At 60.1% G+C, this 110,293-nt stretch carries 80 protein-coding genes; 53 read left to right on the plus strand and 27 right to left on the minus strand.

What is annotated here, in order from left to right:
• Positions 1-249 precede the first annotated feature (249 nt).
• Genes AC6FTP_RS01050 through AC6FTP_RS01080 form a run of 7 tightly spaced genes read left to right on the plus strand, consistent with a single transcriptional unit; the run spans position 250 to position 11,698 of the window.
• Positions 250-1,749, plus strand: a complete 1,500-nt coding sequence (locus tag AC6FTP_RS01050) for a N,N-dimethylformamidase beta subunit family domain-containing protein (RefSeq protein ID WP_497205044.1) — start codon at positions 250-252, stop codon at positions 1,747-1,749.
• Positions 1,746-2,675, plus strand: coding sequence for an aminotransferase class IV (locus tag AC6FTP_RS01055; RefSeq protein ID WP_497205045.1), 930 nt, complete (start codon positions 1,746-1,748; stop codon positions 2,673-2,675). The genes AC6FTP_RS01050 and AC6FTP_RS01055 overlap by 4 nt, the downstream gene beginning before the upstream one ends.
• Positions 2,672-4,492 carry a CocE/NonD family hydrolase gene (locus AC6FTP_RS01060; RefSeq protein WP_497205046.1) on the plus strand — a complete coding sequence of 607 codons (1,821 nt, stop codon included), beginning with the start codon at positions 2,672-2,674 and terminating at the stop codon, positions 4,490-4,492. Before AC6FTP_RS01055 ends, AC6FTP_RS01060 begins: the two co-directional genes overlap by 4 nt.
• Positions 4,489-5,436 (plus strand): hypothetical protein, encoded by a 948-nt coding sequence (locus tag AC6FTP_RS01065; protein ID WP_497205047.1) that lies wholly within the window; start codon positions 4,489-4,491, stop codon positions 5,434-5,436. The genes AC6FTP_RS01060 and AC6FTP_RS01065 overlap by 4 nt, the downstream gene beginning before the upstream one ends.
• A complete protein-coding gene (locus tag AC6FTP_RS01070; protein ID WP_497205048.1) occupies positions 5,433-9,059 on the plus strand; it encodes an alpha/beta fold hydrolase in 3,627 nt (1,208 codons plus the stop codon). The genes AC6FTP_RS01065 and AC6FTP_RS01070 overlap by 4 nt, the downstream gene beginning before the upstream one ends.
• 12 nt (positions 9,060-9,071) lie before the next feature.
• Entirely contained in the window at positions 9,072-10,571 is a 1,500-nt protein-coding gene (locus tag AC6FTP_RS01075; protein ID WP_497205049.1) for a M81 family metallopeptidase, read from the plus strand.
• Entirely contained in the window at positions 10,568-11,698 is a 1,131-nt protein-coding gene (locus AC6FTP_RS01080; RefSeq protein ID WP_497205050.1) for a mandelate racemase/muconate lactonizing enzyme family protein, read from the plus strand. Before AC6FTP_RS01075 ends, AC6FTP_RS01080 begins: the two co-directional genes overlap by 4 nt.
• 64 nt (positions 11,699-11,762) lie before the next feature.
• On the opposite strand, the gene AC6FTP_RS01085 is transcribed toward AC6FTP_RS01080, so the two are convergent.
• Positions 11,763-12,902 carry a sterol desaturase family protein gene (locus AC6FTP_RS01085; RefSeq protein ID WP_497205051.1) on the minus strand — a complete coding sequence of 380 codons (1,140 nt, stop codon included), beginning with the start codon at positions 12,900-12,902 and terminating at the stop codon, positions 11,763-11,765.
• Between the two features lie 150 nt (positions 12,903-13,052).
• On the opposite strand from AC6FTP_RS01085, the gene AC6FTP_RS01090 reads away from it, so the two are divergent.
• A complete protein-coding gene (locus AC6FTP_RS01090; protein ID WP_497205052.1) occupies positions 13,053-13,541 on the plus strand; it encodes a cyclic nucleotide-binding domain-containing protein in 489 nt (162 codons plus the stop codon).
• Here AC6FTP_RS01090 and AC6FTP_RS01095 read toward each other — a convergent pair.
• Together AC6FTP_RS01095 and AC6FTP_RS01100 are read right to left on the minus strand one after the other, a co-directional pair.
• The gene (locus AC6FTP_RS01095; protein WP_497205053.1) at positions 13,509-14,246 is read right to left on the minus strand and encodes a metallophosphoesterase family protein; all 738 of its coding nucleotides are present in this window, start codon (positions 14,244-14,246) and stop codon (positions 13,509-13,511) included. The two genes, AC6FTP_RS01090 and AC6FTP_RS01095, sit on opposite strands and share 33 nt — an antisense overlap.
• 421 nt (positions 14,247-14,667) lie before the next feature.
• Positions 14,668-16,767, minus strand: a complete 2,100-nt coding sequence (locus tag AC6FTP_RS01100) for a coiled-coil domain-containing protein (RefSeq protein ID WP_497205054.1) — start codon at positions 16,765-16,767, stop codon at positions 14,668-14,670.
• Positions 16,768-17,003: 236 nt separating this feature from the next.
• Here AC6FTP_RS01100 and aroE point away from each other — a divergent pair, with 236 nt between their 5' ends.
• The 4 genes from aroE to AC6FTP_RS01120 are packed head-to-tail and all read left to right on the plus strand — an operon-like array spanning position 17,004 to position 20,128.
• Positions 17,004-17,918 carry a shikimate dehydrogenase gene (aroE, locus tag AC6FTP_RS01105; RefSeq protein ID WP_497205055.1) on the plus strand — a complete coding sequence of 305 codons (915 nt, stop codon included), beginning with the start codon at positions 17,004-17,006 and terminating at the stop codon, positions 17,916-17,918.
• Between the two features lie 30 nt (positions 17,919-17,948).
• Positions 17,949-18,527 (plus strand): hypothetical protein, encoded by a 579-nt coding sequence (locus AC6FTP_RS01110; protein ID WP_497205056.1) that lies wholly within the window; start codon positions 17,949-17,951, stop codon positions 18,525-18,527.
• A 6-nt stretch (positions 18,528-18,533) separates the two neighbouring features.
• Positions 18,534-19,319 carry an amidohydrolase family protein gene (locus AC6FTP_RS01115; RefSeq protein WP_497205057.1) on the plus strand — a complete coding sequence of 262 codons (786 nt, stop codon included), beginning with the start codon at positions 18,534-18,536 and terminating at the stop codon, positions 19,317-19,319.
• Entirely contained in the window at positions 19,316-20,128 is an 813-nt protein-coding gene (locus AC6FTP_RS01120; protein ID WP_497205058.1) for an amidohydrolase family protein, read from the plus strand. The genes AC6FTP_RS01115 and AC6FTP_RS01120 overlap by 4 nt, the downstream gene beginning before the upstream one ends.
• Positions 20,129-20,349: 221 nt before the next feature.
• Here AC6FTP_RS01120 and AC6FTP_RS01125 read toward each other — a convergent pair whose 3' ends face one another.
• From AC6FTP_RS01125 to neuB, 3 genes are read right to left on the minus strand one after another with little or no spacing between them, the layout of a single operon-like run.
• Positions 20,350-20,973, minus strand: a complete 624-nt coding sequence (locus AC6FTP_RS01125; protein WP_497205059.1) for an acetyltransferase — start codon at positions 20,971-20,973, stop codon at positions 20,350-20,352.
• Positions 20,970-22,133, minus strand: coding sequence for a UDP-N-acetylglucosamine 2-epimerase (neuC, locus tag AC6FTP_RS01130; protein ID WP_497205060.1), 1,164 nt, complete (start codon positions 22,131-22,133; stop codon positions 20,970-20,972). Before neuC ends, AC6FTP_RS01125 begins: the two co-directional genes overlap by 4 nt.
• The gene (gene neuB / locus AC6FTP_RS01135; protein ID WP_497205061.1) at positions 22,130-23,173 is read right to left on the minus strand and encodes an N-acetylneuraminate synthase; all 1,044 of its coding nucleotides are present in this window, start codon (positions 23,171-23,173) and stop codon (positions 22,130-22,132) included. The genes neuC and neuB overlap by 4 nt, the downstream gene beginning before the upstream one ends.
• 196 nt (positions 23,174-23,369) lie before the next feature.
• Between neuB and pseB the strand changes: the two genes are divergently transcribed.
• The 19 genes from pseB to AC6FTP_RS01230 all read left to right on the plus strand — a co-directional run bounded on the left by pseB (position 23,370) and on the right by AC6FTP_RS01230 (position 44,832).
• A complete protein-coding gene (gene pseB / locus AC6FTP_RS01140) occupies positions 23,370-24,386 on the plus strand; it encodes a UDP-N-acetylglucosamine 4,6-dehydratase (inverting) (protein ID WP_497205062.1) in 1,017 nt (338 codons plus the stop codon).
• Entirely contained in the window at positions 24,383-25,555 is a 1,173-nt protein-coding gene (gene pseC / locus AC6FTP_RS01145; protein ID WP_497205063.1) for a UDP-4-amino-4,6-dideoxy-N-acetyl-beta-L-altrosamine transaminase, read from the plus strand. Before pseB ends, pseC begins: the two co-directional genes overlap by 4 nt.
• Before the next feature lie 10 nt (positions 25,556-25,565).
• A complete protein-coding gene (gene pseG, locus AC6FTP_RS01150; RefSeq protein WP_497205064.1) occupies positions 25,566-27,077 on the plus strand; it encodes a UDP-2,4-diacetamido-2,4,6-trideoxy-beta-L-altropyranose hydrolase in 1,512 nt (503 codons plus the stop codon).
• Positions 27,064-27,786 carry a formyl transferase gene (locus AC6FTP_RS01155; protein ID WP_497205065.1) on the plus strand — a complete coding sequence of 241 codons (723 nt, stop codon included), beginning with the start codon at positions 27,064-27,066 and terminating at the stop codon, positions 27,784-27,786. The genes pseG and AC6FTP_RS01155 overlap by 14 nt, the downstream gene beginning before the upstream one ends.
• The gene (locus AC6FTP_RS01160; RefSeq protein ID WP_497205066.1) at positions 27,783-28,466 is read left to right on the plus strand and encodes a PIG-L deacetylase family protein; all 684 of its coding nucleotides are present in this window, start codon (positions 27,783-27,785) and stop codon (positions 28,464-28,466) included. The genes AC6FTP_RS01155 and AC6FTP_RS01160 overlap by 4 nt, the downstream gene beginning before the upstream one ends.
• Positions 28,466-29,521, plus strand: coding sequence for a pseudaminic acid synthase (gene pseI / locus AC6FTP_RS01165; RefSeq protein ID WP_497205067.1), 1,056 nt, complete (start codon positions 28,466-28,468; stop codon positions 29,519-29,521). Before AC6FTP_RS01160 ends, pseI begins: the two co-directional genes overlap by 1 nt.
• Positions 29,522-30,280 (plus strand): cytidylyltransferase domain-containing protein, encoded by a 759-nt coding sequence (locus tag AC6FTP_RS01170; protein WP_497205068.1) that lies wholly within the window; start codon positions 29,522-29,524, stop codon positions 30,278-30,280.
• 100 nt (positions 30,281-30,380) lie between these two features.
• A complete protein-coding gene (locus tag AC6FTP_RS01175; RefSeq protein ID WP_497205069.1) occupies positions 30,381-31,553 on the plus strand; it encodes a Glu/Leu/Phe/Val family dehydrogenase in 1,173 nt (390 codons plus the stop codon).
• A 5-nt stretch (positions 31,554-31,558) separates the two neighbouring features.
• Complete coding sequence (locus AC6FTP_RS01180; RefSeq protein ID WP_497205070.1) at positions 31,559-33,817, plus strand: hypothetical protein; 2,259 nt, start codon at positions 31,559-31,561, stop codon at positions 33,815-33,817.
• Between the two features lie 13 nt (positions 33,818-33,830).
• Entirely contained in the window at positions 33,831-35,408 is a 1,578-nt protein-coding gene (locus tag AC6FTP_RS01185) for a class I adenylate-forming enzyme family protein (protein ID WP_497205071.1), read from the plus strand.
• Positions 35,405-36,166 carry a VOC family protein gene (locus tag AC6FTP_RS01190; protein WP_497205072.1) on the plus strand — a complete coding sequence of 254 codons (762 nt, stop codon included), beginning with the start codon at positions 35,405-35,407 and terminating at the stop codon, positions 36,164-36,166. Before AC6FTP_RS01185 ends, AC6FTP_RS01190 begins: the two co-directional genes overlap by 4 nt.
• Before the next feature lie 9 nt (positions 36,167-36,175).
• On the plus strand, positions 36,176-37,150 hold the full coding sequence (locus AC6FTP_RS01195; protein ID WP_497205073.1) for an acyltransferase: 975 nt from the start codon (positions 36,176-36,178) through the stop codon (positions 37,148-37,150).
• A 6-nt stretch (positions 37,151-37,156) separates the two neighbouring features.
• Complete coding sequence (locus AC6FTP_RS01200; RefSeq protein ID WP_497201251.1) at positions 37,157-37,819, plus strand: cyclase family protein; 663 nt, start codon at positions 37,157-37,159, stop codon at positions 37,817-37,819.
• A 16-nt stretch (positions 37,820-37,835) separates the two neighbouring features.
• Entirely contained in the window at positions 37,836-38,090 is a 255-nt protein-coding gene (locus tag AC6FTP_RS01205) for an acyl carrier protein (RefSeq protein WP_497201252.1), read from the plus strand.
• Positions 38,087-39,250: a class I SAM-dependent methyltransferase gene (locus AC6FTP_RS01210; protein ID WP_497205074.1), complete on the plus strand. Its 1,164-nt coding sequence runs from the start codon at positions 38,087-38,089 to the stop codon at positions 39,248-39,250. Before AC6FTP_RS01205 ends, AC6FTP_RS01210 begins: the two co-directional genes overlap by 4 nt.
• Positions 39,247-41,373, plus strand: a complete 2,127-nt coding sequence (locus tag AC6FTP_RS01215; protein ID WP_497205075.1) for a DUF4910 domain-containing protein — start codon at positions 39,247-39,249, stop codon at positions 41,371-41,373. Before AC6FTP_RS01210 ends, AC6FTP_RS01215 begins: the two co-directional genes overlap by 4 nt.
• A 14-nt stretch (positions 41,374-41,387) precedes the next feature.
• Positions 41,388-42,053: an LbetaH domain-containing protein gene (locus AC6FTP_RS01220; protein ID WP_497205076.1), complete on the plus strand. Its 666-nt coding sequence runs from the start codon at positions 41,388-41,390 to the stop codon at positions 42,051-42,053.
• Positions 42,054-42,058: 5 nt separating this feature from the next.
• Complete coding sequence (locus AC6FTP_RS01225; RefSeq protein WP_497205077.1) at positions 42,059-43,861, plus strand: hypothetical protein; 1,803 nt, start codon at positions 42,059-42,061, stop codon at positions 43,859-43,861.
• Positions 43,858-44,832 (plus strand): glycosyltransferase family 9 protein, encoded by a 975-nt coding sequence (locus AC6FTP_RS01230; RefSeq protein ID WP_497205078.1) that lies wholly within the window; start codon positions 43,858-43,860, stop codon positions 44,830-44,832. Before AC6FTP_RS01225 ends, AC6FTP_RS01230 begins: the two co-directional genes overlap by 4 nt.
• 6 nt (positions 44,833-44,838) lie before the next feature.
• Here the strand turns inward: AC6FTP_RS01230 and AC6FTP_RS01235 are convergent, their stop codons facing one another.
• The 7 genes from AC6FTP_RS01235 to AC6FTP_RS01265 all read right to left on the minus strand — a co-directional run bounded on the left by AC6FTP_RS01235 (position 44,839) and on the right by AC6FTP_RS01265 (position 52,095).
• Positions 44,839-45,639 carry an SDR family oxidoreductase gene (locus tag AC6FTP_RS01235; protein ID WP_497205079.1) on the minus strand — a complete coding sequence of 267 codons (801 nt, stop codon included), beginning with the start codon at positions 45,637-45,639 and terminating at the stop codon, positions 44,839-44,841.
• Positions 45,636-46,346, minus strand: coding sequence for an acylneuraminate cytidylyltransferase family protein (locus AC6FTP_RS01240; protein WP_497205080.1), 711 nt, complete (start codon positions 46,344-46,346; stop codon positions 45,636-45,638). Before AC6FTP_RS01240 ends, AC6FTP_RS01235 begins: the two co-directional genes overlap by 4 nt.
• On the minus strand, positions 46,343-47,311 hold the full coding sequence (locus AC6FTP_RS01245; RefSeq protein ID WP_497205081.1) for a Gfo/Idh/MocA family protein: 969 nt from the start codon (positions 47,309-47,311) through the stop codon (positions 46,343-46,345). Before AC6FTP_RS01245 ends, AC6FTP_RS01240 begins: the two co-directional genes overlap by 4 nt.
• Positions 47,308-48,042, minus strand: a complete 735-nt coding sequence (locus AC6FTP_RS01250; RefSeq protein WP_497205082.1) for an LbetaH domain-containing protein — start codon at positions 48,040-48,042, stop codon at positions 47,308-47,310. The genes AC6FTP_RS01245 and AC6FTP_RS01250 overlap by 4 nt, the downstream gene beginning before the upstream one ends.
• An 89-nt stretch (positions 48,043-48,131) precedes the next feature.
• The gene (locus tag AC6FTP_RS01255; RefSeq protein ID WP_497205083.1) at positions 48,132-49,895 is read right to left on the minus strand and encodes a hypothetical protein; all 1,764 of its coding nucleotides are present in this window, start codon (positions 49,893-49,895) and stop codon (positions 48,132-48,134) included.
• Positions 49,896-49,919: 24 nt separating this feature from the next.
• Entirely contained in the window at positions 49,920-50,930 is a 1,011-nt protein-coding gene (locus AC6FTP_RS01260) for a hypothetical protein (RefSeq protein WP_497205084.1), read from the minus strand.
• 31 nt (positions 50,931-50,961) lie between these two features.
• Positions 50,962-52,095 (minus strand): glycosyltransferase family 4 protein, encoded by a 1,134-nt coding sequence (locus AC6FTP_RS01265; protein WP_497205085.1) that lies wholly within the window; start codon positions 52,093-52,095, stop codon positions 50,962-50,964.
• 140 nt (positions 52,096-52,235) lie between these two features.
• Between AC6FTP_RS01265 and AC6FTP_RS01270 the strand changes: the two genes are divergently transcribed.
• Positions 52,236-55,217: a PSD1 and planctomycete cytochrome C domain-containing protein gene (locus AC6FTP_RS01270; protein ID WP_497205086.1), complete on the plus strand. Its 2,982-nt coding sequence runs from the start codon at positions 52,236-52,238 to the stop codon at positions 55,215-55,217.
• Between the two features lie 2 nt (positions 55,218-55,219).
• Here the strand turns inward: AC6FTP_RS01270 and AC6FTP_RS01275 are convergent, their stop codons facing one another.
• From AC6FTP_RS01275 to AC6FTP_RS01300, 6 genes are all read right to left on the minus strand, one after another.
• Positions 55,220-55,930 carry a hypothetical protein gene (locus AC6FTP_RS01275; RefSeq protein WP_497205087.1) on the minus strand — a complete coding sequence of 237 codons (711 nt, stop codon included), beginning with the start codon at positions 55,928-55,930 and terminating at the stop codon, positions 55,220-55,222.
• A complete protein-coding gene (locus AC6FTP_RS01280; RefSeq protein ID WP_497205088.1) occupies positions 55,927-57,042 on the minus strand; it encodes an NHL repeat-containing protein in 1,116 nt (371 codons plus the stop codon). Before AC6FTP_RS01280 ends, AC6FTP_RS01275 begins: the two co-directional genes overlap by 4 nt.
• A gap of 153 nt (positions 57,043-57,195) precedes the next feature.
• Complete coding sequence (gene dnaA, locus AC6FTP_RS01285; RefSeq protein WP_497205089.1) at positions 57,196-58,677, minus strand: chromosomal replication initiator protein DnaA; 1,482 nt, start codon at positions 58,675-58,677, stop codon at positions 57,196-57,198.
• Between the two features lie 380 nt (positions 58,678-59,057).
• A complete protein-coding gene (locus tag AC6FTP_RS01290) occupies positions 59,058-59,990 on the minus strand; it encodes a ThuA domain-containing protein (RefSeq protein ID WP_497205090.1) in 933 nt (310 codons plus the stop codon).
• 73 nt (positions 59,991-60,063) lie between these two features.
• Positions 60,064-61,245, minus strand: a complete 1,182-nt coding sequence (locus AC6FTP_RS01295; RefSeq protein ID WP_497205091.1) for a TIGR03943 family putative permease subunit — start codon at positions 61,243-61,245, stop codon at positions 60,064-60,066.
• A 33-nt stretch (positions 61,246-61,278) separates the two neighbouring features.
• The gene (locus tag AC6FTP_RS01300) at positions 61,279-62,259 is read right to left on the minus strand and encodes a permease (RefSeq protein WP_497205092.1); all 981 of its coding nucleotides are present in this window, start codon (positions 62,257-62,259) and stop codon (positions 61,279-61,281) included.
• 251 nt (positions 62,260-62,510) lie between these two features.
• Between AC6FTP_RS01300 and AC6FTP_RS01305 the strand changes: the two genes are divergently transcribed.
• Positions 62,511-66,278, plus strand: coding sequence for a DUF1592 domain-containing protein (locus AC6FTP_RS01305; protein ID WP_497205093.1), 3,768 nt, complete (start codon positions 62,511-62,513; stop codon positions 66,276-66,278).
• Between the two features lie 43 nt (positions 66,279-66,321).
• Positions 66,322-68,532, plus strand: a complete 2,211-nt coding sequence (locus tag AC6FTP_RS01310) for a DUF1549 domain-containing protein (protein WP_497205094.1) — start codon at positions 66,322-66,324, stop codon at positions 68,530-68,532.
• A 296-nt stretch (positions 68,533-68,828) separates the two neighbouring features.
• On the opposite strand, the gene AC6FTP_RS01315 is transcribed toward AC6FTP_RS01310, so the two are convergent.
• A complete protein-coding gene (locus AC6FTP_RS01315; RefSeq protein WP_497205095.1) occupies positions 68,829-70,055 on the minus strand; it encodes a radical SAM/SPASM domain-containing protein in 1,227 nt (408 codons plus the stop codon).
• Positions 70,056-70,166: 111 nt separating this feature from the next.
• Between AC6FTP_RS01315 and AC6FTP_RS01320 the strand changes: the two genes are divergently transcribed.
• From AC6FTP_RS01320 to AC6FTP_RS01355, 8 genes are all read left to right on the plus strand, one after another.
• Positions 70,167-71,906, plus strand: coding sequence for a putative ABC transporter permease subunit (locus AC6FTP_RS01320; protein WP_497205096.1), 1,740 nt, complete (start codon positions 70,167-70,169; stop codon positions 71,904-71,906).
• 34 nt (positions 71,907-71,940) lie between these two features.
• The gene (locus tag AC6FTP_RS01325; protein ID WP_497205097.1) at positions 71,941-72,669 is read left to right on the plus strand and encodes a hypothetical protein; all 729 of its coding nucleotides are present in this window, start codon (positions 71,941-71,943) and stop codon (positions 72,667-72,669) included.
• Positions 72,670-72,691: 22 nt separating this feature from the next.
• Entirely contained in the window at positions 72,692-73,078 is a 387-nt protein-coding gene (locus AC6FTP_RS01330; protein WP_497205098.1) for a hypothetical protein, read from the plus strand.
• Positions 73,079-73,196: 118 nt separating this feature from the next.
• Positions 73,197-74,351: an Lrp/AsnC family transcriptional regulator gene (locus tag AC6FTP_RS01335; protein WP_497205099.1), complete on the plus strand. Its 1,155-nt coding sequence runs from the start codon at positions 73,197-73,199 to the stop codon at positions 74,349-74,351.
• A gap of 111 nt (positions 74,352-74,462) precedes the next feature.
• Complete coding sequence (gene nuoF, locus AC6FTP_RS01340) at positions 74,463-75,854, plus strand: NADH-quinone oxidoreductase subunit NuoF (RefSeq protein ID WP_497205100.1); 1,392 nt, start codon at positions 74,463-74,465, stop codon at positions 75,852-75,854.
• A 236-nt stretch (positions 75,855-76,090) separates the two neighbouring features.
• Complete coding sequence (locus tag AC6FTP_RS01345; protein WP_497205101.1) at positions 76,091-77,575, plus strand: sulfatase family protein; 1,485 nt, start codon at positions 76,091-76,093, stop codon at positions 77,573-77,575.
• A 22-nt stretch (positions 77,576-77,597) separates the two neighbouring features.
• On the plus strand, positions 77,598-78,500 hold the full coding sequence (locus AC6FTP_RS01350; RefSeq protein ID WP_497205102.1) for an alpha/beta hydrolase: 903 nt from the start codon (positions 77,598-77,600) through the stop codon (positions 78,498-78,500).
• Positions 78,501-78,587: 87 nt separating this feature from the next.
• A complete protein-coding gene (locus AC6FTP_RS01355; RefSeq protein ID WP_497205103.1) occupies positions 78,588-80,462 on the plus strand; it encodes a DUF1592 domain-containing protein in 1,875 nt (624 codons plus the stop codon).
• Between the two features lie 374 nt (positions 80,463-80,836).
• Here the strand turns inward: AC6FTP_RS01355 and AC6FTP_RS01360 are convergent, their stop codons facing one another.
• Positions 80,837-81,112: a hypothetical protein gene (locus AC6FTP_RS01360; protein WP_497205104.1), complete on the minus strand. Its 276-nt coding sequence runs from the start codon at positions 81,110-81,112 to the stop codon at positions 80,837-80,839.
• Between the two features lie 153 nt (positions 81,113-81,265).
• On the opposite strand from AC6FTP_RS01360, the gene AC6FTP_RS01365 reads away from it, so the two are divergent.
• Positions 81,266-81,817: a hypothetical protein gene (locus AC6FTP_RS01365; RefSeq protein WP_497205105.1), complete on the plus strand. Its 552-nt coding sequence runs from the start codon at positions 81,266-81,268 to the stop codon at positions 81,815-81,817.
• Between the two features lie 286 nt (positions 81,818-82,103).
• Here AC6FTP_RS01365 and AC6FTP_RS01370 read toward each other — a convergent pair whose 3' ends face one another.
• The 3 genes from AC6FTP_RS01370 to AC6FTP_RS01380 all read right to left on the minus strand — a co-directional run bounded on the left by AC6FTP_RS01370 (position 82,104) and on the right by AC6FTP_RS01380 (position 86,860).
• Positions 82,104-82,478: a hypothetical protein gene (locus tag AC6FTP_RS01370; protein WP_497205106.1), complete on the minus strand. Its 375-nt coding sequence runs from the start codon at positions 82,476-82,478 to the stop codon at positions 82,104-82,106.
• A gap of 189 nt (positions 82,479-82,667) precedes the next feature.
• Positions 82,668-85,094, minus strand: coding sequence for an AI-2E family transporter (locus tag AC6FTP_RS01375; RefSeq protein ID WP_497205107.1), 2,427 nt, complete (start codon positions 85,092-85,094; stop codon positions 82,668-82,670).
• A 38-nt stretch (positions 85,095-85,132) separates the two neighbouring features.
• Positions 85,133-86,860, minus strand: coding sequence for an OmpA family protein (locus AC6FTP_RS01380; protein WP_497205108.1), 1,728 nt, complete (start codon positions 86,858-86,860; stop codon positions 85,133-85,135).
• Between the two features lie 485 nt (positions 86,861-87,345).
• On the opposite strand from AC6FTP_RS01380, the gene AC6FTP_RS01385 reads away from it, so the two are divergent.
• The 4 genes from AC6FTP_RS01385 to AC6FTP_RS01400 all read left to right on the plus strand — a co-directional run bounded on the left by AC6FTP_RS01385 (position 87,346) and on the right by AC6FTP_RS01400 (position 94,637).
• Positions 87,346-88,725 (plus strand): DUF1552 domain-containing protein, encoded by a 1,380-nt coding sequence (locus tag AC6FTP_RS01385; protein WP_497205109.1) that lies wholly within the window; start codon positions 87,346-87,348, stop codon positions 88,723-88,725.
• A 120-nt stretch (positions 88,726-88,845) separates the two neighbouring features.
• The gene (locus tag AC6FTP_RS01390; protein ID WP_497205110.1) at positions 88,846-91,656 is read left to right on the plus strand and encodes an amidohydrolase family protein; all 2,811 of its coding nucleotides are present in this window, start codon (positions 88,846-88,848) and stop codon (positions 91,654-91,656) included.
• Positions 91,644-92,915 (plus strand): amidohydrolase family protein, encoded by a 1,272-nt coding sequence (locus tag AC6FTP_RS01395; protein ID WP_497205111.1) that lies wholly within the window; start codon positions 91,644-91,646, stop codon positions 92,913-92,915. Before AC6FTP_RS01390 ends, AC6FTP_RS01395 begins: the two co-directional genes overlap by 13 nt.
• 6 nt (positions 92,916-92,921) lie before the next feature.
• Entirely contained in the window at positions 92,922-94,637 is a 1,716-nt protein-coding gene (locus tag AC6FTP_RS01400; protein WP_497205112.1) for an FG-GAP repeat domain-containing protein, read from the plus strand.
• 1 nt (position 94,638) lies between these two features.
• Here the strand turns inward: AC6FTP_RS01400 and AC6FTP_RS01405 are convergent, their stop codons facing one another.
• On the minus strand, positions 94,639-95,901 hold the full coding sequence (locus AC6FTP_RS01405) for a DUF1552 domain-containing protein (RefSeq protein ID WP_497205113.1): 1,263 nt from the start codon (positions 95,899-95,901) through the stop codon (positions 94,639-94,641).
• Between the two features lie 59 nt (positions 95,902-95,960).
• Positions 95,961-99,830 (minus strand): nidogen-like domain-containing protein, encoded by a 3,870-nt coding sequence (locus tag AC6FTP_RS01410; RefSeq protein WP_497205114.1) that lies wholly within the window; start codon positions 99,828-99,830, stop codon positions 95,961-95,963.
• 99 nt (positions 99,831-99,929) lie between these two features.
• Between AC6FTP_RS01410 and AC6FTP_RS01415 the strand changes: the two genes are divergently transcribed.
• Positions 99,930-100,781 (plus strand): helix-turn-helix transcriptional regulator, encoded by an 852-nt coding sequence (locus tag AC6FTP_RS01415; protein ID WP_497205115.1) that lies wholly within the window; start codon positions 99,930-99,932, stop codon positions 100,779-100,781.
• Here AC6FTP_RS01415 and AC6FTP_RS01420 read toward each other — a convergent pair.
• Complete coding sequence (locus AC6FTP_RS01420) at positions 100,771-103,104, minus strand: DUF1592 domain-containing protein (RefSeq protein WP_497205116.1); 2,334 nt, start codon at positions 103,102-103,104, stop codon at positions 100,771-100,773. The two genes, AC6FTP_RS01415 and AC6FTP_RS01420, sit on opposite strands and share 11 nt — an antisense overlap.
• Positions 103,105-103,233: 129 nt before the next feature.
• Between AC6FTP_RS01420 and AC6FTP_RS01425 the strand changes: the two genes are divergently transcribed.
• The 5 genes from AC6FTP_RS01425 to AC6FTP_RS01445 all read left to right on the plus strand — a co-directional run.
• Complete coding sequence (locus tag AC6FTP_RS01425; RefSeq protein WP_497205117.1) at positions 103,234-104,535, plus strand: DUF1552 domain-containing protein; 1,302 nt, start codon at positions 103,234-103,236, stop codon at positions 104,533-104,535.
• Between the two features lie 75 nt (positions 104,536-104,610).
• Positions 104,611-107,433, plus strand: a complete 2,823-nt coding sequence (locus AC6FTP_RS01430; protein WP_497205118.1) for a DUF1553 domain-containing protein — start codon at positions 104,611-104,613, stop codon at positions 107,431-107,433.
• Positions 107,434-107,437: 4 nt separating this feature from the next.
• The gene (locus AC6FTP_RS01435) at positions 107,438-108,817 is read left to right on the plus strand and encodes a DUF1501 domain-containing protein (RefSeq protein ID WP_497205119.1); all 1,380 of its coding nucleotides are present in this window, start codon (positions 107,438-107,440) and stop codon (positions 108,815-108,817) included.
• 62 nt (positions 108,818-108,879) lie between these two features.
• Complete coding sequence (locus tag AC6FTP_RS01440) at positions 108,880-109,710, plus strand: HEAT repeat domain-containing protein (protein WP_497205120.1); 831 nt, start codon at positions 108,880-108,882, stop codon at positions 109,708-109,710.
• Positions 109,711-109,954: 244 nt separating this feature from the next.
• A partial coding sequence (locus AC6FTP_RS01445; protein ID WP_497205121.1) for a hypothetical protein occupies positions 109,955-110,293 on the plus strand: 339 nt, incomplete at its 3' end.

The following is a 110,293-nucleotide window of genomic DNA, read 5'->3' on the forward strand; positions in this document are numbered from 1 at the left end:
GAAGGCCAGTCAAACCTGTCGCCAATATCGGCATTTGCCATAGGTGGCCTATGATGTTTGGGAGACGTAAACAGCACAGGGAATTTGTGATTTCTTCGCCTCTGCTCGTCCCTCTGTCGAAGAAGAGAAGCCCGGTCAGCGTTGAATGAACAACCGAGTTTGCCCCCCGGCAATCGCACTTGGCCTGCTCCCAATGAAACCATCTCGACTCCTCGAGTTCGCATCTTTGCGGATACATCTTCACACTCCATGAATCGCCGACAGTTTCTCCAAACAAGCGCTGGTGCGGTCGGTGTTTCATCGAGTGTGATCGCAGCACCTGCGCAGTCTGATTTGATCCAGCGTGAGAATGCAAAGCCTGGCACTCGCGACTGGATGCTGGCCAAGACCGGTGTTGATCCGAAGACGAAGTATCGCTGCCCGTGGATCGAAGGTTATTGCTCGTGCACGAGCGTGCGAGCCGGTGAGAAGATCAGCTTTCACGTCAGCACGAATCCACCTTCGCCGTTCACCATCGATATCTACCGCAGCGGCTACTACGGCGGCGATGGTGGCAGGCACATGTTGAGTCTCGGTTCGTTCAAAGGCGTGACACGACCCGATCCACCCGTCGGTCCGAATCGCGTGCGCGAGTGCCAGTGGGAGCCGTGCACGGAACTGACGATCCCCGATGACTGGGTGAGCGGTGTCTATGTGGGCAAGCTCACGGCGGAGCGTGAGGGCTGGCAGAGCTACGTCATCTTCATCGTGCGCGATGATCGCCGCGCCGACTTTCTTTTCCAATGCTCCGACACGACCTGGCAGGCCTATAACCGCTGGCCGGACCAGTTCGCGCTCTACGACGACGGCAAGGACAAGTGGTATTGCGGCCCTGGCGTGGATGTGAGCTTCGACCGGCCCTACGGCAAGTATTGCCAGATCCTTGATGCGCCGCTGTCCACTGGCTCGGGCTCGTGGTTTCTGTGGGAGTTTCCGTTCGCCTACTGGATGGAGCAGCACGGTTATGACGTGAGTTACATCTCGAACCTCGATACACACGCCGATGCGAAGAGCTTGCTGCGAGCGAAGGGATTTCTCAGCATCGGACACGACGAATACTACTCGATCGAGATGTATGACCAGCTCAAAGCGGCCGTCGCTGCGGGAGTTAACGTCTGCTTCTTTTCCGGCGACACCTGCTGGGGCCGCATCGATCCGAGACCATCATCGAGTGGCGTGCCGAACCGCATCTTCAGTCGCATCGACGCCTTTGGCCCGCGTCTTCCCGGCGGTGACTGGGCAGGTGGGGACAAGTTTCCATATCAAACACCGAGCGAGTCCGAACTCATCGGCGCACGCAACGCGCCGCCTGTCACTGGCGGCGGCCCGTGGGTTTGCTCGATGCCGGATCATTGGATCTTCGCGGGCACTGGTATGAAAAAAGGCGATGGCATTCCCGGCTTGGTTGGTTGGGAGTGGATGGGCATGCCCGCAGATATTCCCGGTCTCGAAGTCGTCTCCACCGGCAAGACTCGCAACGGCACCAAAGGCCCAAAGGGCGAGGGTGTTTACACGGCGACGATTTATCCCGGTCCGAAAAAGAACATCGTCTTCAACGCCGCCACATGCTGGTGGGGCGACGGTTTGTCCGCACCTCCCGGCTATGTGCGGCCCAAGGTTTACACCGAACCCAAAGGCGTGGACCCGCGCGCGCAACGCATCACGTCGAACATCCTCGATCGCATCAAACAAAGCTCTCACGTCTCATGAGCGAACCCATCGTCTATTTGAACAGCGGTTTCCTGCCTGCCTCGCAGGCGAAGCTGAACATCTACGATCTCGGCATCGTGCTCGGCGCGACGCTCACGGAGATGACGCGCACGTTTCGGCATCAGCCATATCGCGTCGAAGATCATGTCGCGCGGCTGTATCGCTCGCTGAAGTATTCCGGCATCGCAGTGCCGTTATCGCAGGAGGAGATGCTGGCGCGAACGAACGAGTTGGCCGAAGCCAACTGCAAGCTGCTGCGACCAGACGAGGACATCGGGATCGTGCATTTCGTCACGCCTGGCGAAAACGCGCTCTATGCCGGCAGCGCTGGAGCTGCCGGGCCGATGTCGCCGACGATTTGCATTCACTCGTTTCCGCTGCGCTTCAGCATGTGGCGGCATTTGTTCATCGAAGGCGCGCATGTCGTCACGCCGTCGATCCGCCACATTCCGCCGCAATGCATCGAGCCGAAGATGAAGAACCGCAGCCGCCTGCACTGGTTCCTCGCCGACAAGCAATCGCACGCCGTGGATCCGCGTGCGACCACGCTGCTGCTCGATCTCGATGGCAACGTCACCGAATGCGCCGGCTCTAACTTCGTCATCATCAAAGGCCGCACCATCATCACGCCAACCACACGCAACATCCTCTGGGGTATCAGCCTGCAAACCGTGAAGGAAATCGCGCCGAACCTCGGCATGGAGTTCGTCGAAAAGGATTTCCAGCCTTACGATGTGATCAACGCCGACGAAGCCTGGCTCACCACCACACCCTACTGCCTGGCCCCCTGCACCAAGATCAACAACATCCCCATCGGCGATGGCAAACCCGGCCCATGGTTCAAAGCGATGCAGCAAGCGTGGAGCCAGCGCGTCGGCCTGGACATCGAAGCGCAGGTTATGCAACCGGACCAATGTAGCCCATGAAACCGATCCTCCGCATCTTCACAGCTCTGCTGCTGGCTTCGCTGGCCGCTCTTCAAGCAGAAGCACCCGATCCCGGCCAATACTCCGCCGAGCAGTACGAAGTCAAAGCGACGCGCGGCAACAAAGCTACCGTGCGCGACGGCGTGCGGCTTTCCGTGGATGTGTTTCAGCCGAAAGCCGACGGGCGGTTCCCAGCGATCCTGATCATTACGCCTTACGGCAACAATCCGGGTTATCAAAAGCGCGGCACCTGGTTCGCGCAGCGGGGCTATGTGGTGGCCGTGGCGGACTCACGTGGTCGCTTTGATTCGGAGGGCGATTGGGATCCCTTCGATCCGAAGCACAAGACGGATGGCTACGACCTCGTCGAGTGGCTCGCCAAACAGCCATGGTGCGATGGCAAGGTTGGCATGATGGGCCTGTCCTACATGGGATGGACGCAATGGTGGACCGCCACGCAAGCGCCGCCGTCGCTGAAGTGCATCGTGCCCGAGGTTGCGCCGCCGGATGCTATGTTCAATGCGCCTTATCAGAACGGCGTACTGGTGTCATGGATGGTTGATTGTGGCGGAGCCAATGCGGGGCGCGTCGGCCAGACGATGGGGCCGGGGCCGTATGGTGGATTTGCGTCGGAGGAACGGCGGCTCGCGGATTACATGCAGTTGCCGTATTTGAAGCTCAATGAGCTGCGCGGCGCGCTCGATGCGCCTTGGTTCGAGAAGTGGATTCGCGGCAACACCTCCTCCGATCCGTATTGGCAGGGCATCGCTTATCAGAAGCCAGAAGAGTATGCGAAGGTGGCGGTGCCATCGCTTGCGGCCACGGGCTGGTTTGATGCCGACTTCCCCGGTGCGCCGATGAACTACCTCGCGATGAAGCAGCATGGCACCACCGATGCTGCGAGGCATCCGCGCATGGTGATAGGACCTTGGCAGCACATCATCAACACCAGCCGCAAGCTCGGTGCCTTCGACTATGGCGACAAGGCGATCATCGACTGGGATGGCTATGTCTGCCGATGGTTCGACCATTGGCTGAAAGGCATCGACAACGGCGTGGTGAACGACGCGCCCGTTCATGTGTTCGTCATGGGACGCAACGAATGGCGCGCCGAGCAGGACTGGCCGCTGCCGCAGACGCGCTGGACGAAGTTTTACTTCGACAGCAAGGGGCGCGCGAACTCCCTCAACGGTGACGGTGTGCTGAGCACCACGCCGCCCACTGGATCGGATCAGGACTCGTATGTCTATGATCCTGCCAAACCGACTCGCTCGCCCTTCACCGGCGGACATCTCGAAGATGGTGCCGCCGACACGCGCAAATCGTCGAGTGGCGATGACGTGCTTGTCTATACAACTCCGCCGCTGGAAGACGAGGTGGAAGTCACCGGCCCCATCACCGCGAAACTCTACGCCGCCAGCTCCGCCCGTGACACCGATTGGATGGTCCGCCTCATCGACGTGCAGCCTGATGGCTTCTCAGCGATGCTCTGCGAAGGCGTGATGCGTGCGCGCCATCGCGATCCCGATCGCAATGGGGCCTTCAATCCTGCCAAACACAGCGTGATCGAGCCTAACGCAGTGCTCGAATACACCATCGACTTCTGGCGGGCGACCGGCAATGTCTTCCTCAAAGGCCATCGCATCCGCGTCGAGATCTCCAGCAGCTATTTCCCCTACTACCTGCGCAACCTCAACACCGGCGCGGACAACATCGGACTCGAAACAACGAGCGTCGTCGCCACGCAAACGATCATGCACACGACGGGGCAGGCGTCTCATATTGTGCTGCCAGTCATTCCACGAACACAACGATGAAAACCCGCCGCGATTTTCTACACACCGCGACCGCCGTCGCATTAACCGCGCCCGCCCGTGCTGAGTCCAAGGCCTCGCTCACCATGCTCCAGGCAGGCGATCTGACTGCCGTCATCGGCGACAACTCCGCACAGGGCGAGCATCGCGCGGGCTACAACGGCGTGTGGAGCCTCCAGCACGCCAAAGGCACGCGCAGCCTCTTCGTGCCGGCCGTCGCGGGCTTGAACCTTGAGCACATCGTCACCGGCGAGCATCTGGAGGACTCGAAAACCTTCTTCGAGCCGCGCAACTCGCCCATGCACCTCACACGCCTCAGCGACACCGAGGCGGAACTCCATCAGCCGCCGACGCCGACGTTTCACGTCGAAAGCTGGACGCGCTTCCGGCTCGTCGCGCCGCATTATCTCGACATGGACTTCCGCTGCCGCGCCCATCGCGATGTCTTCCCGCGCGGTTACCTCTCGCTGTTCTGGGCCAGCTACATGAACGCCCCTGCCGACAAGAGCATGTATTTCCTCGGCGGCCTCGACACGCAGAAGGACATGTGGACGCAGTTTTGCACCCAGTGGCACAACGACCAGAGCACCGTGCGCCATCGCGATGACCAGTTCGAGATGACCTTCCCCGACGGCGGACGCGACACGCTCTTCAAGAGCCTCTCGCGCTTCCGCTTCGACCAACCGTTCTTCTACGGCCACTTCGACGACCTCACCTGGATCGTCATGTTCGACCGCACCGAAGGCATCCGCCTCACGCACTCACCCAGCGGCGGCGGAGCCAACGCAGCGCTGAAATCCACGAACCCCGCCTGGGATTTCCAGTTCCTCATTCAGAAGCCCGAACTGATGAAGGACTACGGCTTCAAAGTGCGCACCGCGTTGCGTCCGCGCTGCTCGCGCGAAGAGGTGCTCGCGGAGTTTGCCAAATGGAAGGAGGCCCAATGATCTGCAAACATGCCATCGTCTTTTTGTGGTTCGCAGTCGCGGCCACTGCGACCACCCTGCGTGTGCCGGAGGATTTCAAAACCATCCAAAGTGCCATCGACACTGCCAAGGTTGACGACACGGTGCTCGTCGCCGCAGGAACATATCGCGAGCCTTTGAAGCTCAAGCCGGGCGTGACGTTGAAGAGCGGCGGGATCGACGACAAAGGCAAGCTCGGCCTCAAACGCGCTGAAGCAACGATCCTCGAAGGTGGTGTCGAAATGGCCGAAAAATCCGTGCTGGACGGCTTCACCGTCACCGGCCTCGGCCAATATGACGGGAAGCTCTGGCAGCATCATTTTGACACGCAGGGAAACGAGCAGGAGCACGAGCCCATCGGCGCAGCAGGCACTCCGGGCATCGCTGTGGCGGTCGTTTGCGAGGTGCGGCACAACATCGTGCATCACATCGGCTACACCGGCATCGCCATCACCGCTGGATCGCCGCGCGTGATCGGCAACGTCTGCTATCGCAACATGGGCGGCGGCATCGGCTCCATGAGCGGCTCCACGGCCATCATCGAGAAGAACCTCTGCTTTGAAAACTTCTACGCCGGCATCGGCTGTGATGGCGCCAGCCCGCTCATCCAAGACAACGAATGCCACACGAACATCCGCGCCGGCATCGGCATCAGTGAAGGCTCCGCACCCCAAGTCCTGCGCAACCACTGCCACGACAACATCCGCGCTGGCATCGGCCTGCGGGACAAGGCGAAGGCCCGCATCGAGAACAACCGGCTCCTCGGGAACAAGCTCGTCGCCATCGGCGTCGCCATCGGCTCTGAAGCGGTCATTCACTCGAATGAACTCACACGCGAAGGCGGTGTGCCGCCAATGATCGCCGTGTTGGAAGATTCAAAGGCCGTCATCACAGGAAACACGATTCGCGGTGGTGGCGTGGCCGCCATCGTCGTCAAAGGCAGCGCCGACATCTCGCGCAATCATTTCGTCACCCCCGGTCCGAAGAAGCCCATCCTCGGATTCAAAAGCGCGACTGTCTCCGAGTCCGAAAACATGCTTCTCACTGACGTGGCCTTTCGATCCAACCTCGACGGCACCGAGCAGCGCTATGTGGAGCTTGTCCCAAGTGATGCGGCTTCCCAAACAGGGCGCGATGCCGTCATCGCACTGCACGGACATGGATCAGACCGCTGGCAGTTCATCAATCAGACGCGCGGTGAATGCAAAGGCCTGCGTGATGTCGCCGCGAAGCACGGTTTGATCTTCATCTCACCCGACTACCGAGCCAAGACCTCGTGGATGGGACCGAAGGCCGAGGCGGATGTCGTGCAGATCATCGCGGAACTGAAACGGCGTCATCAAATTGGCCGCGTCTTCATCGCAGGCGGCTCCATGGGCGGCACATCGGCCCTGATCTTCGCAGCGCTGCATCCCGAACTCATCGCGGGTGTGTGCAGTTTGAACGGTACCGCGAACATGATCGAGTATGAGAAGTTTCAAGACGCGATCATCGCCTCCTATGGCGGCACGAAGGACCAAGTGCCGGACGAATACAAGAAGCGCAGCGCCGAGCTATGGCCGGATCGTTTCGTGATGCCTGTGGCGGTCACGACCGGTGGCAAGGATGACGTGGTGCCACCGCAAAGCGTGATGCGTCTCGTAGAAAAGCTCCAGCAGGCCAAGCGCAAGGTGCTGAGCATTCATCGCGAGGCAGGCGGTCATTCCACCAACTACGAGGACACCTGCGTTGCGATGGAGTTCATGCTGCGCGAGGCGGTCAGCACCAGTGTCTTGCACGAGTCGGCGAAAACACTGAAGGCACAGCTCGCGAAGCTCAAAACTGCTCACGCCGATCTGCTGGCCGATGCCGAGGTGTTTCAAAAAGGCAGCGAATGGGCGCTGCGCTACGAATCCGCGTTCACCGCCAAAGACGTTGCTACGATTGAAAAGGCGCTCGATCGAGGCACCGAGCGCGCCGCGGCTCTGACGGCAAATCAATCGCCATGGACCACGAAGAAAGGCAAAGTTGTGCGCGGCTTTGTCTCGGCCGTCGATGGTTCCACGCAACCCTACGGCGTCATCATCCCAAAGAATTACGATGCCACGAAACCCATTCGGCTTGATGTCGTGCTGCACGGCAGCTCGAAACCCGTGGGCATGAGCGAGCTGAAGTTCATGAATCGCTTCGATGAAGGTGATGCCGACAAACCTGGCCCTGAGGCTGATTACATCGAGCTGCATCCGCTCGGCCGTGTGGAGAACTGCTACCGATGGGCGGGCGAGACGGATGTGTTCGAGGCCATTGAAGCCGTGTGCCGCAACTACAAGATCGACCGCGACCGCATCGTGTTGCGCGGCATGTCGATGGGTGCGTCGGGCACCTGGCATCTGGGCTTGAAGCACCCGGACCGCTTCGCCGCCATCGGGCCGTATTGCGGCTACGTCGATACGCACCGCTTCTCCGAGACGCCGATCCCTGGCTTCATCAAGGTTGGTCCACTGCCACCGCATCAGGAGATCGGCCTGCACATGCTCGACTCCGTTGACTACGCCGCGAACGCAGGCGTCGTGCCCGCCATCGCAGCCATTGGCGACAAGGATACATTCTTCCAGGCGCACGTCATCATGGGAGAAGCCTTCGCCAAAGAAGACATTCCGTTCACGAATCTCATCTCGCCTGGAACGGGTCACGTCATTGATCCCAAGACCCACGCCGAGCAAATGCGCCGCATCACAGAACACGTCGCCAAGGGCCTCAATCACGACCCGAAGCAGCTTCGCTTCGTCACCTGGACGCTCAAATACAACCGCTGCCACTGGCTCGAACTGCTAAGTCTCGGCAAGCACTACGAACGCGCCGAGTTCCGCGCCAGCGTGACCGATGACTGCATCGAAGTCAGCGAGGTGAGCAACATCATCCGCTTCGCCATTCATCGCCCGGTAGCCAAGATGCGCATCTCAGGTGTCGAGATCGAGTTACCGCCGCACAAAGCCGATGACGTGCTCGTTTTCACCAAATCCGGTGATTCATGGCAATGCGACGGCCCGCACAGCCAGATCACGCTCACTGGCAAACGCCCCGGTCTGCAAGGCCCGATTGATGACGCGTTCGCCACACCCTTCCTCTGCGTGCGTGGCACCGGCAAGCCTTGGAATGCCGAAGTGAATGCCTGGGCCGCCGCCAATCTGAAGGGCTTCGAATACGAATGGGCGCGCTACATGCGTAGCGTCCTGCCCGTGAAGAACGACACCGAAGTCACCGAGGCTGACCTGCGCGACAAGCACCTCATCCTCTTCGGCGATCCCGGCAGCAACTCATGGATCGCCAAAGCGCTGGCGAAGCTGCCGGTGACGTGGACGCGTGATGAAATCCGTCTTGGCGACCAAGCGCAACCAGCGAAGGACCACGCCCCTGCTTTCATCTGCGCCAGCCCACTCGCCAAAGATCGCTACATCGTCATCAACAGCGGCCACACCTTTCATGAGAAGGAGTTCGCCGCTTTCAACTACCTGCTTTTTCCACGTCTCGGCGACTGGGCGCTGATGAACATCAACGCCGATGAACCGGTGAGAGCCGGATATTTTGATGAATCGTGGGTGAAGGCTGGCGTTGTCGCACCGTAGAAAGAGACGCCCATGCCCCGAATCCTCATCGCCGAATGCAAACAGGAAGTCTCCACCTTCAATCCGGTCCTTAGCGGATACGAGGACTTCACACTCCGTCATGGTCAGTCGATTCTCGACTACCATCGACAGGTGCGCAGTGAGGTGGGCGGGGCGTTGAGCGTGTTTGATGCGACGCCGGGCGTGGAACTCGTGCCGACGTGCAGCGCGCATTTCATCACCTCGGGCGGCACTCTGGCGGATGCGGCGTTTGAGAGACTGGCGGACGAACTGCTCTCCAGCATCAAGACGGCGCCGGAGGTGGATGGCGTTTATTTTTCGCTGCATGGCGCGATGGCGACACAGAGCGAGGGTGACCCGGAAGGATGGCTGCTGGAGCAAACGCGGAAGATTGTCGGCGAGGAGGTGCCCATCGTGATCTCGCTCGATCTGCATGGCATCCTCACGGACCGGATGCTGGATCAGAGCGATGCCGCCGTGGCGTTTCACACCTATCCGCATGTCGATTTCTTCGGCACTGGAGAGCGTGCGGCGAGACTGCTGCTGCGCATCGTCGCTGGTGAAGTGAACCCGGTCACGGCGAAGGTGACGGCGCCTGCGCTGGTGCGTGGCGATGAGTTGATCACGGCGTCGGGCTCCATTTGTCACGCGGTGGATGCTGCGAAGGCTGTCGAGCAAAGCCCCGGCGGGCTGTCAGCGGCGATGATGTGGGGCAATCCCTTCACCGATGTGCCTGCTCTTGCGTCGAACAGTTTTGTCGTCACCGACAACGATCCGGCTCTCGCGGAACGCGAAGCGCTACGCATCGCGAATCTGTTCTGGGAGCATCATGAAAAGATGCAGGTGCCGCTCGCCAGTCTTGCTGAATCGGCGCGGCTGACGAAGGGAAATCCATCCGGCACGGTCGCGCTTGTGGATGCGGCAGACGCCACGAGTTCCGGCGCTTCCGGCGACAGCAATGCGATCCTTCGCGCTCTCATCGAAGCGGGCTACGAAGGCACGGCATTGATCCCCATTGTTGATCCTGGCGCATTGGAGGCCGCCTTCGCGTCCGGCGTTGGCAACGCCGTCAAAACAACGGTCGGAGGCGCTCTTGATGCCGCTCGGTTCACGCCGCTGCCGATTGAGGGACGAGTGCGGATGTTGTCGGACGGCTGGTTTCACAGCGAGACGACACGCGAGTTGTGGCAAGCCGGACCTACGGCGGTGATTCAGGTCGGCAACATCACGCTGATCGTCACAAGCCGCGCGGTGAGCCTCTATGATCGTGCGCTGTTCCTGGCGCATGGCTGCGATCCCAAGCATTTCGGGGCCGTCGTGGTGAAGTCGCCGCACTGCGAGCCGCACATGTTCAAGGAGTGGGCCGCGCTTTACATCGATGTGGATGCACCCGGTTCCACCAGTGCCAATCTCCGCAGCCTCGGCCACTCCAAGTGTGCCCGCCCCATGTTTCCACTCGATGCAAACGTGATCTTCCAACCTCAAGCCAAGCTATTCCAACGACACCCATGAAAATCCGAGAAATCCGCTGCGCAGGTTTGCGCGGAGCCACACCTGAAGGTGGCTGGAGCAACGAACTCCGTCCCGAAGATTGCGTCCACACGCTCATCGCCGTCCACACCGATGAAGGAGCCGTCGGGCTCGGCAGTGTGTTCACCAATGACGCGCTCGTTCGCGCTTCGCTGGCCGTGCTGGAACCGCTGTATCGCGGCGAGAACGCCCTCGAACCCGAGCGCGTGAGCGAAAAGCTGCATCAGAACATGTTCTGGCTAGGGCGCGGTGGTTCCATCACGCATGCGATCAGCGGCATCGACATTGCTCTGTGGGATCTGCTCGGCAAGGCCACAGGGCAGCCCGTTGGACGTCTGCTTGGCGGTCGGTATCGCGAACGCGTGCAGCCTTACGCGTCGTTGCTCATGGATGAGCCAGCGAAGCTGCGCGACCACTTGCTCGCGGTGAAGGCGCAGGGTTTCCGCGCCTTCAAAATCGGCTGGGGGCCGTTTGGGCGACGCAACGCGGCTACGGATGAAGCCATCGTCAAAGCAGCGCGCGAAACCATCGGCCCAGAGAATAAGTTGATGGTCGATGCCGGCGGCAGTGACGCGCATTGGACCAACGGCTACAAGTGGGCGCTCAACACCGCGAAGATGCTCGCCGATTACGACGTGCATTGGTTTGAAGAAGCACTCACGCCCGACTCACTCGAAGACTTCGCCAAGCTCCGCGAGCATTCGCCCGTGCCGATCAGCGGCGGCGAGGTGCTTACGCGCCGCCAGGCCTTCCAGCCCTTCCTCGAAGCGCGTGCTTTTGATATCATTCAACCCGACGTCACCAAAGTCGGCGGCATCAGCGAAGAGCGTCGCATCGCCTGGATGGCGCAGGAGCACGGTGTGCAGTTCATCCCGCACGGCTGGAACACGGCAGTCGGTCTCGCCGCCGACCTGCACCTCGCCTCCGCCTTCCCCGGCACCGATCTGGTCGAGTACCTCACAGGCTCGCCCTTCATCGACGAAATCACCGTCGGCGGATGGAAGCTCGATGCGGACGGTATGTTGGCGATTCCCACGACGCCCGGCCTTGGCCTCGAACTCGATCCAGATGCGGTGAGGAAATACACAGGCGGGGAGAAGCTGCTGTAGAGTGCCTACCCTCCAAACATAGGCCTATCATACCACTGCACCGACGCATGGAGATCAAACAAGCTTAGCGTTTGAATGGATGCAGAAACTGCTGCCAGTATCCCTTCGGCATCGGACCTTTGATTCCATAACCTTCCGGCCAGCGACCATCTTCGGGCATGTGATAGGTACCGAAGAGACGATCCAGCAACGGGAAATGGATGGCGAAGTTCACGTCGATGGCCTCCTTTTCGATGCCGTGATGCCAATGATGGAATCTCGGCGTGACGAGCACCTTTTCCACCAGACCAAAGCGCAGGCCAAGGTTCGAATGCACAAAGGTCGCGTAGAGATAGACCACGAGGACGTAGGCTCCGACGGAAGCCTGACTGAATCCAAGCATGATGGTCGGGATCACGGTGGTGCCGCGCAGGATCAGGATTTCCAGGAAGTGCATCCGCGCTCCGGCGATCCAGTCCATGTTTTGTGCCGAATGATGTACGGCATGAAAGCGCCACAGGGCTGGAATACGATGGAAGAGACGATGCACCCAATACTGCATCACATCCGTGATGAACATGATGGCGATGAACTGCACGACGAAGGGCAGCGCAGCGACCCAGGCGCGAAACTCTGACCATGAGGTGATGGCAAGCAACGTGTTCGCCGGAATGAAGGACAGCCAGGTGAGGAGCTGTACCATCATGCTGCTGACAAAGTAATAGAAAAGATCCTCCCGCCATTCATAGCGGAAGATCCCCTGTTCGGGATGGCGAGGGAAAAGGGTCTCGATGGGAATGAAGACCAGCCCGGTCAGCAGCAAGCGGAGCACAAAAAAATCGAAACCGAAGTACATTGGCGTGGCATCGGCCACCAGCGGAGCAGCCGAACTGCCGCCCAGAGTCAGCGCAGCGAGAGTCGCTGCCATGCCCGCCATGCCGAGAACTTTGCTCTCACGCAGCACGAGACTCAGCATGGAAAAGAGGAAGGCGGCGATGATCACCGCGAAGAGCGCGGGGCGATACCATCCCGTGGCGTAAGCCTTGCTCATTTCGGCAGTGGTAAAGACGCCGGGAAACCAGATCATGATCACCCCTCCAACGGCCGCGAGGCCGAGCATCATGCCCAGCACACCACTGATCCATCCACTGCCAAACTTTCTCAAGGTCGGCGGAGCTTCGAGTTCACGGCGTACTTTCAGGCGGGTTTCGTGGAGTAATTTCATGCGCAGCAAGTTTCGGAAAGACCACTGGCTCTGACAAGCCGGATTCACTCCACCGCATCCGACTTTCGGCGGATGTCCCCGGGGTGGCCTGAAGAGGCAGAAAAGGCCTTTTCATCTCATGGTAGATGTCGTTTGTTACCACATCTTCTCATGTCGATCCTCGCCACTCTCGAAAGTCACCCAGTCCAGCATTTCACGGAGGGTCAGTTGGTGCTTGAGCAAGGAGACTGCACAGGTCTTCTGTATATCCTGATCCAGGGCACGGTCGAAGTCGTGAAGGATGGGGTCAAGGTGGCCAAGGTGAATGAGCCTGGCTCGATTTTCGGTGATCTTGCGGCTCTGCTGGGCGTCCCTCACACGGCGGCGGTGCGTGCGGTGAATGGATCAAGCTTTCATGTCGTCACGGACCCGCGTGAATTCCTGGAGCAAAATCCCTCTGCAAGCCTGCATCTCTGCAAGCTCCTGGCCCGTCGTCTGGATGCAGTGAACAAATATCTCGTCGATGTGAAACAGCAGTTCGAAGGCCATGACCATCTGGCGATGGTGGATGGAATGCTCGATGCGCTGATGCACCGTCAGCCACGTGAACGAGTGGCTCCCAAAGCCTCAACTCTCCGTGACCCGGAGATCGCGGACTGAGTGCCCCTCCTGCGAGCTCCACTCGGCGGTCATCGCCTCAAGATCGAGAATGATCGTGGCGGGCTGTGAGCCGAGCTGGCGTCCAGGATTAAAAACCCAGGTGCGGCCGATGCGGTCGATCCATGATCCCTCCGCGTAGAATGGAGAGTTATGAATGTGCCCGCTCAAAACCATCGCAGGCTGGAAACGATCAATCCACAAACGCAGCGCTTCATCACCGATGAATTTGCGACCAGTCCAACTCGTGCGTGATCCTTCAGGCGGAGCATGGTGAATCCAGATCCAGTTCCTGCCATGAAGCTCCGCAGCCTCGCGCTCGAGCTGTGCCTCAAGTTCAGCGCGGGAGAGATCGCCGTCCCACCAGGGGCACACCGTGATCCGGATAGCACCGCCGAGATCAAAGCTGTCGCCATCCACATGAAGATGATCATCACGCGCCTCGCGCACCCATGCAGCAATGGATTCATCGGCTGCATTCCGCGAGTCCCCATCATGATTGCCAGAGCTGACCACAAGCGTGGTTTTCTGCCGCAGAAGGTCGAGGTACTTTTCCACAATCGCGATCTGCACATCAGCCTCAAGAGCTGAGGCGAGATCAAGCAGATCGCCACCGATGATAACGAGATCAAAGTCACCTGCCTGCGACAGCAACCAGTCGAACTGCTTGAGCGAATAATGGAGGTCGGCGGCAAACAGCAGGCGCATGGATATTAAGGATGTAGCGTCCGGGAATACTGTACGCCAGACAAAAGGGCGACGCTGAGGTTCGTTGACAGCATCTCACAAACGATTGTGATTCTCCCAAGCCATACAAGACAGCACGGGTGAGGTATCTACTTCATGCCCAGTTTGCGCAGCGTGCGCCGTGCCTGGCTCTCGCTGAGCTTGATGTCCGTGAGCGCCTCAATGCATGCAATGGCAGCCTTGGCACCAGCCACAGATGCCCCCGCAAACGAGCAGCTCAATCATTATCCCTGGTGCCGGCTTGGCTCAGTTCAGTTCGGGTCATAGGTTATACCCGCCTGACGATAACCAAACGCCCAACTTTTCGAGCAAACCTTTTCACAAATCTTGATGACGCGAGACATAACGCCCGCTTCACGTTTTGGCAAAGTCCGACAGGCTGCTAGGCGGGCGAACAGAGGCTATGGCGGAGTTCGTGGACCTGCTGAGCTAGGGTGGCGATGATCTCACGCTGGCGGCTTTCCTCCTTCTGACCGTTCTGAAGACGCGCGGTGAGCATTTCGAGCCTGGTTTCATTCAGGCGGATCTGCTCTTCGAGCTTTTTATTTTGCTCCTTCAGCGCGGGATCGACGGTGCGGTGGGTGCGGTTGCGCAGTTCCTGGCGCTCGCGCTCCTGACGGAGGAATTCGAGGCGGGCCTCCTCCCGCTGGATGGACTCGCGGACGCGCCCCTGGCGTAAGCCCATGGTGATGCTGTCCTGCGGAAGCTGCCCGTCTGCCTGAGATTCTGAGACAGCGGAGTGATCCATGCTCTGAGACGGTGCCTGGGCGCGGGCAATCGCGAGGTGACTGCGGGCACGGTTGGCACCGGCATTGGAAAGGAGGTAACGGAGTGTGGCCATGGCCATGTCGATGTCGTTGCGCGCATTGCGGGCTTCGAGGGAATCGGCGGGAGAACTGGCGAGGATGGCCTGGAACTGATCCATGTTGGTCTTCCAGTCTCGGAGGGGCAGGAGCTGTGCCTCAAGTTCGCTGAGCTCTTGCTCCACGGTGCTGATCTTTAGAGCAAGCTCCTGCTCACGCCCCGTGTGGGCGGTTTCTGCATCCAGGCTGAGCTGGCGGATCTCCTCATAACGGCAGCGGGATGCCTGCTCGGAGGAGGTGAGATCCTGCAGACTGGTGAGCAGTGCCTGCTGGCGAACTTCAAATTCGGCGATGGTGTGACGCATTTCAGCCTCGCTCTGCTGGAGGGCTTCGGTCTCGGATCGCTGTGCGGTGATGCGGTCGCTGCCTTCGGTGATGCACTGCCTGAGCTCGGCGAGCTCGACTCTGGCGCTCTCGATCTGCTGCTCGGTCTCGGTAAGCTTACGGCGGTCTTCGGCAAACTGGGTGAGAGTCTCGGCAAGTTTCTGGCTGACCTCGGCAAGCTGTGCCTGCGTCTCGGCGAGTGATTTGGACTCGGTAGCCTGGGACTGGCGCGTGGCATCGAGAAGTAGGGAGGTTTTCTCCAGAGCGGCAGTGGTGGCCCGGGACTGCAGCTCTGTCTGGGCCAACTGCTGACGCGTGACGGCGAGCTGGGACTCCAGCGCGGCCTTTTCCTGCTGGAGAGTCGTGTAGGTCTGCCGGGTGGCGGAGAGATCCTCCTGGCATTTGCAGAGCTGCTGCTGGGTGAGCGCAGACTCCTGGAGGCAGGATTCCCGCTCCTGGTGAAGTGAGGCGATGGCGGATACGAGATCGGCCTGCTCCTGCTGCGTGCGGCCCAGCAGGAGCGTGGCCTCGCGCAGCTCGACCTGAGTGGCAAAGAGCGAGTCGCAGGTGCTGGTGAGCTGCGTCTCGGTATCGCTCAGATTCTGGCTGGATCTGAAAAGCTGGGCGAGTGAGCCGAGTTGAGCTTCCTCAGTAGCCGCCAAGGCCAGCTTTTGCTCTTGGAGCATTGCTTCAAGACGCTGAAGCTCGTTCTGGCTGGCGGTGATCTGCTCGCAGAGCTGCTCAAGCTGCACGAGCCGCTGCTCTGCCACCGCCAGATTGCGTTTCTGGACTTCGGCATCGGCGGAGATCCTAGCCTGAGATTCCCTAGACTCTTGCAGCCTCGCCTCGGCGGTCTGGAGTGCGCCTTCGCGATCCCGGAGCTGTGACGTGGTCGCCTGCAGCTTCTGGTCCGTCTCCGTGAACTGCGTGCGTAGCGTCTCCAAACGTGCCGACTCGACTGCACAGCGCCCGCTGACCTGCTGGAAGGTGGAAAGAAGATGATCCTTTCTTGCGCCCAGATTCTCGACCTCGTGCAGGGACTCCGCCAGAAGGGCCTGGAGGCGGTGGACCTCTGCCGAGACATCATGGTAACGGCGGTTCATCTCTGCCAGCTCATTGGAGACACGGTCCCGATTCGCCGAAAGGGTGTTGAGGTTGATCAAGCGGCTCTCATGCAGGAGTTCCACGTCCTGCAATGCCGCCTTCATTTCTGCAAGCCTGCCCAATGGCATGTCCGCAGAGATCGGAACCTGGACGTGACGTCCATCTTCGAGCACGATGGCCAATTGAGTCATAGGAGCGAGCGGGTTTGGTAAGGATTCCTGAATTACCAAGTAAATCTAACAAAGTTCTTTAATCTGGCAATTCCTGAAAGTATAAAAATGCAGAAGCTTCTCAAGAGCGACAGCCCCCTTGCTGACCTGCACATCGAATTCGCAGAGTCTCCACGCGTGTGTGAGTTGACGCTCAGTATCCAGCCACTCTTAACTGTGAGCTTTTCTCCTGAGTTTCCCCATGCCATGTCTGACCTGTGTCCTCCCCCTTTTTCACCTTCGACCAACTGCACGACTTCCCTGCCCTGACTCCGCCTGCACGGCTGGCTGTCATCGGGGATCCGATCTCGCACTCCAAATCTCCGCAGATGCACAACCCGGCGCTGCAAGCCTGCGGCATCGACGCGCAGTATGTCCGCGTGCAGGTGCCCGCCGGTCAGGTCCAGGAGGCATTCGCGCTTTTCTCAAAGCAGGGCTTCCTCGGTGTAAACATCACCATCCCGCATAAGTTTGAGGCGCTCGATGCCGTGGATGTCGTCGATCCCCTGGCCCGCCAGCTCGGCGCGGTGAACACGGTGGCGATCCGCGAAGGACGGCTCTTTGGCTACAATACAGACGGCCCCGGCTTTCTGCGCAGTGTGAAGGAGGCTTTTGGCGTGGAGGTGAAGGATCTGCGTGTGCTCATCCTCGGCGCGGGTGGTGGTGCGGGGAGAGCGGTGGCGGTGCAGAATGTGCTCACTGGATGCCGCAGCCTCAGGCTGGCGAACCGCACGGAGTCAAAGCTAGAGCCCCTACTGGCTGAACTTCGGTCGCTCGCCACCAAGGCGGTGGACTTGAAAACCTGCACGCTGGAGCACGAGGACCTCGCTCGACGACTGTCCGAAGTCGATCTCATCGTGAACGCCACCTCGGTTGGCATGAAGGCGGAGGACGCGCCCTTGCTGCCTGCGGGCTCTTTAGAAAAGCACCACCTCGTCTATGACATGGTCTATCGCGCCAGCGGCCCGACGGATCTCATCCAGCAAGCCGCAGCCGCCGGAGCCAAACACGCCGACGGCATGTGCCTGCTGCTGCATCAGGGCGCGATTTCCTTTGAGCATTGGTTTGACCGCCCTGCTCCGCTGGAGGCGATGCGTGCTGGCTTGTTGGGCGCCGTGCAGCCATGTGCTTGACGAAAAGTGCCGCTCTGCTGAAATGCACCCATGCGCTCCTTGCTCCTGCTTTGCCTCGCCTGCTGTCTGCCGCTCTCCGCAGCGGAGATTCCTTTGGATGACTCCACCATCGTTGTCGGTGAGCGGGTTGGGCCGATTGAGAAAGGAATGACCCTGTTCGGGCTGAAGACGCTGTTTGGCGGTGGGAAGGTAAAACCCGTGAAGCTGCCAGGACCGGAGGGCACTGAACTGGATGGAGCGCAGTTGTTTGCTGGCACGGATCGCGAACTGGAGATCTTGTTTGATGAAGAAAGCCAGGAGAAGGAGATCATCGACGTGCGCATCATCGGCAAAGGCTGGAAATTCGCGAACGGGCTGAAGCTCGGGATGAACATCGCTGAAGTGGAGAAGGTAAACGGCAAGCCCTATGAGCTCTCCGGTTTTGACTGGGACTACGGCGGCTATGCAAACTTCAAGGGGGGGAAGCTGGAGGCCAAGGTTTCCGTGCGCTTCAGCCCGACGGGCGAGATCGATCAGAGCCTGAGCGGGGACAAGCAGATCCCCAGCACGAATAAAAAACTGCGCGCAGCGAAGGTGGCGGTGACGGAGATCTCGGTCTTCTTCCGTTAAGCTTCCATGCGCATCTGGGATCTACATTGTCATCTGAGCGGAGTGGCCGGGCTCACGCCAGAGGAGCGGCTGGGAAGCCTGATCCGCTATGCCGACCGCGTCGGGATCGAGCGGCTGTGCGTGTACATGGGCATGAAATGGGCGCAAGACCCGAGCCCGGATGATCTGGTGAAGCAGAACGACGATGTGCTGCGCGCGCTGGAGAAGCACAAAGATCGCGCCTTTGGATTCGTCTATCTGAGCGCGAAGCATGTGGAGCGCAGCCTCAGCGAGCTGGAGCGCTGCGTGGCCAATGGACCGATGGTGGGCGTGAAGCTCTGGGTGGCGCAGCGCTGCAATGATCCGGTGATCGATCCGATCATCGCCCGTGCAGCGGAATTGAAGGCCGTGATCTTCCAGCACACCTGGTTTAAAACGAACGGCAACTACGAAGGCGAATCCACCCCGGATGACATCGTGGCACTGGCAAAACGTTTCCCGAAGGTGCCGATCATCTGCGGTCACACGGGCGGCACCTGGGAGCTGGGCATCCGCGCGATCCGCGATCAAAAAAACCTCTTCGCCGACCTCGCCGGCAGTGACCCCACCTGGGGCATTACCGAGATGGCCGTGCGCGAGCTTGGCGCGGATCGCTTGATCTATGGCAGCGACAGCGGCGGGCGGAGTTTTGCCAGCCAGCTTGCAAAGATCCACGGCGCGCAGATCAGCGATGCGGACAAACAAAAAATCTTCTGCGACAACCTGCGCAGCCTGATGCTGCCCATCCTCAAAGCGAAAGGCATCCAGGCATGAACCGACGACACTTCATGGCACAGACGGCAGCACTCGCTGCGGCACCTCTCCTCGCGGCGGAAACCGCAGCGGGGTTGATCGACTGCAACATCCATCTTGGATCGCATCCGGTGCGGGTGCTTCCAGAGATCGACGCTGTCTTTCTGAGCAAACGCGGCATCGCCGAAGCCTGGGCGGGCTCTTTTGAAGCGCTGCTGCATCGCGACATGGCGGAGGTAAACACGCGGCTCGCGAGGCGCTGCGCGGCATCCCCCCAGATGCGTGCCGTGGGCAGTGTGAACCCGAGATTGCCAGCCTGGGAAGATGATCTGAAGCGCTGCGTGGAGCAGCACGGGATGAAGGTGATCCGCCTGTATCCGAATCATCATGGCTACACGCTGACGGACGAGGTTTTCATCACGCTGCTGGAAGCAGTGACGAAACAGAAGCTGCTCGTGCAGATCGTGGCGCAACTGGAGGATCAGCGGACGCAATCACCCGTGATGCAGTTGCCACCGGTGGATCTGAAACCGCTGAATGAAGTGATGAAGAAGCTGCCAGAGGCACGTGTGATGGTGCTGAATGCGAATGCCGCAATGATCATGACCGCGCTCCGGGGCTGCACGAATGTGTGGCTGGATATCGCGATGATTGAGGGAGTGGCAGGCGTGGAGAATGCACTGAAAATCTTGCCGCAAGACAAACTCTGCTTCGGGAGCCACGCACCGTTCTTTTACTGGGAGTCAGCAAGCCTGAAGATGCAGGAGTCTGTGCTCACGGACGAACAAACTTACGCGATACGCGCAGGGAATGCACGAGCGCTGGTGTGATCAGTTCACTGCTAATCCAGAGCTGTCTGCGGATCACAGACCAAGGATGTAAAGCCTGGCGTTTTGGCAACCACCGGTTGAGCCGTCGCGCACCGACGATTCCCATGGCCGTGGATCGAGGCAACCGAATCACCCCGGTTCGACAGCTCTCCTTCTGCGGCCATCAACGGAAGCTCAAAATCACTCCTCGTGATGAATCGCGGAATACGATGGCTACAGCCTCAATACGCTTCGGGGCGGGCGGGCACACCGAGGACCGTCTGCCCATCCAAGACATCACGCACCACCACCGCGCCAGCGGCGACGAGGGCGCCTGAGCCGATGCGAATGCCCTGACGGATCACGGCCCCTGCTCCGATGTGCGCGGCTTCGCCGACGGTGACATTGCCGCACAGCACGGCACCGGTGGCGATGTGGCAATGCGCGCCGATGATACAGTCATGCTCGACGATGGCGGCGGTATTCACGAGCACGTGCTCGCCTAGCTGGGCATTCGTGTGGATGACGGCTCTGGGCAGAATCTGGCAGCCCGCACCACACACGGCGGAGGGAGAGATGAAGGCGGTGGGATGGATGACAGCCTGCGGCTTCAATCCGGCCTGGATGGCAATTTGAAACAACTGAGCGCGACGCGCGCAACTCCGCGCAGAACCAACACCGATGACGAAGTGAGTGAAGCCTTGCGCGGCGAGTTGTGGCAGCTTTTCATCACTGCCGATGACGGGCACGCCTGCGATGTCGGGGACCGTTTGTACGGAATCGAGAATGGCATCAAAACGAGCGGGCAACTGCGCCTCGATGAGGACTCGCCCATGGCCTCCGGCTCCGATTAAAACGCATTTCATGGCTGATGAATGTCGTGGAAGTTTTTGCCGAGCAAGCGCACATCGAGCGGTGTGTTGGCGATGAGATGGAGAAGCTTTTCGGAGGCATGGCCGTCGCCAAAGAAGTACTCGTCACCAGCGGCCTGCGCTTTGAACTCGGGGCTGATGGCCTGACGAACCGCAGCGGCGATGGCGGCGGCATCAAACAGCGGCACGTCGATGACATTGCCCGCGCGGAGACGGCCTTTCTGGCGGTTGCCGATGTTCACGACGGGCAAGGCGAAGGAAGGAGCTTCGAGCAGGCCACTCGATGAGTTGCCAATCATGGCACTGACTTCACCGAGGATGGAGAAGTAGCCTTCGGGACCGAAGTTCTCCACCCACACGGCTTTCGTCGAGCTTTGGCAGAAGGCGACGATGCGCTCGCGGATGACGCTGCCCGCCATGTCGGCATTGGGCATGGTGAAGATGACGGGCAGATCGAGCGAACGAAGCGCTGCCATGAGTGCGTCGGTTTGCGGAGCGGTCTGCTCATACTCGCTCGTCGTGGGATGCAGGGTGACGAGCAGCGGCGGGGTGGAGAGATCGAGATGGAAGCGGCTTTCCAGCTCCGCGCGGCTGAGGCGAGGGATGGAAAGAATGTTATCCAAAGACAGCGCGCCGCAGCAGGTCACACGCCAGGGTTCCTCGCCAAGCTGGATGACACGCTGGCGATACACTTCCGTGGCGACGCCGTGGAGGTGGCTCATCTTCGTGAGGCCGTGGCGAAAGCGGTCATCCATTGCGCCTTCGGTCAATTCGCCGCCGTGGAGATGGAGGATGAGGATGTTGAATGGCACCGCGGCAAGGGCTGCGGCGAACATTTCAAAACGATCTCCAAGCACGACGAGGAGATCAGGTCGTGCCGTGGCGAAGTAGTGACCGAAGCCTGCGACACCGAGGCCGATGGCCGTGGCGACAGCTTCGGGTGTATCCTCGTTTTGCAGGACGGGGATGCGGGCAGTGACGGGGAAGCCATCTTTCTCAATGAGGCTGACGGTGGAGCCGTAGCGGGCCTCCAGATGCATCCCGGAGACGAGCACGCGAAGCTCCAGCCCAGAATGCGCGGCGATGCGCTGGAGCAGGGGCCGGTAGATGCTGTAATCCGACCGACCCACGCTGACCACGGCGACAGATCTCACGCGAGATCCTCCCATCGGATCATGGAACCTTCGGCGATGTCCACCAGCGCACGGCGTCCGGGGACTTCATGGTATTTCGCGGGTGGGATGCCGGTGCCAGGACGACGCAGGACGAGCATCGCCTCCGTGATCGTGGTGCCCGCAGAGATCGAAGTCTGCGCCACGACACTGCGGCGGACGATCTTGGCGACGGCGAGTTCGGCTTCGCTGGGTTGTTTCAAACCGCTGCCGAGCAGGACTTCGACACGACGAATGCTGCGCACCATTTCAGCGAGGTCGGCGGGCTCCAGCGAGGCTTTGTGGTCGGGGCCGGGCATCTCGCAGTCGAGCGTGAAATGCTTCTCGATGACCTTTGCCCCCGCAGCGACGGCGATGACGGAGGCCTCGATGCCCATCGTATGATCCGAGTAGCCAATGGGCACGCCAAGCGCGGCACGCATGGACTCCATGGCACGCAGGTTCACGGACTCCGGCGGCGCGGGATAGTTTGAGACGCAATGCAGCACGGTGATGTCGTCATTGCCCGCCGAGCGGATGGTTTCCACGGCTTCGGCGACTTCATCCAGCGTGCCCATGCCGGTGGAGACGATCATCGGTTTGCCATGACGGGCGATGTGGCGGAGCAGCGGCAGGTTGGTCAGCTCACCCGAGGGGATTTTAAAGATGGGCATCCCGAGTCCGGCGAGGAAGTCGGAGCTTTCCTCATCAAAGGCCGTGGACATGAACATGATGCCCAGCTCCTTGCAGTAGCGGTTCAGTTCGGCGAAGTCTTCGAGCGGAAGTTCGAGGCGCTTGAGCATGTCGAACTGACTTTCGGTGATGCCGGAGTTCTTCGCCTGATACTCGGCCTGCGGGGCATCGGCGGTGACGAGGTGCTTGGCCTGGAAGGTCTGGAACTTCACCGCATCTGCGCCGGACTTGGCTGCGGCTAAAACGAGCTGCTTCGCGAGCGCGAGGTCGCCATTATGGTTCACGCCGGCCTCCGCGATGATGAAGCAGGGACTGTCGGAGGTGATTGTGGGCGGAAGGGACTGGCTCATGCTCTGGAGGATAAGGTGGCTGCCTCCAGCGGGCCGTCTGGAAACGTGGGCGACTGTGCCCGGAATCCACCGGACGGCAACTGCGGCTGATGGCGAGACGGATTTCCAGCTTGCCTGTCCAAGCGTTCTCGAACATTGATCGCGTCCCGCCATACTGGTTTCCGCCTGAATGGCATGATCTCACCCTTCCAACTTCGTGTTCAACGCCCAGTCTATTCTCGTCACCGGAGGCACCGGCTCCTTCGGCCACAAATGTGTCGCCCGTCTGCTCAGTGACCCCGAGGTCAAACGTGTGGTCATCTACTCACGAGATGAGCTGAAGCAGTATGAGATGTCCCAGCGCTTCACGGACAAACGCGTGCGCTTTTTCATCGGCGATGTGCGTGACCGCGAACGTCTGCTGCACGCGATGGGCGGGATCGACACCGTCATCCATGCCGCTGCGTTGAAGCAGGTGCCGACGGCGGAATACAATCCCTTTGAGTGCATCAAGACGAACGTGCTGGGCGCGGAAAACGTGATCCAGGCGAGCATTGATGCCAAGGTGCGCAACGTGGTGGCACTCTCCACCGACAAGGCGGCGGCACCGATCAATCTTTACGGGGCCACTAAGCTCTGCTCCGACAAGCTTTTCATCGCTGCAAACAACGTCATCGGCGGTCAGGACATCCGCTTCAGCGTGGTGCGCTACGGCAACGTGATGGGCTCACGCGGCTCGGTGATTCCCTTCTTCCTTGAGCGCCGCAAGACCGGCGTGCTGCCGATCACGGACATGCAGATGACGCGCTTCAACATCACGCTCGAAGAAGGCGTGGACCTCGTTGTTCATGCGCTCAATCACGCGCTCGGCGGAGAGATCTTCGTCCCACGCATCCCATCTTATCGCATCGGTGATGTGGCCACGGCCATCGGGCCTGAATGCGAGCAACCCATCGTCGGCATCCGCCCTGGTGAAAAGATTCACGAGGAGATGATCACGGAGACGGATGCGCTTCAGACCATCCAAACAGAGAAGCATTACATCATCGTGCCGATGCTCTATGGACATTCGGCAGCCGATGTGATGAAGCGCTACTCGGAAAAGCATCAAGGCACTCTGGTTCCGGCAGGCTTCTCCTACAATTCAGGCAAGAACGCGGAATGGCTGACAGTGGATCAAATCCGCACGCTCATCCGGCAGTATTGTGATCCGACCTTCTCCGTGGATGCATGAGCGCCCCCTTCCTGCCCTACGGACGTCAGAGCATTGATGAGGCGGACATCGCCGCCGTGGTGGCGGTGTTGCAGTCAGATTTCCTGACTCAGGGACCTGCCATCCCACGTTTCGAAAAGTCCGTGACGGACTGGTGCGGTGCCAAACACGGCATCGCGATGGCGAACGGCACGGCCACGCTTCATTGCGCCGCGAAAGCCTTGGGCCTGGGGCATGGAGACTATCTTTGGACATCGCCCATCACCTTTGTGGCCTCGGCCAATGCAGGCCGCTACTGCGGAGCCAAGGTGGACTTTGTGGACGTCGATCCCGGAACGATCCTGATGTGCCCGGAGCGCCTGGAGCAAAAGCTCGTGCAGGCGGAAAAAGACGGCAAACTGCCAAAGATCGTCGTGCCGGTGCACTTCGCCGGGCAGTCCTGCGACATGCCGCGCATCCATGCGCTGAGTCAGAAGTATGGCTTCAAGATCATCGAGGATGCGGCTCATGCACTCGGCGGTGAGTTTGAAGGCGAAAAGATCGGCAACTGCCGGTGGTCGGACGCCGCTTCGCACAGCTTTCATCCGGTGAAGATCATCACCAGTGGCGAGGGCGGGATGATCACGACGAACGACGACGAAGTCGCCTGGCGCATCGCCACACTGCGCACGCATGGCATCACACGCGATGCCGGGCGCATGGTGAACGAGTCGCATGGCGGCTGGTATTACGAGCAACTCGAACTCGGTTTTAATTATCGCATGACCGACATGCAGGCAGCGCTCGGAGCCAGCCAGATGACGAAGCTGGAAGCCTTTGCTGCACGCAGGCGTGAGATCGCAGCCGTTTATGATCGTGAACTTGCCGGACTGCCGCTGCGGCCTCTGGCTCGTGATCCACGCGGCATCAGCGGCTGGCATCTTTACATGATCCGCCTGAACTTGAAGGAGATCCGCAGCACTCGACGCGAAGTCTTCGACAGCCTTCGAGCCCAAGGCCTCGGCGTGAACGTGCATTACATCCCCGTGCATCTTCAGCCAGATTATCAGAAGCTGGGCTTCAGCGCGGGCATGTATCCCGAAGCCGAGCGCTACTATGAAGAAGCCATCACGCTGCCGATGTTCCCCGCCATGACAGACGCCGATGTGCGGCGCGTGCGAGAAGCCTTGGCGCAGGCAACGGGCGCTTGATTTCATTCCCGTGAGTGACTCACACAGCATCGGCACCCTCTGCATCCGCGCGGATGCCGGAGCACGCATGGGTGTTGGGCATGTGATGCGCTGTCTGGCGCTGGCCCAGGCTTGGAAACTGCGGGGTGGTCGTGTGGTGCTGCTGACTCATGCGGAGGCCCCTGCCCTGATCCAGCGCCTTCGTGATGAAGGACTGGAGTTGCAGCCATTGCTGGCGGCCCAGGGTAGTCTGGAAGAGGCTGCCGAGGTGGTGAATCTGGCCGCTGAATACCCAGCGAAATGGCTCGTGCTGGATGGGTATCATTTCACGCCCGATTATCGCGCAGCGCTGAAGGTTTCCGGGCTGCGGCTGCTGATCATCGATGATCTCGCAGACACGGATCTCTCAGCGGCCGACATCCTCTTGAATCAGAACGCCTATGCCACGGCGCAGATGTATCCTGTGGCATCACGGCTTCTGCTTGGCAGCCAACATGCACTGCTGCGCCGTGAGTTTTTACCCTGGCGCAGCCAACGCGGAGCTGAGCCCGAGGAGGCGCGCGAAGTGCTCATCACGCTCGGCGGAGGTGACCCGGACAATGTGACCCTGCGAGTCCTGCATCTGCTGGCAGGCATGACCGAACGCCGGCTTGTTTTGAAAGTGATCGTCGGTTCGGCCAATCCGCATGTGGAGTCGCTGCGTGCTGCCTTGCCGATGAATCATGAGATCGAGGTGCTGGTGAATCCGCCGAACCTGCCCGAACTCATGAGCCGCGCGCATGTGGCGATCTCGGCAGCGGGCAGCAGTTGCTGGGAGCTGGCCTGCCTTGGCCTGCCGATGCTGCTGATCATCACGGCGGACAATCAACGCGGTGTCGCGGCGCGCCTTGAGGAACTGGGACTCGCGGTCTGTCTGGGCTGGCATGAGGACTTTCCGAAACAGGACACGCTGGAGTGCCTGCGGGATTTTCTGGAGGATGCGCCACGGCGTCGCCGCATGTCGGAGGAGGCGCGACTGCTGGTCGATGGCCGGGGCGCGGGGCGAGTCGTGGAAGCCATGCTCGCCCATCCGCTGACACTGCGACGGGCGATGACTGAGGATGCGCGCCTGCTCTGGGAATGGGTGAATGATCCGGCGGTGCGGGCATCGGCATTCTCGACGGACCCCGTGCCCTGGGAAGGTCATCAAGGCTGGTTCGCGCGTCGCTTGGCGGACAAGGACTGCGTCATTTTCATCGGCCTGGATGCGTGTGACGTCCCCATCGGCCAGGTGCGTTTTGAAGGCGAAGCGGAGACGGCGACTGTCGATGTCAGTGTGGCTCCGAATCAACGAGGCAAAGGCTACGCGCCACGCCTGCTGAGGCTGGCCGTGGCGACCTTGTTTGATGATCCACGTTGGCAGACGGTGCAGGCATGGATCAAGCCGGAGAACCTCGCCTCTCGGCAGTCGTTTGAGCGCGCGGGCTTTCACTGCCAGGGCGAAGAAAGCATTCACGGTCACCCGGCGATCGGCTACCATGTTCACAGCCATGAGTTCCTCTGAAAAAAACTACATCGTCGCAGGCAGCCGCCCGTGGAATCGGGCGGTGTTTGATGCGCAACTGGCCCACCTGCCGGGCAACTGGCACTTCGCAGCCACGAGCGAGGACATGGCCACTCTGCTGAATTCGGAAGGCAAGCCGCGCTACATCTTCTTCCTGCACTGGTCCATGCGCGTGCCGGATGAGTGGCTGGACTCGCACGAGTGCGTCTGCTTTCACATGACCGATGTGCCGTATGGCCGTGGCGGTTCGCCTTTGCAAAACCTCATCCAGCGCGGTCATCGCGACACGATGCTCACCGCGCTGCGAATGGTGCATGAGATGGATGCCGGGCCGGTCTATGCCAAGCGCCCGCTCAGCCTCGAAGGCAATGCCGAGGAGATTTATCTGCGCGCGGGGCGGCTTTCCGCCGAGATCATCGCCGACATGGTGCGCGATGAACCGGTGCCCGTGGCGCAATCCGGTGACCCCGTTGTCTTCAAACGCCGCCGCCCGGAGCAGAGCGCCATCCCGGCGGATCTCCCGGATCTCGGCGTGCTGCATGATTTTATCCGAATGCTGGATGCGGAGGGCTATCCGCAGGCCTTCATTGAGCATGGTGGCTTCCGTCTTGAGTTCAGTCGCGCGGCTCTCTATGATGGCCGCCTCGTGGCCGACGTGAAGGTCACCCGCCCACCCTCAAATCCGCCTCCCTCAGCTCCCGCTCCATGAAAAAAGTCCTCGTGATCGCCGCCCATCCTGATGATGAAGTGCTGGGCTGCGGCGGCACGATGGCTCGACTGGCAGCCGAAGGTGCCGAGGTGCATGTGGCGATCCTCGCCAACGGGCTGACCTCACGACCTGACTTCGATGCCGCCCAGGCCGCTGCGGCTCTGAAAGTGCATCACGACCGGGCCGAACGCGCAGGCAGGCTGCTCGGTGCCACGAGCGTGCAGGTGCTGGGGTTCCCCGATCAGAAGCTGGATACTCTGCCGCTGCTGGACATCACCCAGGCCATCGAGCGCGAGATCGAGCGGCTCCAGCCAGACACCGTCTTCACCCAGCATGGCGGGGATCTGAACATGGATCACGTCATCACCTACCGTGCCACTTTGACCGCCACCCGCCCGATGGCTGGCCGCAGCGTGCGGCGCGTGTATGCCTACGAGGTGGCTTCGTCCACGGAGTGGGCCTTCCAGCGCTTTGAGCCACGCTTCCACCCCAGCGTGTTTTTTGACATCGCCAGCACGCTGGAAAAGAAGATCGCCGCCATGCAGGTGTATGAGAGCGAGACGCGCGCCTTTCCGCATCCGCGCTCGCCCGAGGCCCTGCGCGCCATCGCCCTCCGCTGGGGCAGTGTCGTCGGAGTGCAGGCGGCGGAGGCATTTGAACTAGTCAGAGAGATTCACTAATGGACTTCAAAATCGGCAACCGTCCGGTCGGACCCGGACACCCCACCTACATCATCGCCGAGCTTTCGGCGAACCACGGCCAGGACTTCGACCTCACGGTGCGGATCATCCATGCCATGAAGGAATCCGGCGCAGATGCGGTGAAGGTGCAGACCTACACGGCGGACACCATGACCATCGCCAGTGACAAACCGCCCTTCCTCATCGGCGGCGGCACACTCTGGGATGGCCGCACGCTGCATGACCTTTACCAGGAAGCCTACATGCCCTGGGACTGGCAGCCGAAGCTGAAAGAGATCAGCAATGACCTGGGCATGGATTTCTTCTCCACGCCCTTCGATGCCAGCGCGGTGGACTTCCTCGAAGCCATGGAAGTGCCGGTGCATAAGATCGCGTCCTTTGAACTCGTGGATCTGCCTTTGCTGCGCAAAATCGCCGCGACGCAGAAGCCGATCATCATGTCCACCGGCATGTCCACGCTGGATGAAATCAGCGAGGCGCTCGACACCCTGCGCCTGGCTGGAAGCGGCCCCGTGGTGCTGCTGAAATGCACCAGCGCCTACCCGGCGACGGCGGACGAGATGGACCTGCGCACCATTCATGACATGGCGGCGCGCTTTCAAACCCATGTCGGGCTGAGCGATCACACGCTCGGCAGCACCGTGGCTGTGGCGGCGGTCGCTCTCGGTGCTTGCGTGGTGGAGAAGCACTTCACCCTCTCGCGTGCCACACCGGGGCCTGACTCCACTTTCAGCATGGAGCCGCAGGAGTTTCGCGAGATGGTCGATGCCATCCGCATCACTGAAAAAGCTCTTGGCAAAGTGAACTACGAGGTCTCGGAGAAGGAACAAAAGAGCCGCGTCTTTCGCCGCTCACTCTTCGCCGTGGCAGACATCGCCGCCGGTGAGGCCTTCACCCCTGAAAACGTCCGTGTCATCCGTCCTGCCCATGGCCTGCATCCCCGTCATCTGGAGCAGGTGCTGTGTGCCAAAGCACGCACGCCCATCGAGCGCGGCACCCCTTTGAGCTGGGATCTCGTGGAGGGAGCACCCTGAATGAAAACCATCGCCATCATCCAGGCCCGCATGGGCTCCCAACGACTGACCGGCAAAGTGCTGCGCCCCCTCTGTGGCCAGAGCATGATCGCCCATGTGCTCCAAAGAGCAGCAGCGGCAAAACGAGTGGATGAGGTCTGGCTCGCCACCTCGACCAATGTCGAAAACGATGAACTGGCCGCCGAAGTCGAGCGACTCGGTTTCCACTGCTATCGCGGCAGTGAAGACGATGTGCTCGCGCGCTTTCACGACACCGCCAAAGCAGCCGGAGCAGATGTCATCGTGCGCATTACCGGCGATTGCCCGCTCTACGATCCGACCGTCTGCGATGCCATGCTGGAGCGCTTTCATGCAGCCATGCAGGAAACGCCACCCGCCGACTTCATGAGCAGCGTTTTCGAGCGCCGCTTCCCTCGCGGACTAGACACGGAGATCTTTACCGTTCCCGCTTTGGAGCGTGATTATAACGAAGCTCATCTGCCCAACGAACGCGAGCATGTGACACCCCACTTTTATCATCACCCGGAGAAGTTCCGCGCGCTGTCCTGGGTGAATGATCGCGATCTTTCCAGCTATCGCTGGACGGTGGACACCCCGCAGGACTGGGAGTTTGTGCAGATCGTCTATGAAGCGCTCTGGCGGCCCGGCCACCTCATCACCACCGACGAAGTGCTCGCCCTGCTGGAACAACGCCCCGAACTGGCCGCGCTGAACGCGGATGTAGAGCAGAAATACAGCGCCGAGCAGAAACTCAAGTAACCGACCCGACCGAGACTATTACCCGATGATGCAGACCGTGAATGAAGTGTTGATGAAGCTGGGAGGCCCGCGTTTTGCCAGGGCTCTGGCACAGGCTGGAATGTCCGAAGATGTACTCCTGCGGCTCTCCGCACCGAAGTCCGTGCGCCGCTTCACCCTGCCCGTTCGCATGGATGACGGCTCGCTTCGCCTCTTCACTGGCTGGCGCATCGTTTACTCCAATTGCTTCGGCCCCACAAAAGGCGGTGTGCGCTTTCATCCCGCCACCAATGAAGCGGATCTGACCGGCCTGGCCTTCCGGCTGCTGCTGAAATGCGCCGTCAATGGACTGCCCCACGGCGGTGCGGCTGGCGGGGTTTGTGTCGATCCCAAAACACTCTCGATTCGCGAACTGGAACAGCTCGCCCGCGCCTACCTGAATGCTCTCGGCGAGGAGGTAGGGCCGGATGTGGACATCCTTTCCCCGGATCTCGGCACCGATGCCCGCACGATGGGCTGGATGGCGGATCAATACAATATTACCCGCCGCGCCAGCATCCCTGGAGCCATCAATGGCAAGCCACCAGCCCTGGGCGGCATCCCCGGACGGCCAGGAGCCACGGCACGCGGTGCCTGGAATGTGCTGCGCGAGGTTTTAGCGGAGCGTGAATTGGCCCACGAAGGCCTGACCTTCGCCGTGCAGGGCTACGGCAGCGCTGGTGGACACTTGTCGCGCGTTTTGCAAAAGAACGGCCTCCGAATGGTCGCCGCGAGTGACTCCACAGGCGGCATTCATTCCGAAGCTGGCCTGGATGCCGAAGCCATCTGGGAAGCACGGGAAGCCGGACGTGGAATCGCCAGCCTGGACATTTCCGGTGCTCAGGCATTGTCAGCCTCCGAAGTGCTGACCGTCAAAGCCGACATCGTCATTCCTGCGGCTACGGCCAATCAAATCACGGCGGAGATGGCCGCACGCTTGCAGTGCCGAATGGTCCTGGAAATCGCCAATGCGCCCATCTGCCCTGATGCCGAGGAAATCGTGACCTCCCGAGGCATCGAAATCATCCCGGACGTGGTCGCCAATGCCGGTGGCATCACCATGAGCCACTTCGAATGGGCGCAAAATCGTGGCGGTGCGCTCTGGTCGGCTGAGGAGGCCCGCAGCCGCCTGGATACGCGAATGATTGCCACTGCCGCCAGAATGCTCCAAGTTGCCCGCGCCCGGAGCGTGTCCCCGGCCATCGCCGCTCAATTCCTGGCCCTGGAACAGCTCTCCGCCGCCCTCTCCCGCTAATTCACATGTCGAAGTCTTTTTATCTGCACACCACCGTTCCTGGCCTGGATGATTCTGTCGCCGCCGAGCAAGGTTTTGTCATTTTTGGCAAGCATCCGGACCCCGAGGCACTCCAGCCCATGGACCTGGCGATTTTCACGGTGCATCTCGCCCGCAGACTCGGTGTGATCAACCGCGTCCCGCCCCAGGCCGGTCTGCTGCCCTACGACGCTTCGCATGACAATCTCATCTTCGATGCACCGCTTGCCGGGCTCGCTGTCGGACGTCGCATGCGCTTCCTGCGCGGCTGGAAGGACTACGGCAGTTGTGTAAAGTGCTTCAACGGCCTCGGTCTGCTTGGTGAGCACATCCTCAAGGAACTACGCCGACTTCAGAAAGCTGACAAAGCCTCCCTCAAAGCCGATGCGCTCTCCTTCCTGCGCTCCCGCAAAACGAAGCTCGATGATGGCCGCAACGCGATCTTTTCCGAAGCCGAAATCGCCGCAGTCTCGGATGACGAGATCGCCAAGATCGATCTCGAAGCGCTCGCCATCTGGAAGGTTTACGGCGCACGCCCCATCGTCTGCTCCACGTCTTCCAACATGGGCATCTCCCTCCACGAGGCGCTGCGCTTCATGCAGAAGAAGCCCGTGACTCTGGCTGGCAAAAACTTCACTGCCCTCAATGACGACGAAGGCTGGCTGATCATCTGGTGCCCGGATGAGCAGGCGGACTTCATGAATGCGGAGAAGACGGAGCATCTGCGCTCTTTGGAAACCGAGCAGCCGCCGCTCACCGTCCTGCACACCTACATCAACCGCAAACAGCGCGACCCCGGCGCGCTGAAGGACGCGCTCGACTCAGGCGGCTACTTCTTCCCCACCAATCCGCAGAGTTCAGACGAGCTGCAAAACCTGCTGGCCAACTCTCTCGGCGATGTGGCGCGTGAACGCCGCTGCACCACCGCGCAGCTCCTAGCCGATGAGAAAGTGAGCTACACCCTGCGCTCGCTCGGATGCAGCATCGAAGGCAGCCGCATCGTCGTTCGCGGCGGAGTGGAAGGCGGTTTATTTGGCCTCATGGCCGGCTATCTCGTGATGCTGGATGAAACCATCCCGCGCAATGACACAGCGGCCATTAGCACCTGGAATCAGGCATCCATCGGTGCCGCGCTCGCCGCTGCGGTGCTCGCAGACCTTGAGTTGCGCGAGCCTCAGAAGCTCAGCCCTTCCATCCGCGCAGATTTGAAGGCAACCTTCCCCGCCATCGACAGCTTCCTCAGCCGTCAGCAGCTCGGCAAAGATCTGCCCACACGCATCCACGGCGTCTTTGACCTCGCCAATCTCCAGTCACTCGCGCAACTCCTCGGTGTCGTCGTCGAGCGGCATCTCTCGGGTCGTGGCACCGCCTACGTCGGCCTGGGCTCCAGTTCCTATGCCAACGGCAACCGCTGCTACTCCATCCTCAAGGCAAGCCTGCTTTGCAACGGCCCCTTCATGGGCAAGGAGACCTTCCATCCCGCCACACACACGCTGAACCCCATCGCGCAGGCTTTGATCTATGCCGATGACATGCACCGTGCGGCCAGCCAGCCCGCGTTTGCCAGCATGAGCACCGAGGAACGTGTCCGCTACATCATGCAGCATTCGAAGAAGCCGGAACCCGCCGGTGCCGCCGCCATGGCGGGCTACCTGCTCTCCCGCCTCGATGAACGCACGCTCTCCGTCATCGAACTCGCCGCCGTGCTGCGACTCGCTGGATTTGATTCGGCCATGTTCCTCGAGTTTGCCGGATTCAACAAAGACGTCCAGGGCACCAACTGGTTCCTCCAGGAGGCGAGCGAAGAAGGCCCTTACATGGAAACGCTGGCCAAGCAGTTCCTCCAACTCATCGACCGCGACCTCAAGGATCTCCTCGAACTCGCCCGGCATGAGCGCACGCACAGCCGCCTGAACTATCGCCTCCGTCCGCTCGATCCTGCTGCCTTTGAAGCGCTCAATCCAGCCGTGAACATCTACCTCACCGGCGACAACACGCGCCAGCCGAAGGCCAAGCTCGTGCAGGGCATTTTAGAACGCTACCTCATGACGAGAGAGCAGTTGGTCACCCTTCTCTCCGAAGATCAAGCCGTGCAAAATCGCGCGCAGGAGGTGGACTTCATCACCCTCGTCAATCTCAGCTTCAGCAAGGTCGCATCAGGCCTGAAATGGCTGCAAAACAAAATCGAAGCCACCGGTCAGGGCATCCTCGCCTCACGCATCTCCGCCATGGCGGAGAAAAACTAATCCCTTCGCTTTCATGTCGCAGACAACGCTCGTTAACCGCATCCGCAGCGTCTTCGAAGAGAATCGAGACCGGGTGTTTTTGATCGAATCGATGACGGGTCGCTCGTGGACCTTCGCCGAACTTCATGAATGGGGTCTGCGTGGCGCGGCTCTGCTCAAAAGCCATGGCATCGGCAAAGGAGACCGCGTCGCCCTGGTGCTGGCAAACTCCGCTGAGTTTGCCGCGATGTACTTCAGTTGCCTCTTCATCGGTGCCGTGGCCGTGCCTGTGAATCAGGCACTGCACACGGATGACGTCAGCTACATCCTGCAGCACAGCGGCGCCAAGCTGCTGCTCTTCTCGCGCTGCACTCGCTCGCTCGTTTTGCAGGCGACTGAGAAGCTCAACACTCTGAAGCAACTGCGCGTCGCTCTCGGACAGGAGACGAGCTTCCATCCTGAGGATGTCGATGAAGCCTGGACCTTCGATCAAGGCACGACAGATCCATCGATCATCCCGCTCGCGGATGTCAGCGATGACGACACACTGCTCATCCTTTTCACCTCCGGCACCACCGGACGTCCGAAAGGCGTGGTGCATCCCGTGCGCTCCGAGTTTGGCAATGCCGTTGCCTTCAATGAAGCGATGCAGTTCGGCACCGAGCACCGCTTTCTGCACATCTGGCCCATGGCCTACAGCAGCGGCTACCTGAACACGCTGATGTCCCCCTTCATGGCTGGCAGCAGCGTGGTGCTTTCCTGTGCGTTCACCGCGCAGACCATCCTCGCGTTTTGGAAACCTGTGCTGGAGCATCAGGCGAACACGCTCTGGCTTTCGCCCACGATGATGGCTTCGCTGCTGCGTTTGGATCGCGATCAGGCGGGCATCGACTACTGCCGCGCGAACGTCAAAAGCGTCTGTGTCGGCACTGCGCCTCTTGCTTTGAAACTGAAGAAGGACTTCGAAACCAAATACGGCGTCGAGTGCATGGAAAGCTATGGCTTGTCCGAGCTTCTCATCATCAGTGGCAACGTTCCCACCAAGCCACGACTGGAAAACTCGGTCGGCAGTCTGCTTGCGGGAGTCGAGTTCATCACCGCTGCTGAAAACGGCGGTCATCAAGCCGCTTCGCAGGAGGGCGAGATCCTTGTTCGCACGCCTTTCAAGATGCTCGGCTACCTCAACACGGAGACTGGCGAAGTCGAGGCATCACCGGCGAACGAATGGTTCCCAACCGGCGACATCGGCCTCATGCAGGACGATGGAAACATCTTCATCACTGGCCGGAAAAAGGATCTCATCATCCGTGGGGGTCAGAATCTCAGCCCGCGCGCGGTCCGCGAATGCTTGCTGCATCATCCCTCGATCGATGACGCCGTCGTCGTCGGCATCCCGCATGATTTTTATGGCGAGGAAGTCGCCGCAGCACTCAAGCTCAAGCCAGGACTTGTGCTGGCCGACGAGCAATCCTCCATCCTCCAGCACTGCCGCAAACACCTCGCCCAGGCCGCCGTGCCGACCAAGCTCAAGCAGCTTGATGAGTTCCCGATGGGCAGCACGGGCAAGATCCTGAATCGCGAAGTCCAAAGACTGCTGGCGGCAAAATCATGATCCTGGGAGTCAGCCACATCGTCCTAGGCAGTACGAACCTGGAACGTGACCGCCAGTTGTTCGAGTCCTGGGGCTGGCAGCTCCGTTTTGAGCAGCGCGACATCGCGACCTTTGAAGGCAAGCGCCCCTTCATGTGTACGTCCTCGGATGACCTCTCCTTGGTCTTCCTCCTGCCACCGCAGGGCACGCCGGTGGAGTTGATCCATTACGCGAATGAGCTGCCGCCTGAGCATCCTGCGCCGCTGCAAATCGTGCTTCCCTCAGGTGATCTGGCATCGGAAACCAAGACCAGCCTGCCAGAGGTTTCTGAGTTAAGCATCAATGGCCTCACCAGCCCACTTTGGTTTTCCGCAGCAGCACCTCAGCCCAGCCTGATCATTCATCGCGTCACCGACCTCGATGCAGCCTGCCGCTTTTGGGAAAAAGGCCTCGGCTTCCGCCGCTCGAAGCAGCCATCCCCCATTGCAGGTGCCGTGCTTCTGGAATTCCCCAGCCTCATGCCGCAATGGCGTGCCTCCCTGCTGCTCGTGCCCACCGAGGGACCACCTGCGCGCCCTTTGCTCGACGGGCCCGGCTTCCGCGTGCTGTCCATGGTCAGCACGCAGTTTGAAAAAGATCGCACCCGGATGTTTGAACAGGGCGGAGCCATCGCCTCCACCGGCACGATGGAATTGAAGGTCGATGGGAAAGACCTGCTCCTTGATCTGGTGCAGGGGCCGGATGGCATCATGGTTGAAATCTTCCAGACTCTCAGATAAAACCAGCGAATGAACCATTCAGGCCGCAAGCACGACGACCAGAGCCTTCAAGCTCTTGCGGGTCGCTTCCCGGCCTTGCAGGCAGCGAAGATGGCCTGGTTTCACGAACCTGCCCAGACTTCTGACCAAGCTCCAACTCCCGTCCTGCTGGCCGAGTTTCACGGCGAACGCGTGGATGATGTGCGCACACTCCGCTCCGATGTTTCCGCAGCCCTTGCCGAGCTTGGATCACCTGCCGAAGTGGAGCTGGTGCGCGCTGGATGGCTGCCTCTCGGTGGTGATGGGCAAGTGATCGTCACCGAGATTGCCGCCCGTCATGCCGCAGCGCTGGAGGCGAAAAAGCGTACGATGATCGAGAACGGCTCCTTTGCTACACTGCCGGAGTCAGCGAAGGACAGCTTCCGTTACTTCGGCACGATGTCGAAAATCCGCACGCCCTGTGAGATCACCTACCCCGAATGCATCACGGTAGGGAACTGGGTGAGCTTCGGCCGCTACGGCAAGATCGTCATGCTGCCCGAGAAAGCCTTTGGCGGAGCCTGCGGCAAACTCGCCCGCCAGCACTACCCCGAACTCGCCCACACCTTTGACTTCACGGATTGGGAAAAAGACCGCCCCGCTGATCTCTACTTCGGTGATGGCACCACCATCGGCGACCGCTATTTCATTATCTGCACGCAGTCGATTGAGTTCGGCAAACACGTCATGACAGCCTCCGACCTGTTCGTCTCGGACTGCCATCACATCTTTGAAGAAGTCGAACTGCCTCCCGTGCTGCTCCCCCCAACAAAAGGCCGTCCCGTCAGCATTGGCGACCACGTCTGGATCGGCATTCGATGCAGCATTCTCGAAGGCGTGACCATCGGGCGACATGCCGTCGTGGCTGCTCACTCGGTCGTCAAAGACGACGTGCCGCCCTACTCTCTCGCCGCCGGCACTCCGGCCAAAATTCGCCGCCATTTTGCTCCACCCTCAAACGCCTAAACTCCCATGCGCATCATCGACCTCAGCTATCCCATTCACGAAGGCATGACCACCTTTCCGGTGCATTGGCACCCCGTCGTGGAGATCACCCAGCTCGGCCGTTTTGGCATCGAGAATCGTGAAACACGGAAGATCACGATGGGCACCCATTGCGGCACGCACATTGATGCTCCCCGCCACTTCATTCCCAACGGCCCGACCATCGACCAGATCAAGCTCGAGTGGCTGGTGGGACCAGCGCGAGTGCTGAACTTCACGCCTGTGACTTTACCAAAGCAGGAGTTCGGTGTGGAAGACTTCAAGCAGCGTTTGGGCGATGACAAACCCGAGCGCCTGATCCTGCGCTTCGACTGGTCGGATCACTGGGGCACGATGAAATACTACACCGAACAGCCCTACATTACGGAGGAAGCAGGCCACTGGCTCGTCGAGCGCGGCGTCCGCGTGCTGGCCATGGACACGCCGCAGGTGGACAGCCCCGACAATGGCCGCACGGGTCCGAAAGACTCGCCGCTGCACAAAATCATGCTGTCCGCAGGTGTGGTCTTTGTTGAATACTGCACCAATCTTCGCCAAATCTCCCGCCCCGATGTCGAACTCGTCGTCCTGCCCTTGAATATCCTGGGCTCCGATGGTGCTCCGGCACGGGTCATTGCCATCGAACGCTGATCTCCACTCACTCCTCATGAACGTCACTCAAACTGTCCTCGAATTTTTTGACTCCCGCGGCGGACTTCCTGGCTCTACCCAGGATGAAAAACTGGCCTGCGCCTACCTGGACGCCAAGATCATCGACAGCATGGGCATCATCGACATGGTCTCGCACTTCGAAGACAGCTTTGGCATCCGCTTTGAAGCCGACGACCTCCAGTCCGAGGAATTCCAAACCGTGCGCGGTCTGATCAGCGTGATCGAAAAACTCCGCGCCACAGCCGCATGAGCCAGATTTGTCCCGACATCATTTCCTTCCCGGAATCTCCGGCCACGCACCCAGACCGCTGGGTGCTCATGAATGTCCACACTCGCCAGTGTCTCGGTGCCGGGCCTGAGGTGCTGGCTGTATTGGCCGAACCAGATGTCGTGACCACAGCCACCTATCGCGTGTGGAAGATCTGGCGCTTCTCCCACATCGACGGACTCCTGGCCGATCCCTCCCGCTACAAGCGCGACGGCGCCACCTGGGGTGCACCGGAGGTAGTGGATCATGCCACACTGGTGAAGTTGTTGAAGGATCAGTGCCTGCTCATTGATGATCTCGAAGCCTATCGCGCACGTTTTGATTTCAAAAAGACCCTGCTCGACCGCCAGCGCTTCGGCACCTACCACCAGCAGCTCGGTCAGCACCTCATCGCCTTCGAGCGGCGTGACCCATCCGCCTGGTGGCTGGAGCAAAAGTTCACACCCGACCTCGCTGCCATCCGTCAGGACAATCTTTACGGTGCCGTGCAGGATCGCTTCCTTGATGAATGGCTGCCGAAACGCATGACTCCGGGGCTTCGCGTGCTGGACCTCGGTTGCGGAGCCGGAACCATCGCTCAAAAAATGGCGCGCCTCGGTGCCAGCGTGCTCGGCGTGGACCCCAATCCCGACTACATTCGGCTGGCGACAGAGCGTGCCGAAGGCGATGCGACCTTCCAAGTGCTCGACCTGAACACTCCGGGCGCACTCGATGCTCTGCCAGCAGCTTCGTTCGACTGCATCTACATGAGCGATGCGCTGCTGTTCTACTTCGTGCCTTATGAGCCCGGCAAGCCGCTCGATCTCGCCCGCTTCATCGCGGATGTGAAACGCCTGCTCAAGCCCGGCGGCAGCTTCCTTTCCCTGGAACCGCACCCCGTCTTCTATGTGCAGCCTTGGCTCGGAGATCCAGCACGGCCCTTCACGGTGATGTCGGAGTATCTGCACACGCACTGGCGCATCAATCCCCCGCTTGCCGTGCTGGCTCGTCCCTTCCTCGAAGCTGGATTTGTCATCACCGGTGTGGAAGAACCCGCATCGCAGCGGGACAACCCGCAGGTGCCGCAGCGGGATGCCGCTTTTGCCAGTGAGTTCCCGGTCTGGCTGCTGCTGGAAATGAAGCTTGAGACGGCGCAGGCATGATGAGCAGCCCAACCTATCATTACACCAAGGCAGATCTCGTCAGCGCATTGCGTGCGGCGGGTGTGGCCGAGGGAGATGTAATCTTTGTTCACGCCAGCCTGGGGCGCCTTGGCTACTCCGAACGTGGCCGCACCATGCAGGATGCCTGTTCCGTGGCTTTGGAAGCATTGCTCGAAGCCCTGGGCAGCACCGGCACGCTGCTCGTCCCGACCTACAGCTACTCCATCGGCAAAGGCGAGGTCTATGATCCTGATTCTACCCCATCGACTCTCGGCGACTTTACAGAGCACGTGCGCCTGCAACCAGAGGCCATCCGCTCCGCCGATGCGATGCTGGCCGTCAGTGGCATCGGCCCCGAGGCAGCCAGTCTGCTTCAAAATCTGCCGCGCACCTGCTACGGGCCTGGAAGCATTTACGACAGGCTCCACGATCGTGGCGGCAAGATCGTGATGCTGGGCCTGGACCTCTTCTGGGCCACCTACCGTCACTACATCGAAGAGCGCGCCAACGTTCCGTTTCGATTCAAAAAGCTATTCACCGGCACGGTCCGTCAGCAAGGCAGCGAGACTCGCCAGACATGGATCTACTCCTGCGCTCCGCGATTGGACAACTGCGCCCCGAATGGCATCGCATTGGGAAAACTCGCTCGTGACCGCGGCCTGAGTGCTTCAGTCAAAGTAGGGCGTGGTGAAGTCTGTGTCATCGGAGCCCGTGAGTATGCTCAACTTGGCATTGAAGTCTTCGCCCAAGACCCGTGGAACTCGGCCAAAGGACCACCTTTGACGACAGCGGAGATCATCGCCCTCGAAGATGCTCGGACATCCAGCCAGGCGGAGATCATTTCGTTGCCAGAAAATGCCAGCATGGAGCAGATGCTCACGACACTGGCCCCATTAAAGCGCGACATCGTCTCCGCAGGCTATGACAGCGCCCTGAATGCACTTGCCGGACAGTTGCCGATGACTCTTCATGAGTTCGCCAGTGGCACGGAATGCTCCACCTGGATTGTGCCGGAGAAATGGACCTGTCACGAGGCAGCGCTGCAAACCCTCGATGGGCGCTCGCTTTTCTCTACCAAGGATCATGCGCTGCATGTCGTGTCCTACTCCATGCCATTCGACGGTGTCGTGAGTCGTGAGGAACTGCTGAAGCATCTGCATGTGCATCCACGTCTGGAGGACGCTGTGCCCTTCGTCTTCAAATACTACCAGCGTGACTGGGGCCTCTGCTGCACTCAGAACCAACGCGCAGCCCTCACGGAGGATGAGTATCGCGTCATCATCCGCACAGACACCAGCTACAGCCATCTGAAGGTGGGCGAGGTGATCGTTCCCGGTCAGTCAGACGCGAGCTTTGTCCTCTGCGCGCACCTTTGTCATCCAGCCCAGGCCGCCGATGATCTCGGCGGGGTCGTTGTCGGCATGGAAGTCATGCGCCGACTGCGCACGAGGAAGAACCTGCGCTACACCTATCGCTTCCTCATTTTGCCCGAGACCATTGGCTCAGCGGCGTGGCTTTCACGACATTCCCATCTGATTCCGAAGCTTCATGGTGGCCTCTTTTTGGAGATGCTCAGCCTGCCTCATGCACCAGCGTTGCAGATGCCCTTCGATGAGCAGACTCCCGCTGCCCGTGTCTTGAAGGCAGCTTTTGAAAAAGGGTCCACTGGTGGCTGGTGCGGTGCCTACCGCAGCATCATCGGCAACGATGAACGTCAGTTCAACGGTCCCGGCGCGCGAGTGCCGATGCTCTCGCTCTCTCGCGTGTTGCCGCGCTCCCATCCCGAGTGGCCCTATCGCGAATACCACTCTTCGGAGGATGATGTCGCCCATGCTTCGATCACGCATCTCGAAGCCAGCGTGGAACTGGTGATGCAGATGATCGAAGCCTGGGAGGCCAATCAGATTCCCCTGCCCCGCTTCACCGGAGAGGTCTTCTGCTCACGCTACGGCATCCACATCGATCCCACGGCACAGCCCGAACTTCATCGCCACTTTTTCAGCATCATGGACATGATCGACGGACACCAAACTGTGTCAGAGATCGCCGCGTGCTGTCAGACCAGCCTCGAAGCCGTGGAGGAAAGTCTTGCCATCCTCCGGCATCACGATCTCGTTTGCTGAACCATGCCGAGCTTATGACGACATCGCTTCCCATCCCCAGGCTGGCTGGCTACATCGCTCGCCAGATCAATCACTTCTTCCCAGATGACAGTGATGTGTCCGAGTCCCTGATCCTGCCGCTGCTGGAAAAAATCCTGCCAGAGGTCGAAGCGAGCATGTCCATGTATCACAATCCCGGATTCTGGCGCGAGGGTGAAGTTCGGCTGAACCATCTGCATGGCGATCAATACGCCTTTCTCCTCTACAAACTCGGGCATGAGGCGAGCAAGGAAGGTCCGACTCATCGTGAGTTGATGGACAAGTCCTACCTCTTGAACAAGGCGCTGCATGGACTGGACCTCTACCCGCAGGTGCAACTGCCACAGGCATGCTGGCTCGCCCATCCCGTCGGCAGCGTCATCGGCAGAGCCACCTACCAAGGCCCATTGGTCGTGATGCAGGGCTGCACCATCGGCAATCGCGCGGGCAACTATCCAGTGATTGGCAGCCAGGTCGTCTTGTGCGCCCAGACCACTCTCATCGGTGCTTGCGAGATCGGCGACAATGTCTGCATCGGTGCCGGCAGTCTGCTGGTGAATGAAAAAGTGCCCTCGAACTGCACCGTCGTCGGACGCACACCCAATCTTCGTATCATCCCACGCCGCCCGATCATTCTGGACACGGTGTTCCGTTCCGCCTGAGCCTCATGCCACTGACCCTCTTCATCACCGGAGCCCTCGCCCCCAAGGCCATGGAGCGCCAGTTGGCCCAAGAAAAAGGCGACATGGTGGTGCTTGAGTATGACACACTGCTGGATCGTTCGCGCTATCCCCAAGTGCGCGAGTGGCTGAAGACGGCGGACTTTGTTTGTTATCAGGAGATCGAGGCCATGCGAGGTCAGGTGGCTCAGCTCATGTCCCACTTCTTGAAGCATCGCCCTGAGCTGGGTGATCTTCCGGGAGACTCCGCCATGAGGCGTGCCGCACTCCAGGGCTCCTTTCAGGACTCATGCTTCACCTACATTCTGAACTCCAAAGTGCGCGACTGCCTTTGGGAGCGCTTTGCTTTTGATCGCATCGTTCTCACACCGGGCAGTGGAGTGAACTTCGAGTTCTGGCGCGGTGTCGCTGCAACAGGCGGGCTGGAGTTGGTCGTGCTTGAACCCGAATGGCACGGACGCAGTCTGGCGCGTCGATTCGAGCGCTGGCGCTACAAACGGATCAACAAAGCGAGAGCTGCGCAAGCCTCCGCCACTCAACCGCAGGCACCTCGTCCTGTCGATGGATTGCCGCTCGCCGTTTGTGTCAGCAAGCGCATGACCCATTTGCTAAAATTGGAGACGCAGGCACCAAGCTTCCGCATCATCCCGGCTTCTTTGGCTGATTTGGGAACGCCAGATGCAGCCGTGCTGGCACACGAGAAAGAAAGATTCAGTACCTGGTGGCAGGCATGGAAACAGGCCGTGTTGTCACCTGCCTGTATCAAGGGAGCGGAGCCATCATTGGCACCGTTTCAAGGTGTGTTCGAGCGCATGGGAATCCACTACACCGAGCAGGTGTATCCGCGCTGGGCTGCCTTGAAAAGGAATGCGATGACCTGGCTCGAAAGGCATCGACCTGCCCTGGTCATTGCTGACATGCAGATCAACGAGGAAGAGGTCATCTGGTGTCTGGCCGCCTCTGAGATGAGCATTCCCGTGGCGGCCTACACATACGACTGTCTGGTGGACCCGCTCATCACCTACTGCCCGGACTTCCTTCTGATCGACGGAGCACGAGGCATGTCACGCGTTCTCCGAGCTGGCTATCCTACCGACCGGTTGATCGACGTGCGCTGCCATCGCATCCCCGTCACACCACCGCGCACAGAGAGCGAAATCGAAGCCTTCTTCACGAATCGCCGCCCCTTTGCACTCTGTGCGGACACCATGTCGATGATCAATGATCCGCAGGCCAGCCTGCGTCTTTATCAGACACTCGTCGCTGCGGCACGCAGACTACCGAGCATCGACTTCGCGGTGAAGTATCATCCTTTGCGCACACCAAAATCCGAAGAGCGCAGCTTTCTCGGCATGGATGAAACCGAGGTGCAGATCAAGACACGCTTCATTCGCTCACTGCGCCCGCCTTCCAACTTCCACATCCTTCCTCCAGAAGCCTCCATGGAGGAATGTTTGAAGAAAACGTCCATCCTGATCAACACGATCTCGCTCACAGGACAGGAGGCGTTTCACATGGGCATACCGGTCATCTTCATGTCGAGGCATGAGCCTGACTCCATCATCTTCCCCAACATGGAAGCCTGGATGAAGCCGCTCTATGTGGACACGGCGGATGAACTCGTCGCCGCAATGAGCCAACTGGTCGAGTCGCGTGAGTTTCGCCATGCCCAGATCGCCCAGCAGCATCACTATCAGCAGAAGTATTACTGGGCTTCCCAGGTCACGCTGACGAACGGAATCAACGAAGCGGCCAGACGCGCGAAGCAGATGCCTTTGTATCCGCCATGAATCCTACCAGCAACGATTCCATTCCCGCACAACAGGACCGCTTCGCCATCGTGAGTGACAAGCAGCTCGGTGATGTCACGCTGCTGGAACCCACGACCCGTCTGCTGAAGGCACGCTCGGGGCAACCCACCGCCCTGTTCGTCAATGAAGCCTTCAGACCTCTTGTCGAACTCATGCCGGACGCGACCTGGGGACCAGATTTGAAAGAACGCTTCGGCTGCCTGTGGGCGACTTCATGGAGCTCACGTGTGATCATGCGTGGCTGGAAAGTGCGTGCGCGCCGGAGATGCCTGCTGGTTAACCAGGAGCGCCATGTTCGCTGGTGGTATCGGCTGCTTTACAGCCAGGTGCAGATCACATCGATCCGGGATGAATACTGGTCGCACTACTTCTGGCGTGCCCTCGGTGGCGAGCCGGAAGCCTTTCGCAGCCCGCAGTTGCTTCAACCTCCTGAATCCTGGCGACATCCCGAACTTCCTGAGGGCCCGTTCGTCCTCATCAATCCCACCGCAGCTTGGCCAAACAAATACTGGCAGCCGGAATCCTGGGTGCAGTTGATGCAAGGGGAGACGTCCATCAAAGGTCTGCCATGGGTCATGACAGGCGGTGGATCAGCCGTCGAGCGCGAGCACTGCGCAGCCATCGCCTCCGCAGCACCCTCCGGTTTGGTGGATCTCGCGGGGAAGACCTCGCTGAAGCAGTATCTCCATGCCTTGAGCCGTGCCAGCCTCGTTCTATGTGTGGATGGCGCAGCCTCCCATCTTGCCCAGGCTTTTGGTGTGCCTGCGATCACTCTCTTCGGGCCGGTCTATCCTGCCAAGTGGCATTGGCCGACGCCGAAGCACCGTTCGCTCAGCGCCTTCTTCCTCTCCGAGGCGAGACCGTTGCTGACCTCCACGATCACGCCTGAAACAGTGGTTTCTGAAGTGAACAACCTGCTGCGGGAATTCCCTGAAATCATTCAGCCCTGATTGAAGTCACCAGGCGGTCCAGCCGCCATCGACGACGAGGTTGTGTCCCGTGACATAGGCGGAAAGATCACTCGCCAGGAATGCTGCCGCACCTTTGAAGTCCTCCTCGCGCCCCATTCGTCTCATCGGTGTGCGGCGCTCATAGCGCTCCACAAAGGTATCGCTCTGACCACGGGCAATGCCGCCTGGAGTCAACGCGTTGACGCGCACACGCGGGGCGAGCAGGGCGGAGAAATGTCGAGTGAGCTGATTGAGCGCGCCTTTGACGGCACAATACGCCGAGGGTGTCTGCATGGAGGTGCCTTCGTAAAGAGCGCTGTCCGGTGCCACGAGGCCATAGATGGACGAAACAAAAATGATGGAGCCATGACCCGAGGCTTCCAAGTAGGGCCGTGACTCCTGCACCAGCACGAAAGCCGAATCCAAACCCACGCGCATCGCCATCTGCCAGGCTTCCAGACTTTGAGATTCAAACGGCACTGCCCAGCCTTGTACTCGGTCAGTGCCGACAAGCGAGGCTGCGTGAATGACGATGTCCAATCGGTCATGTCGCGAGGCTGCGGCATTCACTGCGGCACGCGTTGCGGTGGCATCCGTCAGATCGGCGGTCACGGCAAAGGCAGACACACCCTTGGCTTCCAGCGACTTCACGGATGCCTGACATTTGTCTTCATTCAGATCCAGCAGGGCGATGGTGGCACCGCACTCGCCCAAAGCTTCCGCCATGGCCATGCCGAGATGTCCGGCACCGCCGCTTATGAGGGCGACACGGCCTTTGAGATTCGAAAGTTCAGCCAGAGTTCTCATGCGTTGCCGTTCATTTGTTTGCGCTTCATCAGCAGTTCCACCACGTCCCAGTCCATCTCACTGTCGATGTCCCACGAGCGCTCCTCGGGCATGACATAAAGTGCTGTTCCTGGATGGAAGAGTCGATTGTCTGCCGCCAATACATCGCGCTGCCAGACATAGATTGAGGCATTCATGTCATAGCAGGGCGGCGCATCCTGTCGGCGCAGGACGCCACCGGGAATACTTTTGGCGACATTGATCTCCCCATCGGCGGCGCGTTCGATGAGATTGAAATAGGGCGAACGTCGCGCGTGCATGGCGGTCAGCACATTGGGGACGCCATCTTTCAGCAACGCAACCGCGGCACGCACATCCTCCGGCTCGCGAAGAGGCGAGGTGACATCGAGGTCCACGCCGATGTCACAGGTGAATCCAAGACGCTTCTCCATCTCCAAAATGGCATGTCGGATGGCAGGCACCTTGCCGGCTGTATCGCTGGCCAGATCCGCCGGACGCAGCAGCGTCTCCACTCCAGGAATCTCCGCCGCGCAGGCCAGGATCTCCTCCGAATCACTGCTGGCCACGATGGCCGTGAAGATGCCGCTGGCGACTGCATGCCTGAGCGTATGCTGGATCAGCGGCACGCCGAGCATGAGTCGAGTATTCTTTCCCGGCACTCCCTTGGAGCCACCGCGCGCGCATACGGAACAAATGATTTTCTTCATGAAGTGAACAGAGGATTAAACATCCAGGATTGTGTGGCGAGAGAGTTTTCTGCCGCTTTGATCAAATGCAGCACCGCCAGTCCTTCCTGGCAGGAGCAAAGCGTCTCAGGGTTGTCAGTCAGCCAGTCCTGATCCTGCGCACGATAGGTGAAGTTGCGTTCCGCTTTCCAGCTCTGCACCACCTGGCCGTCGCAAAGCAGTCTGCCACCGACCACATCCGCCTCCCAGGTGTGCCTGCGGGTATGCACCAAGATAAAACGACGTGGCACACGATCCAGATAGTTGATCTCCACGCCAACCTTCCGACAACGGGCGGACTCCAGCCAAAGTCCCACGGTGTCTTCCGACTGGAGTTCCAGTTCACTCAACTGCCCGCCATGCGCGACGAGCTTTTTCCAGGGGCCAAACAGCCACAGTGCCAGATCGAGTTCGTGGCTCAGATCTCTGAGCACACCGCCACCCTGCTCTCTGAAAGCAGAGTAGGACTGGCGATAGTCACTGCCCGGCCTCCAGGTCGGCAGATACTGGCCGCAGTAGATCTGCGCAGACACAGGTTCTTCATCGACCAGCGAGTTGCGGAGCGCCTGGATCACCGGATGAAAGCGCAGATTGTAGCCCACCACGATGCGCTGCTGCATCTCCTGCGTCAGCGCCTCGGGCAGTTCGCTGAAGAGCGGCTTCTCCACGAGAACTTTGCCATGGCATGACAACTCCTGAAGCCGTTGCAGCGTCGGATAATGATCGATGGTCCGGTTGGCGATGAGCACTCTATCTGGACGAAAGAGTTCCAGAGCCGCCCCGAGTTCGGAGAACGTTGTGACCTCTTGCGTCACCTGCTGGGTCACCACGGCCACCTCGCATCCGAGCTCGCGGAGCAGTTCGACATGACGACGACCAATGGAGCCGAGACCGATCACTAAAACTCGGGGCGAAGTTGGGGCATGTCCGGCGCTGGAAGTGTTCATGCCTGGTCGTTCGCGAAGATGTCGTTGGTGAGCCCGCCTGGGTTGTTTTTGATGATCAGATTTCGGTCCTGACCAAACACGATCGAGTGCGGCGGTATCTCCGCATCCTTCACGTAGCAGTTGGCGGACAGAATCACGTGATCACCGATCACAGACTTCCCCACCACCTTGGAGTTCGAGAGCATCGACACATGCCTGCCGATCACCGGATAAGCACCTTTGTTGCCGCCCACCGTCACACCTTGGGCAAAGAAAAAGCAGTCGCCGATCTGTGCACGCCCGATGACCGACGCCAGCGGATGCTCGACACAAAAGACCTCCGGCAAATCCACCTGATGAAACAGGTCCACGCCGTTGAGCGCCCGGTTCAGATAGTAAACGCGATCCGCCAGACCTCCCGCACCCTGCCTGGCCAACGTATGACTCAGGTAGTAGAGGAAGATGCAATACTGCCCCGAGTGAAAAGGGCTGAACCGGGCCGCACAATCCTGCTGGTAGCGCTTCAAAACGATGCGGCCGAAACAGTGGCTGACGCGATTCAAAGTGACTTCCAGCGCCGTCTGAAGTGGGCCTGCATCTGCGCTGGGATCGTATTCAAAGAGGTTCGTCAGTTGCCGCTCCACCAGCGCGAGAAGCCGTTCCCGACCATGCTCGATCACCATCGCTCCCGTCTCGATCCCTGCCCCGGACTGCGCGGGCGGCGGGGCTGTTTGAGCGGGATTGGAAGACATGAGATAGGGCGGCAGGCGGCACATCAGACCCGGACGGCGTCGGGCGTCAAGCTTTCTACCGTAGTCACCTCAGGAGACAAGTGCATGAGTCACTCGCGAGTTGCTGAAAGCGCCGCCTGAGCCAGATCAGGACCGCTTTGCCAGTAAAACCAATCCAGATAGCCAGCCTGAGCGGCCAGCTTCTGCCGGGCATGATCCAGGTTGTCGAAATTGGTGCGGATCAGCTCCACGAGCCGGTTCGTGGTCACGGCCACCTGCATCACGCCCATAGCATTCATGCGCGGATACAGCCCCTCTTCATCCCAGGGCTGGAGATAGATGACCGGGATGCGTTGGGCAAAGGCCTCCAGCCCCGCGTAGGACTGGATGTTGAGCAGGAGGTCCACGTTGGGCAGATGATCGGACAAACGCTCCTCCGGTGTCAGAAACACCACGTTGGCTGGCGGATTCAGGCTTTTGATGAACTCATCCTTCAGCCACAAGTTCATGTGATGCTGCCCGCTCAAATGGAATGTGGCTTCGGGACGCTCGCGCAGCGGATGATACTTGATCACAAAGTCATGCTCGGGCAGTTCCCGCGCCGCCTCGATCACACGCTGGTAGGCCCAAAGACTTAGCAGAGGCGAACTGCCCGCCACGATTCCCGAGTAGTAAGTATCAGCGAGCAGCAGTTGGCGGCGCTTCCGTGATGGCATGGGCTTTTCATCTCGCGCACGCGGCTGACGATGCGAGCGCACACGCACGAGTTGGGAGGTCTCGATACCCTTTTCCTGCGCCACTTCCCACTGCCGCATGTCATCGCACAAAACAAAGTCCGGCTTGAAGCAGAGTCGAGGCTCGATGTGGCAGTCGATCGTATAGACCGCCACAGGAATGCTCAGCTCCTGCGCCGCCACTCCCCACAAAAACTCCTGCCGTCCACGCATGGAGCCGAGCAGCACGCGAGTGGGACGGCCAGCCTTCATTGCCTCACGCGCCTGACGCAGCAGCAGGGCATGACGGGGGAAACGTTCACGGCTGAACCAGCGCCCCAGGTCCTCCAGAATCCAGTGGTCCGACATTGGGTCATCTTGCTGATGCGCATCCTTCCATACCTTCCACCACGCCTCCCACCATTCACCATAGGCGGCGCGTTGTTGTTCCAGTTCGTTCTTGTCGATGTCGGCAAAGCGCGGGCCGTTCACCCATCGCTCGGCTTGATCCGAGCGCGCCACGATTCCTTCCAATCGAGGGTCAGAGCACCAGCATTCACCGGGCTGCGTGCTGGCGTTCAGGCGCAGTGTAGGTGCAGTCGTCTGCTGCGTGCGCTGCTGGGAGCGTGAGCGCTGCCACTTCCGCTTCAGCAGCCAAAATAGCGGCGGCTTCTCACGATCGATGGAGAGCACCTCCACCGGCACACCGAGACTTTCACCGAGCTGACGAAAAGCCCGCAGGCTCACTCCCGCGCCCGGTGCCACGACAATGCGCTCCCACGGCCCCTGCCCTGCCAGCCTGCGCGCATACTCCAGGCACACCACATGCGGTCCCACGATCCGCCAGGCCTCGATGCTCATGCAGGATGCCCGGAAGCTTCGGCCCGTCTCCAGTCCGGGGACACTCGCATGATCTTCGAGAAACTGATCCAGCACATGATCCGTCCGCGCCTGCATCTCCGCAGCCTCCTGCTCCGGCAGCAAAGGCGGGATCGTCATCACCGCCGCACACCGGTGGCGCAGGGATTCAGGCAGATAGCCGTCCACCTCCAGCACCACCGTTCGGCTCCAGTCGGACACCGCCTTCATGAGGTGCTTACGGCCAGAGGCACCCAACACCAGCAGCGTCTTCGCCCCGGCACTTTTGGGATCATCGTTCATCGCCGACATACAAATGGATAGGCTCTAGGATTCCTTCCCGCGCAGCCTGCTCTTGAGGCGTTCCAGCTTGTGAGCAAAGCGCAGGATGCCCGACTCGCGCTCTGCCAGTTGGGACTGCACCAGCATCTTCACCAGCATCGGAGTCAGCTTATCCTCCTCAGCTTCCGTCGCGGCACTTTCCACAGGTTCAGGGAAGAGCGACTCCCCTGCTAGCAGATGGCTGAAGTAATCCCGCCGCACGGCTGCATTCGAGTCCGCACAGGCGGCCAGGATCTGGCGGCGCGAATCGAGATCCAGATACGAGTAGTTCTGCGAAAAGGGCTTCGGGCTGAGCTTTTGCAGCATCTTGCGCAGTTGCTTCTTCTCCGCCGCATCGAACTGCGGATTGCACTTCCGCGCCAGTTCCAGTGCCTCACGGGAATAGCCCACATTCGGCGTCGAGGCCGCGTTCTTCTCCGTCACGTCCTCCGGCTTGATACCCACGATCTCACAGAAGTCATGCAGCAGGCTCTCAGGCTTCGGATAGAAGTCCGAGTGGTAGCGCCTCACGATCATGTTCTCGCGGCCAAAGACGCCCGAGTAGGTCTCCAGCAGCCGGTGCCAGTTCATCCGCTCCGGCTGGATCTGCTGCAAAAACGCCTGAAAGCTCAGCGAGCCCCCCTGATGGATCATCTGCGTGTACATCGACTCGATGAAGTCATCCTGACGGCGCAGATACACGATGATCTTCGGATCAAAGTCCGCCGTGATGTCCCGCACACGCTCCGCCATCATCTGCGCATCCGCATAGCCGGACAAAGGCTCGCCGCTGAAGCGTTCGTTGCTCAAAAGATACTTCGTCGAGGCATCCGCCGTCTTGTGGGAATGGAAGAGCGCCACCAGCCGCTGCACATCCTCGGTGCCCCAGGAGGCGCGGGAGATGTCCTCATGATAGAGCAGGCGGACCAGCCCTTTGGCACCGGACAGGAGAGCGCGCTGGATGGCGGTGGAGCCCGTCTTGTGCGTGCCGATGTGGATGAAGATTCTGGGTTTCAATCGGGAGATGGAGTGAGAAGTGAATGAATCCTTAACGTCGTGTCACCGGAAGCTGCAACCGAGTTCGCAGAGCTTCCAGATGCGCTGTCAGGGAGAAGAGACCCTGCGCGCGCTTTTGCAAAGCCTCCGCCTCGGCGGCCAGACGCGCAGGATCACGCAGCAGAGCGTCCATCTTCTCCACCAGCAGTGTCGGCTGGAAGTCCGCACTCACAAAGAGCGGCTGATGCGGCCCGAAGATGTCCTCCGCCCCTTCGCAGGGATACATGAAGCAGGGGCGACCCGCCAGACAGGACTCCATCACCGAGCCCGGCAGCGCCTCGCGCAGGCTTGTCAGCAGACAGATCTCGGCCAGATCAAAGAGCGCGCGGATGTCCGAGAAGTTCCCCAGCATCACCACCCGATCCTGCACGCCGCACTCACGCATCGCCGCCTGCATCTCCGGCTTGTAGTCCGCATCACAGTCCCCTGCCACGATCAGCCCGAAGTCCGCGTAGCCGCGATCCATCAGCCCGCGCAGCACACGCACCGCATCCGTCTGCTTCTTCCGCGCCTGCACACGACCGATCACCAGCAGCCAGCGCTTCACCTCCGGGTTCGTGCCCGCCATCTTCGCCTGAAGCTGAGCCCGCGACTCCGCCCGCGTCGGCGGCAGCAAAACCGCATCCAGGAAGACATGCATCCGCTGCTTCAGCTCCGGGTCGATGTCCAGCCCACGGGCGATCTTCAGCGACGATGGCAAAATAAGCTCGTTGTCTTGAAGGCGATACTTCCGCGCCTTCACCGCATCCGCGATGCCATCCCGCAGGATCGCAGCGGACTTCCCTCCGAGATGTCGGGCCAGTGCCGCCGCGTGCGGCGCCCACCACATCTCATTGCTCACCACCCAGGCCGCCTGATCAAAGGGCAGCTTTTTCGCCAGCGCCCGCATCGCACCGGGAAAGCGCAGCCGCTCCATGAACTTCCGCCACTCCGGCAGCGGATGCACCGTCACCGGCACCCCGAGCTGCTCACAGCGCTCGGTAAATTCCCCCGTCTCCGAGGTCACCACATGCAGCCCGCAGTCCGTGCCCTGCTTCAGCGTGGTGAGCGTATCGAGCAGACGGTTTTTGGCACCGCCACGTCCGGCGGTTTTCTGAATGAAGACAAGGTTTTGCAGCTCAGGCACAGGAGATCAAAATGGGACGAGTGTTCCTTCACCCATCCCCAGAAAAACCACCCCTGGCAACCGCTGATTCATTCAGGACAGGCAGCGGCGTGGCGCTCGGCCAAGACAAATCTCCCTCCTGACCTCCGTTTAGCTTCCCGATGCTTCTCCGTCTCTCCGCCATCTTTCTCATAACCTCTGCGAGCGCCGCCGATTTCTCGCGCGACATCCAGCCCCTCTTTGCCGAGCACTGCCTGGAATGCCACGGCCCCGATGGCAGCAAAGGTGGGCTCGTTTTGACCTCACGCGAGGCCGCACTGAAGGAACTGAAAAGCGGTGCCAAAGGCATCGTTCCAGGCGATGTCGCTGCCAGCACGCTGATCGAGCGAGTCATGACGCATGATCTCGAAGACCGCATGCCGCCAAAGGCCAAGAAGCCGCTCAAGGCATCCGAGATCGAGCTGCTGAAAGCCTGGATCAAAGATGGCGCGAAGTTTGACCTGCACTGGGCCTACAAGCCGGTCATTCAGCCGAAGGTCGAAGGCAAAGGACATCCCATCGACTCTTTTGTTCACGCCAAGCTCTCCGAGAAGAAAATCACCCCATCGCCGGAGGCTGATCGCCATACGCTCATCAAGCGCGTGCATTACGATGTGCTTGGCCTGCCGCCGACGATTGCGGAGGTCGATGACTTCCTCTCGGACAAGTCCCCGAAAGCCTACGAAGCCATGGTGGATCGTGCGCTGTCGAGTCCCCACTATGGCGAGCGCTGGGGCCGCCACTGGCTGGATGCCGCCCGCTACGCGGACTCCGATGGTTATGAAAAGGATCGTGCTCGTCCTGATGCGTGGCGTTATCGCGACTGGGTGATCCGCGCGGTGAATGATGATCTGCCTTTCGATCAATTCACGATCGAGCAAATCGCCGGCGACCTTTTGCCGGATGCCACGCCGGAGCAGGTCGTCGCAACCGCGTTTCATCGGCAAACGCTCACCAACACCGAAGGCGGCACGGATCAGGAGCAGTTCCGCATCGAGGCTGTGATGGACCGCACCGAGACCACCGGAGCCGTCTGGCTCGGGCTCACCGTCGGCTGCGCCCGCTGCCACACGCACAAGTATGATCAGATCACCCACAAAGAGTACTACCAGCTCTTCGCCTACTACAACAATGGCGACGAAGTGACCAAGCAGGTGCCCACCTCACCCGAAACATGGAGCGAGTATGAGAAAGCCAACGGCGACGCCGCGAAGAAGCTCGTGCCTCTGCAAAAGCAGCTTGATGCCGCCAAAGCAGCCCTGCCCACCAAGCTGCCCGAGTGGGAAAAAGCCGTGCAGGCAAGACTCGCTGAAGCTCGCAAGCTCAACACCAAGGCCACCTTCGCAGTACTGGAGATCAAGAACCTCGAAGCGAAGTCGAAAACCAAGTTCAAGAAGCTCCCGGACGGCTCTCAACTCGCCACAGGCAAGGCCCCGAAGACCGACACCTACACGCTCGAACTCGCGCCCACGACCAAGCCACTCGTCTCCATGAAACTGGAAGTGCTGCCGGATGATTCCCTGCCCTCCAAAGGCCCGGGACGAACTCCAAATGGCAATTTCGTGCTCAGCGAGTTCAAGCTGCTCCGAGGTCCAAATCTCGCCAAAGCCATTGAAGTGCCGCTGCACTCCCCCAAGGCCGACTTTGAACAAAAGGGCTTCGCCGCCAGCGCGACACTGGATGGCAACGAATCCACTGGCTGGGCTGTCGGTGGTCAAGCCGGCAAGCTACATCAGATCACTTTCCAGCTCATCGAACCCGTGGAGGCCGGCGAGAAGCTCTTCGTGCAACTCGATCAAAACTACACGAAAAACACCGAGCACACGCTGGGTTGCTTCCGCCTTCTCGGCAGCAGTCAAGTCACCGAGGAAAGCATCGCCCCGGGGGATGTGGTGAAGATCCTTGGCGAAGAACCTAAGCGCAGGAACCCCGTCGTGATCATGCCGCTCTGGGCTTGGCTGGAGAAGGTCGATCCCGAGGTCGTCGCGGCCACGAAAGCGCTCGAAGACGCCAAATCCAAACTACCCAAGCCACCACTCATGGATGCGCGAGTCATCGGTCAACGCAGTGCCAGTCCGAGATCCACGCATCTGCTTCATCGTGGCGACTTCCTCCAACCTGCCGAGGTAGTTCAGCCCGGCACTCTCGCGGTTTTGCCGAAGACCCTAGGCAGCACACGTCTCGACTTCGCGAAGTGGCTCGTGAGCGCTGAAAATCCACTGACACCGCGTGTCACCGTGAACCACATCTGGGGCAAGCTTTTCGGCGAAGGTCTCGTCTCCACCGCCGCCGACTTCGGCGTACGCGGAGCCAAGCCCACACATCCTGAACTGCTCGACTACCTCGCCTCCGAGTTCATGAAGCAGGGCTGGAGTCGCAAGAAACTTCTCCGCCTCATCCTGACCTCCGCCACTTACAAACAGGAGTCCAAACACCGTGCCGAAATGCTGGAGATCGACCCCAAGAACACGCTGCTCTGGCGCCAAAACCGCCTCCGAGTCGAAGGCGAGATCGTGCGCGACCTCACGCTCGCCGCTGCTGGATTACTGAGTCCCAAGATCGGTGGACCCAGCGTCTTCCCGCCCATGCCTGCGGACGTCGCCGCACTCAGCTATGCTGGAAATTTCAGTTGGAAAACCAGCCCTGGTCCAGATCGCTATCGTCGCGGCCTATACACTTTCTTTAAACGCACGGCTCCACATCCCGACCTGACCACCTTCGACTGTCCCGACGCCAACACCACCAATGTCAAACGCACCGTCTCCAACACCCCGCTTCAAGCCCTGACCACCCTGAATGCCGAAGCCTACGCCGAAGCAGCCCAAGCACTCGCCAAACGTGTACTGGAAGCCGCCAAGGATGACGAATCCCGGCTCAATCAAGCTCTCCGACTCTGCATCACGCGTCCTGGTAACGAGCGCGAACTCAAAGCCCTGAAAGCTCTCCTCGAAGAATCCCGCAGCTACTACCGCGGCCATCCAGATGAATCGAAAACCGCGCTCGGAACAAACTTCGCCGCAGGCATCTCCACTGAAGAAAACGCGGCCTGGGTAGCCGTGGCACGCATCGTTTTAAACATGGATGAATTCATCACCCGCGAGTGAGTTCACCCGAAAAAGGAAAAGATGCGCCGACGGAAGAGGGCGATGAGGCAGACGATGGTGCTGGTGCCAAGGGCAGGCCAGTAAGGTGAGACGATGGCGGCGGGTGATGAAAGAGTAACGACGGGCGAGACATCGCCCCCGAGCAGGAGGGTGGAGTGAAGTTCTCCCTGCGGGGGCTGCCGCCAGAGGAGAACGTCGTTGCGATTGCCTTTGGCGACGGTGAAGGAGATGTCCTGCGCATCAACTTTCCAGCGCCAGGTGCCGATCATGATCTGATGGGGCAATCCATCATCTGGCGGCTGGAGAGAGTCGGGCATGGTGTCCTCCCAACTGCTGCTGGATTCCAAAATCAGCGGCGCGAGATCGGTGAAGCGAGTGGTCTTTTCCCCATGCCGGACTTGCAACGCCTCCTGCAAGGCTGCGCGTGCTGCGGCTTCATCAGCGATCATCGGATTGCCGAGGTAGTCGATGCCGAGACGCAGCTCGATCAGGCTTTGATCCTCGATCAAATTCATCCGCGCCATGATGAACTCGGTGCCGTGAGCACAGACAAAAAGAGGGGCAAAGACGCAGGCAAAAAGAAGCAGGGGGCGGCCGGAAATGACGAATGACGAAATCCGAATGACGAACGGCAGACGGTTGAAAGTAAACAGGGGGAACTTAGCGGTTCCCCCTGCGGTGATTTGATGCGGTGCTGACGGACAGCGGATCATTTCTTGTTCCAGCGGAGCACGCGGCCCCACTTGTTCCATTCGGTTTCGAGGATGTTGCCGTCGTTATCGAAGGTGATGCCGTGCGGGCTGGTGACGATGCCTTTCTGCCAGTCCTTCGGAGCGATGCCTGGGGTGTTGGTCATGGTCGGATTCGTGCCGCACTCGGCGACCATCTTGCCCGCTTTGTCCCAGACGCTGACGCGTCCGGCGATCTCGGCGATGCAGACGAGGTCACCGTGGAAAGAGGCGGAACTCGGATTGCGCAGGTCAGTGGCGATGACGCCGAGCATTTTGCCATCAAGGTCGGTGTGGAGGATGCGCTTGTTGCCACGGTCGCAGCAGAAGACGCGGGCGGGCTCGAAGCGGGTATCGATGAAGATCTTGTGGGTGTTGGCGAAGTTGTAAGGGGCGACGGGGCCACCGAAGGTTTTCTTGAAGCTGCCATCACGGCCAAAGACGAAGATCCAGCTCTTGCCGTAACCATCGACGACATAGATGTCGCCATTCGGGGCGACATCGCAGTTCGTGAGCTTCAGGCCACCGCCTGAGGCGGCGACTCCGGGTTCTTTGGCGATGACCTTCTGGCTGCCATCGGCGAGCTTGAGGGTGATTTCAGTCTTGGATTCGGAGACCTTCACTCCGGAGGCGATCGGGGTGGTCTTCGGGCGGCCTTTGGCGTCTTTTTCACCGGTAGCTTTGGCAACGGTCACAAAGTCGCGCTGCTCAGCAGGAAAGGCGCTGGTGGGGATCTCCATGACGACGGTGCCATCAAGCTTGCACTTGATCACACGGGCTTCGCCGAGCACGGCGGCGAAGATGTATTCCGCACCTTCGTCTTTGCGGATGACGAAGCCATGAAGGGAGGCGGGAAGAGGCAGGGCTTTGATGAACTTACCGTCTTTGCCATAGACCTGAATGCCGGCGTTGGCTTCCTGGACACTGACATAGATGTTGCCAGCGGAGTCCACGGCGATCTCGCCATGTCCGTCACCAATGGTTTCTTTGCCGGGAGGCGGTGTGATGAAGTCGGGGACCGGATCGTAAGACACCTGGGCGGTGACGCTGCCGATCATGGCAAGGCTGGAGAGAATAAGGAGGGTGGTGCGCTGCATAGGAAGGCTATTTCAAACGATGCTGCCATGGGGAGTCAATCACGCAGGCATGAGGAATCCTGTTCTCTGCTGTGGAGGATGGCGCTTCCATCGAAAAAGAAACGGCGCATCCATCTGCTGGATGCGCCGTAACTAGAGGGAGATGAGTTTAGATCAGGCTTCGAGAAGCTTGGACTGGAGGCGGTCCACCATGCTGCGGAACTCGTGCGTGGCGCTCATGCGCTGGGTGATGACTTTGCAGGCATGGATCACGGTGCCGTGATCACGTCCGCCGAACTCTTCACCGATCTGCATGAGGGGCAGCTTCACCATGTGACGGGTGAGATACATGGCCACCTGACGCGCCTCGGCGATGTTCTTCGGACGACGCGGGCCGGTGAGGTCACTGACTCGGAGATCATACTCAGTGGCGACGGCACGCTGGACGCGATCGACGGTCACAGACTTCGCGGGTTCTTCATCGATGACATCGTGAAGGAACTGCGAGAGTGCAGTCTCATTGGCGATGTTGCCTTCGAGAGAGACGTGTGCGGCGACCCGCATGAGGGCACCTTCGAGCTTGCGGACGTTCGCGCGGATGCGCTGGGCGATGAATTCGAGGATCCAAGGCTCAAGCGTGACATTGAAGTCATTCATCTTGCGGCGCAGGATGGCCACGCGCGTCTCGAAGTCGGGCACCTGAATCTGCGTGGTGAGGCCCCACTCGAAGCGGGAGACGAGACGGCTTTCGAGGTCCTTGATGTCACTCGGCGGACGGTCGCTGGCGAGCACGATCTGCTTCTGGCTGTTGAAGAGTTCGTTGAAGGTGTGGAAGAACTCTTCCTGCGTGCTGTCCTTGCCGCTGAAGAACTGCACATCGTCGATGAGGAGCACATCGACCTTGCGATACTTCTGACGGAACTGGCTGAAGGTCTGTTTTTTGATGGCCTCGACGTATTCGTTGGTGAACTGCTCGGAGGTCACGTAGCGCACGATGGCGCGCTTTTTGCGCGAGAGCACTTCCTGGCCGATGGCCTGCATGAGGTGCGTTTTGCCGAGACCGGTGGGGCCATGGAAGAAAAGCGGGTTGTAGATGCGGCCAGGCTTTTCAGCGACTGCCTTCGCCACAGCGGCGGAGTAGCTGCAGTTGTTCCCGACGACGAAACTGTCGAAGTTGAGCTTGGCATTCAAGCCGGCATCGGAGAAGGCGCGGATGCCCAGGGAGTCATCGGTGACATGCGGGCTGGAACGCTCCTCCTGATAATGCCGCGTGGAAATGACACGAGCCGCTTTCTTCTCAAGTGAAGCATCCGCTGGCAATGGGCGCAGAGGCTCGCTGGCGATCTGATAGTCGATAGTGGCAGCGGTGCCGAGCACCTCAGCCACTGCATCCGCAAAGGTGCCGGAAAAGTTACTTTCGATCCACACCTGATGAATCGGATTTGGCACATGCACGGTGACGCGGTGGTCATCCGAGATGCGCGCCGTGGTGCCGGAGAAGCAGCGGGTGTAATTGTCTCGTCCGAGCTTCTTTAGCAGGATGGTGCAGATGCGCTCCCAAGGGGAAGGGAGGATTTCAAAATGCGGTGTCGTGCCTTCGAGGTCGTGAGCGTCTGGAGTGGGTGAGTGGATGCTGTTTTCATGTGCTGTCTCCATGGTGCTGTGATGAGGCTTGGCTGGGAGCGGTTGGAATCGTAACGGGAGAGGACAAATTCGGCGCTGAATCGGGAGAATCAGCGCCGTATGTTTTTTCAAAATTAACGTCTCTTGTTTATGGCGAAACCGACACGATTCAAAGCAAAACTTGAGCGTGTTTAAAAAGACTTGGGAAACATCCTGAGTGTTCCACGATCTTTTTAACCTTCATAAGTCCAAAGTATTGCGAACAAGGCAGTGAATGAGTGGTGAATCATCTGTGAATAGCCTGTGAACTTGGTGTGTAACCCAACGTTGGCATGGTTTGTGAGGTTTAGTCCATGAAACAACAAAGCCGGACGCAAGGTCCGGCTTAGCATGAATAAAAAGGGTCTCGTTGTTTACTTTGTTTTCGGCTTCGCGGGTGCTGGAGACTTCGGCTCGACGTAGGGTGGGTTGGTGTAGGCACCAGGGGCCACTTCTTTCAGGTTGGCAGGCACATCAGCCTGCACTTCACCCATGGCCCAACGAATTCCGCCGACAAGGATGTCCTGGAAGACAGGGTTGGTCCAGATGTCTTCGCGATGGCCCATGGCGGTGTACCACACGCGGCCATCGCCTTCTTTGCGGGCCCAGGTGCTGGGGAAGGCAGGGCGTTTGTATTCATCGCCCTTCATGGTCGGGGCATCCATGACGCTGAGTACATGGATGTCTGACGTGAAGTCTTTGAGTGAATACCACTCTTCATGGAAGGAGTACTCTGCGCCGACTTTTTCGAAGCCGGGGAACTTGGGATTGATCACCGTGTTCTTCGCCACCTGCTGCGCACCATGCTTGATGAACTCGGCACCGATGAAGCGCACATAGCTGTCAGCTTGGTCTCTATGATTGAGATAACGATCCGGACCTTTCTTGGACTCGTTGTTGGTATGGAATGTATCACTGGCGGAGTGAGTGCCGATGAAGCCCTTGCCTGCTTTGACGAAATCAAAGAGCGCCTGCTTGCCCTCGGCGCTCATGGGCGGCTGCTTGTCGGTGCCTTCTTCGAGAAGATTGCCCGTGGTATAGAAGAAGACGGCATCAAACTGAGCGAGGTAATCTTTGGAGAACTTGGAGCCGTCTTTGGAGAATTCGAAGTCCCAGCCGTGTTTGCCGCCGAGCTCAGAGAGCACCTTCTCCGCATGGCTGGGCTTGCCGTTTTTCCAGGAGATGACGCTGTGCTCGAAGCCGCTGGACTTCGAGAAAAAGAGAATGCGCGGTTTTTTGGCCGTGGGAGCCGCGAGCACGAGGCCGATGGCGGCGACGAGGCAGAACAGAGGAGCGAGGAGTTTCATGGTTGGAGGCCGAGTTGGGAGCACCAACGGCGGTCCGGTTCAACGATGAATGTCTCCGACTCTGACAATCAACTCAGTAAATCATCGCATCGGCAGGTGCAGTGGTCTCCTCGACCTTGGTGGCTTCGATGATAGGCACGACTTGGTCGCCCTCCTTCTTGTAGGTCATCTTGCCGATCACCTTGACCCAGCTCATCTCTTTGAAGTCGGGGGCCTTTTTGCCGAAATCGACCGGGATGGAATAGGGGCGGGCATCTGCCGCGCAGCACTGGACCATGAGGCGGAAGACGCGGAGGCGATGCCCGTTCTCGTTGTTCACCTTTTCAGGCAGCACCTGGGCGGTGGTCTCCACAAACTGGCCGGTGATGACCTTCTGCACTTCGAGGTCGCCGCCGGTGTAATAGATCTCGGGCACTTCGAGGATGAAGTTCCCCTCCTTGCTCTGTGGCACCTGCTTCTTCAAATCTTCGAGCGTGAAGCTGCCGTAGCTCTGCGCCTTGTCCGGTGGTGGTGGGGCTGCTTTGGCGACGTTCTCTGCTTTGTTGAACTGCTCAGGCGGTGGAAGAGCCGTGGCGGGCATCGGTGTGGGAGATGGCGGCGCGCGATCTACCTTGGCTGCGGTGGCTGGCTTGTCCTGACGGAGGGCAAACTTGTCCGCATTGGTTTTGTCTTCGTAGTTTGGGATGTAGAGTCCTTTGTTCACCACCGCATTCGCGCTGTAGCGGTCTGGAGTATTGAAGGCTGCCCAGGTCAAAGGAGCGATCAGCATGAGTATGGCGGCGATGCGACCGGGCCAGGCGCTTTCTTCAAGAATGCCGTGGCCGTGATCGTGAGTGTGGGTATGCCCGTGGTCATGGGTATGAGCATGTCCGTGATCATGTCCGCAGCAGCCTTCGTGCTTGTGCCCATGGTCATGGCCGCAATCAGCGTGGTCGTGGGAGTGATCGTAACCGCAGTCCTTGTGATCGTGGTCGTGCGAGTGATCATGCCCGCAGCCTTCTTTGTGATCATGCTTGTGGTCATGGCCGTGATCGTGATCACAGCAGGCGGCATCCTCGGCCTGAGTCGTGAAGAGATTAAACAGCGCCACGACGCCCATGCCGATGCCAGCGATGAGCACCATGTCACGGAAGATGCCATCCGGTGGCAGGTAAGCGGTGACTCGACCGCTGATATGGAAGTAGAGGAGCACAGCGCTCCAGACCAGCATGATCAGGATGCTGAGGAAGTGAATGGTGGTGCGGGTGCCAGACATAAGAGATGGGGGAATGACGAAGACTTGGAGAGATTACTTGGTGGCGAGCTTCTGGATCATCATCATCCAAGGCTCAGACAGGCAGCCGATGAGGATAAAGAGGCCGATAAGGAGAGCGATGACGACGCGGCGCTTGAAGACGCCGGAATACATAAAGAGAAGCTTGATGTCCATCATCGGACCGAAGACCAGGAAGGCCAGCTTCGCCGCCATGGAAAAGGCGGCCATCGGCGCGGCGATGAAGGCATCCGAGGTGCTGCACAGGGAAAGCACGATGGCGAGCCCCATGATGGAAGGCAGCGCGAGCCATTCATTGCCAGCGACGTTGTTGAGGATGGACTGATCGACCTGCGTATTAAAGACCGAGGTGATGATGACGCCGATGGTGAAATACATCGTCGTGTCGAGGAAGTCACCCATCGCCGCACGCATGGCGTGGACGAGCTTGGCATTGAAGCTGGTCTTGGGAGCGTGGGCGTAATTGCCATCCGCATCCACTTTGGCGATACCATCGACGATGTTCTTCTTCAAAATCTCATCCGGGCGGAAGCGCAGCACGATCAGGCCCACGATCACCGCGACGGCATAGCCGAGCGAGAGACGAGAGAGGGTCATCGTGGCATTGCCGATGGTTTCCCAGCCAGTGACTTTCTGGAACTCCTTGAAAGCCGTCAGCGTGCTGATGGCCACGATGGGGTTCATGATCGGCGCGGCGAGCATGTAGGTCACGGCACAGGAGACCGGCAGCCCTTTTTGCACGAGCCGCTTGATCACCGGCACCACCGCGCATTCGCAGACGGGAAAGACGAGTCCGAGCACGCCCGCGACGAAGGTGGAGAGCACCCCATTCTTCGGCAGCACTTTATCCAGCAGACGGGAGTCGAGAAAGGCGGCAATGAGGCCCGACAAAACGGTGCCAACAAGGATGTAGGGGGCACCTTCGAAAACGATGCTGAGAAATGCCATCAAGACATCTCCGATACGGCTGGGCTCTGGCAGGGCGGCGAAAAACATGAGTGATAGTGCTTTAAACGCGATCACTCTGCCGCTTCAAGCGGTAAACCTCCACATCATGTCATTGAATGGTAACAGGATGACAATCCGCGAGAGGTAAGGCGGCCCTTTGATAGCCTTAAAACTCTGTGCCGCCCCCCCCCTGAGCAAGGACGAGATAGGGCGAAAAGATTTGAAACCTCCGTTTGGGTAGAGTCAGGAGACTGATCTCTCATGATGGGGACAGCCAAGGATCGCCGTATTGGCAAGAGATGGATTTCAAAAACAAGATCGCCCTGCTGTTCGTCGCAGCCACCCAATGCAGTGCCGCCGAGACACGCGTGTTTAAAAACTCCATCCTGCCTGTTCTCCAAACCCACTGCCTCAACTGCCACTCGACGAAAGAGCAGAAAGGCGACCTCGATCTCGAAGCCTCCGACATTTATAAAGAGCCGCACATCTGGGAAAACGTGCTCGATCAGATGCAGCTCGGCGAGATGCCGCCAAAGAAGGAGAAGCAGCTCTCCACAGCGGAGAAAAAGCAGCTCACGGACTGGGTGCGTGGCACCTTGGATCAGATCGCGCTAGCCAATGCGGGCGATCCGGGGCCGGTGGTGCTGCGTCGGCTCTCGAACATGGAATACACCTACACGCTGCATGACCTGACCGGCATCGAGTCGCTCGATCCGGCGAAGGAGTTTCCCGTCGATGGCGCAGCGGGCGAAGGTTTTACGAATGCAGGCGCGGCTCTCGTCATGTCGCCCGCTTTGCTCACGAAGTATCTCGATGCGGCGAAGGACATCGCGAGTCACGCGGTCTTCACCCCACACGGCATGCGCTGGTCCGCCAGCACCTCGGCGCAGGATTGGACGGATGAGGCACTCGCGGCCATCCGTGCCATCTACGCACGACACACGGGCACAGCGGCAGGCACGCAAACAGAAGCCCAAGGCATCAAGCTCGACACAGGCACTGGCGGCGGTCGTTTGCCGCTCGCGAAGTATCTCGATGCTCTCCAAGGCCGCGGCAGCGCTGATGGTTTGAGCACGAAATATCTCCAAATCCTCCGCGAGGCACTCACGAGCACGAAACAGTCCGCTTTGCTCGATTCGCTTCGCGCCAAGTTCCGCGAGAAAAAACTCACCGCTACCGACATCGAGCCTTGGCAGCAAGTTTTGTGGCGATTCGCCAACGTCGGCCACATCGGCAAAGAAAACGGCCCGAAGGCCTGGCAAGAGCCAGTGGCGCCGCTCGTGCCCCAGCACGAGATGCGAGTCAAACTCACCTCGGATCGCGATGTGACGCTCTATTTGACCACCACCGACGCAGGCGATGGCAGCGCCGATGACGATGTGATCTGGGAAAATCCACGCCTCGTGGCTCCCGGCAGGCCCGATCTACCCATCAGCGGCCTTCCAGCGCTCGTGAAGCATCTCGAAGCGCAACGCACGAAGATCATCGCAAGCACCGAGAAGTGCCTCGATGCCATTGCGAGTGGCAAAGACGGTGCCGACCCTGCGTTGATGACGGCGTGGCGCGAATACCTCGGCTACGGCACCACGAAGCTCGAACCGCTGCTCACCAAACAACTCAAAAGCACGCCAGACTACACCTTCATCCAAGGCTGGCAGGGCGATCAGGCGCTCGGCGTGCTGGCAAACTCCTCCGACACCACCGTTCGCACGCCAGGCGTGATGAAGGCCCACAGCATCGCCACGCATCCTTCGCCGACACGAGCCTCGGTCATTGCATGGCGCTGTGAAAAGCCAGGCATGTTTCGCATTCAAGGCGATGTGACCGATGCGCATCCCGAATGCGGCAACGGTGTCACCTGGGCACTCGAAGTGCGTCGCGGTCACACCAGCGAGGTGCTCGCCAGCGGTGCCACAAAAGGCGCGACCGTTTTGCCGATGGGCCCTTTTGAAAACGTGCGCATCGAAGCCGACCAAGTCGTCGCGCTCGTGATCGGCCCGCGCGATGGCAGCCACGTCTGCGACCTCACCGCGATCAATCTGACGCTCCACGACGGCCAAAAGACATGGGATCTCGCGAAGGACGTGTCACCGAACATCCTGAAAGGCAATCCACACGGTGCGTGGCACTTCCTCAGCCAGCCCGCCACACTCGAAGCCGCGCCCGATGTGCCTGCGCCCATCGCCGAGTGGCGGAAAAAGCCGTCGGTGGAGCTGGCGGTAAAGGTGCGGCAGTATTTGGAAAAGGACTTCCCGCTGAACTCACCGCTGCTGAGACCGTTTTTGTCGGACAGGTCCGACTCGTCCGACAAGTCCGACCTGAGTGCCAAAGCGCCTTCCGTCATCGAAGTAACCATCCCCGCCGCACTCGCCAATGGCGCTGAGTTTGTCGTCACAGGAAAGCTGGCCTCCAAAACCAGCGGCAGCGTGCAAATGCAGGTGCTCACCGAGAAGCAGCCAGCCACCACCAGCCTCGTCGCCGGCAAGTCCGAGACGGGCTTGAAGCAAGGCCAGTGGAGCGACAACAACCTCGTCACGCAGCACAGCGCCCCAATCCTCGTGAACGACGGCAGCGAGGCCCGAGAGCGCTTCGAAACCGCCTTCGATTACTTCCGCGCTCTTTTCCCCATCGCGCTCTGCTACAACCGCATCGTGCCGGTGGACGAAGTCGTCACGCTCACGCTGTTTTATCGCGAAGACGAAGCTTTGAAGCGCCTCATGCTCACCGAGGCCGAATCACGCGAACTCGACCACCTTTGGGACGAACTGCTCTTCGTCAGCGAAGCCCCGCTGAAGCAAGTCGATGCCTTTGAGCAGCTTTATCAATTCGCCACGCAGGATGCAAAGCCCAGCGCCTTCGAACCGATGCGCGATCCAATTATGAAAGCCGCCGCCGCCTTCAAAGTGCAGCAAAAAGCCACCGATGCCGTGCAGCGCCAGGCTGTGATCGACTTCGCCGCGAAGGCATGGCGTCGTCCGCTCAACGAGAAGGAAATGACCGCGCTGAAAGCCTTTCCACCGCGTTTGATGCTCGTCCGTGTGCTCACCTCGCCCGCGTTTTTGTATCGCGGCGAGAAAGCGCCCGACAAGACCGGCCCCGTGAGCCAGCAGGAGCTCGCCACACGGCTGAGCTACTTTCTTTGGTCCTCCACTCCCGATGACGAACTGCGCACGGCCAAGGAGGTCGCTACACAGCTCCCACGCATGTTGCGCAGCGACAAAGTGCGCCGTCTCGCCACCGAGTTCGGCTGCCAGTGGCTGCATGTGCGGGATGTCGCCACGCTCGATGAAAAGAGCGAGCGCCACTTCCCCACCTTCCTCGACCTCCGCGACGACATGCAGGAAGAAGTCACCCGCTTCTTCATCGACCTCATCCAAAACAACCGCAGCGTCCTCAGCCTGCTCGATGCCGACCACACCTTCGTGAACGAAGCGCTCTCGAAGCACTATGGCTTCGACTCGAAAGGCGAATGGAAGCGCATCGACGGCCTCCACGCCCAAGGCCGCGGCGGCATCCTTGGCTTTGCTGCGACACTCTCCAAACAAGCCGGAGCCTCACGCAACAGCGCCATCCTGCGAGGCACCTGGCTCACCGAGGTCGTGCTTGGTGAAAAGCTGCCCATTCCGCCGAAAGGCGTGCCCATTTTGCCGGAGGAAGCCCCAGCCGACCTCACCGAGCGGCAGCTCATCGAGCGCCACAGCCGCGATGAGAACTGCATGGGCTGCCACAAGCGCATCGACCCCTTCGGCTTCGCTTTGGAAGGCTTCGACGCCATCGGTCGTGCTCGAAAAGCCGACACGAAGACCACCTTGCCCGATGGCACTGCTGTCGATGGCCTTGCCGACTTGCGCGACTACCTCCTCACCAAGCGCCGCGACGATTTCCTGCGCCAGTTCTGCCGCAAACTCCTCGGCTACGCCCTCGGACGCAGCGTGCAGCTTTCCGACAAACCGCTGATCGACTCGATGTTGAAGAGTGATCTTCGCATCGGCACGCTCGTCGAGATGATCGTGCGCAGCCCACAATTCTGCGAAGTGCGGGGCAGGCACTTCTCCGCCAGCCATTGATCCGCTGCGAAAATCGGCGTTCTCAGAACGTAGGTTTAGAGCAATGCCAAAGAACGCCCCCCTGATTTTATGGATGATTGCGATGTTCACCGGAGTGAGCTTCGCTGCCGAATCATCGCAGCCACTTAGCTTCGTGCGAGACATCCAGCCCATCCTCACGAAGACGGGCTGCAATGCCGGTGCGTGCCATGCGAAAGCCATCACCGGCCAGCGAGGCTTCCGCCTCAGCGTCCTCGGCTTCGAGCCGGAAGAGGATTACGAAGCCATCGTGAAGCAGGGCAAGGGCCGCCGTGTCTTCCCACCTGCACCGGAGGAAAGCCTGCTGATCACGAAAGGAGCCGCCATCGTGCCGCACACGGGCGGGAAGAAGATCGAGCCGGGCTCCGAGCACTATCAGACGCTCGTGCGCTGGATCGCCGAAGGCATGCCGTATGAGCAAAAGAATGAGCCGAAGCTGACCGAGATCGCGGTCGAACCAGCGCGCATCACCTTGAAGGTCAAAACCGCGCAGCAACTCAAAGTCACCGCCCGCTACTCCGACGGCAGCAGCCGCGATGTGACGAAGCTCGCGCTCTTTGAAGCCAATGACACCGCCATGGCCTCCGCCAATGACAAGGGCCTCGTTCAGACGTTCGACATCCCCGGCAATGTCGCCGTCATGGTGCGTTTCGGCGGCAAAGTCAGCGTGTGCAGCGTCTCGGTGCCACTGGGTGCGCCGGTGGATGCGCTGCCGCCGGTGAAGAATTTCATCGACCAGCATGTGTTTGCGAACTTGAAGCAGATCGGCATTCCTCCTTCGCCGATTTGCGATGACAGCACCTTCCTCCGCCGCGTCTCGCTCGACATCGGCGGCAGATTGCCCACGCTGGATGAAACGAAAGCCTTCATCGCCGACAAGGCACCTGACAAACGCGACCGCGCTGTTGAGGCGCTGCTGAACTCGCCCGATTACGCCGACTTCTTCGCGAACAAATGGACCGCGCTGCTCAAGAACCAGCGCACCGAGGCTGCCGACATCACCGCAAACTTCGCCTTCCACGCATGGATGCGTGACAACCTGCTGGCGAACACGCCCTACGATCAAATCGTTCGCCAGATCCTCGCATCCACTGGCACTATTGTTTCCAATCCGCCCGTCGCCTGGTACAAGCGAGTCAAAGAGCCTACCACTCAGGTCGAGGACGTCGCACAACTCTTCCTTGGCGTGCGCATGCAGTGCGCGCAGTGCCATCATCATCCCTTCGAGCGCTGGACGCAGGCCGAGTATTACCAAATGGCCGCCTTCTTCAGCCAGATCGGCCGCAAACCGACCGCCATCGCCGGTGAAGACCTCATCTTCCACAAGCGCGGCACCGCGCAGACCGAGCACCGCAAAACCCGCGTCATGCTCAAGCCCGCCGGTCTCGGTGAGCCGCCACTCGACATCGCGCCTGACGATGATCCCCGCCTCGCGCTCGCCGATTGGATGAGCAAGAAGGACAATCCCTTCTTTTCTAAATCACTCGTGAACCGCTACTGGAAGCATTTCTTCAAACGCGGTCTCATCGAGCCCGAAGACGACCTGCGCGACACGAATCCACCGACGAATCCCGAACTGCTCGACGCGCTGGCAAAGCACTTCACCGACAACCATTACGATCTCAAATCCCTTGTCCGTGTCATCGCACAGAGCCACACCTACCAGCTCAGCGCCATGCCGAACGAGCACAACGCCGTCGATCGTCAGGCCTACTCACACTACTACCCGAAGCGCATGACCGCCGAGGTCCTGCTCGATGGCATTGATATGGTCACCGCCTCGAAGACCGACTTCGCCGATCTCCCGCCCGGCACCCGTGCCGTCTCCCTGCCCGACAACAGCTACACGCGCTCCTCCCCCTTCCTCAAAGTCTTCGGACGACCTGACAACACCAGTGTCTGCGAATGCGAACGTGTCTCCTCCGCCAGCCTCGCTCAAAGCCTTCATTTGATGAACGCTCCCGACGTGAAAGCCAAACTCACCGCGACTAATGGCCGCGCCGAGCAACTCACGAAAGCCGAGATGTCCGAGCCCAAACGCATCCGCGAACTCTACCTCGCTGCCTATTCCCGAGAACCCACAGCCGATGAGGTGAAAATCGCCGAAACGCATCTGATGAAGCCCCGCAACGATGCCGCAGGCAAGCCACTCGACTCCCAACGGGCCAAACGCAATGGCTATGAAGATCTCCTATGGGCACTGCTGAATACGAAGGAATTTTTGTTTAACCACTAGTGGGCTCAGAACAGCCTAGTCGAGGGGTGAAAAGTGGTGCCGTGGTGCTAGAGGGTAAGCATGGCCAATACATACCGCATCCACGGCTCGTTATGTGAGCATAGTCTGGAAGTGGCGGTGCATGGCTTGGCCGCCACCTTATAGCCCGCCGCCGCAAGGCGCGGCGCGCTGGACGCTCAAGCTGCTGGGAGACCATCTCATGGGATTCGGACTGGTGGCGAGTATCAGCAATGCTACCCACTACGGAACCGACTGGCAATTCACGGTCAAGGACGCACGCATCACGTGCCACCAGGCTAGGACTTCGGGCTGTGGGCCTTGGGGTCGAGCTGCTGATAGACGCCGAAGTCGTGGTAGAAGTAGCGCTTGGCGATCTTGTACATCCAGTGCTTCTCGGGGATCTCTTCTTCCTCGCGCCACTGGCTGGTGCGGGCTTTCATGCCTTCGACTTCGGCCATGGCGGTCTGGCGGATGGTGGTGTCTTTGGCGCTGTGTTTTAAAGCGAGCTGCTTCACGAGATCGGGGCGCTCCAGGACGATGCAGCCACGGGTGTGCTGGGCGGCGGTTTCGCGGAAGTCTTTGAGGAAGGCGGACTGGGTGAAGACATCAAAGAGGTCGCGATCCGTGCGGACGTTTTCGGTGGCGAACTGGATGATGGGGCAGGGCTCGAGCCCGCCGGTGGGGCCGATGTGGTGGCTGATGCCGGTGGCCATGGGGCAGAGGGCTTTGCCGTTGTGATCGTAGTAGGCATCGACGATGGCGATGGGCATCTCGGCGCGCATGTCGGTGACGAAGCGGCGGACCTTCGTGATTTGATCCGGCGAGAGAGCGAGCTGGTCGTTGATCTTCGGACCGACGGGGCGGTAGGTGTGGTACCAGGTGTAGTGGACGCCCATGTCGATGAGCTTTTGCAGCCACTCGCGGGTGAGGAGGTCGTCGATGTTGGTTTGGCAAAGGCTCGTGGCCACGCCGGTGAGGAGCTTGGCGTCGAGGCAGTTTTGCAGGCCGCGGAGGGTGCGGTTGAGGACGTCTTTATTGCCACGGCGTTCGTCGCTGACGCTGCTGTTGCCTTCGACGCTGATGAGCGGGGTGACGTTGCCGAGCTTGCGCAGGGCGGTGGCGACTTTTTCGGTGATGAACTGGCCATTGGTGAAGATCTGGAAGTAGCAGTCGGGGTGATTGGCGAGGAAGTCGAAGAGCTCCGGGTGCATGAAGGGCTCGCCGCCGAGGATGCCGAAGAAGGAGTTGCCGTGCTTCTTGGCGTCGTTCACGATTTTGTTCAGCTCGTCGAGCTTGATGGCTTCGCGCGGCTTATCGACATCGACCCAGCAGCCCTGGCAGCGGAGGTTACAGGAGTTTAAAATGGAGACGTAGAGGAAGGGCGGGAAGAACTGGCCCTGCTCCATGCGCTTTTTGAAGAGCATGACGGAGCGCGCACCTTTGAAGCCGAAGTTCCAGCCGACTTTGGCGAGGCAGAGCGGATCGACGGTGCGGAGGATGCGCGAGGTGAGAGAAAAAATCATGGGGGAGTGGAGAGTGACAGGCGCGGAGAGCGGCGGCAAGTGCGGGTTCTGAACGGAAGTGGAAGGATGTGGCTTGCTGTGAAGCGAGAGTTCGTCGTATGAAACGTGCGAATGACTTCTTTTGCCGCCACAATGCTGCTCGCCCGCACCCACGGGCGTGCTTTCAGGCATCAGGTGGAGGAATTGCTGACGCAGAACCGGCTGATGGTGGCAACGATCAGCGGCTTTCTTTTGCTCTACAGCGTGGCGGCGTATGTACTGGTCTCACGCGGGCTGGGGTTCATCCACAAGACGCCGCTCTTTGGTCCGCTGCTGACGGAGCGGCTGGTGTATCTGCTGTTCTTTTTCTTCTTCGTGATGCTGGTGATTTCCAACGCGACAATCACGGGCATGGGCCTCTTTCGCCGCAAGGATATGGAATGGCAGGTGGCGCTGCCGCTGCCGGAGCGGAGCCTGGTGATGTGGAAGACGCTGGAAGGGATGATGCTGGCGAGCTGGGGACTCATCGTGCTGAGCGCGCCGATCCTGCTGGCGCTGGGGCAGCTTTTTCATAGTGGGCTGACGTTTTATCTGCTGGGCCTGCCAGCTCTGCTCTGCCTCGTGACCATCTCGGCGAATGTCTCGACGTGGGCGCTGCTGCTGCTGGTGAGATATGCGCGGCCCTGGTGGTGGCGGGTGGTGATCGCGCTGGCGGTGGGGCTGCTGGCGGTGGCCTTTCAGCGCTACTGGATCGATGCGCCCGAGTCTGGGAAGGGGGCAGATATTGTGGCGAGTCTGCACGATGTGCTGCGTCATACGGAGGTCTGCATGCATCCGATGCTGCCGAGTTCGTGGGTGGCGGAGGCGCTCTTTGCTTCCAGCCGCAGACTGAATGGTCAGGCGATCTTTTTCCTGCTGACACTGCTGGCGAATGCGCTCTTTGCGCTCGTGATCACGGCTCGGCTTGGGGCCGCAATGTTCTACCCGGCGTGGCATCGGGTGATGACGGCCGCCCCCGAGGCTCAGGCTCGTGCAGGAGAGCTGGCTTGGTTCCGGCAAAAGAGCCCGAAGACTGGTGGCGATGTCTGGCGGCGCATGCTGCGACTCGACCGCGCCTCTCATGCACTGCTGACGAAAGATGTGCTCACCTTTCTCCGCGAGCCGACTCAATGGGGCCAATGTCTGCTGATCTTTGGGATGCTTCTCATGTACAGCTCGAATCTGCGCCACCTCGGCTACGATTTGCAGAATCCGTTTTGGACGCTGGTCATCAGTCACCTGAATCTTCTCGTCTGCTGCCTTGCCCTGTCCACGCTGACGACACGCTTCGTCTTCCCGCAGTTCAGCATGGAGGGGCAGCGGCTTTGGATACTTGGGCTTTCTCCGCTGCCACTGGAGAGGGTGATGAGCCTGAAGCTGCGCCTCATCGCCGGGGTGCTCGCCCTGCTGACCACGCTGCTCGTCGTGATGTCCAGTGTCTCGCTTCAACTGCCGCTGAGGCGCGCGGTGTTCTTCTGCGGAGCGGTGATTTTGCAAAGCTATGGCCTGACAGCAATGTCACTGTCACTCGGGGCACTGCTGCCCAATTTCCGCGAGCCCAACCCCGCCCGTGTGATCTCGGGTTTCGGGGGCACCCTTTGCCTGATCGGCAGCTTTCTCTATATTTTGGGCAGTGCGGCGGCTTTGGCGCTTCCTGATGCCGTGGCCTGGCGGGCGGATTTGCACAAAATGCCCCTGACTCCGGGGGAGGTCATGCAGGGCGAGTGTGCGGCCTTGGGATTCGTAGCCTTTCTGACGATAGTGTTCGGAGGAATACCTTGGTGGCTCGCGAAAAAGAAGACGAAAAATCTGGATTATCTAAGGGATCTGTAATATTCATATCGCTAAATCTAAAAAAGCGATACCCATGTCCCGCCGAACATCCTCTCCCGTCGCTCCCTCCTCCTCCACTGCCGTCGCGGTTCCCGAGGAAAACGTACTCCGCTTCGATGAAGCTCCGGAGTTTTCCTACCGCCAGCACGACGATGACACGATGGACGACATGGACCAGCAGGTGCGCGAGGCCCAGCATCGTCTCGCCGCCCTCCGCGCCCAGCAGGAAGAAGTGGAGCGCCAGAAGCAGATCCTTGAAGGCCTGCGTCAGAAGCAGGAGCGCTTTGTCTCCGGCAAAAAGGAAGTCACCGACAAGCTCGAGCGCGCCCTGCGCTCCATCATGGAAGAGCTGGAAGACACCCGCCGTCGGGTGGAAGACCTCGCGGTTACCCAGAAAGACTTCGAAGACCGGCTCGACGACCTCAAAACCTACCTGCCCGAACGCTGGCAGCGCAGCCAGCTCGACCACGAGCTCGACCGTGCGCTTGATTCCCTGAATGAAGCCGAGACCAGCTATGAAAAAGGCGTCCGCCGTCTCATGCAGCATCGCCCAGCTCAGGCCGAAGCCGCTGTCATCTCCCCGATCCACAGCGCCATGACGGCACAAGAAGAGGCCGCTGAAGTCCAGGCCGCAGGTGAAGTGCTTTTTGCCTCCGGGAATAAAGACGATCTCCTCACCTGGGCACGCCGAGGTTTCGCCTTCAATGCCGCTCTCATCGCCACGCTCGTCGTGCTGCTGATCATCGCCCGTCTGATGTTCTGATCCCGTTCCAAACGCTCCCGCCATGTACAAAAAAGTACGCACTCCACGCCCGCGCTACGCTTCGGATCTTCTGGCGCAGCCGCTCCCCAGCGCCAAGCCCTCGAAAACACACATGAGGCAGCTCGAAACCCGCTCCCGCGAGCTGGAAGACGAGATCGAGCGCCTCGAATGCACCATCGCCTCCGCGCCCGTGGCCATGCGCCAGCGCAGGCTCAGCACCCGGAATACCCTTCCGGCGCCCGAGCCCGTTTTTTCCAAGACCAAACGCCAGACCAGCGGCATCCCGCTCGTGCAGCGCCGTGCCCGCCAGAAGAAGCGCCTGGGCAAGCTCGTGGAACTCGCCATCGTCTTCGGTGTCCTCGCCGCCGCCGTGGGATGGATGAACCAGTATTTCCACTGGTGGGGTTGATGGGTTGAGTTGTTTTTGCAGGGCGGGGTTGGCCGATGCTTGTGCAAGGTCAGCCCCGCCTTGTCATTTTCAGCGGAGAAGCTAAGAGTCGCGCCCCGCACGGCGTGAAAGCTGTGCCATGCTCTCCGATCCCTTCCTCCACATGACTCCTGCCGCCTCGATCCCGACTGAACACACCGAAGAAATCAACGCCCGCATTCTGGCTGTCAGTGAGGACCGTGTGAAAGGCTTCCATCAGCATCCCTTCCAGTTCATCGCCGAGGAAAGTGGCCTCCCCTTCGACACCGTCGTGGAGCGCATCCGCGCCATGCTGGCCGCTGGCGTCATCCGCCGAGTCCGCCAAACCTTGCTTGCAAACAAACTCGCCGAAGGTGCCCTCGTCGCCTGGAAGGTTCCCACCGATAAACTTGAGGCCGCCTTCGAGTTCCTCTTCAAACAAGACCCCTTCAGCGGTCACGTCGTCCTCCGCAGCACCGACCGCGAAGTCAGCGGCAGTGACTTCCGGCTCTGGACCACGCTGAAAGTTCCGCAGGACCGCAACATCAACGACCACTGCGATGTCCTGAAGCGCCTCATCGGAGCTGAAGATTATTACACCATGCAGGCCCACGGCATCTTCGCCCTCGGCGTCGGCCATGTCCGCCGCAAGAGCATGGAACCTGGTGAAAAGGCCGACGAGCCCGCCGTGATGATGACCACCAACATCGCCGACCTCGATGCCGAAGAATGGAATGTCCTACTCCACCTCAAAGGCGACCTTTCCTCCGATGAAATCGGCCCCGAGCCCTGGGCTGGCCGCGCGAAAGATGCCGGTGTCTCCCTGGAGAAATTCTGCGAAGTCGCCAAACGACTCGATGCCAAGGGCGTCATCGGCCGCTTCTCCACCTTCCTGGAGCACGTCAAACCGAGCGCCAGTGGCGTTCGCGTCACCCGCTTCAACGCCCTCTTCCATTGGAAAGTCCCGAAAGGCATGGAAGAACGCGCCGGCGGCGAAGTCGGGCGTCACCCCATCATGACCCACGCCTACTGGCGTGAAGGCGGCGACCGCTTCGCCAACGTCAACATCATGGGCGTCATCCACGGCACCGACAAAGAAACCGTCCTGGCCCACAAAGCCGCCATCGACAAGCACCTCGTCGAGACCGGCATCCCGCTCGAATACACGAACGTCTTCTGGGGTGGCCGCAGCGAGATCAAGCCCAGCGAGATCAGCCCCATCGTCTTCAAAGAATGGCACGCCAAGTGGGCGGATGTGGCCGGACCGGTGATCTGAGGCACAAATCCCTGTCGAAACAGCAACCCGAGCGGGCTTGTGAAATTTTTCACAAACCCGCTTGCCGCTCCCTGCCGTAGCTGAATACTGCCCCCAGCGAACCCCTCCCTCATGGCGATCACTTATCTCCCCGGCAAAGAGCCTCATTCCCGTGAAAAACGGCTGATCTTCAAGAACATCGACCGCACGGGCTACACCCCGTCCATCGACAGCTTCCTCGCCGACGGCGGCTACGAGCAGCTCAAGGTCGCCCTCAAGATGGAGCGCAGCGCCATCACCAACGAAGTGAAGGCCAGCGGCCTGCGCGGACGTGGCGGTGCAGGCTTCCCCACCGGCGTGAAATGGGGCTTCATCCCGCCCACGAACACCAAGCCCGTCTATCTCATCTGCAATGCCGATGAATCCGAGCCCGGCACCTTCAAAGACCGCTACATCCTGCATCAGGACCCGCATCAGCTCCTCGAAGGCATGATCATCGCCTGCTTTGCCGTGAACGCGAAGCTCGGCTACATCTACATCCGCGAGGAGTTCCCCCAGGCGGCCATCATCGTCGAGAAAGCCATCGCCGAAGCCCACGAAAAAGGTTTCCTCGGCAAGAACATCCAAGGCAGCGGCTTCGACTGCGAAATCTACGTCCATCGCGGCGCTGGCGCTTACATTTGCGGTGAAGAGACTGGCCTCATCGAGTCCCTCGAAGGCAAGCGCCCCTACCCGCGCATCAAGCCCCCCTACTTCCCTGCTGCGCTCGGCCTCTACATGAGCCCGACCATCGTGAACAACGTCGAGTCCCTCTGCCATGTGAAGCACATCATCCAGATGGGCGGCGCGGAATACGCCAAGCTCGGCACCGCGAACAACACCGGCACCCGCATCCTTTGCGTCTCCGGCGATGTCGTGAAGCCCGGCTACTACGAAGTCGAAGTTGGCAAAGTCACCATGGGTGAGGTCATCGACGTCCTTTGCGGTGGTCTCAAACCGGGCCGCATGCTCAAGGCCATCATCCCCGGCGGCAGTTCCTCGAAAGTGCTGCGTGCCGACGAGAAATTCAAACTCAAGGACGGGCGCGAGATCGGCATCATGGACATCCCCATGGACTTCGACACCATGGCCCAGTGCGGCACCATGGCCGGCTCCGGTGGCGTCATCATCATGGATGACTCCCGCAGCATGACCTGGGTCATCAACAACCTGAACAACTTCTACGCCCACGAGAGCTGCGGCCAGTGCACCCCCTGCCGCGAAGGCAGCCTCTGGATGAAGAAGATCAGCGACCGCATCGTCGGCGGCAACGCCAGCCCGGACGACGTGGACACCTTGGAAACCGTCGCCAATCAGATCGAAGGCAAGACCATCTGCGCCTTTGGCGAAGCTGCCTCCTGGCCCACCCAGAGCTTCATCAAAAAGTTCCGCGATGAACTCAAAGGCGACTGCAAACCCGAACTCACCGGAGCCATCGTCTCCGACGAAGGCAAGGTAGCTTCGGCAAAGTTGGTCAGCAAGTAAGGCTGAGACACCCACTCCCGAGTGTTCATCAAGCAACGAACGGGCAGGGTTGTGCTCCTGGACTCCATTTCCGCCTGAAGGCGGAATCGGTGTCTCCTGAGCCAATCCCATCCACCACCTTCACGGTTCACCCCGCTCAGTTCCATGCTGGCGGTGCCCCGAAGGAAAGGTCAAACTCAGTTCGATGTTCGATGTTGAACGTTCAACGCGTTCGATGTTGCCCCATCCAGCTTCTCATGAAACGCCTCGCCTTCCTCTCGCTCAGTCTCTTTGCTTCTGGCTCCTGGCTCACGGCGGCGGAGCCACGGCCCAATCTCATCGTGTGCATCGCCGATGACGTGAGCTGGGACGACTTCGGCTGCTACGGTAGCAAGACTGCGCGCACGCCACGCATCGACGCGCTCGCAGCGGGTGGCATGAAGTTCACGGAAGCCTACCTCACCGCCAGCAGTTGCAGCCCCAGCCGCTCCAGCATCATCACGGGACGCTATCCACATAACAACGGTCCCGCGGCGGAGCTGCACCAGCCCATCGCCGCGAACCTTCCCTGGCTGCCGACCCTCCTGCGTGAAAGCGGCTACTTCACCGCCATCGTCGGCAAAAACCACATGACACGGGTGGGCGGCCCGGTCGGCGCGGAGACCTGGGACTTGATCGATCCCGGCACCACGCCGGAGAATCACGGTGGGGAGTCGAAGTGGGCCGAAACCATCGAAAAGCGGCCCAAGGACAAGCCCTTCTTCTTTTGGTTCGCCTCGCTGGATGCGCACCGCGCCTGGGACGCGGACAAAGAATGGGTGGAGTCGAAGTACGGCCCCAAACATCGCCCGCAGGACATCACGGTGCCGCCCTTCCTCGCCGATGACGAGGCGACGCGCGGCAATCTGGCCTCTTACCACAACGAGATCACGCGCTTTGATCACTTCATCGGTCAGATGGCGGATGCACTCGCCGCCCAGGGCCAGCTTGAGAACACGCTTATCCTCGTGCTCGCGGACAATGGCCGCCCTTTCCCGCGTGCAAAGACGCGCCTGCATGACAGCGGCATGAAGACCGCGCTCGTGGCCCACTGGCCCGCAGGCATGGCGAAGGGCGGCTCCAGCAGCGCCAGCCTCGTCAGCGTCATCGACATCGCGCCCACCTTTCTCGAAGCCGCCGGAGTGAAGGCACCGCCGAGCTTCCAGGGCGTCAGCTTCATGCCACTTTTGAAAGATCCGCAGAGCATCACCCGCCGCCACGCCTTCTCCGAGCACAACTGGCACGACTATGAAGCGCATGGCCGCAGCGTGCGCAGCGAGGGCTGGCTTTACCTCCGCAACCAGCGCCCCGCGCTCGCCTGGCAGGGCCCCGCCGATGCCGTCCGCTCGCCCTCCTTTGATTCGCTCAAAGCCCTGCGCGATGCACAAAAGCTCACGCCGGCCCAGGCCGATGTGTTTCAGGCTCCGCGTGCTGCGGAGGAGCTGTATTTGACCGCGCAAGACCCCAACCAGCTCCACAATCTAGCCTCCGATCCCGCGCACGCTGAAATCAAATCCCGGCTCTCCGCGCTGCTGGATCAATGGACCGCCGAGACCGGGGACGCTGCGCCCGCCCACCTCACGCCAGACTCGTTTGACCGGGAAACCGGGGAGTCTCTCGGCAAAAAGAAGCAAACCGCGCGAGGGGACTACCCTGGCCTGCCAAAAAATGCCGCGCAAATCCATGCACCCGGCCCGCGTTGAACCCGCCGCCACAATCTCTCTCATGAAACTCTTCTCTGTGATCCTCTGCGCCCTCTGTGGGGCATCCCTCGCTGCGGAAAAACCCGCCAAAGCCAAAGGCGGCATCGGTGCCGACGCACCTGCTGGCAAACCCTACATCTACAAGACCTCCGCCGGCAAAGAGCGCCAGATGGAGATCTACTTCCCGCCGAATCACGATCCCGCAAAATCAAAGGTGCCCGGCATGATCCTCTTCCACGGCGGGGCCTGGGGTGGCGGTTCGCTGGGGCAGTTTCGCATCGCCTGCGCCTACTTCGCCAGTCGCGGACTCGTCTGCGCCACGGCGGAGTATCAGATGCTCAGCCAGGCGGATGCCGCGAAACTTCCCGCAGGCGAAACACGCAAACGGGTGTGCGTCACCGATGCCAAAACCGCCATCCGCTGGTTCAAGCAGAAGGCCCCCGAACTCGGCATCGACTCACAGCGCATCATTACCGGCGGAGGCTCGGCGGGCGGACACATCAGCGCCCTCGCCACGATGAATCCCGGCCTGAACGACCCCGCCGACCCCAAGGACATCGACACAAGCGTGGTCGCCTATGTGTGGTTCAATCCCGCCTTCGCCACCGATGACGACAAGGACGCCGAGATCGACGTGCTGCGCCATTTAAAGGCCGACCTCCCGCCCGCCATCGCCTTCTTCGGCGACCAGGACACCTGGAAAAAAGGCTGGGACACCGCCCACGCCAAATGGAAATCCCTCGGCACCAAAACCATCGACCTCCAGATCGCCCCAGGTCAGGCGCACAGCTTCTTTAACAAAGGCCCCTGGCAAACCGTAACGCTCATCGCCGCTGACCAATTTCTCGTAAAACACGGACTCCTCACCGGCGAACCGACCAAGACGATGCCCGCGAGTGGCGAGAAGCTGGTGGCGGCTCCCTGAAGCCGAAGACTTCATGGGGCTCCGATGCAATCCCGATAGAGGCCGGAAGGATCATTCGTAGCCTTCAGCCCCCCGTTGAAGATTCGAATGATCAAACCCGAACTGACTCGCTCTGGCTTGATGGCCATGGCCTTCTTGAACCTAGCGCTGGCGCTGCCCTGCCAGGCTCAGACAGCGGAGGACAAAGAAGCGGATGCCATGCTGGCGGAGGCGAAACAATCCTTCAGGCAGCACGTCGAGCCCTTCGTGAAGAAATACTGCGTCGAGTGCCACGGGAACCGAAAGTCGAAGGCCGGGCTGAATCTCGAAGTCGCTCTGCGTAAACCGGGCGACTCCGCCTTCAGTCGGAAGTGGATGGAGTGCATCGCGAACGTGAACGCAAACGACATGCCGCCCGACGACGCCGACCAGCCCTCCGACGATGAGCGCCAGCATTTCCTCGATGCCCTCGCGCAGATCAAATACCTCAGCGCCCGCGATCCCGGCCCCTTTGTGATCCGCCGACTGACGAAGTCGGAGTATGGCAACACGCTGCAGGATCTGCTCGGCGTGGATGCTACCGTGGCCGCTGAACTTCCGGATGAGGTGGCGGGCGAGGGCTACATGAACTCGCTCTCGCCGTTGCAATCCGAGCAGTATCTCAGCATCGCGAACGCAGCCTTGCCAAAGAGGCCCGCCAAGGCCCAGACACGACTCTTGGGGGATAAAAAAACCGACGTCCGCGAAGTCGCACGAACCCTCGCCCGCCGCGCCTATCGCCGACCGCCCACGGATTCGGAACTCGACGTGCTCGTCCGCGTCTTTGATCTCGGCCGCACAAACAAACTCGACCACACCGCCTCCCTTCGCCTCATGCTCAAAGCGGTGCTCGTCTCCCCGCAGTTCCTCTTCATCACCCCTGCGAAGGAAGCGGACGCCAGCCAGAAGATCGTGCCGCTGGACGATTACCAGCTCGCCTCGCGCCTCTCGTATCTGCTTTGGGCCACCATGCCCGATGCCGAATTGTCCGAGCTGGCCGATGCCGGAACACTCCACGAGCCCGCCGTGCTCAAGGCGCAAACCAAGCGCATGCTCGCCGATCCACGCTCACGAGCACTGTTCGACGGCTTTGGTGCCCAGTGGCTCGGACTCGGGGAACTCAAGGACAAGACCTTTGACCCCGCCAAGTTCCCCCAGATGACCCACGAGATGCGCTCCGCCATGGTTGACGAGGCCCGGCTCTTCTTTGAAAGCATCGTGCGTGAGGACCGCAGCGTCGTCAGCTTCGTGGACAGTGATTACACCTTCCTCAATGGCACCCTCGCCCTCCTTTATGGCATGGAAAAGACCATCACCGGACCGCAGATGCGTCAGGTAAAGCTCACGAACCCCAATCGCGGCGGGATCCTCGGCATGCCCGGCATCTTGGCGACGACCTCCTTCCCCAATCGCACCAGTGCCGTGAAGCGCGGTGTCTGGGTGCTGGAGCAGGTGCTCGGCGAGCACGTCCCCCCTGCCCCGCCGAACGTGCCGACCTTGGAAAAGCAGGACCAGAAGAAAGTCGGCAATCTCACCCTGCGCCAGCGCACGGAGCTGCATCGCACGAACGCCGTGTGCAACAACTGCCACAAGATCCTCGACCCCATCGGCTTCGGCCTGGAAAACTTCGACGCCATCGGCCGCTGGCGTGACCAGGACGACACCGGCGGCAAGATCGACGCCGTGGGCGAGCTCCCCGGCGGCAAACATTTCTCATCCCCCAAGGAACTGAAGACCATCATCGCCGCCCGGAAAGACGACCTCGCCCGCAACCTCACCGAAAAACTCCTCGCCTACGCCCTCTGCCGAAAACTGGGCGGCTACGACGAGATCGTCGTGGACCGCATGATGAGCACCATCACCCAGGACGGCTACAAGCTGCAGACGCTCATCACCGAGATCGTCACCAGCTATCCGTTCTTGAACCGGCGGGTGATGGAGTAACCGGGGCATTCCTACCCCGAGGAACTTCGTCATTCGGGTTCATCTCCGCGTCTGCTGCATGGCCGTCTCCATGTCTTCACTCATCACTCATCCGCTCATCTCTGCGGTGTTTTCCTGTTAAGTTGTGCCCCTGATATTTTGCTCCGTGATTATTCAGGCTAATTCAGTCCAAGCCCTTTGTGCCAAGTGCCCCAATCTCACATAGACGATCCATTAGATCTAGGGCATCTCGACGGACTAAGGAGTCTCGATTTTCATGGTAAAGCCTGAGAACAATCTCTCCAACGGTATCAAGTTGGTAGCGCAGGCTGTTATTTTCAATCTCTCCGCTTCGGATAACTCGGTCGATGATATGATTCAGGAATTGAACCAAATTAGCTGGCAGCAATGCAGGGCTTTCTGACAATGCGCGAAGCAGTCCATGCGGTGCGGTGATAAATGTTAGCGTAGCCGGAAGCACGCTTCACTTGATGATGCTGTTCATGCTCACCTACGACCAATCTAAAGTCGATTCCCGCCTCAGAAGGTGCGCCGCCAAGTTGAATGGAGACTGCCCTTTCATCTAGCAAATCAATCAAGTGACGAACCGTCCAGATGACTTCAAACGCCAGGGACTCTTTCAGTGCTGATTCTCCGGCTAGGCTGCTCATTGTAAGATCAAACTTCTTAGTTCATGAATCATGACAAACAAGACAAGCGTGGGTTAGGAAAGAATTTTCAGTAAATCTACACGCAGCGCAGCGAGTTGGAGTGCCTGATTTCCTCTTGTCATCACGCCTCCGATTGAATGCACTCTGATTCGCTTGGACAGCGGTTGGATAAGTTCACAGGGGCCAGACGGGCTTTGGCAGTTCGAAAAGGCGGTGAGACAGACTCAGAATGGGCAGGAACAGGCCGGAACGGTGATCCGAAAGGAGGGAATCGCCCCCACCCGGCTTCCCAGTCCCGACAGGCAGGCAAAAGCTCCGAAAAGCCTCGAAGTCCCTGCCGAAACCCGGCTGGAAACCCTCAAAACCCAGCCCCAACCCGCGAAAAACCCGCCGGGTTTTCTCAGAACCCTGCATGGTTTTGCAAAAACCCTGGAAGGTATTTCCAAAACCCAGCAGGTTTTTTTCAGAACCCTGCATGGTTTCGCGGAAACCCTGGAGGGTATTTTCAAAACCCAGCAAGGTTTTTTCAGAACCCTGCATGGTTTCGCGAAAACCCTGGAAGGTATTTCCAAAACCCAGCAAGGTTTTTTCAGAACCCTGCAGGGTTTCGTGAAAACCCTGGAAGGTATTTTCAAAACCCAGCAGGGTTTTTCCAGAACCCTGGATGGTTCTGCGGAAACCCTGGCGGGTATTTTCAGAATCTAAGCACCTCATCTCCATTCCACCGAGCACCTCGACGTTTGACCTCAGACAGGACAGGATTCACCGGATGAACAGGATTTTCAGACCTGTGAATCCTGCCAATCTTGTCAACCCTGTCGCCATAAGCCCCTTTTTATTGGGATGCCCAAGCCCTGGGCGGTGACGAGGTCGCGGTGGTGTTTCTTTCCACCGCGAGTGGAGCCAAGTAGCTGCAAGCCAGCTACGCCGCACGATTCTTCCGGTAATCAAGAAGGTGGTGGCGCGGGACAGTCTTCGCGCGATGGATCGCTTAATTGAAATGGCTGCTGACGAACTCCACGAGCTTTTCATCGCTCATGGGGTTGGAGGTGCTTTCGGAAGTGACCGTCTTTTTGAACTGGGGAGTATCACCCAGGTAGCGCATGAACTGCTCCTGGATCGTGCCGCTGCCGGTGATGTGAACTTCATCCGCGTTCACCAGATGGTGGCCGATCTCCTTGAAGTACTTATGCACCAGGGTGATTTCGAGGTTGTTCGCGGCATTCTCGCTCGAATTCGCCCCCGGGCCTGGATTCTTGGCATGACCGAGCACGGTGAAGGCAGAGGCGTCGGGGTTGTAGCCGATGATGGTCGCGTGGTGCGTGTCCATCCATACGCCGAAGCGCTTTTTGGTTTTTACTGACATGATGACTCACTGACAGGCGAATCACTGGAATAGCAAACGATCATATCACGGATGTGCTTGGGCTTGCGCATCCAAATGTAAGGATCTTTTTGCTACAGGATTAACAAGAGGGTCAGGATGAACAGGGCTGAAAAATCCTGTTCATCCTGTGAATCATTTCAATCCTGTAACCGAGGCCAGGATTGACCATCAGTTGTCGATTGGATGCGTAAGTCCCGTGTGGCGCGCGGGGCTGCGGCGGGCGATCTCTTCCATGACTTCGTTGGCGTATTCCTCGAGCAGGCGCTTCTCACGCTCGGTGAGCTGGCGCGGCTTCATGTCCATCAGGCAAAGAGAGCCGATGGGCTGGCCATTGGGCGCGAGGAGCGGAACGCCGGCATAGAAGCGAATGCCGTGTTCCTTGAGCAGCGGGTTGTTTGCAAAACGCCGGTCACGCGCGAGGTCCTCGATGACGATCACCTGGTTCTTCGCGACCACATGCCCGCACACGGAAACGTTCCGCGCAGTCTGGCGTGCCTTGGCGAGACTTTCGGGCAGGCCAGTCTGCGATTTGAAGAACTGGCGGTCGCGATCCACAAGGCTGATGAGAGCGATGGGCATTTCAAAAACGCGCGCGAGCTTCGACGTGATGCGATCGAAGACAGGCTCGGCTTCCGTGTCGAGCAGGTTGAGCTCGGTGAGCGCGGCGAGGCGCTCCTCTTCGTCAGCGGGGATCGGTGCGGGCGTCATCTCTTCGGTCAGCACTGGAGCAAGTCGGGCGATCTGCACGAGAGCGTCTGCCAGCGTGGTGACCACTTCATCGGCACCGGAATCGCGCAGGCGCTTGGTGGCTTCAGTCAGACCTTCAGTCTCGTCCCAGAGGCCGACGACGATTTTGAGCTTCGGCAAGACCGCACGCAGTTTCAGACAGAGATAGCGGGCGTGGATGACGGTGGACGGTGCCACGACGGAAATACAAACGACATCCACATCGGCCTTTTCGGTCAATCCCAGCAACTCGCCAGCAACGAGCTGTGAAGGGGCATTTTGTGCACCGAATCCTTCCTGGCGCGCCAGTTGCACGAGCATGGTGCCGGCGAGTTCGTCGCGATCTGCGCGTGCTGGCAGGCAATACACGCGACAGTCCGGCGCGAGCATCAGCGCTGCGCCGGGTGCCTCGCAGGCAACGGTTTCGGTCCTGGCGAGTGCAGCCATCCTCGCTGGCAGCGTCGGGCGTGTGCCGAGGTCCTCAATGATGTCGCGCATGCTCTGCTGGACGTAGCTGAGCTGCGCAGGCTCCAGCCGTTCCTCTCGTGCATCGTTCTCCGCGGCGGCGAGCACCGGGATGAACACGGTATCGTAGAGCGCGGTCAGCGAGTTCGCCTTCAAATAAGACTCGACCAGCTCGAGTTCATCGCGATCCCCGGGCGTGAGCAAGCGATGGTAGCAATCCTCGGCGGGCGTGAGCGCCTCATCATCGCTGAGCACGATGCTGAGAAAGGAGAGGCGCGGCACATGCCGCCCCATGACCACAAGGCAAACAGTGAGTGGCGTGGCGAGCACCAGCCCCACAGGCCCCCAAAGCCACGTCCAAAACACCGCCGCGACGATCAAGGCGAGGGGCGCGACGCCGGTGTACTTGCCGTAAAGCCAGGGTTCCATCACGTTGTTGCTCAGCAGTTCGAGCACCACAAAAAGGCCGATCGTGAGCAGCGGCGACCACCAACTATCGGAGACCGCCAGCGACAGGATGATGGGAAAGGCCGCCGCGATCCATGGCCCCACATACGGGATGAAACGCAGGACCGTGGCGAACGCGCCCCATAGCATCGCATTTGGCACACCGATGAAGTAAAGACCGACCGCCACGGGGATGCCGTAGGTCACATTCACCACAAGCTGCATGAGGAGATAGCGCGCGACGCGATGGCCCGCATCGTCCATCGCGCGCGTGGTGGCGCTGATGCGTCCCTGGCCGATGAGCCGGATGATTCGGCTGCGCAGGTCTTCGCGATCTAGCAACATGAAGATAACCAGAAGCAGGACCAGCGAGGCCATGCCCAACGGCCCGAGCAACGGCGCGATGATGAGCTGCAGCAGCTCGAACGAATTCGTCTTCGAACGCTCGGCCAACTGCGCCTGCACGGTTGGCGGCGGCGCGTGCGGCGGAAAGCTGACAGCCCAGCCGGGATTGTCCGCCTGCTGCGACATGGTCGGGGCCGGCGCTGCAGTTCCTCCAGGCAGCGCGTTTTTCAGCTCCTCGACTGTCTCCGACAGCTTGGTGAAGACTCCGCCTTGCGGCACTTTGAAGGCCTGCATCTTGGTAATGATGTTGCCCTTGTATTCGGGCAGCTTCGTTGCCAGATCCACAAGCTGTCGGCTGAGTATCCAACCCGCCGCGCCCAGGCTGGTGAAGATCAGCAGCACGACGAGCAACACCGCCGCGATGCGCCCGATCCAGTGCTCAATGCGCGTGACCAACGGCGAGAGCAGAAAGGTGAGCAGCGCCGAGAGTGCGAGCGGGATGAGCAGCTCGCGCGCAAAAGAAAGCGCTGCGACGATGAACGCCGTCAGCGCGATGGTCCAGATGCCAACGAGCGCATCGGAGGCGGTGGTTCTGATTTTAGGAGCGGGCACAGTGCGGATGAAACTGGGAGACCGGATTACGGTTGGCTTCAGCGCATGCGGAAGACCATGACGCGGCGGTCCAGGCGGCGCTCGCCTTCTCCGGCATTGGCGGGGTGCGCGGCTTCTGTTTCACCATAGCCCACGGGCATGAGGCGCTCGGCACTCACGCCGTGGCGGACGAGTTCGCGCGAGATGCGCTCGGCCCGCTCTTGGGAGAGGAGGAGGTTCTGGGCATACTCACCTTCGGCAGAGGCGTGGCCTTCGATGACGAAGGTTTCTTTGAGCAGCGCGTCGGCGTTCATGGCCTCGGCCACGTCGATGACAATGTCGTAGGAGTAGGCGTCGGCGAAGTCCGTGGAGCCCTGACGGAAGAGGATGTCATTCGTACTGATCGCGGACTCAGGATCGACGCCGTAGGAGACGGCATAAGCGTTGTCGGCGGTGTAGGCCTGCGGGACTTCGTTGTAGTATTGCCCCTGCGGTGCGCCCTGCGGACGGACGGTGTAGGCGCTTTGGACCAAAGGGATGACCTGAACGCGGTTCAGTTGTTGTGAGGCGACAATGATCGGTGGGATTTCCTGCATCGAGGAATAACGAATGACGCGGCGGTTCCCCTCATAAAACTGAGTGTGCCGCTGAGTGTGGCTGGTCTCAAAGCTCCGATGAGTCGGGTTGATTTCAAAGCTCCTTGGATCGCGCTGGAGGCTACCGGCAGGTGGAGGCGCGATCTGCGGGGCACGGCCTTGGAAGCGCTGCACCATGATACCGACGTTGCGTTCGCGGTCCTGCTGGGTTCTGCCGACTTCCTCGAATGAAGGACGGTAGCCATGACTGTAGCGACCTCCGGGACGGTCACCGGGACGGTCTCCAGGGCGGTCTCCAGGGCGGTCTCCTGGACGGTTTCCCGGGCGGTCACTCGGACGATCTCCGGGACGCCCCTGATCCTGGCGATCATTGATGGCGGCTCCGACGGCACCGCCGCCGAGGATGGTCATGAGGAGGCGCTTGGCATCATCCTTGGTTTCGATTTTCTGCGCTTGCTGAGCATCGGCTTTGCGGTCGCGCTTGCCCTGGTCTTCAAGCACCTGGACCGTCTCTTTCGAAGGCGGCTTCTGGGCGACGGGGCGCTCGACGATTTTCGGTTCCACGGCAGCTTTGGGCGCGGGAGTAAGCGCAGGCATTGGGGTGTTAGGCGGAACCTGGGTTCCGGTGCCGGGCGGAGGAGTCCGCGCAGAACCAAAGGGACGCCCTTTCCGATCCGTGGGTTTTCTGCCGGGGAGAGGGCGGGCTCTGGGAGTGCCAGGGGCAGCCGGTGGGGTGACGCTGCCATCGGTCACCGCCGGAGGGGCGGTGGGCGCTTTCATGCCTGGAGTTGGCACCGGGGGCTCGGCATTGGACTTGGGATCGGCTTCCGGGGCAGCGGGAACCGGGACCGGCATTCCGGGCCTGTCGGCTTTTCCCTTGGCTCCGGGATTGCCGGGGCGTTTGGAGCTTGGTGTGTCTGGTTTCTCAGGCGAGGCAGGCGCGGGAGTCACTGGCACAGGCGGCAGGCCAGGAATGGGCATGGGTGCGGGTGGCACGGCAGGCAGGCTGGGCACAGGCGGCACCCTGGGTGGCACCACAGGCGGAGCGTCAGGTGCCGGGGCCGGTGCACCCGGGATCACGGGCTTTTCTTCACCTGGAGCCGGAGCAGCGGGCGGAGTGTCAGGAGATTGAGCCATCGCCAGGAAGGGGAAAGCAAGGGTGGCGAAGGCGAGGTAGATGGTCCGTTTCATGATGAGCAAGAGGGCTGGAATGTGCCAAGTTAGCGGTGAGCACTGCGGCATTCCATGGGGGCTAACCCTACTTTCATCCCCCCATGAACGGGCCCCATCCGGTGCACAAAAAGCCTCCAAACCAGCCTGATTCATCCGCCCTCAGCCCGGGTTTTCTGCAAATGATGGCCATCCCCCACGTCCGAAACGCTCTCCTTGACGGCAAACATAGATCCCTGTCGCCATCCGCAGGATGGGAATCCCCGGGAAAGCGCTCCGAAGCCCTTTCCCCAACGATCCCGGCCGCTGGTCGGGACGAAGGCAAAGCGGTTTGCTGCCCGAGAGACTCTGAATGGGTCGGAACAGGCCGAAACGTTGATCCGGCAGTGACGCGGTCGCGGTGGATCGTTTGATGGAAACCCTCGTCGTGGACGGTAATGGTAGGAGGCGGTCATCCTCGGATTCGCTGCCTACCTTTTTCGCCACACATCACCGCTTTCGTCCCCATGAAAAACAACGCCTTCATTGATCGCCGCACCTGCCTGAAAGGTGTCGGAGCCTCGCTCGCGCTGCCGCTTTTGGAAACCATGGGCTGGGCCGAGGCTTTCAGGGGCAAGGCCGTCAAGCCGCCGGTGCGCATCGGTTTCATGTACATGCCGCATGGGGTGATCATGGATCAGTTCTGGCCGGCAAATGCGGAGAGCTTCTTGAAGTCGCCGCCGCCCGCTTTGGAATCGCTGCGGCCGATCCTCGACCAGTGCCTGCTGATGAAGGGCATCTCGGGCGTGCCGATCTCTCCCTTCAATGGCGCTCCTCATGCGCTGGAACTCTCCACCTGGCTCACCGCGCGCCTGCCGGATGCGGACAGGCGCAGTCAGATCAACATCGCCATCTCGGCGGACCAGATCGCCGCGAATTACATGGGCGGGCTCACTTCCCTGCCCTCGCTGGAACTCGCGACGATGCCGCAGACGCATAAGGAGAACCAGGAAGGACTCAATGAAGGTTACTACTCGCATTGCAGCTACCGCTCGCCCACCCAGGCCGTGCCTGCGGAGACGAATCCACGCAACGTGCTGAATCGCCTCTTTGGAAAGTCTGACAAGCCCGGAAAGACGGGTCAGACTGATCCGCTGGATCGCCAGATGCTGGATCTCGTCATCGGTGGAGCCAAAGATCTGCGGAAGAAGCTGCCGCAAAACGATCAGCACAAGCTGGACGAATACCTCGACAGCGTGCGCGCCGTGGAGCGTCGAATTGCCGCCATCGAGTATCGCCAAAAGGAAGCAGCTTTGGAGAAGGCAGGTGTCGCCTCAAGCAAGCGCAACGCCTCCGACTCCCCGCCCATCGAGATCAAGATCCCCGTGGGCGACAAGCGCAGCGAATACATGCAGGTCATGTGCGACCTCAATGTGCTCGCCTTCCAGACCGACACGACCCGCGTCAGCACCTACATCGGCTCCACGCCGAACGGTGTTTCCTATCCCGAACTCGGCTTCACGGACACGCATCACTCGCAGACGCATCACAACAACGAGCCGGGCAAGGCTGGCAAAGTCGCCGCGATCACCAAGTTCAACATCGACCAGTTCGCCTACATGGTGAAGAAGATGGCCAGCCTGCGTGAGGGCGAAGGCACCCTGCTCGACAATTGCATTATGATGTGGGGCAGCGGTCTCGAAGACGGCAACAAGCACTCGCGCGAGAACCTGCCCTTCATCATCGCCGGCAAAGGCGGCGGCTCCGTGAACACCGGGCGTTTCTTTGCCAACACCAAAGGCAATCAAGGCGACCTTCTGACCACCATCCTTGCCTGCGCCGGAGTCCCGCTGGATCGCCCCATCGGCATCGCGACGAAGCAGTTGACGGAGATGATGAGGGCCTGAGCAGCGAGGTGAGGCCCTGGGAGTCGAAGAGAGCAGTCTTGCCAAGGCTGCCCCTTCCCTTCAGGATGCATCTCCATGAGGCACATTATTCGCCGTTCTCTACCAGGGTTCATGATCGCGATGGCAGCACATGCTGCTTTGGCGCTCGAAACGATTCGTCCGCCAGGACATCGACCTCTGGAGTCTTCCGCTCATGCGCTGGTCGGAGCTCGTGTGGTCACAAAGCCGGGCCAGGAGATCGAAAAGGCAAACATCATCATCCGTGATGGCCGCATCGTCGCCGTGGGGGCGGACGCCGCTGTGCCTGCGGATGCGCGAGTGCATGACATGAGCGGCACGACGATCTACGCAGGCTTCATCGACATGCATGTGTCCTTCGCGAAGTCTGCCAGCTCACGCACAACTCAGGGCAACGAAGGCCCGCCCGTCGATGCACTCGATCTCACCTCAGGCGCGGGGAGCGGCTTTCTCGGCGTGACCTCTGCGGCGGGAGAGCCAGGAACGAAGTCCGTGGTCACGCCCGAGCGCCGCATGGCGCGGGAGTTTGCGCCGGAGAAGAAGGCTCTCGATGCACTGCGTAACGAAGGCTTCACTGCGGCGAACATCGTGCCGGATGCAGGCGTCATCCGCGGTGTGAGTGCGTTCGTTTCACTGGCGTCGAGTGATCCTGATCTGGCGATCATGCGTGCGGAAAGCTTTCAGCACATCGCCATCGATTCGCCGCGATCGTCGAAAGAAAACTCGGAGCGCCCCGAAGCCTATCCAGGCTCGCTCATGGGCGTCATCGCGGTGATCCGGCAGACGCTGCTCGACACACGCTTTCAGTCAGCCGACCTCGCGCACTTTGAAAAGAACCCGACGAATCGTCCACGTCCGGCCTTCGATTCATCCCTCGATGCTCTGCTGCCTGCGACGACGAAAGCCATGCCAGTCATGTTTGAACCAGCCAGCATGTTGATGGTGGATCGAGCCACGCGACTCGCGCAGGAGTTTGATCTGAAGCCCATGATCCTCGCCACAGGCCAGGAGTGGCGCAGACCTGATCTTGTCCGCGAAACGAAAGCGCCCTTCATCGTGCCGGTGGACTTCCCCGAAGCCGTGAAGCTGCCCGAGGATGATGACTGGCTCGCCACACCCCTCGATCAACTTCGCGCCTGGGATCACGCGCCGGGCAATGCCGCGCTACTCCGCCGCGAAGGCCGCGAGATTGCCCTCACCACTCATGCGCTCGCGAAGAAGTCCTCCTTCCGCTCGAATGTGCGTCTCGCCATCGCGCGTGGTTTGAGCGAGATAGATGCGCTCGCCGCAGTCACCACCGTGCCAGCGAAACTCTGCGGCGTGGAAGATCAGCTCGGCAGCATCGAGCCAGGCAAGCTGGCGCATCTCACGGTGTTTGAAAAAGGCCGTGCCTTTGATGAAGAGGCGCGCGTCCGCGAAGTGTGGATCGATGGCAGGCAATTCCTCGGGCCGATACGCGATGACAAGAAGCCCGCCGCCAAGAAGGGCAAACCCAAGCTGCGCGAGGAACTCACCGCTGCGCCATCGAATCAAGATCGCGGCCCGTTGCTCTCGCCGAAGTCCGTCTTCATCCGAGACGCGACGATTTGGACCTGCGGACCGCAGGGCCGCATCGAGCACGCGAGCCTGCTCATCACCGATGGAAAAATCACCAAGGTGGGTCAGTTCAAAGCGGAGCCTGGATCTGACACCCATGTCATCGACCTGCCCGGCATCCACATCACGCCGGGCCTCATCGACTGCCACAGTCATAGCATGATCATGGGCGGCGTGAATGAAGGCACGCTGCCGAGCACATCGATGGTGCGCGTGGCAGATGTGATCAATTCCGAGTCCGAGACGATTCATCAGCAGCTCGCTGGCGGCCTCACGGTGGCGAACCAACTGCACGGCTCCGCGAATCCCATCGGTGGCCAGAACTGTGTCATTAAGCTGCGGGATGGTGCCTCACCTGAAGGTTTGAAGCTCAAAGGCGCGACTGAAGGCATCAAGTTCGCCCTCGGCGAAAACGTGAAGCAAGCGAACTGGGGAGACGCCTTCAAATTCCGCTTCCCGCAGAGCCGCATGGGCGTGCCTGCATTCCATACAAATCGCTTCACTGCCGCGCAGCATTACATGACTGCGCTGGAGAAGGCCAAGAAGGGTGGACCACCTGTGCGGCGTGATTTGGAACTCGAAGCCATCGCCGAGATCATTCGCGGTGAACGCCTCATCCATTGCCACAGCTACCGGCAGGACGAGATCCTCGCCTTCCTGCGCGTGATGGAGAGCTTCAAAGTCCGCGTCGCCACACTCCAGCACATTCTTGAAGGCTACAAAGTCGCCGACGAAATCGCGAAGCATGGCGCGGGCGCCTCCGCCTTCTCCGACTGGTGGGCCTATAAGTTCGAAGTGCTCGATGCCATCCCCTACGCGGGCAGCATCATGCGCGAGCGCGGCGTCGTGGTGTCCTTCAACTCCGACTCCTCCGACCACGCGCGGCGCATGAACCTCGAAGCCGCGAAGGCCGTGAAGTATGGCGGCACCAGCGAAGAAGAAGCGCTGAAGTTCGTCACGCTGAATCCCGCCAAGCAACTACGCATCGACAAGCAGGTCGGCTCACTCGAAACCGGCAAGGACGGCGACTTCGTCGTGTGGAGCGGGCATCCGCTGGCCACCAGCAGCGTGTGTTTGCAGACCTGGATCGAAGGGAAACAATACTTCGAGCGCGAGGCCGCCCATCGTCGTGCCGCAGCTCGTCATACCGAGCACCTCGCACTCATCGACAAAGCGAAGAAACTCGCCGCCGACTCCAGCGCTGATTCCACCGACGCCAAAGCCGAAGCGAAGTTCTTCTTCCGCGCCCTGGAAGAACGCCAGGGCCACCTCTGCGTTGATTGCTGCATGGACCGCGAACTCTCATGGAAAAACTAATCCTCACCCTCCTCGTCGCTTTCACCGCGAACGTTTCCGCCGACTCGCTGCTGCTGAGTGGTGCCACTGTGCATACGGTGACAAAAGGCACGCTTGCCAGTGCCGACGTTCTCATTCGCGATGGCAAGATCGCCGAAGTTTCTGAGAAGATCGAAGCGAAGGCAGATCGCACCGTTGATCTCAAAGGCTTGCATCTTTTCCCCGGCCTGATCAGCGCCAGCACGGATCTCGGTCTCGTCGAAGTGGCTGGTGTGCGCGCCTCGGTGGATGATCGAGAGACGGGTGAGTTCACGCCCGAGGTGGAGTCTTGGCTCGCCGTGAATCCCGACTCCGAAATGATCCCTGTGGCTCGCGCAAATGGCATCACGCACTTCGCACCGACACCGCAGGGCAAGCACATCACCGGCACCTCCGCGCTGCTCGCCACACGCGGCTGGACCATCGAAGACATGCTGGTGCAGCGTCGCAGTGCCATGCATCTCGTGTGGCCGGATCACGCGCTGAGCGTCCCTGTTCCAAACCCAAAGCCCGATGCCAAATCTCTCGACGATCAAGCCCGCGAGCGAAAAGAGAAGGTCCGCAGCATCGAGCAGTTCTTCGCCGATGCTGAGGCGTGGTCAAAGCGCCCGGCAGGCAGCGCTCCCGTGCCCGCTTGGGAGGCCATGCAGCCTGTGATGCGCGGCGAGGTGCCGCTCATGATCCACGCGCAGGGTTTGCGTGAAATCCGCGCTGCTTTGAAGTGGTCGGAAGCTCATTCCAAACTCCGCCTCACCCTCGTCGGTGGACGCGATGCTTGGCAGCTCGCCGATGAACTCGCCAAACGCAAAGTCGCCGTGATCTACAGCGAGGTCTTCGCCCTACCTTCGCGCTCCAGTGATGCTTACGACGTGCAGTTCAGCGCTCCCGCCGTTCTGCACAAAGCTGGCGTCACCGTCGCCATCAGCGAAGGTCTCGAACGCGCCAGCGCCTCCGGCCAGCGCAATCTCCCCTACATCGCCGCGCAGGCCGCCGCGTTTGGTTTGCCAGCCGATGCCGCGCTCGCCGCGATCACGCTGGTGCCCGCGCAGCTCCACGGTGCGGCAGATCGACTCGGCAGCATCGAGCCCGGCAAAGAAGCCGCTCTTTTCACCGCTACAGGCGACATCCTCGATATCCGCAGCGAGGTGAAGCACCTCTGGATCAGCGGTGCGGAGCAATCGCTCGAAACCAAACACACACGCCTCGCTGAGAAGTATCGCGCCCGTCCCAAAGCTCCCTAGCACACCATGAAGCCGCACCTAACCTCCCTCTTGCTGATCATCGCCACGGCAGCCGCTGGACAGCCAGCGCTCCATACTTTTGACCGTATCCAGCTCACCGACATCTACTACTCCGAAGGCGTCAACGCGGCGGATATCGACAACGATGGAAACATGGATGCCATCTACGGTCCGTTCTGGTTTGCGGGCCCGGACTTCAAGACGAAGCACCTCATCTACAAGGCCTTTCCGCAACCCCGGGAGGCCTACGCGAACCATTTCTTCGCCTGGACATACGACTTCAATGGCGATGGCTGGACGGACATTCTCACCGCCGGATTTCCAGGCACTCCGGCTTTTGTGTATCAAAACCCAGGCAAAGAAGGCCACGCTGCGCCATGGCCGAAGCATGAAGTCTTTGACTGGGTGTCGAACGAGTCGCCGCACTTCGTGAACCTCGTTGATAAAGACAAACCCGTGCTCGTCTGCACGCGCGATGGCTACTTTGGTTATGCAGAGCCGAGCTGGAACGTGCCTTTTGAGAAGTGGAACTTTTATCCCATCTCGGATCGCATCGCGCCGACGAAGTTCGGGCATGGCCTTGGCATGGGCGATGTCAATGGCGACGGTCGTCAGGATGTCCTCATGAAGGACGGCTGGTTCGAGCAGCCCGAAGATCTGACCCAGGGTCATTGGATGCTGCACAAGGCTGCCTTCGCCCCTCGCGGCGGCGCGGAGATGTTTGCCTATGATGTGGATGGCGATGGTGACAACGACGTCATCACCAGTCTCGCCGCGCATGAATTCGGTCTCGCCTGGCATGAGCAGACACCCACAGGTTTCAAAGAACACCTCATCATGGGCGACCGCCCGGCGCAGAACCGCTACGGCGTCGTCTTCAGCGAGCTGCACAGCGTCCAACTCGCCGACATGGATGGCGACGGGCTGAAGGACATCGTCACCGGCAAGACCTACTGGTCACATCACAAAAAATCACCCATGTGGGATGCGGGAGCGGTGGTCTATTGGTTCAAACTCATACGCGGTAGCGATGGCGTGGACTGGGTGCCGATGAAAGCGGATGGCGAGGCAGGCATCGGTCGTCAGGTCATCATCAAAGATGTTAATGGAGATAAACTTCCCGACATCCTCACCGGCGGCATGAAAGGCGCACATGTGCTACTGCATCGCGTGAAGCAGGTCTCCGAAGATGAATGGCTGGCCGCGCAACCGAAGCGTGTGACCATCGTCGAGACTCCTCCGCTGCGTGGCGGCCCTCCCCTTTTTGATGAAGCAACGAATAGCGTCCCCGATGTGATCGAGGGTGAATCCATCACCGCCAAGCCCAGCAAAGGCACAGCGGCACCGCAGAGCATGAAAAGCTTCACCGCAGGCCGTTGGAGCGGTGCTTCGCAGCTCTTCTGGCGCGGCGGTGATGTCGGCGAAACACTCGAGATTGAGCTCCAGGTGGACAAGGAGGCCGAATACACGCTGGAGAGCGTCTTCACCATTGCACCGGACTATGCGATCGTGGAACTCACGCTCGATGGCAAACCGCTTGGTGAACCCATCGACCTCTATGACTCGGCCAAAGTATCCACCTCGGGCGTGCTGGAACACCAAGTTGGCAAACTGGCCGCAGGCCCACACAAACTCGGCATTCGCATCACCGGCACGAATCCAGCAGCCAAGCCTTCGAAGTTCGTCGGGCTGGATTTCGTGAAGCTCTTCCGCAAGAGATGACTCACGCCACCTCCAGCCCGCGCATCGTCGTCTCACTCGTCGCAAAGCGTTCCTCTTCGAGGCCGAGGCGTTGGAGGGAACTGAGATAGAGGTTCGGCAGCGGGTAGTTGTCCTTCTGGTCGAAGGCCAGGTGCTGGCCGTGCTTGAAGCCACCTCCAGCAAAGAGCACGGGCATGTTCTTGTTGTCGTGAGCGGAGGCGTTGCCGAGGTTCGAGGTGAGCAGCACCATGGTGTCGTCGAGCAGCTTGTCGGTCTTCAGTTTGCGCAGGAAGGCGGCCCATTCGTTGATGACTCCCTGCTCGACGAGGGCGAGCTGGGCGAGTTTCTCCTCGTCCATGCCGTGGTGGCTGAGATTGTGGTAGGCTTCATCGACTCCTTCGATGCCCTGCACGTTGTTGCCGGTGATGTGCAGCGTGATGAAGCGCGTGCTGTCCGTGGCGAGCGCCATGTGCACGATGTCGAGATAGATGCGCTCCACGGCCACTTCGTTGTCGCGTGGGATCTGACGCGGCGGCGCGAGGCTCACCTTTGGCTTCGGCTTGTGTGTCCAGGATTCATTGGCGGCGAGCCGCTGCTCCAGTTCACGCACGCTGGTGAACCACGCGTCGAGCTTGTCGCGATCCCCTGCCCCGAGTTCGCGCTGGAGTGATTTCGCCTCCGCACCGACGACATCCATCACGCTGCGCCCGCTACGGATCAGCTCCGCCTGCCGTTCCTGCTCGGCGGGTGTGTCATTCACAAACAAACGCGTGAAGAGCTTCATCGCACTGTTCTCAGCCGGAATCATCGAGCCGTTCTCCGTGTAGCTCGGGCTCGTCTGCGAGTTCGTATTCAAAACGAGCGATGGAAACCGCGTCTCATGCCCCAGATGCTTCGCCATAAGCTGATCGAGCGAGATTGTGTTTCGCGTCGTCGAGCCCCGCGCATTCGGGCACGCCGAAAAGATACTCCCCTCCGCCGTGTGACCACCTGTGACACCGGGATGAGAAGAGCCAGACACCACCGTGAAATCCTCCCGCAAATCCTGAATGCCCGCAAGATAACGCGAAGGCTTGTAGCCGCGTCCCGAGCCCTCCGGCACCAAATTCGGATTGTGCAGCCCAAGCGCCAAACTCATGCCGACGAAGCGCTTCGCCTGTTTCGTCTCCTTCAGCGCCGCAAACGCTGGTGTCATCGCCTCCAGCAGCGGAAGACCTAGCGTGATGCCAGCATTGCGCAGCATAGCGCGACGGGAGAGATGTTTCTGAAAGGTAAAAGTGCTCATCGGGGGTGGAAGGCAACGAGAGGCCCCACCTGGTCTTTCTAGATTCTCCGCTCAATGCCTCACGGCACCGTGTTCACCTTCACTCGGAAGAAGTGCCGCGTTTGCAAGGCTGGCATCTGCACGCTGACGACCTCGTGGGTGCCATCGTCGGCCAGAATCGTCGGTGTGGCGGTGGAGGCCGTCCACGTGCTCAAATCAGGGCTGAATTCGACGGTGTACACTAGCCCGGCGGCGATGTGGTCCTTTCGGCGGATGAACACGGCGTTCGTGCCATCGGCGACGGGCTGGCCTGTCGTGATCACATTGCCGCTGAAGCTCAGCGGGCCTCGTGCGGCGTTGTTTGGCAGCGTGCCGAGGGCGAATTCGAGCAGGTTGGCGATGCCATCGTGATCGTAGTCAGCCTCGAAGCCGACCTGTGGGCCGGTCAGTCCATGACTGTCCGTCCAAAGAGTGAAGGCGGCGACCGTGGAATTCTCACCCGTGGTCACATTCAGAATACCGGTGCCGGTCATCTGGGATGTCTTGTGATCGGCAAAGGATGTGAGGCTGCCCCAGGTTCCTTTGACCTGCCGGACTCCGTTGATATAAAGCTCATCAACCGTGTCTGTGCCAGTGAAGTTCAGGTCTAACGTCGCACCACTGGCCAGAGCAATGTCAGCCGAATCAGTAAACCCAGAACTACTCACACTGAACGTGCCTGCACTGACGGTCGTGTTACCGCTGTAGCTGCGAGTGCCGGTGAGTGAAAGTGTGCCGGTGCCGGCCTTGATGAAGGTCAGCGCACCGGTGCCGTTTTGAACGGTGCCACTGTAGGTTCGGCTCACCGTGTCGAAATCAACCGTGAGTGTAGCAGCGGCGGCCGATGAATTCGTGATCAACCCGGCACCCTGGCCGGAGGAACTGATGTTGCCTATCGTGGTGCTTAGGCCGCGTAGATCAAACGTGCCACCGGTGCCGCCCTCACTATTGTCAAAAGTGACGGGACTCGCGCGTGTGGTGGCATCAGCCGTGTAAAGCTGCATCTGGGCATTCTTTTTGAGCCTCAGACTGGCACCATTCACCATTCCGGCGAAGCGAGCAACGAGCACGCTGTTGTCGGTGAACGTAAGATCGCCGAGCGAAAAAGTGCTTCCACGCTGAAGGCCCAGCACAGGGTCCACATAGCCAGCGCCATAGTCATCATCCGTGAGGACCACGAGCGAGCCTGCGAAGGTGGCCGTCGTAGAGGCAGAGGGAGCAGCCAGGCCGCCAATCTGCAGACTGTTCTCCGCTAAGGATGACGTAAAGGTGTAGCCACTGGTCTGGAGTGTCATGCGTCGCACCACGACGGGACCTGTGAGCGTGACCGTGCCTGCCGCGCCTGGAAAAACAGCCGAGTTCCCATTCGACCAGGTGCTGGCGCCGCTCCATCCTATGAGTCCATTTGCCCAACTGCGGCTACCGCTGCTAGATGTGGAAGTTGGGAAGCCCAGCGGGGTGCCTGCCGGAGGTACAGAGAAGCTAGACTGATCCACACGGAAGATCTGGATGCCAGCAGAGGCCGGGATGGTGTTGGTCATCGACGGCAGATTAGCCACGGCAGAGGTCTGCGAGCCTGGTAAATTGTGATAGTTCTGTCCATCGCCACCATCGAATCCGACAGACGGCAATTGAGCCGCAGTGTTTAGATCGCCAAGGAGCCAGTTGATCCCATTCTGGGGGTAATAAAACAAGACGTAGGACTCAATGCCATTGGAGGCCACCACGACTTGGAAAGTATTCAGCTTGTCAGCCTTTTGCTTATAGTAGCCCACCCGGTCCCACGTGGCGATCTGGGCAAAGGTGGGTGTGAAACCTTGGATGCCAGGATAGGAGTTTTCCACACTGGAGCCGATCTCCGCGAGTGTGGGGCCATCCTGCTCGATACGATACCAAACTTTCCCGCTGGAGGGATGGCTCGTATCTACATCCCCCCAGAATGGGGCGACCAGCGGCACGGCAGGGGTCAGTGGAAAGTTTGTCGAATTGTATCCAGAGCCCGCAGGGTTGGACGTCGAGAAGGAAATGTTGCCGTTGTTGTTGATGGCGAACTGGGTAAAGCTTTGTCCCCAATAGCACAGCGAAAGCGAAGAACCGGCCGGACCTGCCCTCAGCATCGTGACATTCATCCTGTTGTCATCGCCACGCGCCAGGGAGGTGTCACCCACAGTTGGGCCGAATTTGAAGAGCGGCACTCCAGCTTGCGTGACGACCTGAAGATAAACAGAAAGGGTGTAGCTGCGTGTCGTCACTCCATCGAAGGCCGTCGAGACGATGTTGATGCTGTTTACGCCCTGCCTGAGCTGCACCGTGATGGGGTTTCCGGAGGTCACAGCCACCTCGTTCACCTTGATCGTCGTGGCGCTCTGGGCGCTGACAGGCGTGACGGTGATGGAAGTCGTTGTGCTCGGCGCGTCCGGCAGCGCATAGCTGGTGATACTGCTGTTAAACACTGGAGACACGGCACCTGCGTCTGTGGTGATGCTGCTCAGCGCTGGGTCTCCCTCCGCCGCCGTGAAACGATAGACCGTGATCGTGTAAGCCCGTGTGGTCATGCCATCTGGCGCTGTTGTCACCACGGTCACTGTATTTGACCCTGTGCTCAGCGGCACGCTGCCGCTCGGCACTCCTGAGGTGACCGCCACACCGTTCACGGTGATGGAGGCCTCCGGCACCGCAGCCGTGGGAGTCACCGTCAGGCTGCTGACGTTGTATGACACCGCAGGCAGCGTATAACCCATCGTCGAACTAATGAAAACCGGGTTCAGAGTGCCACTGCTGGTCGCCAGAGAAATCAGGCTCGCATAGTAAAGTGGCTCCGGCACACCGTAGAGCTCGATCTCATCCAGGCACACCGCTGTCGAGGTGGCGGAGTTCTTGATCCGGAAGCCGGTGGCCTGCACGGAGGGCAGGCTCCACACATGGCGGCGCGCGGGCAGGGTGAAATTCCCCGTCTGCTCCATGTTCGTGTAATCAAGAATACCCACCGTGGTCCAGCTCGCGTCTGGCGTGCTGGACGTGGGATTGGGCACCGTAGTCACCTGTAGGGTATAGACCCCTTGCCATCGGTCCGTGAATCCCCCCAGGTTATCACGCCCGAAAGCCACGCTAGTGAGCGTGGAAGGGACGCTGCCCAGACTGATCCCGGAATAGGAATCCAGCGTGCCTGCGATCCACGAGTTTGAGTTGCCATAGACACCGTCTTTCAGCTTCGCCGTGGTATGGATGCCGCCAAGCTCATCCTTCGCAAAGGCGGTGCCCGTGGCGGCCATGTTACCTGTCACAAAGCTGCCTCCCTGGCTGACCAGTGCCACGCCCTCGAAGAACGCCTGGTTGTAAAGCTCCAGCTCATCAATGCACGTCAGGTCAAAAGCCGTCGTCGCATTCACCTTCAGCCGGATGCCCGTCGCCATCACCGTGCCGGGCAGATTGAACACATGCCGCCGCGAAGGCAGCGCGTAGTTGGCTCCGCCTACGCTCGGGTAGTTCATCGTCCCAATGGAGGTCCAGCTCGTCGTGCTCTGGTCGGGATTCGGCACGGTGGTGTATTCCAGCTCATACAGCCCGAGCGTGCGGTCTGTGAAATTCCCCAAATCATCACGACCAAAGGCCACGCAGCGCACCGGCACTGCCACCGCGCCCAGATTGATGCCCACGAAGCTGTTCTGCGTGCCCGCGATCCATGAGTTGCTGTTGCCTGAGACGCCATCGTTCACCTTCGCGATGGCATGAGGTGCCACGCCGATCTCATCCTGCGCAAACGCCGTCTTGCCGATGGCAATATTGGAAGCCGTGGGATGCCCGGTGCCACCCTCCTTGACCAGCGTGATTCCGCCCGTCAGCGTCATGTCCGCCCAGGCGGATGAAACAAGGCCAAGCAGTGGCAAAACAAGAGTGCGCAACAGTCTCATGATCCTGCGCTTTTACCTGAACATCACGCCAAAGGCCATTTGGCATCTACATGACCACCCCCCTACTTTGGTAGGGGGTAAAAAAGACTTTCCGAACCCATGACCGCCTGTCATCCTCCGCGCCTCATGGTCACCGCTGCCGACCTCAAGACTCTCAATGAAGCCACGCTCGCGCTCTACACGCCCGAGCTGCGGCTCAGCAGCTATCCCGAGGCCGCATTCAAGTTTCTGAGCACCCTCGTCGGTGTGGATCAGATCAACTACGCCAATCTCGACCTCGAAGCGGGCACCATGGACGTAGCCACCAGCGCCATGACGCCCGACTGGGCCAGAGGCGTGGAAGGTTTCGGCCTGCACATGTGGAAGTATCCCATGACGAACTTCGACCCCTCGGTGAACGACGGGAAGCCCTTCTTCAGCAGCGACTTCGTCACCCAGCGCCAGTTTCGCGACCTCGATCTCTACAGCGAATGCTTCCGCTACCTCGGCGTGGACCACCATGGCTCCGTCTTTGTCCCCACCGATGAAAAAAACCGCCTCTGGTTCGGCCTGGAACGCGCAGGCCCAGGGGAGTTCAGCGAGCGCGACCGCCTCATGCTCACCCTCGCCCAGCCGCATCTCGAAAACGCCCGCCACCTCGCCCTGGCGCGGCAAAAAGTGCGCGATGAGCTCCAAATCACCTCTGCAACCTTCGCCACAGCCTATTCATCCCGCGAAGCCGAGATCGCCTACTGGCTCACCGAGGGCAAAAGCAATGTCGAGATCGGATTGCTCTTGAAGCTGCATCTCCAGACCGTCAAAGGCCACGTCACAAGCCTCTTCAACAAGACCGGCTGCGGCAACCGCCTCGCTCTCACCCTTCATCTCATCGAGCAAGCCCGAGGCCTCTCCGCCACCACGCCAGACATGCATGTCGTGAAGGCGCAGCACACGCCGCCAGCTACTTCTTGAGAAAAATGTCGCTCAAAACCACCTCGCGGATGATCGAGCGCATCGTTGTGGTCTTTTTCGCGATGTCATCGAGCGCGGCTTCATCGCTGAAGCGAGGTGGAGCGCCGGTGGCGTAGGTGAGGAAGTGGGTGGCGAAGCCGCGGGCGAGTTGCTGCGGCTGCTTCGTGTAGATTTGCTGCCAGGTGGCGAGATCAGTGAAGGTCCTGCCTTCGGGTGTGACGCCGGTGGAATTCACCTTCGCACCTCTGCTGCCCTGGCCGTAGCCAGTGCGCCAGATGCCGACGGGGTCGTAGTTTTCTAGAGCGAAGCCGGGCGGGTCGATGGTTTGATGGCAACTGGCGCAGCTTTCGTTGTTGCGATGCTTGTCGAGCTGATCGCGAATGCTGGTGGCTCCGCGGATGTCCGGCTCGATGGCGGGCACGCCGGGCGGTGGTGGCGGGATGTGGTTGCCAAGAATGCGCTCGTTGATGAACACACCACGCACGACGGGCGAGGTGCTGGTGCCGTCGGCGGTGACTTTGAGGATCGCGCCTTGGGTGACGAGGCCGCCGCGTTTTGCTTCGGGCTTGAGCGTGACTTTTTGAAGTCCTTCACCGCTTTGCAGCGTGAGATCGGCTTTGTAGTGCCGAGCGAGGCGGCCATTGAGGAAAGCGAAGTCGGAATCGACGAGGTGGGTGATGCTCAAATCACGGCGCAGCAGCTCGGTGAAGTAAGCGCGGGTTTCCTGGAGCATGGATTCTTGCACGACGGGGTCAAAGTCGCGGAACAGACGTGTGTCAGGCGTGGTGAAGTCGATTTGGTTCAGCTTGAGCCACTGATCCGTGAAGCTGGCGATAAAGCGTTTGGCTTTGGCGTGCGAGAGCAAGCGCTCGACTTGCTGGGCGAGAGTTTGAGGCTCGTGGAGCTTCTTTTGGATCGCGAGTTCGAGCAGCTCTTGATCGGGCATGGAGCACCAAAGGGCGAAACTGAGCCGCGAGGCGATGGCGTGATCGTCGAGAGGCCCCGGAGCCTCGATGAAGGTCAAAAAGCGCGGTGAGCACAAGATGGCGCGGTAGGCCGCACGAAGGGCCTCCGGCACCGAATCGCCCTCAGTGAGCGATTTGGCGGCAATCTCGCGATACGGGGCACTTTGCGCCTCGGTGACTGGTCGGCGAAAAGCTCGGGTGGCAAAGCGGCTCACGAGCTTGTCGAGATTTTCGACTTTCAGCGCCTCCTGGCCATCGCCGCCGAAGAGTTTCTTCCGCACGCCGATGTCGTTGGCGACGGGATAGATGCGCTCGATGTCGATTCCGCGATGCGCGATACCGGAGAAGCCTTGTTTTTCGAGGTTTCGGCCCGCAAAGCTCACGTTGCCGCCTTTGGCTCCAGTAGGCGGACGCTTGAGCGCGCCGTCGTTGGGTCGCAGTTCCAAGCGATGATTTTCTTCAATCCATGCTTCAAAGATCATGTCGCGTGGCGTCGCGGTCGCTTCGACAAGGCCGATCATGTAGAGCAGTGGCGCGTTGGACTCGCAGTGCCCCGAGCGCAGCGTGCCCCACACCGCGCCATCTGCGGTAGGATTGATGCCGCGCACACCACGCAACGTGACGCGATACCAGCCGCTCTCCGGTGCCCAGGTAGGCGTGCGGCCGAAGAATTGGAGACCGATGGGCCAGGTGATGCTCTCACCATTGCGCAGCTCGGGGCCGCGGTAGTTGCCGCCACGGTTTTTGAGAAGCATTTCAGGCGTGTGGTGCTTCGCGTAAGTCGCATCACCTTTCGCCGCACGGTCGAAGGCATCACTCAACGCGAGATCGGCCACGTCGAGGTAACGTGCGAGTTGGTGATGCGAGAGCTGCTGGCCATCCGCGACGGTTTCAAAGCCATGCGAGGCCCGATCCTCCGGCAGTAGCGTTTTGAGTGGGATGTCGATGCCGAGCAAATCATGCAGCGTGTGTTCATACTCGACCCGGGTGAGCCTGCGGCTGCGCACCCGACCATTCGCGGTGATGTCGGCTGCATCGGCCTTGAGCAGCGGTTGCTTCAAATCAGCGAGGAAGACGTCCTTCTCTGACTTCTCCGGCTGAGCCTTCTTCTGCGGCGGCATCTCGCCATCGCGGACGCGTTCGAAGATATGCTGCCAGGACTTTAGGTTGGAGCCGTCTAGCAGGTCAAAGGTCAAGGTCGTCAAATCGAGGCCGCCTTTCTTTATGTCCGTGTCATGGCACTCGACACAGTGCTGATCGAGGAAGGTGGCAAGTGATTGCGGCGTCTCGGCCACGGCAGTGCCGCCGAGGCATGCCGAGAGTGCGAAAAGTCCTGAAAACGGGGCAAAACGAATCATTGGGGGGACTGGTTCAACGAGAACGATCCTCGCATCTATCGCGCCGTGTTTGCCTCGACTCGTGAATCTGTGCCCACTGCCAAATCTCACCTGCAAGCTATGGCGACGGCGCTTCGTTATCCGCCGCACATGTCTCATCGAATCGAACGCCGCACTTTTCTCCGTGGAATCGGAGCCACGCTGGCTCTGCCCTGGCTCGAAATCATGACGCCGAGGGCCCGTGCTACGCAAAAGCTGCCGCCTCGCCGCTTCGTGACCTTCTTCCAGCCGAACGGTGTTTTCCCGAAAGCCTGGAATGTGACGGGCACTGGCAAAGACTTCGCGCTGTCGCCAATCCTGGAGCCACTGGCGGATTTTAAGAACGACATGCTTGTGCTCAGCGGCATCGACAGTTGTGGCAAAGGCCACGTCAAACTCACCGGCGCGTTTTTGACCGGCACCGCCATCGAAAATGGCGTGAACGGCATTTCGGTCGATCAGGTCATCGCGCGGCAGATCGGTCAAGGCACGCGCTTTTCCAGCATCGAACTTGGGACGGAACCACCGCGGCAAGGGATGGCTGGCGATGATCCCATCGCGCTGGCAAACACCATTTCGTGGAGCAGCGCCACGCAGCGAATCTCCCCGGAGATCAGCCCCCGCGCGGCCTTTGACCGGCTGTTCCGCGATCCGTCATCACCCGAAGCACGTCGCGCGGCGGAGAACCGCCGCAGCGTGGTGGATCTCGTTTTGGAAGACGCAAAGGCGCTGCAAAAGACCGCCAGCGGTCGCGACAAAGACAAGATCGACGAGTATCTCGCAGGTGTGCGCGGCGTGGAGCAGCAGATCGAACGCACGATGAATCCGCCTGCGCCCGAGTGGTCGCCGCTGACACCGCCGGACATGAAGCGGCCACCCGCTGGCATCCCGCTGAACAAAGACGAGCACATGCGCCTGATGCTCGATCTACTCGTGCTCGCCTTGCAGACCGACACCACCCGAGTGGCTACCTTCATGAGCGCGCACGGCTTTTCGCGGCAAAACTTCACCTTCCTCGACGGCGTGAAAAACGACCACCACGGAATGAGCCATCACAAGAACCAGGAGGCTCTCGTTAAAGAATACACCACCGTGAGCCGCTGGTATGCGCAGCAGGTGCAATATCTCGTCTCGAAGATGCGCGGCATCGACGAAGGCAACGGATCGCTGCTCGACAACAGCATCGTGCTCTACGGCAGCGAGATGAAAGATGGCAACGGCCACATCCGGGAAGACCTCCCGCTCGTCCTGATCGGCAAAGGCCAGGGCCGCGTGAAAACCGGCCAGCACCTCGCCTTCGACAAAGGCACTCCACTCGCGAACCTGCACCTCACGCTTGCGCAGCAGTTCGGCGCGGAGATCGAGGCTTTTAATAACGTCAGCACCGGCACGCTCAACGGCTTGTTTGTGTGACTTCCGGCAGTGAATGCAGGCGGAAAGACTCCATGACTGCCTCCCGATCTTTTCCTGTCCAAGATTGCCCCTTTCTTGTCTTCTGTAGCCGTGCGCTGCTTTCCCTCCATCTCTCTCCTCCTTGCCCTCGCGGCTGCTGATTCATCGGCGGCGGATGGCGTGGCGTTTTTTGAGAGCAGTGTGCGGCCGTTGCTGGTGAAACATTGTTATGAGTGCCACTCGCAGGAGACGGGGAAGCGAAAGGGCGGGCTGTTGCTGGATCGCAAGGAAGGCTGGGTGAAGGGCGGCGATGCGGGTCCAGCTCTGGTGCCCGGAAAGCCGACAAAGAGCCTGCTGATGCACAGCGTGCGCTACGAGGACGAGGATCTGCAAATGCCGCCGAAGTCAAAGCTGCCGCCGGAGGACATCCGCGTGCTGGAGCAGTGGATCGCGATGGGCGCGCCTGATCCGCGTGTGGAGTCGATGGCGGCGGCGACTTCGAAGAAGACGATTGATTTCACGGCGGCACGCCAGGGCTGGGCGTTTCGTCCGCTGCGAAAAACCACGCCGCCTGCCGTGAAGCAGCAGGACTGGCCCCGCAAGGAGCTGGATGCGTTCATCCTGGCCGAGCTTGAGGCAAAGAAGCTCACACCTGCGGCGGATGCGGACCGTCTCACGCTGATGCGGAGGCTTAGCTATGATCTCACCGGTCTGCCGCCGTCGGACGAGTCAGACGAGTCAGACATGTCCGACCTGTCTGACTACGTCGAGAAGCTCCTCAGCAGCCCGCAGTTCGGAGAAAAATGGGGCCGCTACTGGCTGGATCTCGCGCGTTATGCAGACTCGAACGGCGGGGATCGTAACTACACCTTCTACCAAGCCTGGCGTTACCGGAACTACGTCATTGATGCCTTCAACCACGACAAGTCGTTCTACGAGTTCATTCGCGAGCAGCTCGCCGGCGATTTGATGCCCGCAAAGACTCCCGAGCAGCGTCGCAGTCAGATGATTGCCTCCACTTTCCTCGCGCTGGGGCCGAAGATGCTCACAGAGCGCGACAAGGAGAAGCTGCATCTCGACACGGTGGACGAGCAGATCGACACGATTGGCCGCGCGTTTCTCGGACTCACGGTTGGTTGCGCGCGCTGCCACGACCACAAGTTCGATCCCTTCAGCCAGCAGGACTACTACGCGCTCGCGGGCTTCTTCCGCTCCACAGAGGTCGTCATGGGCACGCGCAATGGCTGCGTGAATGTGGCGAGCTGGGTGGAGCAGGCGCTGCCGCAGCCCGAACCGGCGTTTGCAGAGTTGAAGCAGAAAGTGGAGCGACTCGAACTCGCGATGCGGCTCAAAGTGGAGCGCGATTTCATGGAAACCGTCGCGGGCAAAAAGGCGCTGACGAAACTGCCGCTCGCGGGCGTCATTTATGACGAGGCCAGCGCAGAACTCGTCGGCGACTGGAAGCAATCCAGCCTGTCGAAAAACCGATTTGGCGACTTTTACATCCGCAACGACAAGCAGGGCCAAGGCATCAAGAAGGCCGTGTTTCGCGGTGCCCTGCCGGAGACAGGCATCTACGAGGTGCGCATCGCGTATCCGGCGAAGGCCAACTGCGACAAGCGCGTGCCCATCACCGTCGAGGCCTTCGATGGTGTGCATGAGATCATCTTTGATCAGACGAAGAAGCCCAGCATCGGCGGCCTGTTCGAGCCCATCGGTCGTTTTCATTTTGAGAAAGGCGGGCGCGTGAATGTCATCGTCGGCACGCAGGGCACGAAGGATTATGTGATCGTCGATGCGGTGCAGTTCATCTCTGAAAAGGACATCGAGCGCGAGTCCACCGCGCTGGCGATGGCCAATGGCAGCAGCACGGGCGATCCTCTGCTCCTGATGGATAACGCCGCGCTCACCAAGGAACTCGACAAGCAGGTGAACGCGCTCAAAGGCGCCGAACTGGCCATGGCCCCGCGCGATGCGCGTGATGCGGGCGACATCCACCTGCGCGTGCGTGGCGAGGTGAATCAACTCGGCCCCAAAGTGCCGCGCAGCTTCCCCACCGTGCTGCACAGCGGTAAAGCGCCGAAGATTCCCGCCGGTTCGAGCGGTCGCCTGCAACTCGCCGCATGGATGACGAGCACGGAGAACGCGTTGCTCGACCGCGTGATCGTGAACCGCCTATGGGCGCAGCTTTTCGGGCGCGGCATCGTCGGCACCGTCGATAACTTCGGCGTGCAGGGCGAGAAGCCCACGCATCCCGCGCTGCTCGATCATCTCGCCGCAAAGTTCCGCGCCAGCGGCGGCTCCTTCAAAGCATTGATCCGCGAAGTGGTGCTCAGCCGCACTTATCAGCTCGCCGCCGAGGCCAAATCACCACGCACTATCGCTGATCCCGAAAATCGTTTGTTCGGCAGACGCTCGTATCGTCGCCTCACCGCCGAGGAGATTCGCGACAGCCTGCTCTTCCTCACCGGCGAACTCAAACTCGAGCAAGCCGCCGCCACCGCGCTCACTTACGGCGAGGATCTCGACAAGCCGATGAAGTTCGACAAAGAACTGCGCCGCAGCATCTACCTGCCTGTCGCACGCAACAACCTCGCGCCTGAGTTGGAGATCTTTGATGTCGCCAATCCCGAAATGGTCTCCGGCGACCGCCCTCTCACCACCGTGCCGACTCAGGCGCTCTATTTGCTCAACAGTCCCTTCCTGCAAAAGCAGGGTGTCACACTCGCTCAACAAGCCTACGCGCAAGCTGATCCGGTGACGTGGCTGCATGAAGCCATCCTCGGTCGTGCGCCGATCGCCACGGCAGCCAAGCGTGCGAATGATTTCATCGACACCGCCAACGCTGATCGCGAAAAAGCGCTCGCCGATCTCGCGCATGTGCTGCTCGCCTCCACGGAGTTTCTTTTCCTCGAATGATGCCATGAACACGTCTCCACTTATCACCCGCCGCCACGCCTTGCAGACCGCCGCCTGCGGCTTTGGGGCGCTGGCGCTCAATGGCATCGCCACGGCGGCCAGTTTGCCGCGCGGACTGCATCACACGCCACGGGCGAAGCGCGTGATCTTCCTGTTCATGCACGGCGGTCCGTCGCAGGTGGACACGTTTGATTACAAACCGAAGCTCCAGCAGATGGACGGCAAAAAGCTGCCCTTCGCACCCGCTAAGAACCTCGATCCTTCGTCCACGAGCCAGGCGAAGCTGCTCGGATCGCCGTGGAAGTTTCAGCAGCATGGCGAAGCGGGCCTGTGGGGCAGTGAGTTGTTCCCCGAGGTCTCGAAGCGGCTCGACGATCTCTGCGTCATCCGCTCCATGCAAAGCAAAGGACAGTCGCACGGCCAAGCGGTTTGCATGATCCACACCGGCGCGGACAACTTTGTGCGCCCATCCATCGGCTCTTGGATCAGCTACGGCCTCGGCAGTGAGAATGCCGACCTGCCCGCTTTTGTGAGCATCAGCCCGCCTGCCACGCACGGCGGCCCGCGCAATTACGGCTCCGCATTTCTGCCAGCGGCGCATCAAGGCACCACGGTGGGTCGGGCGGGCAAGCTCGGCAAAGACGCCAGCTTCCGCTTCCTCGATGCCAGCGGCGATTCCGCCGGTCAGATGCGTAAACTCGATCTGCTCCAGGCCATGAACCGCGAGCACTTCGAGCGCACGCGCCACGCACCTGTTGAAGGCATGATCCAAAGCATGGAACTCGCCTTCCGCATGCAGCGCGAGGCCCCCGGTGTCATGGACATCGAAAACGAGCCCGCGCACATCAAGGCGCTCTACGGCATCGGCGATGCAGTCACCGACAACTACGGACGCCAGTGCCTCCTCGCGCGTCGCTTCGCCGAATCCGGCGTTCGCTTCATCCAGGTCAGCACACCGAACGTCTGGGACCAGCATAGCGATCTCGTCAAAGGCCACACCAAGAACGCCGCCGCTGTGGATCGCCCCATCGCCGGTCTGCTCACCGATTTGAAGCAACGCGGCCTGCTGGAGGACACCCTCGTCGTCTGGGGCGGTGAATTTGGCCGCACGCCCATCGTGCAAGGCGCGAACGGTCGCGATCACAACCCGCAGGGCTTCACCATGTGGCTCGCAGGTGGCGGTGTGAAAAGCGGCGTCGCGTATGGCGAGACCGACGACTTCGGCTACTACGCCGTGAAAGACAAAGTCCATATGCACGACCTGCACGCCACTATCCTGCACCTCCTCGGCATCGATCACTTGAAGCTGACCTATCGCTACGCCGGCCGCGATTTCCGCCTCACCGATGTGTATGGCGAGGTGGTGAACGGAATCTTCGCGTAGCTTCTGTTGGCAACCGAAGCTGTGGCTGGTCGGTGGAGTCAGTTCATGCTTAAATTCAAGCCATGCCTCGGCACAATCCACAGCGTGAACGCGATCCAACTCCCAGTCGGGGCATCGTCGCGGCTTATCGAACTGCTTATGGTGATGAAAAAGCGGACGCGAGTCTGGCGACTGTTCACTATCGAGGGAATCGGGAGGAGCTTGAGATCGGTCTTGAGTACAGCCGAAGCCAGGATCCCAAGGATCGAGCCGTCGGAGCGGATGTCCTGGCTCAACTCGGTTGGAGTGATCGCACTTTCCTGGACGAGACGGTCACGGAATTGATCCGCCTGCTGACCGATGAAGACCCTAATGTCATTGCCTCCGCGGCAGTCGGACTCAGTCATCGGGGCGACATGCGCGCTGTGCCGCATCTCGTCGCGTTGGCAGATCATGCTGATTCTCAAGTTCGGTTTGGAGTCGCTTTTGGACTCCTTGGCCATGATAGCGCGGCGGCCATCGCGTGTCTGATTCGACTGACCTTGGATATGGATCGCAAAGTGCGTAGTTGGGCAGTTTTTGGACTCGGATCGCAGACTGATGCCGATACACCAGAACTTCGGGAAGCGTTGTTCAATGCTTTGGATGACGACGATCTTGAAGTCCGTGGCGAGGCGCTTGTGGGGCTGGCATGTCGTAGTGACCCTCGCACGAGAAAAGCTCTGCTGGCAGAGTGGGAGAGGGATGTGATCAGTGCCTTGAGCCTGGAGGCGGCGCAGGAGCTGCGTGACCCGGCGTTGCTGCCGAGCTTGACGGAGATTCAGGCGCAGTTTGGCGATGAAGGCGACGATGACTTCAAGAGGAAACTCCAAGATGCCTTGGAGGCATGCAGGCCCTCGACTAAACAGAGCTGATTGCCAATCTTATATCATAGAGCCCTTTTTTCTCGAAGGGAAAACTTCTCAAAGCTCACATAATCAGGGGGTTATGGGGACGGTATCACCTGGGGTTGACACCTCACCCGGTGATATGCAGGACACAATTAGTAAAAGCGAGGAAGTAACTCGGAAAAGAGGGCGGCCATTCATGAGCATCAAGCATGGCAGCGTGGCGGTGCCGATCTACAAGGGCCGTGTCCGCAGATGGGATTGCTAAACTGTGGCTTTTTATCTGAACGGCAAGCGCGTGCGGCGGAATTTCGGCAGTCTTGAAAAGGCCAAAGCTGAGGCGCAGTTGATGGCCCGCAAGATTATGGAAGGTAAATCCTTCACCAATGATCTAACTTGTGCCCAGCGAGAAAACCATCTCGCTGCGGAACGTCTGATGGCTCCCTTCAATATGCCGCTGGTTGCTGCGGTTGAGGAATACGCACGCTGCCGACAGTTGCTCGGGGATGTGCCACTGATGGCTGCCATCCAGGAGTTCGTGCGGCGTAATCGGGGCGTGCAACTCGGGGTGAAAGTGCCGGACCTGATTGCTGAGTTTGTGAAGGCAAAG

Source organism: Prosthecobacter sp. (genome assembly GCF_044378005.1).
GTDB lineage: Bacteria > Verrucomicrobiota > Verrucomicrobiia > Verrucomicrobiales > Verrucomicrobiaceae > Prosthecobacter.

Coding starts and splice junctions, on each gene's coding strand:
- AC6FTP_RS01050 (WP_497205044.1), top strand. CDS start 250: ATGAATCGCCGACAGTTTCTCCAAACAAGCGCTGGTGCGGTCGGTGTT.
- AC6FTP_RS01055 (WP_497205045.1), top strand. CDS start 1,746: ATGAGCGAACCCATCGTCTATTTGAACAGCGGTTTCCTGCCTGCCTCG.
- AC6FTP_RS01060 (WP_497205046.1), top strand. CDS start 2,672: ATGAAACCGATCCTCCGCATCTTCACAGCTCTGCTGCTGGCTTCGCTG.
- AC6FTP_RS01065 (WP_497205047.1), top strand. CDS start 4,489: ATGAAAACCCGCCGCGATTTTCTACACACCGCGACCGCCGTCGCATTA.
- AC6FTP_RS01070 (WP_497205048.1), top strand. CDS start 5,433: ATGATCTGCAAACATGCCATCGTCTTTTTGTGGTTCGCAGTCGCGGCC.
- AC6FTP_RS01075 (WP_497205049.1), top strand. CDS start 9,072: ATGCCCCGAATCCTCATCGCCGAATGCAAACAGGAAGTCTCCACCTTC.
- AC6FTP_RS01080 (WP_497205050.1), top strand. CDS start 10,568: ATGAAAATCCGAGAAATCCGCTGCGCAGGTTTGCGCGGAGCCACACCT.
- AC6FTP_RS01085 (WP_497205051.1), bottom strand. CDS start 12,902: ATGAAATTACTCCACGAAACCCGCCTGAAAGTACGCCGTGAACTCGAA.
- AC6FTP_RS01090 (WP_497205052.1), top strand. CDS start 13,053: ATGTCGATCCTCGCCACTCTCGAAAGTCACCCAGTCCAGCATTTCACG.
- AC6FTP_RS01095 (WP_497205053.1), bottom strand. CDS start 14,246: ATGCGCCTGCTGTTTGCCGCCGACCTCCATTATTCGCTCAAGCAGTTC.
- AC6FTP_RS01100 (WP_497205054.1), bottom strand. CDS start 16,767: ATGACTCAATTGGCCATCGTGCTCGAAGATGGACGTCACGTCCAGGTT.
- AC6FTP_RS01110 (WP_497205056.1), top strand. CDS start 17,949: ATGCGCTCCTTGCTCCTGCTTTGCCTCGCCTGCTGTCTGCCGCTCTCC.
- AC6FTP_RS01115 (WP_497205057.1), top strand. CDS start 18,534: ATGCGCATCTGGGATCTACATTGTCATCTGAGCGGAGTGGCCGGGCTC.
- AC6FTP_RS01120 (WP_497205058.1), top strand. CDS start 19,316: ATGAACCGACGACACTTCATGGCACAGACGGCAGCACTCGCTGCGGCA.
- AC6FTP_RS01125 (WP_497205059.1), bottom strand. CDS start 20,973: ATGAAATGCGTTTTAATCGGAGCCGGAGGCCATGGGCGAGTCCTCATC.
- neuB (WP_497205061.1), bottom strand. CDS start 23,173: ATGAGCCAGTCCCTTCCGCCCACAATCACCTCCGACAGTCCCTGCTTC.
- pseC (WP_497205063.1), top strand. CDS start 24,383: ATGAGCGCCCCCTTCCTGCCCTACGGACGTCAGAGCATTGATGAGGCG.
- AC6FTP_RS01155 (WP_497205065.1), top strand. CDS start 27,064: ATGAGTTCCTCTGAAAAAAACTACATCGTCGCAGGCAGCCGCCCGTGG.
- AC6FTP_RS01160 (WP_497205066.1), top strand. CDS start 27,783: ATGAAAAAAGTCCTCGTGATCGCCGCCCATCCTGATGATGAAGTGCTG.
- pseI (WP_497205067.1), top strand. CDS start 28,466: ATGGACTTCAAAATCGGCAACCGTCCGGTCGGACCCGGACACCCCACC.
- AC6FTP_RS01170 (WP_497205068.1), top strand. CDS start 29,522: ATGAAAACCATCGCCATCATCCAGGCCCGCATGGGCTCCCAACGACTG.
- AC6FTP_RS01175 (WP_497205069.1), top strand. CDS start 30,381: ATGTCCGAAGATGTACTCCTGCGGCTCTCCGCACCGAAGTCCGTGCGC.
- AC6FTP_RS01180 (WP_497205070.1), top strand. CDS start 31,559: ATGTCGAAGTCTTTTTATCTGCACACCACCGTTCCTGGCCTGGATGAT.
- AC6FTP_RS01185 (WP_497205071.1), top strand. CDS start 33,831: ATGTCGCAGACAACGCTCGTTAACCGCATCCGCAGCGTCTTCGAAGAG.
- AC6FTP_RS01190 (WP_497205072.1), top strand. CDS start 35,405: ATGATCCTGGGAGTCAGCCACATCGTCCTAGGCAGTACGAACCTGGAA.
- AC6FTP_RS01195 (WP_497205073.1), top strand. CDS start 36,176: ATGAACCATTCAGGCCGCAAGCACGACGACCAGAGCCTTCAAGCTCTT.
- AC6FTP_RS01200 (WP_497201251.1), top strand. CDS start 37,157: ATGCGCATCATCGACCTCAGCTATCCCATTCACGAAGGCATGACCACC.
- AC6FTP_RS01205 (WP_497201252.1), top strand. CDS start 37,836: ATGAACGTCACTCAAACTGTCCTCGAATTTTTTGACTCCCGCGGCGGA.
- AC6FTP_RS01210 (WP_497205074.1), top strand. CDS start 38,087: ATGAGCCAGATTTGTCCCGACATCATTTCCTTCCCGGAATCTCCGGCC.
- AC6FTP_RS01215 (WP_497205075.1), top strand. CDS start 39,247: ATGATGAGCAGCCCAACCTATCATTACACCAAGGCAGATCTCGTCAGC.
- AC6FTP_RS01220 (WP_497205076.1), top strand. CDS start 41,388: ATGACGACATCGCTTCCCATCCCCAGGCTGGCTGGCTACATCGCTCGC.
- AC6FTP_RS01225 (WP_497205077.1), top strand. CDS start 42,059: ATGCCACTGACCCTCTTCATCACCGGAGCCCTCGCCCCCAAGGCCATG.
- AC6FTP_RS01230 (WP_497205078.1), top strand. CDS start 43,858: ATGAATCCTACCAGCAACGATTCCATTCCCGCACAACAGGACCGCTTC.
- AC6FTP_RS01235 (WP_497205079.1), bottom strand. CDS start 45,639: ATGAGAACTCTGGCTGAACTTTCGAATCTCAAAGGCCGTGTCGCCCTC.
- AC6FTP_RS01240 (WP_497205080.1), bottom strand. CDS start 46,346: ATGAAGAAAATCATTTGTTCCGTATGCGCGCGCGGTGGCTCCAAGGGA.
- AC6FTP_RS01245 (WP_497205081.1), bottom strand. CDS start 47,311: ATGAACACTTCCAGCGCCGGACATGCCCCAACTTCGCCCCGAGTTTTA.
- AC6FTP_RS01250 (WP_497205082.1), bottom strand. CDS start 48,042: ATGTCTTCCAATCCCGCTCAAACAGCCCCGCCGCCCGCGCAGTCCGGG.
- AC6FTP_RS01255 (WP_497205083.1), bottom strand. CDS start 49,895: ATGAACGATGATCCCAAAAGTGCCGGGGCGAAGACGCTGCTGGTGTTG.
- AC6FTP_RS01270 (WP_497205086.1), top strand. CDS start 52,236: ATGCTTCTCCGTCTCTCCGCCATCTTTCTCATAACCTCTGCGAGCGCC.
- AC6FTP_RS01275 (WP_497205087.1), bottom strand. CDS start 55,930: ATGATCCGCTGTCCGTCAGCACCGCATCAAATCACCGCAGGGGGAACC.
- AC6FTP_RS01280 (WP_497205088.1), bottom strand. CDS start 57,042: ATGCAGCGCACCACCCTCCTTATTCTCTCCAGCCTTGCCATGATCGGC.
- dnaA (WP_497205089.1), bottom strand. CDS start 58,677: ATGGAGACAGCACATGAAAACAGCATCCACTCACCCACTCCAGACGCT.
- AC6FTP_RS01290 (WP_497205090.1), bottom strand. CDS start 59,990: ATGAAACTCCTCGCTCCTCTGTTCTGCCTCGTCGCCGCCATCGGCCTC.
- AC6FTP_RS01295 (WP_497205091.1), bottom strand. CDS start 61,245: ATGTCTGGCACCCGCACCACCATTCACTTCCTCAGCATCCTGATCATG.
- AC6FTP_RS01300 (WP_497205092.1), bottom strand. CDS start 62,259: ATGTTTTTCGCCGCCCTGCCAGAGCCCAGCCGTATCGGAGATGTCTTG.
- AC6FTP_RS01305 (WP_497205093.1), top strand. CDS start 62,511: ATGGATTTCAAAAACAAGATCGCCCTGCTGTTCGTCGCAGCCACCCAA.
- AC6FTP_RS01310 (WP_497205094.1), top strand. CDS start 66,322: ATGCCAAAGAACGCCCCCCTGATTTTATGGATGATTGCGATGTTCACC.
- AC6FTP_RS01315 (WP_497205095.1), bottom strand. CDS start 70,055: ATGATTTTTTCTCTCACCTCGCGCATCCTCCGCACCGTCGATCCGCTC.
- AC6FTP_RS01320 (WP_497205096.1), top strand. CDS start 70,167: ATGACTTCTTTTGCCGCCACAATGCTGCTCGCCCGCACCCACGGGCGT.
- AC6FTP_RS01325 (WP_497205097.1), top strand. CDS start 71,941: ATGTCCCGCCGAACATCCTCTCCCGTCGCTCCCTCCTCCTCCACTGCC.
- AC6FTP_RS01330 (WP_497205098.1), top strand. CDS start 72,692: ATGTACAAAAAAGTACGCACTCCACGCCCGCGCTACGCTTCGGATCTT.
- AC6FTP_RS01335 (WP_497205099.1), top strand. CDS start 73,197: ATGCTCTCCGATCCCTTCCTCCACATGACTCCTGCCGCCTCGATCCCG.
- nuoF (WP_497205100.1), top strand. CDS start 74,463: ATGGCGATCACTTATCTCCCCGGCAAAGAGCCTCATTCCCGTGAAAAA.
- AC6FTP_RS01345 (WP_497205101.1), top strand. CDS start 76,091: ATGAAACGCCTCGCCTTCCTCTCGCTCAGTCTCTTTGCTTCTGGCTCC.
- AC6FTP_RS01350 (WP_497205102.1), top strand. CDS start 77,598: ATGAAACTCTTCTCTGTGATCCTCTGCGCCCTCTGTGGGGCATCCCTC.
- AC6FTP_RS01355 (WP_497205103.1), top strand. CDS start 78,588: ATGATCAAACCCGAACTGACTCGCTCTGGCTTGATGGCCATGGCCTTC.
- AC6FTP_RS01360 (WP_497205104.1), bottom strand. CDS start 81,112: ATGAGCAGCCTAGCCGGAGAATCAGCACTGAAAGAGTCCCTGGCGTTT.
- AC6FTP_RS01370 (WP_497205106.1), bottom strand. CDS start 82,478: ATGTCAGTAAAAACCAAAAAGCGCTTCGGCGTATGGATGGACACGCAC.
- AC6FTP_RS01380 (WP_497205108.1), bottom strand. CDS start 86,860: ATGAAACGGACCATCTACCTCGCCTTCGCCACCCTTGCTTTCCCCTTC.
- AC6FTP_RS01385 (WP_497205109.1), top strand. CDS start 87,346: ATGAAAAACAACGCCTTCATTGATCGCCGCACCTGCCTGAAAGGTGTC.
- AC6FTP_RS01390 (WP_497205110.1), top strand. CDS start 88,846: ATGGCAGCACATGCTGCTTTGGCGCTCGAAACGATTCGTCCGCCAGGA.
- AC6FTP_RS01395 (WP_497205111.1), top strand. CDS start 91,644: ATGGAAAAACTAATCCTCACCCTCCTCGTCGCTTTCACCGCGAACGTT.
- AC6FTP_RS01400 (WP_497205112.1), top strand. CDS start 92,922: ATGAAGCCGCACCTAACCTCCCTCTTGCTGATCATCGCCACGGCAGCC.
- AC6FTP_RS01405 (WP_497205113.1), bottom strand. CDS start 95,901: ATGAGCACTTTTACCTTTCAGAAACATCTCTCCCGTCGCGCTATGCTG.
- AC6FTP_RS01410 (WP_497205114.1), bottom strand. CDS start 99,830: ATGAGACTGTTGCGCACTCTTGTTTTGCCACTGCTTGGCCTTGTTTCA.
- AC6FTP_RS01415 (WP_497205115.1), top strand. CDS start 99,930: ATGACCGCCTGTCATCCTCCGCGCCTCATGGTCACCGCTGCCGACCTC.
- AC6FTP_RS01420 (WP_497205116.1), bottom strand. CDS start 103,104: ATGATTCGTTTTGCCCCGTTTTCAGGACTTTTCGCACTCTCGGCATGC.
- AC6FTP_RS01425 (WP_497205117.1), top strand. CDS start 103,234: ATGTCTCATCGAATCGAACGCCGCACTTTTCTCCGTGGAATCGGAGCC.
- AC6FTP_RS01435 (WP_497205119.1), top strand. CDS start 107,438: ATGAACACGTCTCCACTTATCACCCGCCGCCACGCCTTGCAGACCGCC.
- AC6FTP_RS01440 (WP_497205120.1), top strand. CDS start 108,880: ATGCCTCGGCACAATCCACAGCGTGAACGCGATCCAACTCCCAGTCGG.